Origin of the sequence: Lacihabitans lacunae (genome assembly GCF_042649125.1) — a bacterium.
Taxonomy (GTDB): Bacteria; Bacteroidota; Bacteroidia; order Cytophagales; family Spirosomataceae; genus Leadbetterella; species Leadbetterella lacunae.
Window position 1 is genome coordinate 2998918 of sequence record NZ_JBHRYQ010000001.1, and the last position, 115343, is coordinate 3114260.

General features: G+C 38.1%; 82 protein-coding genes (2 of these 82 only partly in view). 33 read left to right on the forward strand and 49 right to left on the reverse strand.

The window, feature by feature from the left end:
* A protein-coding gene (locus ACFOOI_RS13175) for a DUF2461 domain-containing protein (protein ID WP_379838444.1) crosses the window boundary here: on the reverse strand, positions 1 to 187 show its 5' portion. Its footprint begins 476 nt before the window's first position; the window shows 187 of its 663 coding nt (coding positions 1-187); its start codon is at positions 185 to 187; its stop codon lies beyond the left edge, outside the window.
* A gap of 280 nt (positions 188 to 467) precedes the next feature.
* Between ACFOOI_RS13175 and ACFOOI_RS13180 the strand changes: the two genes are divergently transcribed.
* Together ACFOOI_RS13180 and ACFOOI_RS13185 are read left to right on the forward strand one after the other, a co-directional pair.
* On the forward strand, positions 468 to 1685 hold the full coding sequence (locus ACFOOI_RS13180; protein WP_379838445.1) for a DUF4249 domain-containing protein: 1218 nt from the start codon (positions 468 to 470) through the stop codon (positions 1683 to 1685).
* Positions 1686 to 1704: 19 nt separating this feature from the next.
* The gene (locus ACFOOI_RS13185) at positions 1705 to 4092 is read left to right on the forward strand and encodes a TonB-dependent receptor (RefSeq protein ID WP_379838446.1); all 2388 of its coding nucleotides are present in this window, start codon (positions 1705 to 1707) and stop codon (positions 4090 to 4092) included.
* On the opposite strand, the gene ACFOOI_RS13190 is transcribed toward ACFOOI_RS13185, so the two are convergent.
* The 5 genes from ACFOOI_RS13190 to ACFOOI_RS13210 form a co-directional block, all read right to left on the reverse strand.
* Positions 4071 to 7382, reverse strand: coding sequence for a VCBS repeat-containing protein (locus ACFOOI_RS13190; protein ID WP_379838447.1), 3312 nt, complete (start codon positions 7380 to 7382; stop codon positions 4071 to 4073). The two genes, ACFOOI_RS13185 and ACFOOI_RS13190, sit on opposite strands and share 22 nt — an antisense overlap.
* Complete coding sequence (locus ACFOOI_RS13195; RefSeq protein ID WP_379838448.1) at positions 7379 to 10723, reverse strand: VCBS repeat-containing protein; 3345 nt, start codon at positions 10721 to 10723, stop codon at positions 7379 to 7381. Before ACFOOI_RS13195 ends, ACFOOI_RS13190 begins: the two co-directional genes overlap by 4 nt.
* A 7-nt stretch (positions 10724 to 10730) precedes the next feature.
* Positions 10731 to 11279, reverse strand: a complete 549-nt coding sequence (locus tag ACFOOI_RS13200) for a hypothetical protein (RefSeq protein ID WP_379838449.1) — start codon at positions 11277 to 11279, stop codon at positions 10731 to 10733.
* A 108-nt stretch (positions 11280 to 11387) separates the two neighbouring features.
* Complete coding sequence (locus ACFOOI_RS13205; protein WP_379838450.1) at positions 11388 to 12878, reverse strand: RagB/SusD family nutrient uptake outer membrane protein; 1491 nt, start codon at positions 12876 to 12878, stop codon at positions 11388 to 11390.
* Positions 12879 to 12906: 28 nt separating this feature from the next.
* Entirely contained in the window at positions 12907 to 15927 is a 3021-nt protein-coding gene (locus ACFOOI_RS13210; protein WP_379838451.1) for a SusC/RagA family TonB-linked outer membrane protein, read from the reverse strand.
* Between the two features lie 282 nt (positions 15928 to 16209).
* Between ACFOOI_RS13210 and ACFOOI_RS13215 the strand changes: the two genes are divergently transcribed.
* Positions 16210 to 19143 carry an FAD-binding and (Fe-S)-binding domain-containing protein gene (locus tag ACFOOI_RS13215; protein WP_379838452.1) on the forward strand — a complete coding sequence of 978 codons (2934 nt, stop codon included), beginning with the start codon at positions 16210 to 16212 and terminating at the stop codon, positions 19141 to 19143.
* A gap of 68 nt (positions 19144 to 19211) precedes the next feature.
* On the opposite strand, the gene ACFOOI_RS13220 is transcribed toward ACFOOI_RS13215, so the two are convergent.
* Positions 19212 to 19556 carry a LiaF transmembrane domain-containing protein gene (locus ACFOOI_RS13220; RefSeq protein WP_379838453.1) on the reverse strand — a complete coding sequence of 115 codons (345 nt, stop codon included), beginning with the start codon at positions 19554 to 19556 and terminating at the stop codon, positions 19212 to 19214.
* A 257-nt stretch (positions 19557 to 19813) separates the two neighbouring features.
* Here ACFOOI_RS13220 and ACFOOI_RS13225 point away from each other — a divergent pair, with 257 nt between their 5' ends.
* Positions 19814 to 20890 carry an alpha/beta hydrolase gene (locus ACFOOI_RS13225; protein WP_379838454.1) on the forward strand — a complete coding sequence of 359 codons (1077 nt, stop codon included), beginning with the start codon at positions 19814 to 19816 and terminating at the stop codon, positions 20888 to 20890.
* A gap of 1 nt (position 20891) precedes the next feature.
* Here the strand turns inward: ACFOOI_RS13225 and ACFOOI_RS13230 are convergent, their stop codons facing one another.
* From ACFOOI_RS13230 to ACFOOI_RS13255, 6 genes are all read right to left on the reverse strand, one after another.
* Positions 20892 to 21752, reverse strand: coding sequence for a Nif3-like dinuclear metal center hexameric protein (locus tag ACFOOI_RS13230; RefSeq protein WP_379838455.1), 861 nt, complete (start codon positions 21750 to 21752; stop codon positions 20892 to 20894).
* A gap of 154 nt (positions 21753 to 21906) precedes the next feature.
* On the reverse strand, positions 21907 to 24006 hold the full coding sequence (locus ACFOOI_RS13235; RefSeq protein WP_379838456.1) for an alpha-glucuronidase family glycosyl hydrolase: 2100 nt from the start codon (positions 24004 to 24006) through the stop codon (positions 21907 to 21909).
* Positions 24007 to 24073: 67 nt separating this feature from the next.
* Entirely contained in the window at positions 24074 to 24478 is a 405-nt protein-coding gene (locus ACFOOI_RS13240; RefSeq protein WP_379838457.1) for a type II toxin-antitoxin system death-on-curing family toxin, read from the reverse strand.
* Positions 24475 to 24666, reverse strand: a complete 192-nt coding sequence (locus tag ACFOOI_RS13245; RefSeq protein WP_379838458.1) for a hypothetical protein — start codon at positions 24664 to 24666, stop codon at positions 24475 to 24477. Before ACFOOI_RS13245 ends, ACFOOI_RS13240 begins: the two co-directional genes overlap by 4 nt.
* 53 nt (positions 24667 to 24719) lie before the next feature.
* Positions 24720 to 26891, reverse strand: coding sequence for a B12-binding domain-containing radical SAM protein (locus ACFOOI_RS13250; protein ID WP_379840222.1), 2172 nt, complete (start codon positions 26889 to 26891; stop codon positions 24720 to 24722).
* A gap of 105 nt (positions 26892 to 26996) precedes the next feature.
* Positions 26997 to 28520, reverse strand: coding sequence for a glycosyltransferase family 39 protein (locus ACFOOI_RS13255; RefSeq protein WP_379838459.1), 1524 nt, complete (start codon positions 28518 to 28520; stop codon positions 26997 to 26999).
* A gap of 607 nt (positions 28521 to 29127) precedes the next feature.
* Between ACFOOI_RS13255 and ACFOOI_RS13260 the strand changes: the two genes are divergently transcribed.
* Positions 29128 to 29928, forward strand: coding sequence for an SGNH/GDSL hydrolase family protein (locus ACFOOI_RS13260; protein ID WP_379838460.1), 801 nt, complete (start codon positions 29128 to 29130; stop codon positions 29926 to 29928).
* On the opposite strand, the gene ACFOOI_RS13265 is transcribed toward ACFOOI_RS13260, so the two are convergent.
* The 3 genes from ACFOOI_RS13265 to ACFOOI_RS13275 all read right to left on the reverse strand — a co-directional run bounded on the left by ACFOOI_RS13265 (position 29929) and on the right by ACFOOI_RS13275 (position 33990).
* On the reverse strand, positions 29929 to 33069 hold the full coding sequence (locus tag ACFOOI_RS13265) for a DEAD/DEAH box helicase (protein ID WP_379838461.1): 3141 nt from the start codon (positions 33067 to 33069) through the stop codon (positions 29929 to 29931).
* Between the two features lie 2 nt (positions 33070 to 33071).
* A complete protein-coding gene (locus tag ACFOOI_RS13270; RefSeq protein ID WP_379838462.1) occupies positions 33072 to 33452 on the reverse strand; it encodes a (deoxy)nucleoside triphosphate pyrophosphohydrolase in 381 nt (126 codons plus the stop codon).
* Positions 33453 to 33747: 295 nt separating this feature from the next.
* Positions 33748 to 33990, reverse strand: coding sequence for a hypothetical protein (locus tag ACFOOI_RS13275; protein ID WP_379838463.1), 243 nt, complete (start codon positions 33988 to 33990; stop codon positions 33748 to 33750).
* A 230-nt stretch (positions 33991 to 34220) separates the two neighbouring features.
* Between ACFOOI_RS13275 and ACFOOI_RS13280 the strand changes: the two genes are divergently transcribed.
* On the forward strand, positions 34221 to 34601 hold the full coding sequence (locus ACFOOI_RS13280) for a BlaI/MecI/CopY family transcriptional regulator (protein WP_379838464.1): 381 nt from the start codon (positions 34221 to 34223) through the stop codon (positions 34599 to 34601).
* 77 nt (positions 34602 to 34678) lie between these two features.
* Positions 34679 to 36502, forward strand: coding sequence for a M56 family metallopeptidase (locus ACFOOI_RS13285; protein WP_379838465.1), 1824 nt, complete (start codon positions 34679 to 34681; stop codon positions 36500 to 36502).
* Between the two features lie 629 nt (positions 36503 to 37131).
* Here ACFOOI_RS13285 and ACFOOI_RS13290 read toward each other — a convergent pair.
* The 4 genes from ACFOOI_RS13290 to ACFOOI_RS13305 form a co-directional block, all read right to left on the reverse strand.
* Complete coding sequence (locus ACFOOI_RS13290) at positions 37132 to 38253, reverse strand: cysteine desulfurase family protein (protein WP_379838466.1); 1122 nt, start codon at positions 38251 to 38253, stop codon at positions 37132 to 37134.
* A 308-nt stretch (positions 38254 to 38561) separates the two neighbouring features.
* Positions 38562 to 41336: a hypothetical protein gene (locus tag ACFOOI_RS13295; RefSeq protein WP_379838467.1), complete on the reverse strand. Its 2775-nt coding sequence runs from the start codon at positions 41334 to 41336 to the stop codon at positions 38562 to 38564.
* Between the two features lie 374 nt (positions 41337 to 41710).
* A complete protein-coding gene (locus ACFOOI_RS13300) occupies positions 41711 to 43417 on the reverse strand; it encodes a GMC oxidoreductase (protein ID WP_379838469.1) in 1707 nt (568 codons plus the stop codon).
* A 6-nt stretch (positions 43418 to 43423) separates the two neighbouring features.
* Positions 43424 to 43945, reverse strand: coding sequence for a gluconate 2-dehydrogenase subunit 3 family protein (locus ACFOOI_RS13305; protein WP_379838470.1), 522 nt, complete (start codon positions 43943 to 43945; stop codon positions 43424 to 43426).
* Positions 43946 to 44103: 158 nt separating this feature from the next.
* Here ACFOOI_RS13305 and ACFOOI_RS13310 point away from each other — a divergent pair, with 158 nt between their 5' ends.
* The 5 genes from ACFOOI_RS13310 (at position 44104) to ACFOOI_RS13330 (ending at position 48970) form a co-directional block, all read left to right on the forward strand.
* A complete protein-coding gene (locus tag ACFOOI_RS13310; protein WP_379838471.1) occupies positions 44104 to 44949 on the forward strand; it encodes a 3-keto-disaccharide hydrolase in 846 nt (281 codons plus the stop codon).
* Positions 44950 to 44965: 16 nt separating this feature from the next.
* Positions 44966 to 45439, forward strand: a complete 474-nt coding sequence (locus ACFOOI_RS13315; RefSeq protein WP_379838472.1) for a GNAT family N-acetyltransferase — start codon at positions 44966 to 44968, stop codon at positions 45437 to 45439.
* Between the two features lie 164 nt (positions 45440 to 45603).
* Positions 45604 to 46575, forward strand: a complete 972-nt coding sequence (locus ACFOOI_RS13320) for a restriction endonuclease (RefSeq protein WP_379838473.1) — start codon at positions 45604 to 45606, stop codon at positions 46573 to 46575.
* A 112-nt stretch (positions 46576 to 46687) separates the two neighbouring features.
* Positions 46688 to 48184 (forward strand): glycerol kinase GlpK, encoded by a 1497-nt coding sequence (gene glpK / locus ACFOOI_RS13325; protein WP_379838474.1) that lies wholly within the window; start codon positions 46688 to 46690, stop codon positions 48182 to 48184.
* Positions 48185 to 48970: an HpcH/HpaI aldolase family protein gene (locus tag ACFOOI_RS13330; RefSeq protein ID WP_379838475.1), complete on the forward strand. Its 786-nt coding sequence runs from the start codon at positions 48185 to 48187 to the stop codon at positions 48968 to 48970.
* A gap of 117 nt (positions 48971 to 49087) precedes the next feature.
* Here ACFOOI_RS13330 and ACFOOI_RS13335 read toward each other — a convergent pair whose 3' ends face one another.
* Positions 49088 to 50443 (reverse strand): DEAD/DEAH box helicase, encoded by a 1356-nt coding sequence (locus tag ACFOOI_RS13335; RefSeq protein ID WP_379838476.1) that lies wholly within the window; start codon positions 50441 to 50443, stop codon positions 49088 to 49090.
* 110 nt (positions 50444 to 50553) lie between these two features.
* Positions 50554 to 52122 (reverse strand): N-acyl-D-amino-acid deacylase family protein, encoded by a 1569-nt coding sequence (locus tag ACFOOI_RS13340; protein WP_379838477.1) that lies wholly within the window; start codon positions 52120 to 52122, stop codon positions 50554 to 50556.
* Positions 52123 to 52247: 125 nt separating this feature from the next.
* On the opposite strand from ACFOOI_RS13340, the gene dinB reads away from it, so the two are divergent.
* From dinB to ACFOOI_RS13375, 7 genes are all read left to right on the forward strand, one after another.
* Positions 52248 to 53309, forward strand: coding sequence for a DNA polymerase IV (gene dinB, locus ACFOOI_RS13345; RefSeq protein ID WP_379838478.1), 1062 nt, complete (start codon positions 52248 to 52250; stop codon positions 53307 to 53309).
* Positions 53310 to 53378: 69 nt separating this feature from the next.
* A complete protein-coding gene (locus tag ACFOOI_RS13350) occupies positions 53379 to 53888 on the forward strand; it encodes a DUF1761 domain-containing protein (RefSeq protein ID WP_379838479.1) in 510 nt (169 codons plus the stop codon).
* A 73-nt stretch (positions 53889 to 53961) separates the two neighbouring features.
* On the forward strand, positions 53962 to 54900 hold the full coding sequence (gene rsmH / locus ACFOOI_RS13355) for a 16S rRNA (cytosine(1402)-N(4))-methyltransferase RsmH (protein WP_379838480.1): 939 nt from the start codon (positions 53962 to 53964) through the stop codon (positions 54898 to 54900).
* Positions 54901 to 55044: 144 nt separating this feature from the next.
* The gene (locus tag ACFOOI_RS13360; RefSeq protein WP_379838481.1) at positions 55045 to 55422 is read left to right on the forward strand and encodes an FtsL-like putative cell division protein; all 378 of its coding nucleotides are present in this window, start codon (positions 55045 to 55047) and stop codon (positions 55420 to 55422) included.
* A gap of 42 nt (positions 55423 to 55464) precedes the next feature.
* Positions 55465 to 57555, forward strand: a complete 2091-nt coding sequence (locus ACFOOI_RS13365) for a penicillin-binding transpeptidase domain-containing protein (RefSeq protein WP_379838482.1) — start codon at positions 55465 to 55467, stop codon at positions 57553 to 57555.
* A gap of 15 nt (positions 57556 to 57570) precedes the next feature.
* Positions 57571 to 58809 carry a M14 family zinc carboxypeptidase gene (locus ACFOOI_RS13370; protein ID WP_379838483.1) on the forward strand — a complete coding sequence of 413 codons (1239 nt, stop codon included), beginning with the start codon at positions 57571 to 57573 and terminating at the stop codon, positions 58807 to 58809.
* Entirely contained in the window at positions 58787 to 59542 is a 756-nt protein-coding gene (locus ACFOOI_RS13375; RefSeq protein WP_379838484.1) for a carboxypeptidase-like regulatory domain-containing protein, read from the forward strand. Before ACFOOI_RS13370 ends, ACFOOI_RS13375 begins: the two co-directional genes overlap by 23 nt.
* 5 nt (positions 59543 to 59547) lie before the next feature.
* Here ACFOOI_RS13375 and ACFOOI_RS13380 read toward each other — a convergent pair whose 3' ends face one another.
* Complete coding sequence (locus tag ACFOOI_RS13380; RefSeq protein WP_379838485.1) at positions 59548 to 59685, reverse strand: helix-turn-helix transcriptional regulator; 138 nt, start codon at positions 59683 to 59685, stop codon at positions 59548 to 59550.
* A 228-nt stretch (positions 59686 to 59913) separates the two neighbouring features.
* Here ACFOOI_RS13380 and ACFOOI_RS13385 point away from each other — a divergent pair, with 228 nt between their 5' ends.
* The 3 genes from ACFOOI_RS13385 (at position 59914) to ACFOOI_RS13395 (ending at position 62587) form a co-directional block, all read left to right on the forward strand.
* A complete protein-coding gene (locus ACFOOI_RS13385; protein WP_379838486.1) occupies positions 59914 to 60732 on the forward strand; it encodes a UDP-2,3-diacylglucosamine diphosphatase in 819 nt (272 codons plus the stop codon).
* A gap of 1 nt (position 60733) precedes the next feature.
* Entirely contained in the window at positions 60734 to 61831 is a 1098-nt protein-coding gene (locus ACFOOI_RS13390; protein WP_379838487.1) for a glycosyltransferase family protein, read from the forward strand.
* A gap of 72 nt (positions 61832 to 61903) precedes the next feature.
* On the forward strand, positions 61904 to 62587 hold the full coding sequence (locus ACFOOI_RS13395; RefSeq protein WP_379838488.1) for a hypothetical protein: 684 nt from the start codon (positions 61904 to 61906) through the stop codon (positions 62585 to 62587).
* Between the two features lie 128 nt (positions 62588 to 62715).
* Here ACFOOI_RS13395 and rpoC read toward each other — a convergent pair whose 3' ends face one another.
* The 6 genes from rpoC to rplK form a co-directional block, all read right to left on the reverse strand.
* Positions 62716 to 67020 carry a DNA-directed RNA polymerase subunit beta' gene (gene rpoC, locus ACFOOI_RS13400; RefSeq protein ID WP_379838489.1) on the reverse strand — a complete coding sequence of 1435 codons (4305 nt, stop codon included), beginning with the start codon at positions 67018 to 67020 and terminating at the stop codon, positions 62716 to 62718.
* 36 nt (positions 67021 to 67056) lie between these two features.
* Positions 67057 to 70914, reverse strand: coding sequence for a DNA-directed RNA polymerase subunit beta (gene rpoB / locus ACFOOI_RS13405; RefSeq protein WP_379838490.1), 3858 nt, complete (start codon positions 70912 to 70914; stop codon positions 67057 to 67059).
* Between the two features lie 275 nt (positions 70915 to 71189).
* Positions 71190 to 71570 carry a 50S ribosomal protein L7/L12 gene (gene rplL, locus ACFOOI_RS13410; protein WP_379838491.1) on the reverse strand — a complete coding sequence of 127 codons (381 nt, stop codon included), beginning with the start codon at positions 71568 to 71570 and terminating at the stop codon, positions 71190 to 71192.
* 80 nt (positions 71571 to 71650) lie between these two features.
* A complete protein-coding gene (gene rplJ, locus ACFOOI_RS13415; RefSeq protein ID WP_379838492.1) occupies positions 71651 to 72184 on the reverse strand; it encodes a 50S ribosomal protein L10 in 534 nt (177 codons plus the stop codon).
* A 2-nt stretch (positions 72185 to 72186) separates the two neighbouring features.
* Positions 72187 to 72885 carry a 50S ribosomal protein L1 gene (gene rplA / locus ACFOOI_RS13420; RefSeq protein ID WP_379838493.1) on the reverse strand — a complete coding sequence of 233 codons (699 nt, stop codon included), beginning with the start codon at positions 72883 to 72885 and terminating at the stop codon, positions 72187 to 72189.
* 57 nt (positions 72886 to 72942) lie between these two features.
* Positions 72943 to 73380, reverse strand: coding sequence for a 50S ribosomal protein L11 (rplK, locus tag ACFOOI_RS13425; RefSeq protein WP_379838494.1), 438 nt, complete (start codon positions 73378 to 73380; stop codon positions 72943 to 72945).
* 596 nt (positions 73381 to 73976) lie between these two features.
* Here rplK and ACFOOI_RS13430 point away from each other — a divergent pair.
* A complete protein-coding gene (locus ACFOOI_RS13430; RefSeq protein ID WP_379838495.1) occupies positions 73977 to 74678 on the forward strand; it encodes a hypothetical protein in 702 nt (233 codons plus the stop codon).
* Between the two features lie 58 nt (positions 74679 to 74736).
* Positions 74737 to 75075, forward strand: a complete 339-nt coding sequence (locus ACFOOI_RS13435) for a n-acetylglutamate synthase (protein ID WP_379838496.1) — start codon at positions 74737 to 74739, stop codon at positions 75073 to 75075.
* Between the two features lie 41 nt (positions 75076 to 75116).
* Here ACFOOI_RS13435 and ACFOOI_RS13440 read toward each other — a convergent pair whose 3' ends face one another.
* The 6 genes from ACFOOI_RS13440 to ACFOOI_RS13465 are packed head-to-tail and all read right to left on the reverse strand — an operon-like array spanning position 75117 to position 83584.
* Positions 75117 to 76607 carry an ATP-binding protein gene (locus tag ACFOOI_RS13440; RefSeq protein ID WP_379838497.1) on the reverse strand — a complete coding sequence of 497 codons (1491 nt, stop codon included), beginning with the start codon at positions 76605 to 76607 and terminating at the stop codon, positions 75117 to 75119.
* 12 nt (positions 76608 to 76619) lie between these two features.
* On the reverse strand, positions 76620 to 77756 hold the full coding sequence (locus tag ACFOOI_RS13445) for an FIST signal transduction protein (protein WP_379838498.1): 1137 nt from the start codon (positions 77754 to 77756) through the stop codon (positions 76620 to 76622).
* Entirely contained in the window at positions 77753 to 80257 is a 2505-nt protein-coding gene (locus tag ACFOOI_RS13450; protein WP_379838499.1) for a PAS domain S-box protein, read from the reverse strand. Before ACFOOI_RS13450 ends, ACFOOI_RS13445 begins: the two co-directional genes overlap by 4 nt.
* Positions 80257 to 80796: a heme NO-binding domain-containing protein gene (locus tag ACFOOI_RS13455; RefSeq protein WP_379838500.1), complete on the reverse strand. Its 540-nt coding sequence runs from the start codon at positions 80794 to 80796 to the stop codon at positions 80257 to 80259. The genes ACFOOI_RS13450 and ACFOOI_RS13455 overlap by 1 nt, the downstream gene beginning before the upstream one ends.
* A 12-nt stretch (positions 80797 to 80808) precedes the next feature.
* Entirely contained in the window at positions 80809 to 82848 is a 2040-nt protein-coding gene (locus tag ACFOOI_RS13460; RefSeq protein WP_379838501.1) for a tetratricopeptide repeat protein, read from the reverse strand.
* Entirely contained in the window at positions 82832 to 83584 is a 753-nt protein-coding gene (locus tag ACFOOI_RS13465; RefSeq protein WP_379838502.1) for a DUF4184 family protein, read from the reverse strand. Before ACFOOI_RS13465 ends, ACFOOI_RS13460 begins: the two co-directional genes overlap by 17 nt.
* Before the next feature lie 46 nt (positions 83585 to 83630).
* Between ACFOOI_RS13465 and ACFOOI_RS13470 the strand changes: the two genes are divergently transcribed.
* From ACFOOI_RS13470 to ACFOOI_RS13485, 4 genes are all read left to right on the forward strand, one after another.
* A complete protein-coding gene (locus ACFOOI_RS13470; protein WP_379838503.1) occupies positions 83631 to 84773 on the forward strand; it encodes a response regulator in 1143 nt (380 codons plus the stop codon).
* Positions 84774 to 84777: 4 nt separating this feature from the next.
* Entirely contained in the window at positions 84778 to 85062 is a 285-nt protein-coding gene (locus tag ACFOOI_RS13475; protein ID WP_379838504.1) for a hypothetical protein, read from the forward strand.
* A gap of 7 nt (positions 85063 to 85069) precedes the next feature.
* A complete protein-coding gene (locus ACFOOI_RS13480) occupies positions 85070 to 86302 on the forward strand; it encodes an oligosaccharide flippase family protein (protein ID WP_379838505.1) in 1233 nt (410 codons plus the stop codon).
* A gap of 225 nt (positions 86303 to 86527) precedes the next feature.
* On the forward strand, positions 86528 to 86908 hold the full coding sequence (locus ACFOOI_RS13485; RefSeq protein ID WP_379838507.1) for a response regulator: 381 nt from the start codon (positions 86528 to 86530) through the stop codon (positions 86906 to 86908).
* A gap of 369 nt (positions 86909 to 87277) precedes the next feature.
* On the opposite strand, the gene ACFOOI_RS13490 is transcribed toward ACFOOI_RS13485, so the two are convergent.
* The 6 genes from ACFOOI_RS13490 to ACFOOI_RS13515 form a co-directional block, all read right to left on the reverse strand.
* Positions 87278 to 88465, reverse strand: a complete 1188-nt coding sequence (locus ACFOOI_RS13490) for a glycosyltransferase (RefSeq protein ID WP_379838508.1) — start codon at positions 88463 to 88465, stop codon at positions 87278 to 87280.
* Between the two features lie 12 nt (positions 88466 to 88477).
* Complete coding sequence (locus ACFOOI_RS13495) at positions 88478 to 90190, reverse strand: cellulase family glycosylhydrolase (RefSeq protein WP_379838509.1); 1713 nt, start codon at positions 90188 to 90190, stop codon at positions 88478 to 88480.
* Positions 90191 to 91402 (reverse strand): hypothetical protein, encoded by a 1212-nt coding sequence (locus ACFOOI_RS13500; protein WP_379838510.1) that lies wholly within the window; start codon positions 91400 to 91402, stop codon positions 90191 to 90193.
* Positions 91403 to 94468 (reverse strand): hypothetical protein, encoded by a 3066-nt coding sequence (locus ACFOOI_RS13505; protein ID WP_379838511.1) that lies wholly within the window; start codon positions 94466 to 94468, stop codon positions 91403 to 91405. It lies immediately after the preceding gene.
* 143 nt (positions 94469 to 94611) lie between these two features.
* Positions 94612 to 95196: a ribonuclease HII gene (locus tag ACFOOI_RS13510; protein ID WP_379838512.1), complete on the reverse strand. Its 585-nt coding sequence runs from the start codon at positions 95194 to 95196 to the stop codon at positions 94612 to 94614.
* 120 nt (positions 95197 to 95316) lie between these two features.
* Entirely contained in the window at positions 95317 to 96663 is a 1347-nt protein-coding gene (locus ACFOOI_RS13515; protein WP_379838513.1) for a sigma-54-dependent transcriptional regulator, read from the reverse strand.
* A 232-nt stretch (positions 96664 to 96895) separates the two neighbouring features.
* Here ACFOOI_RS13515 and ACFOOI_RS13520 point away from each other — a divergent pair, with 232 nt between their 5' ends.
* Positions 96896 to 98077, forward strand: a complete 1182-nt coding sequence (locus ACFOOI_RS13520) for an MFS transporter (RefSeq protein ID WP_379838514.1) — start codon at positions 96896 to 96898, stop codon at positions 98075 to 98077.
* Positions 98078 to 98141: 64 nt separating this feature from the next.
* Here the strand turns inward: ACFOOI_RS13520 and ACFOOI_RS13525 are convergent, their stop codons facing one another.
* Entirely contained in the window at positions 98142 to 98801 is a 660-nt protein-coding gene (locus tag ACFOOI_RS13525) for a phosphatidylserine decarboxylase family protein (protein WP_379838515.1), read from the reverse strand.
* A 118-nt stretch (positions 98802 to 98919) separates the two neighbouring features.
* On the opposite strand from ACFOOI_RS13525, the gene ACFOOI_RS13530 reads away from it, so the two are divergent.
* Together ACFOOI_RS13530 and dnaN are read left to right on the forward strand one after the other, a co-directional pair.
* The gene (locus tag ACFOOI_RS13530) at positions 98920 to 101487 is read left to right on the forward strand and encodes a tetratricopeptide repeat protein (protein WP_379838516.1); all 2568 of its coding nucleotides are present in this window, start codon (positions 98920 to 98922) and stop codon (positions 101485 to 101487) included.
* 145 nt (positions 101488 to 101632) lie between these two features.
* The gene (dnaN, locus tag ACFOOI_RS13535) at positions 101633 to 102757 is read left to right on the forward strand and encodes a DNA polymerase III subunit beta (RefSeq protein ID WP_379838517.1); all 1125 of its coding nucleotides are present in this window, start codon (positions 101633 to 101635) and stop codon (positions 102755 to 102757) included.
* A 48-nt stretch (positions 102758 to 102805) separates the two neighbouring features.
* Here the strand turns inward: dnaN and ACFOOI_RS13540 are convergent, their stop codons facing one another.
* Positions 102806 to 105139, reverse strand: a complete 2334-nt coding sequence (locus ACFOOI_RS13540) for an alpha-L-rhamnosidase-related protein (protein WP_379838518.1) — start codon at positions 105137 to 105139, stop codon at positions 102806 to 102808.
* Positions 105140 to 105308: 169 nt separating this feature from the next.
* Positions 105309 to 107417 carry an elongation factor G gene (gene fusA, locus ACFOOI_RS13545; RefSeq protein ID WP_379838520.1) on the reverse strand — a complete coding sequence of 703 codons (2109 nt, stop codon included), beginning with the start codon at positions 107415 to 107417 and terminating at the stop codon, positions 105309 to 105311.
* A gap of 421 nt (positions 107418 to 107838) precedes the next feature.
* Between fusA and ACFOOI_RS13550 the strand changes: the two genes are divergently transcribed.
* Positions 107839 to 108147 (forward strand): DUF3467 domain-containing protein, encoded by a 309-nt coding sequence (locus ACFOOI_RS13550; RefSeq protein WP_379838521.1) that lies wholly within the window; start codon positions 107839 to 107841, stop codon positions 108145 to 108147.
* Positions 108148 to 108280: 133 nt separating this feature from the next.
* Here ACFOOI_RS13550 and ACFOOI_RS13555 read toward each other — a convergent pair whose 3' ends face one another.
* On the reverse strand, positions 108281 to 109348 hold the full coding sequence (locus ACFOOI_RS13555) for a hypothetical protein (protein WP_379838522.1): 1068 nt from the start codon (positions 109346 to 109348) through the stop codon (positions 108281 to 108283).
* A gap of 228 nt (positions 109349 to 109576) precedes the next feature.
* On the opposite strand from ACFOOI_RS13555, the gene ACFOOI_RS13560 reads away from it, so the two are divergent.
* A complete protein-coding gene (locus tag ACFOOI_RS13560) occupies positions 109577 to 110299 on the forward strand; it encodes a hypothetical protein (RefSeq protein ID WP_379838523.1) in 723 nt (240 codons plus the stop codon).
* 5 nt (positions 110300 to 110304) lie between these two features.
* Here ACFOOI_RS13560 and ACFOOI_RS13565 read toward each other — a convergent pair whose 3' ends face one another.
* The 4 genes from ACFOOI_RS13565 to ACFOOI_RS13580 form a co-directional block, all read right to left on the reverse strand.
* A complete protein-coding gene (locus tag ACFOOI_RS13565; RefSeq protein ID WP_379838524.1) occupies positions 110305 to 112878 on the reverse strand; it encodes a DUF5686 and carboxypeptidase regulatory-like domain-containing protein in 2574 nt (857 codons plus the stop codon).
* Positions 112879 to 112946: 68 nt separating this feature from the next.
* The gene (locus tag ACFOOI_RS13570; RefSeq protein ID WP_379838526.1) at positions 112947 to 114071 is read right to left on the reverse strand and encodes a hypothetical protein; all 1125 of its coding nucleotides are present in this window, start codon (positions 114069 to 114071) and stop codon (positions 112947 to 112949) included.
* Positions 114068 to 115036, reverse strand: a complete 969-nt coding sequence (locus ACFOOI_RS13575) for a DUF2157 domain-containing protein (RefSeq protein WP_379838527.1) — start codon at positions 115034 to 115036, stop codon at positions 114068 to 114070. Before ACFOOI_RS13575 ends, ACFOOI_RS13570 begins: the two co-directional genes overlap by 4 nt.
* A gap of 78 nt (positions 115037 to 115114) precedes the next feature.
* Positions 115115 to 115343, reverse strand: the end of a protein-coding gene (locus ACFOOI_RS13580; protein WP_379838528.1) for a 3-keto-disaccharide hydrolase. The gene runs 443 nt beyond the window's last position; 229 of the gene's 672 nt are visible here — the last part of the coding sequence; its start codon lies beyond the right edge, outside the window — the gene reads right to left on this strand; it ends in the stop codon at positions 115115 to 115117.

The following is a 115343-nucleotide window of genomic DNA, read 5'->3' on the forward strand; positions in this document are numbered from 1 at the left end:
AATCTTTAGCTTTATGATGACTGATACTTGGGTCAAAAGCACTGATTTCGGCAAATAACTGGGTAATAAATACTTCAAATTCGGCCTTGGCTTCTTCATAACGTGGTTTATTTTCGGTAAACCATTCCTTGTTATTGTTCTGACCCAATTCTTTTAAAAATGCCAACAGTGCCTCGCTGATTCCCATATTCACTAGTCTTTTATTTCTATTTAAAATTCAAAATCTTTGTCTTAAAAAAAGTCTGGCTCAAAAACCCAAAATGTTCTGAATAAACAATTTAAGCAAAATGTATAACATTCTTCAAAATCGGAATGTTTGAAAACGTAATAGGTAGTTAGGAGTGGGTTTGTTTTTAGTTTTAAATAGATTTACTGAAAAGATATATTTTATCTTTAAATTAAATCAGCATGACATTTAACTCAAATATTTTAAAATACAATTGGTATATTTGATAAAACATTTACCTATGATACTGCACAAATTAAAAACCTTAACGGTTTTCTTGTTTTCTTTTTTGTTTTTTATGGCCGCTTGTGTTGATCCGTTTAAAGTGAGTATCGATGCTTCCAAAACATATTTGATTGTAGACGGGGTTATATCAGACTTAGAGGAACCACAAGTAATTTCAATTTTTCAGACAAATAAAGCAGCTAACTTTAAAAGCTCTGAGTTTACGGCTACTATAGCACCCAAAAGCGATGACATATTTCCATTGAAAGAAGCATCAGTTTCGATAGTAGAAGACAACATAAATACCTATAACCTTTTTGAGTTTGAAGCAGGCTATTATAAAACGCCTCCAGGTTTTATTGGAAAAATAGGGTCTACTTACAAACTTAAAATCACTACAAAAGACGGCAAAAACTACCAATCATATGAAGAAAAAATAGCTCCTGTGCCTGAAATAGCTACATTACTCAGCAAGTTTAACGCTAAGGGTATAAAAGATAACAACACGAGCACGGGACTTATCCCCACTCATGACATTTACATTGACTTTATAGACCCTGTAGAAGAAAAGAATTTTTATAGATGGAAATGGTTCTCATATGAAATTCAGAACATTTGTGAAACTTGTAAACAAAGTAAATACTACCGAACAGGAACTAACCTTGACCCAAAGGGCGAATGTATTAAAGACCTAACACTGCCTAGTATTAACTATTTCGACTACTATTGCGAATCACTTTGTTGGGATATTTTCTTGGGAAAAAAGATAGATATTTTTGCGGACTTATATACAAATGGCAAAACCCAGTACGACAAACTTGTGGCCCAAGTGCCTTTATATCAAGCTAACCCGTGCTTGGTTGTAGTACAGCAGTATTCTATGACTCCTAATGCATACCGATACCTGAAGCTCATAGAAGACCAATCGGTAAATACTGGAACGTTGGCTGACACACCTCCCGCACCAATAAAAGGTAACGTAATAAACCTAAGCGACGAGTCTGAAATAGTATTGGGGTATTTTGGTGCATCTGCAGTTTCTGAAGTAAGATATATGCTAAACAGAGGTGGAGAAGGAGGAGCACCCACTGACAACCTGTTTAAATACTTCAACAAAAGAGACCCGATTTTAGAGCCGACCTCCGACGAAAGACCCGTAATTCCGGTTGCAATTTGTAAACCAAGTGCTAGCAGAACATTTGTAGCACCAAGAAACTGGCAGTTTGGCCGATAAACCCTCAGCAACTAATATTATGAAATATATTTTACTTTCTTTATTTATTTTGACTGGAAATGTTTTCGCTCAAAACATCATTATTTCAGGTCAGGTTATAGATTCGGTTTCAAACGAACCACTAAAAGATGCGAATTTTACTGTAGATTTTAAACGAAATACTGAAGATCTAAAAACTGACAAATATGGCAACTTTAAGCTCACATTATCAAAAAACGATCACGCAATTTCTATAAAATATGTAGGATATGTACCTTATTGGTTTTATACCAATGAATACAGCACATCAAAAAAAATGACCATAAAAATGCGTCCACTTGTAAATGAACTTGAGCAAGTGGTAGTCTCGACCGCACGATTAGATCAAAATGTAAAAAAACCACTGTTAGGTGTAAATCAAATTAATTTAAAAACCCTTCAAAAGATACCTTCAGCTTTTGGCGAAGTAGATTTTTTGAGAGCCATACAAATGCTGCCAGGCGTATCAAGTGTAGGTGAGGCATCAAATGGTGTCAATATTAGAGGTGGAACCACAGACCAAAACTTGATCTTAATTGATGATACGCCTATATATAACCCAACGCACATGTTTGGCTTGTTTTCGGTTATTCCTCCAGATGCCATCAGCAACTTAGATTTATACAAAGGAAATGTGCCTGCTCGCTATGGCGGAAGGGCCGCCTCGGTTTTAGACTTATCTCTTAAAAATCCTAGCCTAACTAACTTTAAGGCAGTCGGAGGGATAAGCATTATTTCCAGCAAATTGTTGGTTGAAGCACCGATTATTAAAGATCGTGTAGGTATATATTTTGCCGGACGAGGAGCATTTACCGACTTTTTGCTCCCAAAACTAAGTCCACAATTAGAAAATGTAAAAACTAACTTTTACGAAGGAGTAGTAAAAGCCTTTTGGCGGGTAAATTCTAAAAATACCCTTACATTAATGACGTACGGCAGTAAAGATTTCTTTCAAACTGACTTGCTTTCAAACCTACCTAATGTGATTGGCTCTGCCACATTTTTCGATCATAAAACCCTAAACTATAACGCTAAATGGGTATACCTGATAAACAATAATCTCGACTTGGTTACGAGTTTTACCAAAGCCAACTATGACCCCATAATTGGCACCATAGAAAACGTCACTAAATACAAAGTAAAACTCAACTCTGGCTTAGACCAAAACATTTATAAATCAAGTTTAAACTATCAAAAAGGAGATAATAAACTAGAAACAGGATTAAACTTTACACAAACTCAAATTAGGCCTGGAACGCTAGAGCCAGGCAAAGCCGCTGGCGTAAACTTCATACAAATCCCAACCGAATACTCGAATGAATACGGTATTTTTATTGATGACGAATATGAGTTTACAAAAAAACTTGCCGTGACAGGAGGTTTACGCTATTCATTTTTTACGGCCTTGGGAGCAGGCGAAATGAGGACCTATGACCCAACGCAAGCACGAGACGAATTTTCGGTGACGGGATCTAAAACATACGCAAAAGGAGAAATAATCAAAACTTATGGTGGCTTAGAGCCTAGGTTTGGCATGCGGTATTTGTTAAGTGAATCTGTTTCTTTAAAAATGGGATATAACCTAATGAGACAGTATTTGCAAATAGTTTCGAATACCACCACACCTATTCCTACCTCAAGATGGAAAACCTCTGACGCTAACATAAAACCACAAGTCAGTCACTTATTTACAGTTGGCTCTTACAAGTCATTTGATGGGAATATTTTTGACATGAGTTTAGAAGGATATTACAGAAGGTCAAACAACATAATTGATTACAAACCAGGTGCCGATTTTCTTTTACAAAAATTTCCAGAAACGCAATTGGTACAAGGCTTTAGCACCTCATACGGCATAGAAGCTATGTTTTCGAAGAAAAAAGGAAACCTTACAGGCTGGACAAACTACACCTATGCTCGTACATTTAACCAAGTTTACGCCACCACGAATGTCTTAGACCAAGTAAATGGAGGAAATCCTTACAGAGCCAATTATGACAGACCACACACGTTTAATACCTCAATAGACATAGCGGTAGACAAACACAACTCGTTTGCTTTTAACTTTGTGTTGAGTTCGGGTAGGCCATACTCAAAACCAGTGGGTTTTGTAAATTACCAAAACAACTTTTACCCGTTTTATGATGAGCGAAACAATGCAAGAATTCCAACGTATCACAGGTTAGATTTTTCTTGGAATATATCTAACCCAAGTATGAAAGATAGAAGATATACCGGCAATTGGGCATTTTCAGTATATAATGTCTATGCACACAAGAACGCATATTCAGTTTATTTCAAAACTGAAAACGGGAGTATTAAAGCATATAAACTGCAAATATTTGGAGCTCCTATAGTTTCTTTGGCTTACAATTTTAAGTTTGAATGATGGCTAAGTGCCATCATTTTAGCATTATTATTAGCAACTAAATAAATGGTTTTTCCATTTACTACTATGGGTTTAATTCGCCTAGTTTGTCCTTTTAGTGGAACTTGCCTGATTGGGCTTTTCTGAGTTTTGCCATCGGATAAATATTTATATATATTTCCTTGATCGGCATCATAAAGCCCCATTTGAATATTGCATTCATAAAAATTTCCCAACATCATAAACTCTGACTTTCGATATGCAGAAATATCTACCGCAGTGTAATATGGGGTCCACTGCACCGGCCCAGCCATAGATTCAAGTTTAAATGTTCCATCGCCTTTATTTATTAGTACAGAATTATCAAAATAGTTAGCTTCAAAAACCTTCGCATCGGATATTTTATCACTACCAAAAATATCTTTTAAACTAGCAGTGGCGAAGTCTTTAGAGAAAATATATTTCTTTTTAACAAAAGGCAATTGCTTCTCAATCTCTCGTTTATCCGCAAAAATGGTTTCTTTGCCTTGCATATAAAGCGTAATAATGTGATCTAAACGACCGTTTTCGTCAATATCATTTACGTACATTCTAATTGGCTCCTTTTCAGAAGCGTGCAAACGACTATTTTGGCCCAAATTCCCACATACAAAATCCAGTTTTCCGTCTTGATTTACATCCATCGGCATCGCAAAATTCCACCATCCTTTTTTGTCTGTCAGGTAGGTTTCCTTGTATTTTTTGCCATCTTTCTTAAATGCCTTTATGCCGTCCCACTCATAGGCAACCACGAGCTCTTCTTCTTTGTCGCCGTCATAATCCACCCAAACTGCATTTTTAACAAACCCAGACTTTTTCAATTCAGGTGCCAACTTATCCGTTTGGTCTGAGAAATTCCCATAGCCGTCGTTTATTAAAAAATAAGAACTCGGAATTTCGCCATAGGCCCAAGAAACCGCCCTCGCACCTATAAACAAGTCTATCTTTTTATCGTTGTTAATGTCTTTTGCAAGCACCACAGATGCCGTCAGAAACAAGTCTTTAAATGCATCCGCTTTCTTAATGAAACTACCTTTTTTATCATTTAAATATAGCCTAGGTACCAAGTTAGGGGATTTTCCATAAAATTCATTTCCTCCCGAAGCCACCACGAGATCTTTATATCCATCGCCATTGATATCTGCAAAAACCGCATCCACATCCTCGAAAGTGCTGTCTGCCACTAAAGATATTTGTAAGCTTTCGGTGAATTTACCATTGGCATTTTGTACAAATATTTTTGATTTCTTCCATTTCGAACTTCCCACAAAAACATCTTCTAGGCCATCGTTATTTATATCTCCAACTGTCAGTGCCGGCCCTTCAGTTGACATCATATTGGGGATCAAAGCCTCTCTGTCAAATTCATTAAAGGCGTTTTCTTCATGAATAAAATCCAAGCCAATTTCAGAGGCAATGTCCACAAATTCGTTTTCAATTTTATGGAAAACTTGATAATCAAAAATTGGCAAATTTAACTGATACTTTAATTCTAAAACTGAGTTTGGTTTTACATTTTTTACAACTTGAAAACTATTATCTGGCCAAATAATAAGGACAGAGTCTATTTTTTGTACTTTCCCTATTCCAAATGTCAGAGGAGCTTCAATGGAAGACTGAAACCCTCTTACAGGAAATTTTTCTTGAAAAAACGTATTGGAGTCTGCGTACACGATAACCTTAGAACCAATTGCATTTTTGTTTTTTGCTGCACCAGCCAACTTTACGGTTAAATATTTGTTTTCGGCAGCATACACATTGCTCAAGTTTTCGTACACAAAAGCCTTTTGGTTGATATTGTTTGTAACCACATCTAAGTCACCGTCATTGTCTAAATCTACATAGATAGAACCATTCGAAAATGAACCTACATTTCCTGAAACCTGCTCAGATAGGTCGTTAAACTTTACTTCGCCGGCATTAGAATAAAACTTATTAGGTATTTTTATTTCGGGCAATAGGTCTACAAGCGACTCGTCAGATTCATCAAATTTCTTTTTGGATATCTTCTCTTGAATTTCATCACTTGATACAAAGTTTATGTAATCAAGGTCATTCATGCGTTTGTTTATTCCATTTGAAATAAAAATATCTTTCTTTCCATCATTTTCAAAGTCAAATAACAAAGTAGACCAAGACCAGTCTGTAGCATAAACACCTGCATACATCCCTATCTCGGAGAAATAGCCATTCTTATTATTAAATTGCAAGTTATTTCTAGCAAACTGAATGTTGTACCCTTGTGAAAGTTTAAATTTAAAATTATAAAAAGCATCTTCTCCTTCTGATCGTTTGAGTATTTCGGGTTCATATGGAAGCATATCCAAGGTAAATATTTCAGGAAAAATATCATTATTAAGATCTGCCATATCTACTCCCATGCTAAACCTGCTCGTGTGGTCAATCTTGTCCAGCATTTCGTCTTTAAAAGACCCGTTTTTTTGATTGATATATAAATAATCATTTTCATGAAAATCATTGCCAATATAAAAATCAGGGTAACCATCAAGGTTCACATCAGAAAGTGCTATACCTAAACCATAGCCGATTGCCGAGCTATGAATGCCAACCTTTTGGGTAGTTTCTATGTATTTACCATCTATATTCTCAAAAAAACGATCTCCAGCTAGTTCGTGAAACGTATTTAAAAAAACTTCTCTACGTCCGTAAGTGCCATTTTGATGAACCGAATGGTTTAGCTGAAACATATCTAAGTCGCCATCTAAGTCTGCATCAAAAAAAGCCGTCTGTGTTCCAAATCCAACCAAGTCGAGGCCATATTCGGCTGAACTTTCTGTGTAATGTGGTACACCGTTTTTATCGATATTATCACAAATAAATAGCAGGTTATGCCCACTTAACATTTCAAACTTACCTACCCTATTGATATAAATATCTAAAAGCCCATCTTGATTGATATCTACCACTGACACACCTGTAGACCAACCTTTTTCATTTTTAAAATTAGCCGCTTCTGATACGTCTTCAAACTTCAGTCCGCCTTTATTTAGATATATCTTGTTTTGGTTTTGGTTAGAAGTAAAAATCAAGTCCTGCTTTCCATCGTTGTTGAGATCAGCTGTAGCTACACCGCCACCGTTATAAAAATACATGTAGTTAAATATATTCAAATCGCCACTTGGCTTCAAGTCATTTGAAAAATCAACACCAGTATCTTTGGCATCCAAAGCCTTGAAAATTTCATTTTTAGGCGTATTTTTTCCACATGAAAAAAACCAAAAACTAAAACATATAAAAACTAAATTTTTCATTGCAAAGGTATCTTCATTTCAAAAAACTGCGGCTTACTATTGTTTGAGAAGGAAATAACATAGCTTTTGTTTCCAATACGGATGTTTTCCAAATCTTTAACTTCGCCAGATGTTGTAAATCCACTCTGAGCATTCTTTATCACCTCAAACACTCCTTTCCCTTGATTTAGCATTACTAAACCACGACAAGCGTCTAAACGGGTAAATTGCGGAATAAAACCAGTAAAGTTGCCCGCCATAAGTATATCTATTTGGCCATCTAGGTTAACATCGGTTAAACTGATAGCATTAATACAACTCAACTGAGCATCAATCGGGAGTTCCTTAACCGCAAAATTCCCTTTTCCGTCATTGATAGCAACCACTGACTTTAAGGTATTTACAATACTCATCTGAGCTTTTTTAATTTTATTTCCATCAAATAAATCCTCTATGCTTTTTTGAGCATAGTCTTCATGTTTTAAACTTTTAGCTTTTAAAATCGGAAACTGCTCCATCATTTCGCGTTTCAAAAACACCGGCAAGTCTTTACCATCCACTGATTTTGTCAATATTTTATCTACTTGATTGTTATCGTCAAAGTCAGTAACCCAAAGTTTAAGTGGATTTTCAACAGAAGCTTTCAAAGCGAAATTTTCTCCAATATTTCCCAAAACCAAGTCTAAGTCACCGTCTTTGTCAAGATCCGCCACCTGTAAAGCCCCCCAAAAGCCAGAAAGGTTTTCCAATCCTGTTTCTATGGATGTAAACTTCTTATTTTTAAATGAATAAACTTTAGGGCTCATCCAGTCTCCAACCATTATCAACTCTTTCTTTTTGTCTCCATCTACATCTGCCCAAGTGGCAGCCCTCACCATACCAATATTGTTTAACTCCAGACAAACTTCAGCTGTAACATTCTTAAAGAAGCCTTTCCCATTGTTTTGTAAAATATATTGAGGCGGGTTTAGACCATATATCATCGGAGTAGATCTATTACCAATAAATAAATCTATGTCGCCGTCTAGGTCATAATCAGCAGTAGCAATACACGAAGTATTCATACCATTGTACGGCAAAGCTTGGTTATTATAGATGAAGTTTCCTTTACCGTCATTAAAATACAACCTATTTATATACATCCTTTCAGATGATTCTGTGTCATTTCCTCCAGTTCCCACAATTAAATCAAGGTCTCCGTCTCCATCTGCATCAAAAAACTCAGCAGCAGTATCTTCAAAGAAAGCGGCCTTTTTAAAGTCTTCATTTTCTTGAAAAATAAAACCCTTTGCATTTTGAATGTATAATTGACCCGCTTGGTTTTTCGCTCCACATACAAAGATATCTTGCTTACCATCACCATTTACATCTCCGATAGCTGCTTTTGGGCCTTCTTTAGAGAGAATTTGTGGTATGTTTTTTTCATTAAAAAAGTCTTCGTATTCGTTTTCGGTGTGTTTGTCAAAAACAGAAAAATCTACATTTGTGAAAAAATGTTGTTTGGGGTCGTCTTTAGCAAGAATTCCTACCTTTTTTCCATCCTTAATATTATATTCTAAAAGGGTATTCGGCTTAACGTTTTTATATGAACTAACGGTATTATTAGGCCAGAAAATAACCAACGAGTCTACTTTTCCTTTACCTAATCCAATAGTTTGGGTATACTCCGTACTAGATTGAAACCCCTTTGAAGGGTGTAACTGTTTTGTTAAAATACCCTCTGAGGTATACGCCAATATTTTAGAGCCAATAGCAAAAGTGTTCTGTCCTTCTCCTTTTAGTTTTATTTTTAAAAAATCAAATTTGTTAACCTGCTCGTTACTTTTATTTTTATAAACAAAACACTGTTGATTTACATTGTTTACAACCAAATCTAGGTCTCCGTCATTGTCAAGATCCCCATATGCAGCACCGTTTGAAAACGAAGGTTCGGAAAAACCAAACTCTTCTGATTTATCCGAAAACTTCAGGTTGCCATCATTGTGGAAAAAATAATTGACAATTCGCCTCGAAGGCATTTGTTTAATGATGTTATCAAACTTCTCTTTTTGCCCTGACATTACCATTTTTTGGTTGATATCATTGGCAAAGAAATCTATAAAATCTTGATCAATTACATCATGAAAAATTCCGTTGCTGACGTAAATATCGTTTTTAGAATCATTGTCTGCATCAAACAACAAAGCACCCCAACTCCAATCGCTTGCAGCAACTCCACTATAATTCGCAATTTCACTATATGTGCCATCACCATTGTTTAGTTGGAGGCTATTTTGCATATATTGGTTATAAAACCCCTTTTCAAACTTAAGTTTATACACATAATGGTTATCAAATGATGTAGTGGTCTTTAACCTTAACTCATCTTTTGGTAGCATGTCGGTAACATATATTTCCTGAAGACCGTCATTATTTACATCGGCCATATCGGCTCCCATAGATGCTAAACTAGTATGGCTAATACGCTTTTCTAGTTCTTCACTAAAAGTGCCATTTTTTTGATTTATATAGAGGTAATCTTTTTCAAAAAAGTCATTTGAAATATAAATGTCAGGGTAGTTATCATTGTTTACGTCTCCAACCGTAACCCCAAGTCCAAATCCAATTAAACTACCATAAATACCAGCTGACTTCGAAATATCCTCAAAGTGACCGTCTTTATTTTCATATAGCTTATCGCCTCCACCTTTTAAAAAGTCTTTAACCGGCCAATTCTCAGCACGCATGTCGCGGTTGTTATCGTAGTTAAGTGTGTTTACAGGGATGAAACTATTATTCAAAACATAGCAATCTAAATCACCATCTAAATCAAAGTCAAAAAAAGCAGCATGCGTAGAATAGCCTTTGTCTGCAAGACCATATTCTGCGGCTTTGTCAGTAAAGTTCAGATTTTTATTATTGATAAACAGAGCATTACCATCTTGATTTTTCCACTTATCTATTCCAGCATTACAGATATAAATATCCAACCAACCGTCGTGGTTAATATCTACCATCACTACGCCTGTATTCCATTTTCCTGTTTGTTCTATCCCTGCTTTTTTACTTATGTCTTCAAAAGTCGGATTTCCACTTTTGTCTAAACCTTTGTTTAAAAAAAGCTTATTAGACCCCATATTAGATGTCAAAAGCACATCTGATAGTCCATCATTGTTTATATCTCCGATGGCTACCCCACCACCATTATAAAAATTACGGTAATTGAAAATATTGAATTCTTCAGAGTTTTTAACGGTATTTTCAAAGTCAATGCCTGTTATGTTTGTGGGCAACAATTCAAACATACCATTAGTCTGACTTTTTTTACAAGACCAAACTACTACCACCAAAAAAAGACAAAGTCCGATTATACTTTTTTTCACTTTTTGATTAATTTGATTTTTTAGTAAACACTACCTCGGGTTTATTCCAAACAATATATCCTTCAATATCAGAAAGACCAGAATCACCAAAAGGTTTTCTAAGTTGCCCTTTTACTTTAATAATAATCGCCTTATTGTCTAGCTGAAGGATTTCATAGCCTCCATCTGTTAAGATATACCCCTCTCCAGTATTTTTTACTGAATCTAAAATTTTCCCTATTAAAAACGAGCCAGAAGCACTTCCTTCGGGAAACCCATCTCTAAAACTCAACTTTAGAGGCGTTTTATTTAAATCAACTTGACCTTCTAGGCTTACAATGATATTACCAAAAGCTTGATTTTTTAAACTTATTTTTACGCCACTCGAATCTAATGCGTAACCACTTCCTGTAAAGATTTCTTGGCCGTCGTAAAAATTCTTGCCATTAATAATTATTGAGACCTTAGCCTGATTATCAGTTAAAACCTTAAGTTCTTCTTCGAAGTTTTGATTAGAAGATGTGTTACATGCTACAGCTATGGCCAATAATAAAAGGCCAGAAAGAGATTTTATCATAGGTAAAAAAAGTATATACAAAAATAAAGCATAAAATAACAAAACCACTATTTTAAAACGAAAAAAGCCCAGCCAAACGGCTGGGCTTCAAATATTACTTAAATACTATTAGTATCCTGCATTTTGCTTAAGATTCGGATTAGAAACTATTGCTGGAGAAGGAATTGGGAATAATACAGTGTACGCCTCTTTTATAAGAGTACCTGTACCTGTTGTAAATTTACCAAAACGAACCTCAGTAGTTCTTTTTCCACCTTCCCAATAAAGCTCACGACCAATTTCGTCAAACATAGACGCTTCTGTTACGGAAGTTACTGGTTTAGCTGAACGCTTAGCTCTTAAGTCATTAATCATGGTGGTAGCACCAGCAGTATTTCCACTACGAAGCATCGCCTCTGCTTTCATTAAATATGCCTCTGCGTATCTCATCAAGATATATTTACCAGCCGTAGCAGGGTGATACTTAATTACACGAATACCTTTTTCAGTTGGCGTACCCGCAAGTGTAACGTCACGTGAAAAAACTAACGGTTTTTTCGATCTTGAATCTGTGATATTAGCACCTTTATCATTTATTTGTTGCCCTGCTAGGAAACCATAACCAATTCCTGAAAACTCAGTTCCATCACCTTTGGCTTTAACACCTTTACGGATATCACCATCTTCAAAAGTGTCATAAAAATCTGCAAGCGTAGCAAATCCATTCCAACCTGAAGGATTTTGGTCGTAGTGAAGTGTCATCATCCAACGGTTTTGAGGTGTACCTTCTTGAGAGTTTAAAATAGTCTCAGTAGCATTTCCAGTAAAGTTCTTGAAATAATCAGAACTTAAGCTGTATCCTTCAGCCGTGATTGCATCAACTGCAGCAATTACTTTATCCATATCAGCTTTATCAAAAGTGTAAGGACCAGCCGGGTTTGCACTTTTAAAAACTGCCTTGTTTAAGTACATTTTAGCAATCAAAAAGTTTGCAGCTGCTTTGGTAGCAGTAGGTTGAAGTCCTTTTGGACCACCTTTAGGAAGGCCTGCAAGGGCCTCATTCAAATCTTTTAATATAAAATCAAAAGCTTCAGATCTAGAAAGAACCTTAGGATTAACATCAACACCATCTGTAACTTCTCTAAAAGGAACTTGTCCATAATAATCCATAACATGGAACATGTGGAACGCTCTTAAAAATTGAGCCTCAGCTTTTTGAGTCGGAGTTGGGTTTGAAGCAATAATCTCGTTAGCTTTAAATACTCTTTGGTTCAATTGGTTCCAAGCATTTATAACTCCTGAGTGTGTAGCATCCCAAGTATGCTGATCCAAGGTTCTCCATACTCCGTTATCACCCCAGTCAACACCACGTGTTGGTGGAATCATTTCAGCAGAAGTATGCTGACCTAAGGCGTAAATATTCGCTTGATCTGTATAAGTTGATAGATCTTTATACGCTGAAGTTAACAATTCAGTAGGGTTTCCCGGAGTAAAAGTGGCTCCTCCAGATGAAGCTCTAACGATAGAATCGGTTTCAGTATTAGCTAGATCCGTACAAGCTGTAAAGGACATCACCCCAATACCAGCTATTAAAAATCTTTTTAAATTATTGTTTTTCATATTCAAATTTTCTTTAAGAATTAATTAATTAAAACGATATGTTCGCTCCAATTGTCCAAGTTTTAGATCTTGGGAAAGCTGAATAGTCAATACCGAATGAAGGAATACCATTCAACGATTTGTTTGTACTTACTTCAGGGTCTTGTCCGCTGTACTTAGTGAAAGTCATTAGGTTTTGACCTGTCAAGTATAATCTTAAACTTTGAATTGATTTAAGACCCGTAGTAGGAACTCTATAACCTAGGTTAAGGTTTTGTAATCTTACAAAATCACCTTTTTCTAAGAATCTTGTAGAAACGTCAGGAGCATTGAATGGGCCTTCTGCAGAACCTACAACATCTTTGGTTACGTTACGACCGTTGCTCAATGAACCTTTAGTAAAGTAAGCATTCGCAGTGTTTGAATAAATATAATTTCCAAAAACACCATTAAAGAATACACTTGCATCAAAGTTACCAAACTTGAAGTTGTTAGTTAAACCAGCCGTAACAGTTGGGTTCGGACTAGCGTTTACGAAAGTTTGGAAGTCACCGTTTGGATAAACAGAAACACCTTCTTTGTCATATCCACCAAACTCTCTTAGGAAAAATGCAAACATTGGTTGACCAGCAGCAAGACGTTGAGCAAATGCTCCCGTTAAACCTTGACCGTTGATTTCACCTGTATCATATACTCCACTAAGGTTTTTAATTAGGTTTTTGTTAAACGCTGCGTTAGCTACAACTTCCCAAGTAAATGCTTTGTTGTCAACTGCTACTACGTTTAATCCTAATTCAACTCCACGGTTTTGAATATCCGTATCTAAGTTTTTCCATGTAAATGGAGTAGGAGCTGGCTGAGCAGAAACTACTTGGAATAATAAGTCTTTTGTATGCTTGTCATAGAATTCGATATTACCCGAAACTCTGTTTCCAGCAAGTGCATAGTCTAAACCAATATTTAACGTTGAAGTAGTCTCCCATTTCAAGTTAGGGTTATTAAACGCTACAGCATTAAGTCCACCACCAGAAATATCAGTAGCACCTTGGTTAGCATTCCAATCTGAATATCTATCTCTTCTATCGTATAGGTTGTGAGGGATATTCTGATTACCCACTAAACCATATCCTACTCTAAGAGCTAAGTCAGAAAATACATTCTTAGGAACGAAGTTTTCTTCGATAAGTTTGTATTTAACTGCACCTGAAGGGAAATATCCATATTTATTGTTACCTCCAAATCTTGTAGAACCATCAATACGTAATGTTCCTGTCAAAAGAACTTTACCCATGTTTAAGTTAAGACGTGTAAAGTAAGACTGTAACTCATCAAAATTTCTATACGAGTTATTTACAACATTACTTGGAGCACTACCACCGTTAGCAGATGCTAAGTTATTAGTCATTACATCTAAATCAGAAGTAGCGAAATTAGCTAAACTTGCATATTTTCCAAAGTTATCAAAGCTTTGGTACGAGTAACCTAACAAAGCGTTTAATGTAGTTTTTCCGAATGAATGATCATATGTGAAATAATTTTCCCAAAGTTTGTTATTCACTTCTACGTCTCTTAAGTAAAGTCTACCAATTCCTAAAACACCGTCAAGAGCTAAATCTTTCGAGAAAGCTGATTTTCTTGAAGAAAGAGATTGGTCAAAACCTAAAACAGTTTTGAATTTCAAACCGTCAATTATTTCTAATTCAGCAGCGATATTACCTAGAGCTCTTAAAGTGTTAGTTCTGTCTTTTGTTAAATTTACGATAGCAACTGGGTTTGGCTCAACAATACCACCTGCTTGGTTGTATGTTTTTCCGTCAGCAGCATATACGCTTCTTGTTGGGTTTGATTTTAAAATCGCTGCCATTAAGTCACCCGTGTAACCAGCGTTGTCAGAAATTGCAATTCCTTTATCTTGGTTGTTTGCAAGGTTTACACTTGAAGTAATGTTCAATTTGTTATTGATAAACTTCTTTCCACCATTAAAACCAACTGAATATCTTTTGATTCCTGAAGTTTCAATAATACCTTGTTGATCTAAATATCCTAAAGTAAAACGATAGTTTCCAGTTGCATCACCACCACCATAAGATAAGTTATGTTGTTGAGTTAGAGCGGTTCTAAATAATTCATCCTGCCAATCTGTATTTCCTCCTTGATTTTGACTTGAGTTAGCGGCCGCAAACTCAGAGGCGTTTAACAAATCATACTTTTTAGTAATAGTACTTGCTCCGAATGAAACTCCGTAGTCTAAAGTACCTTTTCCTTTTCCTTTCTTAGTTGTAATCAAAACCACACCTTGAGCACCACGTGAACCGTAGATAGCAGTAGCAGACGCATCTTTAAGAATGTCAATGCTTTCGATATCAGCTGGGTTTAAGAAGTTTAATGGGTTTTTAGCTGGCTGACGACCAATACCTTGTGAATTTCCGTCGCCTGAAGTGTTGTCAGAAGATAAAGGAACTCCATCAATTACGAATAAAGGTTGGTTACCACCGTATACAGAAGAAGTACCTCTAATACGAACGTTGATACCGCCACCTGGCTCTCCTGAGTTTTGAGTGATTTGCACACCCGCTACTCTTCCTTGCATTAACTGCTCTGGAGAAGTTACGATACCTTTTTGAAAATCTTTAGTTCCAATTGCATTTACAGCACCTGTAGCATCTTTCTTCTTTACAGTACCGTATCCAACTACAACAACTTCTTCAAGTAATGCTGCATCATCAGAAAGAGTAACATTCACTGAAGAACGACCTCCGATAGCAACTTCTTGAGAAGTCATACCAACAAAACTAAATACTAAAGTACCAGTACTTGGAACTCCAGCAATTGTATATTTTCCGTCAAGATCTGTTGCAGCACCTTTGCTAGATCCCTTTAACTGTACGGTTACTCCTGGAAGGCCATCTCCTGCCTTGTCTGTAACTTTACCAGTAACGGTTAGGTCTTGTGCTAAAACTGAGAATGAGAAAAACACTGCAAGTAAAACCAAAATAGAGCTTTTGCTCACTTTTTGATTATTACCAAAGCCGAGGGAAATTCGACCTCCTTGGTAGAATCTGTTCATCATAGGTTAATTGTTTAAAAATTAAAAGTATTTTAATGTGTTGTTCTAGGAAAATGTTATAGATTTCTTTTAAAAATTTGAACCTTTCCAAGAGGCAACTCACAAAACTACAAAAAGAAACTGCTATTATCCAAAAGATTAAAAAAGAAATTTAAATAAAAAAAGTGCCAATTAGACACTTAAAAATTAAATTCATCAATCTTCTAAATCACTTTTTTCATCATATGACAAATATTCTTTGGTCTTTATTTATCTTTGGGAAAGTATAACTTATTGAAATTAAAAATGATCGATTTAGGGGAATTGAGGAGTGAGTTTATTGGGGAGATTTTTACTGACAAAATCATGCGGACACTTTATGCCACAGATGCCTCCGCTTACAGAGAAATGCCCGTAGGAGTGGCTTTTCCTAGCTCTAACCAAGACATAGAAAAACTAATCACTTTTGCAAAAAAACATAAAGTGACCTTAATACCTCGTACTGCAGGCACATCTTTGGCAGGCCAAGTGGTGGGTGCAGGAGTTATTGTGGATGTATCTAAAACTTACAATGAAATACTAGAAATAAACAAAGCTGAAAGCTTCGTTAGATTACAGCCTGCTGTAGTTCGTGACGAACTAAACATGGCCCTAAAACCATACGGACTTTTTTTTGGTCCAGAGACATCTACAGCTAATCGGGCAATGGTGGGTGGCATGGTAGGCAATAATTCGTGCGGATCTAACTCTGTGGTATATGGTAGCACACGCGACCACCTCATGGAAGTACACGGATACCTAAGTGATGGTAGTTTTGTAAGTTTTAAAAATATTAGTAGAAAAGCGTTTTATGAGAAAATAGAGGAAATATCCAAAAAGCCGATTTCAAATAGAAGTTTAGAAGACACCCTTTATTTGGATATTTACACCACCTTATCTCAAAAAGAAAACCAAGACGAAATAAGAAATGAGTTTCCCAAAAGGAGTATTTCGAGACGAAATACGGGCTATGCTATTGATGAACTTTTAGAAACTGCCGTTTTTGATGAAGCATCGAAAGAAGAGTTTAACTTCTGTAAACTAATAGCAGGTTCAGAAGGAACGCTAATGTTTATCACGGAACTAAAACTACACGTTAACCCACTTCCGCCCAAACACCAAGGCGTGATGGCCATCCACTTCAATACCATAGACGAATCACTGCGAGCGAACTTGATTGCCCTCAAGTATTCGCCAAGTGCTGTTGAGCTGATGGATCATTATATACTAGAATGTACCAAGGCCAATAAGGAACAAATGGCCAATAGGTTTTTTGTGGAAGGTGACCCGGGAGCAATACTCTGTGTTGAAATTTCGAGGGAAACTAGAGAAGAGGTAGATCAGATATTTATTGAGTTAAAGGCAGAATTAAACAAATTAAATTTCGGTTACCACTACCCTATATTATACGGTGATGACATCAAAAAAGTCTGGACTTTAAGAAAGGCGGGCTTAGGTCTTCTTTCTAATTTGCCCGGAGACGAAAAAGCTGTAGCGGTTATTGAAGATACCGCGGTAGACGTAAACGACCTACCTGAATTCATCCAAGAATTTAATGAAATCCTTACTAAAAATGGCATGTACAGTGTGCACTACGCCCACGCAGGTTCGGGGGAGTTGCACTTACGACCAATCATTAACCTAAAGACGGTTGAAGGAAACGCTCAGTTTAGATTGATTGCCGAGGAAATCTCTACCTTGGTTAAAAAATACAAAGGATCGCTTTCGGGTGAGCATGGCGATGGTAGGCTTAGAGGAGAGTTTATAAGGCAACAAATAGGCGATAAAAACTACGAGCTCATAAAGGCCCTAAAGAAAACTTGGGACCCTGACAATATATTCAATGCCAACAAAATAGTGGACACTCCTCCAATGGATGAGTTTTTGAGATACACACCAGGCCAACAAACTCCGGAGTTTAAAACCATGTTTAGGTTTAAAGACCAAGACATTTTGCAACATGCCGAGCAATGTAACGGCTCAGGCGACTGCCGCAAGTCTCACTTAAGCGGTGGTACCATGTGTCCTTCTTATATGGCTACTCATAGCGAGAAAGACACCACTAGGGCAAGAGCCAACATATTGAGAGAAACCCTTACCCAATCAGATAAACTAAACCGGTTTGATTCAAAAGAGATAAAGGAAGTATTGGACCTTTGTTTGGTTTGTAAGGCGTGTAAGTCTGAGTGTCCTTCAAATGTGGATATGGCAAAACTCAAGATGGAGTTTATGTACCAATATCAAAAAGAGAATGGAGTGCCTCTTCGTTCAAAAATGATAGGAAACTATCCCAAAATGAACAAATTGGCATCATTGGCACCTTGGGGATACAATTTTATATTTAAAAATAAGCCTTTAAGAAAAATAGCCAACAGCATCGTTGGGTTTCACCCCGACCGAAGCATGCCTTTGCTTTCTAATACGACATTAGAAAAATGGTATAAGAAAAACAGAACTTCGGCTCAAAGCGATAAAAAAGTGTACTTGTTTATTGATGAGTTCACCAACTACAACGATGTAGAGATTGGCAAAAAAGCGGTGGCTCTTTTAAGAAAACTTGGCTATGAAGTTATAGTACCTGAGCATGTGGCTTCGGGAAGGTCTTATTTGTCAAAAGGTATGCTAGACGAGGCAAAAGCCTTGGCAGACAAAAACGTAGGACTATTAGCCGATTTGGTTTCGGACCAAATACCTTTGGTGGGCATAGAGCCAAGTGCTATTTTGACATTTAGAGACGAGTATCCAGAGCTAGTTTCTAAAGACTTAGCCGAAAAAGCAACCAAGCTTGCTAAAAACGCTCTGATGTTTGACGAATTCATTGCAAATGAAATCGATGCGAAGCGTATTTCAAGTGATTTGTTTAAATCTGGCAAAAGGTTAATAAAATTGCACGGCCACTGTCAGCAAAAAGCGGTGAGCTCGTTGGTCTATACCAAAAAAATGCTAACGCTGCCAAAAGGATATGAAGTACAACTTATACCAAGTGGATGCTGCGGTATGGCGGGTTCGTTTGGTTATGAAAAAGAGCACTATGACATTTCAATGAAAATCGGAGAGTTGGTGTTATTCCCAACGGTGAGAAGTCAGGCCGACGATGTGATTATAGCTGCACCGGGCACAAGCTGCCGTCACCAAATTCATGATGGCACTGGCAAAAACGCTCAGCACCCTATAGAAATATTGTTTGAGGCCTTGGCCTAAAAGCTAAAAAACCAAAGTAAGGAGTTTACACTTCTTACTTTGGTTAAACTTATACCTATATTTATTACTTAGCATTCGCTAAATTTTCTTTTTCTATCGGCTTTAATAATCATATCAACTCCCGCTCCTATTAGCAATATTGGCCATAACTCAAAAATACTGTTTACATTAAACTGATTGAGGATACTTGGGTTGTAGAAATAAAACGCTACAAAACTCCAGATAGCTCCACCAAAGAATCTTCCTTTTGCAAAACTGCTAATTGCAAAAAACACAAAGATTAGTTTCCAACTTAAAATTTCTACTGGGAAATGAAAGTTTAGAAAATGAAAGTTATCCATTAAAAAGAAACCTCCGAAAGCAATTAAAACTACTGCTAATAAAACCGATTTGTTGTTATCTCTATTTTTCATATTGTTTGTTTTTTTCTTCAAAACTATACATGATTTACATGTTAGGTAAGCAAAATTCTATAGAACAAGGGTTTAACTCGTTGAACGTTTATTTTTTACCGATAAACGGAAAACAAATGTTCGATGGATTGTATTAAGTTGATTAAAACTATGCGTAATTAAATATTTGCAGAAATTTTTAATCGAAAATTGACTTAAATCAATTTGGGTAGTGTAAAATTGAGGCTTACATTTGCAACCCGAAAAATAAAGAGACGATGATAAGTGCAGCAGGGTACCTAGAAGTAAACACGACGAGTTCTGACGACAGGCCTATATATATATCTGGTAGTTTTTGTGATTGGAATCCAAACCACCCGGACTACAAAATGAAAAAAGTGAGCGATGGCAAATACCAATTGCCGTTTGAGCAACTTGTAAAGATTGACAATCCTTTAGAGTATAAATATACCAAAGGTGGCTGGGATCATGTGGAACTCGATATTTTTGGAAACCCAATAAACAATAGGATTCTCGAGTTTAAGAAAACTCCTAAAGTAGACTTTGTGCCCCTTTGGAGACAAAACGGCTACACGCCCTTTGTGGCTGAAAACCTTCCTATAATAGAAGAGGACGAAGTGGAGTTTCCTCAACTTCAGAAAACTCGAAAAATAAGCATTTTATTGCCCGGAGACTATTACAGCAAACCTGATAAAAGTTACCCCGTATTATATATGCACGACGCCCAAAACCTATTTGGCGAAGGCTCTAAATATGGAAATTGGGAGATAGATAGAAGACTTTCGCTTCTCAAAAGCCAAGGAATATCTGATGTGATAGTGGTAGCCATAAATCATGGTGAAGAAGACCGCCAAGTGGAGTTTTCGCCTTATAAAAACAGAGTAAAAGGCCAAGGAATGCGATACGCGACTTTTATAGTACGCAATCTGAAACCTTTGATTGACAAAAAATATAGGACCCTCCCCGAAAGGCAACACACCGGCATAGGCGGTAGCTCAATGGGCGGGCTGATAAGTATTTACACCGGCATGATGTACCCTGAAACTATCGGGAGGCTGATGGTTTTATCGCCGGCACTGTGGACATCGCCCAAAATATATTTTGACGCTGTGGAGTTTTTTAATCCATTAGATACCAAAATCTACATATATGGTGGTGGAAAAGAAAGCGAAAGCATGCTGCCCAATATAGAAAAGTTAAAAAACACTATAGAAACGCAAGGTTTTGCTTCTAATAAAATTCAGATAAAAGCAGAAATAGACCCATTGGGCGAGCACAACGAAAACCGCTGGGGACAGGAGTTTCCGAAGGCGTTAAACTGGCTGTACGCCTAAGTTATTTTCCAGACCAAAATGGATTGCCTGCTTCTATGAAGGCTATTTTGGTTTGGGGATAAAGTTTCTGTAGCCAAGCCTGAAAATATACCATGCCCGCCTCCTCAGAATCAGCATGCCCCATAACTATTAAGGCTTTGTTTTGGCCAAGAGTTTGGGCGTCTTGAAAGTAAGGCACGGTTTCCCACTCGTTGCTTTCTCCAACTATTAAGAGGTCGCAGTTTGTTTCTTTCAAAACTTTAAAGTGCGTATCTGTGCCTGCAGCTCCTAAGGCTAAACCTACTTTTGAGATTTTCATGTTGGGGTCACCCACTACACGAATGGTTTTACCTCCCGACTTTTGTTGCAATTCTTTAACAAATTGACCAAGGGTAGTCTGTGGCATTACGAATGACTTACTTCCTGGTGTCCAATACTTTCGCCAGCCCATTTTGTCTACTACGCCTTCATATATTTGGTCAGGAAAAGTGCTGTGCTGATGATCATGAAATCTAAAAATAATCATATTGTTATCCTCAATGAACTTGACCTTAGCGAGCTGAACGGGGTCGGCTTCATGAATTTTTAAATCATCGTAATGCGAATAAAAAGTAGGCTCGTGGGTAATCACAAAATTGCACCCTTGGGCTTTTGCTTTTTGTAAAACAGCCAATGTAGACATAAACGTGACGGCTATTCCGGTGACTTTGGTTTCGCCATTTCCGTAGATGATTACGTCGCGAGTGGGTTCTTTCCAAGATGCCGTTACGTTCGCTTTTATCTTTTCGATAACTTGATTGGCCGTGAGTACTTCTTGTGCATAGTTAATTGAATTAAAACCAATTACAAGGAACAAGGTTAATATTTTAGTTTTCAAATTCATGGCTTTAAGCGATAGGATTAAATAAAAAAACGTTCTTTTTTTAAGAGCACAAATCTCGCAGCAGGGATAGGAGTATTGTTTGAGCTCCTTTGTGTGCTGGCCTCAGCCGCACACAAAGAGCGAGTACGGATAGCCCGCCCGGCTGCCCAAAAAATTAATGCACGTGATAGACATCTACCAGTTTTTTGACCTCCTCAAAAGTGCGAGTTGGTTTTTGGTAAGGTGCCGCCACGGGCATTTGACTAAACTTCTGAAAGTACAATACTGAGGCGTCTCTCCACCATAGAGCTTCTTTGAGTTGGGTTTTGAGTCTTGCTTCTACGTTTTCGAAGGTTTCTTCGTCTACTTTTCCTTTTACTTTTGCCCATTCGGCTTGCATTTTTTCAACTGATTTTACGCCTTCGTAGTAGCGTGAGACCATCTCATCCCACACGGTGCGGCCGGAAGAAAGTTTCTTGTCCCATGCCACATGGTGAAACCAAAGGAGGTATTCAAGCGGACAGGTGTCTACATTTTCATATAATTTTCTTAGCTCAGGTTGGTATTGCTGTAGCGTTTTTGAGCCTGTATTGGTTCTGTCAAAACCTATTCCCGAGGCATCTGCTTTGTGGTAATAAAGGGCGGTCCAGTCGGGCCTTGGGGCTTTGCTCACCCACGGCTCGGGGCCAAAATGGTGGCTCTCGCCCATGACATGGTGCAAGCCCAGCGGATTGGTATAATTGACATAAATCTCGCGGCTGTTTAGCATAAGATTCACAATAGTTTTCTGACTTTCGGCGTCGGTATTGAAGGTCAACTTCACCCATTCTTCTGCTATTTGTTTAGAGGTGTTGTTTGGATTCCAGGCGAGCTTACCAAGAGCAAACCAGTTTGCCTGAGCCATGGGGTGGCCTGTCCAATTGCGGTCAGAGCCTGTGTTTGCCACACCTACCATGGAGGTTATGGGGTAATTGAAGGTTTTGCCCATGATGACATCCGCCACAGTGTTGCCCTTGCCTGTGGCGTAGGTGTCTGTTTGGAGGTTTTCTTCAAACATAGGAGCCTCATAAACCCAGTGAGTAGCCCAGCCGAGATACTCCTGCGTGAGCTGAAATTCCATAGAAACGGGCGTCTTTTGCATGGCCCCAAAAAGTGGGGAAATAGGCTCCCGTACTTGAAAATCTATCGGTCCGTTTTTGACTTGAATGATTACATTTGACATAAACTTGCCATCAAAAGGCTTAAATTCGTTATATGCCGCAGCAAATCGATCGCCGTTGGGGTCGGCGTTATACACAAAAGCCCTCCAAATAACCAACCCGTGGTGCGGAGCCATGGCTTCAGCAAGCATATTGGCACCGTCTACGTGGGTGCGTCCGTAGTCCATCGGGCCAGGTTCGCCCTCTGAATTTGCTTTTACTAAAAAGCCACCGAAGTCCGGAATCAGCTCATAAATTTCATCTGCTTTTTGTTTCCACCATGCCCTTACTTCGGGGTCAAGTGGATCGGCAGTTTTGAGGCCACCGATGATTTTTGGCGAGGCAAAATTTACGGACATGTATACCTTGATATGGTATGGGCGATACACGTCAGCAAGGGCTTTTACTTTTCCCAAATACTCGCTTGTGATAAAGCGTGCCGAAGCATTTACGTTGTTGAGAACAGTGCCGTTTATGCCAATCGAGGCATTGGAACGGGCATATGCAATATATCTTGGATCTATTCTTTCGGGCAGTTCGTACCATTTCCACATAGACATGCCGGCATAGCCACGCTCTATGGTGCCGTTGTTATTGTCCCAATGGTTGAGCATTCTGAGCTGAATTTTGGGCGAGGACTTGATGTCTAAACTTGTGATAGACTCCTCTTGCTGAAGTAGTTGTATAAATGCAAAAGTACCATACAATAACCCTTGGGTAGTATTTGCCTGAATGACCGAATGCTTGTTTATGGTCTTAATTTCATATGCCTCTGGTTTTTTATCTGCGATGGTTGAAATCTCTAAGGTGACTCCATAAAGCGTAGCGGCCAATGTTTTAGATACTTTGGGGGTGATGCCCAACATGCCCTGAGAAGCCATTTTGAGCTCTTCTAAAATCACGACCAAGGTAGGGTCCTGCTCAAGTTTTACCTCAATATTAGCCAAGCGGGCGGCGTAAGCTTTTCGTTTGGTTTCGTTTTTGACTTTATCGTATTTTAGCCATAGTCGGTAGCCATCGTCAGCGAAGGTGGCAAAAGAAAATATGCTCAATGTGAGCAAAAGTAAGATTCTCATAAGTATTATTGGTTGAATAATAACAAATATCGAAAGAAATGCGGAAAGATATGTGTCTTTTGGACAATTATTTGAATGTTGTAGAAAACTTAGAAAACCATTCTCTACAATCTTCTAAATTTGATTCTCCAGATGCTATTTTAATAATAAAAACGGTTAAAGTTTCATTTGTAACTTCTTGGTTTAAATCAAAACCATTCATGTTTAGAAAGACTAAACTTGCACCCAAACCAGTCCTTTTATTACCATCACTGAAAATATGATTGCAAATAATATTGTAACAATAAAGTGCAGCTTTGTCTGTAACTGTTGGATAAAGTGGTTGGCCAAACATCTCCGCATTGACGGCATCCACTAGGTAATCAAGATTTTCTTCATGAAGAAAATTACTCGGTGGCACAAAATTACCTCCGTGCTTAAATACAGTCTCCTTATTTATTCTAACAATTTGATTTTTAGACAAATACTTCATGCTAAAGCCTTAAATGTTTCATCAAAGCGATCGAAATTGTTCTTAAGCAACACATCAAAATCAACCTCCTTTTCAGTTATCATCTCGGCTAAGATTTCTCTCACTATATCTTTTAAAACGGAATGTTCTTCTTTAATTAACTCCCTGAGTGTTTCTTTCAGTGTTGCTTTTTCTGCTGTACTCATCATAATTTTATGTTTTTAAAATAAAATTTAATTTATAGTCAAATATACCAAAATCCTCACAATACCAAAAGCCCCTGCTCACGCATGGTTTGCATGGCTTTGGACTGCCAAAAGAGCTCAAAGTGCTCGAAGGTTTGTTCGTAGGAGTTCTTTAAAACGCCCAGGGTTATCGGCTTGGTATTTTGTACGTTGAGGACCTCTAATTTTTCTAAAAACCATTGGCCTTTTTGTATTTCCATGTTTATTGAAAACGACTCCGTTTTTTCGTGGAATTCGAGATGTAGTTGTTGCCCTCGTTTGGTTTTTACTTCGCTTACGGTTGGCTCATTTCCTATCCAAACTACTTTTGCGTTGGGTTTTGAGAGGCTCACGTCATCTTCTTCTAAACAGTTGGCGATGAAGTCGGGCGGAATCTGGGTTTTAGGTATTTTGAAATCAAACCAGTCTTGAAGTGGAAACTCAAAACATAGGCCATGCATATAATTAAAGAGCGATTTCTTTAAACCAAAACTAAACTTGTCGTGGTTGAGTCCGGTTTTGTCGGTAAACTGCACGTCATTATTTGCAAACCCAATTGGCTTAATATCAGGCAATACGCCAAAAGCCTCCGGGTTTAAACCCACAGGACTGTGAGCCGTAAGGGCAAACTGATGCCAAAAACCAGACTGCACAATTCCGAGTTCAAAAAGCTGTCGAACCATCTCTAAGCTGTCCACAGTTTCTTGGACCGTTTGTGTGGGGTATCCATACATCAAATAGGCATGCACCATGATGCCCACTTGCGTGAAGTTTCTAGTCACTTGGGCTACTTGCTCCACCGTAACGCCTTTGTCTATCAAAGCCAAAAGTCGGTCAGAAGCCACCTCCAAACCTCCCGAAACGGCTATACATCCCGAGGTTTTGAGCAAAGCACACAAGTCCAATGTAAAACTCTTTTCAAAACGGATATTGGTCCACCAAGTTACCACAAGCCTCCTTCTGAGAATCTCTAGTGCTACCTCTCGCATAAGTGCGGGCGGTGCGGCTTCGTCTACAAAGTGAAAGCCCGTTTCGCTCGTTTGGGCAATGAGCTCCTCCATGCGATCTACCAATACACGGGCCGCAATAGGCTCATAAAGCTTAATATAGTCGAGCGAGATGTCGCAAAAGGTGCATTTACCCCAGTAGCAACCGTGAGCCATCGTTAGCTTATTCCATCGGCCGTCAGACCAAAGGCTGTGCATCGGATTGGCTATCTCTATGACTGATATGTAGCGGTCAAGCGTCAGATCTGAATAGTCGGGCGTGCCTACTTCAGCGTGTTTATAGTCTGAAAGTATGCTGTCATTTTTATACACCACGGCACCGTTTTCCAATACAAAAGTCCGTTTATATTTCCCTGGCTCAGGCGATTTTGAAGTCAATAGTTCTATTGGGCGTTCGCCGTCGTCGAGGCAGATGAAGTCAAAAAACTCAAATACCCGCACATCTGTTAAGCTTCGTAGCTCAGTATTGGCAAAGCCCCCTCCCATCACAATTTTGATATCGGGATACTGCCTTCTGATATATTGAGCACAGCGAAAACCCGCATATAAATTACCCGGAAAAGGCACAGAAAAACACACCAAACTTGGCTGATTTTCTTGTATAGTTTTATCTAAAAGTTTCAGGCTGATTTCATCAATAAAAGTGGGCGACTGCCCCAAATGTGCATACAGTTCGTCAAACTGATTGGCACTGCGGCCCAAGCGTTCGGCGTAGCGACTAAAGCCAAAGTGCTCATCCAGCGTAGCCACAAAAAAATCAGAGAGGTCTTCGAGGTATAGCGTAGCGAGGTGTTTGGCCTTGTCTTGCATGCCCATGTTGCCAAATGCCCACGCCATGTCGTCTAACTGATTAAACCGTGATGCCTGAGGCAAAAAACTACCTCCACATATCTGCCGAGCTAGGTTTGGGCTTTTGCCTTGCAAAAACTTGATGACCTCCGCCACTGTCATCAGATAGTCATTTTTTAATCCAAAAATACGCTGAATATTCGGCTCGCAAGCTGCTATTTTGGGTGCTGCTTGTTCAAAAATCTGAGCCAAGATTTCGGGAGAAAAGATCTCTAAGATAACCTCTATGCCCAAGTCCATCTGAAACGCTCCGACGCCCTTGGTATTCAGAAAACCCTTTAAATAGGCCGTGGCCGGATACGGAGTATTCAGCTGGGTAAAAGGAGGCGTAATCAATAAAAGCTCTTTCAAAATCAGGTATTTTTTCAACAAAAATAAGGAATTAAATCAAGAGCAAAACAGATTTTAATTTTACCCCAATCGCATATTTTTAAAAGTCAAAAACTCAAGCCTTCCTATTTAGTGCTGTTTTTCGGCTTTTAGTTCATCACGCAAAATCTGGTTTACATCTACTTTGGCACCTTTAAGCACATACACCGCCGAGCCGTATTCCCTAGCGAAGGCATCGTTAACCTCTCCTATTTTTATAACTTCCTCAAACATCGGTGTCTCGCGTTTTCGTTCTTTGTCTGAGTCATTTGGGTCTTGTACCAATATTACGTGTACTATTTTTCGGTCTAAATCAAACCAATTGAGGTAGTCGCCACTAAACGAAACCGCTTCGCTGTGCTTGTTTTTTGAGTAAAAGTTTATGGCCCCGGCTTCTCCATAATTATCACATAAGATGAGCGTGTATTCATTTTCGGGCAGCAGCAAAGAGGCACTGCCTACCAAAGCGGCCAAAGGTTTCCAACCCAACATATCGGCGAAGTCCTGCGGCAGGGTGTGCTCCTTGCCATCTTCCCATTTGGCCAAGCCGTATTTTTTATATTTGGGCAAAATCTTATCTAAATCTTTTGGGCCATAAATGGGAAATGCTACTCTAAAAATCAAAGCAAAAAATAAAACCGGAAATACCACCAATGCAGGTCTCAGCCATACTTTTTTAGTGGCTTTCAAGATACCTTCAAAAAACACAGCACCAAAAGCATAAAAGACTGGATACAAACCAAATGCATAGTAACCTTTGGCTTTGAGGTATACATAAACCGCCATGGTAATCAAGTAAGTCAGCACCAAAAAACGGTAGGTTTTAAATGGTTTATATACCAAAAGGGCCACAAAGGCTCCCAAAATCAACAAAATAGAGCCGATCACAAACATAAGTTGCTCCACAAGGAAGCTGAGCCTACTCTGATTAACTAATTGACTTTCAGTCAACTGTTTCATATGGTGAAGCACCGGAAAGTCGTTTTGAAGCTGCCACAACACATTGGGTAATATCAGTAAAAACGCCATCAGAATGGCCAAATAAAATTCTTTTTTGAGGAATACTACGCGGTGCTTAGAAACAGCCAAGGCGGGCAACAAGCCGATCAACAAAAACACGATGTTATACTTATTCAGAAAGCCCAAAGCAAATGCCGCAGCCAAATAATATAGCCACTTTGACTCTTCAGAGTTGAGGTATTTGATAAGAAAATAAAAGCAGGCCGTCCATGCCAAAATATCGAACGAATTTGGCTGATAGAGCATGTTCATTCTCACAAAACCCGAAAACACAAATGTGGTGGCCGCCAACACCTGAGCAAAAACGCCGCCCTTGAGTGCTTCCACGGTTTTCCAAATCAGCACCATCGTAAGCACCCCAAACAAAGCAGGAAAAAACTTAACCCAAAACTCGGAATTGCCCAACTGAAATATGAGCCACGACACCCACGACGTAAGCGGCGGCACCGAAGTATATCCCCAAGCCAAATGATGGGCCTGGTCGAGGTGCAAGTACTCGTCTCGATGCAACTGAAACTCAGGAGCAATCACCTGATACTGAAGCAAAAATTTGACAAAAACAAAAAGCAGCAGCAGCCCGTATTTTTTAATCATAGCTTTTAAATAAAAATCAAACTTAAAATTCTTTCCGAACTAATGCATTGTAATTGTGATAAATGGCGAAAGATTTAAAGGCAAAAACTATGTACTTATGTGGTCAAAATAAACTTCGAGTCTTAAACACATAGGCATCATAGCCATTCAAATGCTATATTTTTCACATAGAACGCATAGTTTACTTTCCTTATAAACCTTTGTATCTACATGGTATTCCCTATTGTGAACTATGTGGTCAAAAAAAACTTCGAATCTTAAACCCATAGGCATCATAGCCATTCACACCCTATATTTTTCACATAGAACGCATAGCCTTCTTTCCTTAAAAACTATGTGTCTATGTGGTATTTCCTATTGTGAACTATATGCTCAAAAAAAACTCGATTCTTAAACACATAGGCATCATAGCCATTCAAACCCTATATTTTTCACATAGAACGCATAGCCTTCTTTCCTTGAAACCTTTGTACCTATGTGGTATTCCCTATTGTGATCTATGTGGTCAAAAAACTTCGACGCCTAAACACATAGGCTTCATAGCCATTCAAACCCTATATTTTTCACATAGAACGCATAGCCTTCTTTCCTTAAAAACTATGTGCCTATGTGGTATTCTCTATTGTGTACTATGTGGTCAAAAAACGTAGCACAAAAAGGCATGAAATACATAAATTCTAAATATCTTGCTTGTATGAATCAGAAAAGAAGGACATTTTTAAAAAGTGGCTTGGCCTTAGGTGCATTTGGCATCGAAACAGATAAAAGCTGGAATGAGGAAATAAAAACCATCGTGTTTCAGGGAGATTCTATCACAGACGGCAACCGAACCCGAAACCAAGACTGGAACCACCTCATGGGCCACGGCTACGCCAACAATGTGGCCAGCAAACTGTGGCTCAAATACCCCGAAAAACAACTGACCATATATAACCGAGGCGTGAGTGGCAACAAAATAACCGACCTCCAAAACCGCTGGCAAGAAGACACCCTAGCCCTAAAACCTGACCTGATATCGATATTGGTGGGTGTAAATGACCTCGAAGCATACCTCAAAGGCAGCCAAGCAGACGCAGCCCCAAACTTTGAGCAACACTACCGCAACCTACTCACCCAAACCAAAGCCGCACTGCCAAACGTAAAACTGGTACTCTGCGAGCCCTTTGTGCTGCCCGTGGGCCGAGTAAAAGACAAATATGAGGAATACCAAAAAGAACTAAAACCAAGGCAACAAATAGTCAAAAAACTAGCCCAAGAGTTTGGAGCCCTACACGTACCTTTCCAAGAGCTATTTACCAAAGCTACCCAAAAAGCAGCCCCCAACTACTGGATTTGGGACGGCATACACCCCATGCCCGCCGGACACGAAATGATGGCCTTGGAGTGGCTTAGGGTTGTGGGGAGGTAGTTATCCAACAGATAACTTTGCAGAATCTTTCCATAAATAATTTGGCATAGGTTCATTTAACTCCCACTTTATACTCATTGGCTTTGCTCCCTCATTTTCTTTAAAGTTTGCTTCTCCTATAAAAACATAACCCATTGTATTTCCATACTCATCTTTTGACCTTTCTCTAATAAATAGAAGTATTTTCTTATCTGTTTCTTTTTGTGTTATATATGATTTACCTCTACCAACTTCAGGCCTAGAAGAATTTTGGCTTTGCCAATGAAATAATGTTTCGCTTATGGCATAATCATCATACATAGTCGTGGGAGAAAAATCCTCTTCTGACTTTACTAAATCGACAAAAAGAACCTCAGTATTTAATTCTTTATTTTCTGCACATCCTTCTCTATTTGAAGATTTTTTTTGAAAAGTACTTAATCCGAAAGCAGCTAAAATTTGATCACGCGTATATCTAGCATGAACTTTTAAAGGTTGAACATATGGTAACTTAATATCTAATTCTAAAAAATCAATTTTATCAATTACGATTTCTAAAACCTCAATTATTTCATTTACCAAAAGTTTATTTTTCCCAATTTCTTGAATACTCTCCTCTAAAGTACCATTTTCACCTTGTTTCTGCCAAATATCATAGTGTAACATTAAAAGCATAATTTGCTCACTTTCAGAATATTCAGTTACTTTAATTTTAAAGTCCTTTTTAGCTAAACTTAAAATGAATTTAAAATAAGTAAGAGACCTTGTAGAAAGCCATTTATTTGAAATAGCTCCATAAATCTCTTTTTCATTTTTAATCTCATAATCATCAATTACACCCGCTTTTTGGCAAAGCCTTGACCAATTATCTTTTTTATAAATTAATTCAATCGGTATATTATTAAATTCTATAAAGTTTTTTAATGTCAATGGCAAAATTGTTTGATGCTTATAATTCCTAATTTTGCTAATCAACTGATTGACATTTAATGAGGTAGCTCTTTTTATGTTTTCTAGAATTACTTCTTTTGCTTTTTTCTCTAAAACAATTGAGCAACCAAGTGGTAAATGTGGAAATCCAGTTTCAATTTCTTTCTCCACGGAGCTTTTTGTTTTACCTATTAAAGCTCTAAACTTACTTTCAAAATCGTATTCTGGTCTTGAATTTCCAACAAAATCAAGCACCGTTAAACAATCCTTTCCTTCAGCTAATCTTAAACCTCGACCTAGTTGCTGCAAAAATACAGTTAAACTTTCTGTGGGTCTTAAAAACAATACTGTATCGATTTCTGGAATATCAACTCCTTCATTAAATATATCTACTACAAAAAGATAGTTAAAATCTTTATTTTTAAACTTTTGCCTAATAGTATCTCTTTCTCCAGAATTTTTGCTAGTTAAGTAATTTGCTTTTAGACCTGCTAAATTAAATTTCTCAGTCATAAATACTGCATGCTCTATTGAGACGCAAAAACCAATTGCTCTAACGTCACCTAAGTCTAAGGTATATTTATCTAAACTGTTAATTATTTGAGTAATACGAATATCATTTTTTGTATAAATTTTATCTAATTCACTAACTACATACCTTCCTTTTTCCCACTTCACATTAGAAAGATCAATATTATCCGTAACTCCGAAATATTGAAAAGGGCAAAGTAGTTTTTTATTTAAAGCTTCTGGAAGTCTTATCTCTGCAGCTATTCGATTACAAAAATCTACTAATATATCTTCATTATCCATTCTCTCTGGAGTTGCGGTTAATCCAAGTAGTATTTTTGGATTAAAATAATTAAGTATGGGTCTATAAGAATTTGCAGCTATATGATGAACTTCATCTATTATAATAAAATCATAATATTCGGGACTAAGGTTTAAACCTTTTATTCTATTATTCAAAGTTTGAACAGATGCAAAAACAAACTCATTATTTGATGGTTCAATTCCATCTACCCACAGTTCTCCAAAATTATTATCTTTTAATACTCCTTGAAAAGTAGACATTGCTTGTTGTAAAATCTCTTTTCTATGTGCCACAAAAAGTAACCTCGAAGATTTATTCTTTAATCTAAAATTTTTATAATCAAAAGCAGATATCACAGTTTTCCCTGTACCGGTTGCAGCTACAATTAAGTTTTTAAACCTATTATGAATGGTTCTTTCTACTTCTAGTTTTTCTAATATTTCATTTTGATAAGCAAACGGCTTGATATCAAAAAAAGTAGTTGCAGGAGAATACTCTTTCGAAAACTTACCCTGTTTCAAAGCTGTCTTCAGTTTTTCTGAATGAATTTGATTATTAAAGGTTTCAAACTCTGTGTTTTGCCAGTATGATTCAAATGTTTTTTTGAATTTATCAATAATGTGACCAACTTCGTTTGTTGTAATTTTAAGATTCCATTCTAAGCCATTAGTTAATGCCGATCTAGAAAAATTTGAAGAGCCGATATAACCGGTATGAAAGCCAGTATTCCTTATGAATAAATATGCTTTTGCATGTAACCTTTCATTGCTTGTATTGTATGAAACTTTGATTTCAGTATTTTCAAGTTTTGACAAAAACTCAACAGCCTTTAAATCTGTCGCTCCAACATAAGTAGTAGTTATAATTCTTAACTTTCCTCCTCTTTTTGTAAATTTAACTAGTTCATTTTCTAAAATCCTTATTCCAGGCCATTTTATAAATGAAACAAGTAAATCAATCCTATCAGAAGACAATATCTCTTTTCTTAATTCACTTTCTAAAGTTGTACCGGTATTTCCCCCTGTAAAAAGTTCACTATGAATTAACCTTGTAAATGGTGTAATTTCCTTTAGTCTCAAATCTAAATCCGTAAAATGTGCATCTATTTTAGAAAACACAGCCTTTAAAATTCTACCCTCAGAGGAGACTAAATCATCTTCTAACTCATTTTTTTTTAATTCTGCACTTAGAAAATAAATTAATTTGTTGGCTATTTCTATTTGTTGTTCAACAGCATTATCTCCTGATATTAAACTCAAAATATGTTTTACAGTTTTACCTATATGCCTAGAGAGTATTTGTGCGGCTTCAGCCTTGTCAATTTTAGACTCATTTATATAGTAACTGTCTTTATCCAACTCATTGATTTTTAAAGAAACAAGTTTTGTTACTAACTCTTCATAAATTCCTTCGAACATGGTTATATGGTTTTTATTTGGTTTACAATTGGAATATCAGCTTCTGCCCAGTCAAGAATTAGCAACTCGCTAATATTTAACAACTTATACTGTGCGTGTTCATTTAATATTATATTTCCTGATATATATTTTACTACATAAGGGATAAGTTTAATTTTAAAATCTGGATAAGAATAGACTACCGGATCTAATCGCTCTTGAACATCAACGTCAATATTTAACTCTTCCTTTAATTCTCTTCTTATACAATCAACTTCAGTTTCTTCAGATTCAATTTTACCGCCAGGAAATTCCCATTTCAAAGGAAGACTCATTTTTTCGCTTCTTTGTGTAACAAGGATTTTGCCATTAATTTTAATAATTGCACAAACAACTTCTATCATTATTATTATTTTAAATTAAATATGCGACTCTCGTCTTCTGAAAAATAACACCATGTTCTTTTTCCAAAATTCAAGTATTTAATCAAGTCACCAAAGTTTTTGAATAAGTAAAAATAAAGTCCTTCTCTATTAAATAAATAGCGAAAAGAACAACCATTATTTATAGATAAAAGCTCAATGCTATGTGAAGCATTTTTAAAATAAACCATGTGGATTGAATTCATTTAAAATTTCACTAAGTTAATATGTAAAGCTAACAAATCTTATAAAGTATAAATAAAAAAACTGCAAAAAATCAATCTATAACCTGCTTAACTTTCCAGCGAGTTTTTGGATATTTTTCAAGCATCTCTTTTTTACTAAATCCTTCATTGGTTTTAAAGTCCCAATCATACTCCATATGGAAAATATAGATAAGTTCATTTTTTAAATAAACAGCTTTTGTCGTTGTAAGAACTCCAATATGTAATAAAACCTCTAAGCCTTCAGGTGTGATTTCTTCTAATTTTATAATTAACTCAATCGTTGATAGTATCATAATTTTTATAATGTTTAAGTAACAAAAAAATACATAATTTAAAATATGAGTCAACATCCGATGAGTAACAATGCATTTAAAGCACTTCTGAGAGGGGTTTTTCTAATATTTATAGTTAAGTTTTTTTTAAACTCAATCCTGAATTTCCACTCCTACGAAAAATTTCGTAAATAAAATTTGGAAGTACGAATCTTTTCGTATTACATTTGTACGAAACAATTCGTAGACAGATGCAAAACTTTCAAAAACCCACGGAATCAGAACTCGAAATACTAAACATATTGTGGCAAAAGGGCCGTGCCACCGTAAGAGAGGTAAACGAGGTAGTGAACCAAACCAAAGAAACGGGCTACACCACCACCCTAAAAATCATGCAGATAATGTTTGACAAAGGCCTCGTGACCAAAAACACCGAGGGCAAACAGCATATTTTTGAGGCTAACGTGAGCGAAGAAGCTACGCAGAAATCACTACTGAATCGTTTTATTGACTCCACGTTTCAGGGCAATGCCATGCACTTGGTTATGCAGGCTCTCGGAAACCACCACGCATCTAATGAAGAGCTCACGGAGCTCAAAAAACTCATCCAACAGCTCGAACAAGACACGTAACAATTTTATGAAAAAGCTATTTTTAAAACATTAAAAAAACAAACCCTCGATGCTTAGGCACTGGGGTATTTAAAACAATGGAAAATCTAACCGAATTATTCTCAAATCCGCTGGCGAAAGCCCTCGGCTGGACTTTAGTGCATGCTTTGTGGCAAATACTGGCTGTAGTATTGGTTTATTTTGTGGTGGGTATTTTTACCAAAAAAGCCAACCTCCGCTATTGGACCGGCATGGGGCTACTCTTGCTTCAGTTTGTGGCAAGTATCCTCACTTTTGGCTATTTGTATTCGCTGAGCCCTACCGAGGCTCAGGCGTTTCAGGGTGTGGCTATGGCTCCCAAAGTTACGAGCAGTTTACAGGCTTTCTTGGTGTTTTTGCAGGCCAATCTGCCTGTGTTTGTAGGTATGTGGGCATTGGGCTGTGTGATTTTGTTTGCTCGCCTGGCCATGGGCTATGTGTGGGTAAATCAACTCAAAAACCACCCTAAAAACCAAGTAGACGAGAAACTAACGCTTTTGGTAAGCAGCCTGAAAGCCAAAATGAACATCAGTCAGCAGGTGAGCGTGCGGGTGTCTACTTTGGTGACCTTACCGATGATTATGGGGGTTTTAAAACCCGTAATCCTGATTCCGATGAGCATCGTAACGGGCTTTTCGGAGGAGCAGTTGGCCACTATTTTGGCTCACGAACTGGCCCATCTCAAACGCCGCGACTTCCTATTTAATGGGCTACAGTCGGTGCTCGATGTGCTGTATTTTTTCCACCCTGCTTTGTGGCTGCTGTCGGCTCAGATACGCAAAGAACGCGAAAACTGCTGCGATGACATGGCCCTTCAGGTGAGCGGAAACCGTATTTTGTTGGCCAAGACTTTGGTACAACTCCAAGAGGGAGCCTCTGCCCCGCAACTGGCTATGGCTTTTGGAAAGAAAAAATATACCTTACTAGAGCGTGTGCAGCGAATAGTAGGTGTGCATCAGCCCAAAAACCTGACCAAAGAAAGCATGATATTGGTGCTTGGACTTTTTGTATCTTTCATGACTTTTGCCCAAATTAAAGCCGAAGAGCCCAAAACCAAAGCGAAGCAAAAAGAAACTCCGATCGAAGTAAAAACCATTGATATAAAAGGAGTTAAGTCAGACACTACGAGAGAGGAGAGTTTTAAAATCAGTATAAAAGACGAACAAAACGATTTTGAGATACGCGATGACAAGGTGTTTTTTAATGGAAAAGAAGTAGAAGTTAAAGACCAAGAGAAACTAAAAATGCACCTGGCGGCCATTAACAAAAAGCATCTGGAGATAAATGCGGCTACGGGTCACATTCAAGAGGAATCTCAAAAGATAAGTCAGGCGGTATCGCAGATGTATGTGGTTCAAAACCAAGAGTCTATGCAGAAAATATCCCAGCAGATGAGTGAGGTTGGTCAAATGATTGGCGAAATCTCTTCAAAATATGCCAGCCAAATGAACAAGAAGGGTCTTACTGAAAAAGAGAGAGAGAAGATCTCACAAAAAATGAACAAAGAGATAGCCGAATATGAGAAAAAGATGGAGGCTTTAGAAGATGAAATGAGTGTATTTACAGACAAAATGGAGGAGAACAATCCTGCTTTTGAGGAAATGGAAAGGAAGATTCAGGCATACGAAGCTCCTATAGAAAAACTGAGCCAAGAACTTGATGCTGAGGTTGAGGGAGTGTTGAGCCTTTTACCAGAAAATATCCGAAACAGTGTACAAAAAAGCATGGAAGATGCTCCAAAGCCACCAAAACCGCCCAAGGCTCCGAAAGCACCGAAAGCTCCAAAGGCACCCAAAAATAAAGTAAAAAATAAGGATGGTGTGCATCAGGTTCCACCTGTACCAAAAATGCCGCCTGCACCACCAGTGCCGATAAAAGACTAACTGAAAAATCGCTGCTCGTAACTGAGCGGCGTTTTTTTTGTGTATTTTTTTCAAAAAACTATATACCTATGTGGCAAAAAAATACTTTTTAATTTAAACACATAGTTATCATAGATATACAAACTCTAAAGTTTTCACATAGAAACCATAGCTTTACTTACCTTAATAACTATGTACCTATGTGGTATTTCCCTAGTGTGAACTATGTGGTTAAAAAATACTTTTAAAGTTAAACACATAGTTATCATATATATACAAACTCTCAAGTTTTCACTAATAAAACATAGGTCAACTTTCCTTAATAACTATGTACCTATGTGGTATTTCCCTAGTGTGCACTATGTGGTTAATAAATACTTTTAAACTTAAACACATAGTTATCATAGCTATTCAAACTATAAAGTTTTCACTAAGAAAACATAGAGCAACTTTCCTTAAAATCTATGTACCTATGTGGTATTTCCCTAATGTGAGCTATGTGGTTAAAAAAAATACTTTTAAAGTTAAACATATAGTTATCATAAATATACAAACTCTAAAGTTTTCACATAGAAAACATAGTGCAACTTTCCTTAATAACTATATACCTATGTGGTATTTCCCTAGTGTGAACTATGTGGTTAAAAAAATCATTGAAAAATCACCTCCGCCAGGTGCTCTAAAGCCATGTCGATATCTTCAGTTTTGGTATTTACGCCAAAGCTAAACCTCAAACTACTATACGCGTCGGCGTCTGAGTAGCCCATGGCTTTTAACACATGCGAAGGCAGCGTGCTGGCAGAATTACAGGCAGAACCGTTTGAAATAGCTATTTTGTGGAGTTTCATTAGCAGGTCTTCTCCGTCTTTTCCTACAAAACATATATTAGAAATATGAACGGCCCTTTCTCCGCCCGCCGAGTTTATTTTCCCTCCCAAACCAATTACTTTTTCTTCAAATCTAGTTTTTAGGCTATGCAAATGAGCATGATTTTCGTTAAGATTTTTTACCGAAAGTTCTACCGCCTTGCCCAAACCCACTATGCCGGGCACATTGAGCGTGCCACTTCTTCGGCCTCTTTGATGACCTCCGCCTGCTATTTGAGCGGCTATTTTTATGTCTTTTTTAACCAAAAGAGCTCCTACACCTTTAGGTCCGTAGATTTTATGTGCCGAAAAACTCAACAGATCTATCTGCATTTCTTTAAAGTTAAGCGGCATTTTGCCCACCGCTTGCGTAGCATCTACATGCACTTTCCCTCCATAGCGATGCACCAATGCACCTATCTCATCAATCGGGTGAATGAGCCCTGTTTCGTTATTGACCCAAAGTAACGCTACCAAGGCAGGCCCTTTTTGCAATTCTTTTTCTAGAGTTTCTATGGAAATATTCCCGTCTGAATCAACATCCAGATACACTATTTCTCGCCCAGTAACGGCCAACTGTTGGGCCACATCTAACGTAGCTTTGTGCTCTGTCTTAATTGTAATCAATTTGTAATCAATATTTTGAGACAAAAAACCCTTCAAAGCCAAATTGATAGACTCCGTAGCTCCTGAAGTAAAAACGATTTCAGATTTGAGTACACCTAAACTTTCCGAGATTTGACTTAAAGCCGTATCAACGGCCTCCTCCGCAAACCACCCAAAGGCGTGATGCCGACTAGACGGATTTCCAAAAACCGATGAGAAATAAGGCAGCATATCGGCCAAAACTTCTTCGGCCACGGGAGTGGTAGCGGCGTAATCGAGATATATCGGGAGGTTTTTCAAAAAATCACAATTTTTAATAAAATCAAATTTAAACTTTTCAGTCCAATCGCCACAAGCAATTGAGCATTTCGTTTTTGATAAATACAAAATGCAATAATCTGAAAGGCACCTTTTTTGTTTAAAACCAAACAATTCTAAGTCAAAAACAAAGGTGCGTTTTTGTGCAAAATGAAAATAATTGTTGTGTAAATTGAAAATAAATTCTGTGCAAAATGAAAGTGCCCTTCACAACAGACTCATTACAAATAACTTACGGCCAAACATCAAGAAAACATAAACCACCCTCACATTAACCTAAAAACCACTCCTTAGTTTCGCTTTTCGTGTTTGTCGTCTTCGGCACGGCGTTTTTGCATGGTTTCGGTTTTATCTAGTTCTTCTGACTCATTAAATGCCTTCCAGTCAAATTTCTCATCAAACGGATCAAGGGCCTTCTGCGGGTCAAAAATCCGAATATCTGCAGGCAGGGCATTGTATGGCGAAAAGTCAGGCTTGTTGGTAAACATGTCTCTGAGGTCGGTGGCCCCAGCATCGTATTGGTTGAGATACGGAATACCCAACACCTTCCAAAAAGTCTTAAATATTGACCCAAAACTATAATGGGTATTGGCCACATATTCTTTCTTGGCATAGGGCGAAATCGCCATCAAAATACTCCTGTGGGCATCTACATGGTCTACGCCACCTTGGGGGTCATCTTCAGTTACGATGATGAGCATGTTTTTCCAATATTCGGTTTTAGACAAAAACTCAATCACCCGACCCAAAGCCAGGTCATTGTCTGCCATGTAGCTCTCTTGAAAAGGAAATCCCGCCGCAGGGCGTTCTTTTGAACCGTGGTCGTTTGGCAACTGTAGGGTAATAAGCGAGGGTAAATTGTTCTTTTGAGTCCATCTTTCGTTAAACTCCCGGATAAATTCATCGGCCCTAAACTGATCGGGGATGGCCATGTTATAGGTAGGAAACGTCTTGGATGACTTATCAAAAAGCGGCCCAGCCACGGGATAATTGATGGTATACAGCTCTCCGGTATATTTCATGGTGCTGTCAGAAAACGCACCGGCCATTTCTACCCCAAAACCAAAATTAAAAAGGTCTTTGTTGTTTCGTTCCATGTGCTCCCACAGCGAGCCCGCCTCGTTATAGTCTTCGGGATAAATACTACCCGCCGAGCCATAGATAGACCAGTTGCCCGGTGCATTTGAGTTTTCTCTCATGCTTTTTTTGCCTCCATAAGATGCCGCAGTATTTGTTTCCACCCATTCGTTTGGATAGGTATTTACCAACCAGCGGTGCCCATCGGCAGACACGTCAGAGTCGCAATTAAAATTGTCAGAAATCGCAAATCTCTTGGCCAGCCCATAGTGGTTAGGCATCACATCGGCATGCATAACTGTCGAGTCTCCTGACCTGTTTTTCACCGTTCGGTTTAGTCCAAATCTCGCAAGTTCGGCCTCTCCATTTCCGGTAGGCAATTGCCCAAAGACTTCGTCGTACGTTCGGTTTTCTTTCGAAATAAAAACTATGTGTTTGATATTTTCAGAAGGCTCCAAGGGTTTAGTAGGAATAACACTACTTGCTTGATTATCAACCTTTGAAATATCTAAAAATTTAAAATTATTGCTAATTACTTTTTGAGTTAAACCAACCAATTCGGCATCGCTTGGTATATCAAATACCGTCACCACGCCTTTCATCAGACTGCCAATATAACTACCTTCGGCACCCATCTTAAACTTAGAACCGCCGTTAGGCCCACTACCAAAACCCTTGGCATTTGCCACTACCAGTTGTTTGCCATCAGGCGTAACTTTTAACTTACTCGGAAACCAAGCCGTAGGTATAAACCCTTTCACTTCTAAGGTTTCGGTATCTATCACACCCACTGCATTTATTCCCGCAAGGGCTATAAACGCACGTTTTTTATTGGGCGACAGTGTGATGCCAAAAGGAATCAAACCACGCAAATTCCCAAGACGCGGATCGGGATTTAGGTTAATGTTTTTTGTGACGGCACCGCTCTTAATATCTATCACAGACACGCAGTCGTTATTGCCATTTGAAACAAACAGGCGGTCGTTTGTCATCACTACCGAATTTGGGCTGCTTCCACCTACCGCGGGCATGTCTTCTATGAGTTGCCCAACCAAAAAACCCGTCTTCACTTTTCTAATATTCTCAGTTGGGTCTTGTTTGGTCTTTTTAGTAAACTTCGAAACATCATACATCCAGACCGAAAAAGCCATGTCTGAGTTTGGGTCACCCAGTGGCTCAACGCCTTTTTCGGGTATTCCCTTAATCATTTCTTCAGAACCATATTTAGTTGCAGGCCATGCATGAGCGGTTTCTTTGAGGTTATTTTTATCAATATCCGTAAATGGCTTGTATTCAAAAACGCCTACATTGGCCACTGCCAAAGTTCGTTGATCAGGCGTGAGCGAAACCCCAAACGGGTACCTGCCAGTAGGCAAATTGGCTGTTATTTTTTTGGTTAAAAGGTCAATAACTACCAACCTAAAGTTGATTTGGTCTACCACAAAAAGTGTGCGGTCATCGTCTGCCAGCACCATGTCGCCCAAGTAGCCGTGGGTATAGTCTTGATCGCCGACCTTTACGGCACAGTCAATAACCCCTAGTTTTTTGCCGGTAGAAACACTAAACATGTGCACCTCGTTGGTTTCGCCCCCAGCCACATACACCACGGTATTGGTTTTATTTATGGCCAAACCCATAAAACACGCCTCCAAAATTCCGTTGTCTGTTTTGGCCCCTTCGGGTATTTGCATCACTTTGGTTTTACCTGACTTTAAGCCCTTTATGATATTTATAGAAAATGGATTTATGCCCGAATTGGCAGTAATGGCGATGTCGCCGTCTTTGCTAAGCACCAAGCCATAAGGATGCGGAGCGGTCAGGTAGGTTTTACCCAGCGGCGACAGTATCCTTCCGTTTGGAATTATGGTTTCTCCATTGGGTACTATTTGGGTATATTTTTTACCTGCTGGGGCGGTTATTTCATATTGAACTTGAGCTTTGGCTGCAAAAAAACAAACAGACAAACCCAGTACTTTCAGGACTTTCATGGCGAATGGTTTGAGATGAATAATCAAATGTAATTTGAGAAAGAAAGATAACACAGAAAATCTAAAATTACCAGAAGGGAGCCATTTCTAAAACAGCTCTTTGTGTGTTTCTAAAAAGAAAAAATTAACGAATAGGTTGGGCATAGTAAAAACCCAAAAAGAGTATAAACACTATTAAAAAGCCCCACTTAGCGAAAATCTCACGTACTATTTTCAAGATGTTAGAAGTCATCGTTTTTTTTCTGCAAAACTACTCCCACTACTTTATCTGAATATTAAACCAATATTAAGAAACAGTAAACAAAAAAAATCTCCCAAAACGAATGTATTTCATTCACTTTGAGAGATTTAAATGCTATTGCTAAAGCCGTATCTTACAAGTTCTTTTTTTTCATTTCCTTTACTGCATAGTCTACCGCACGGGCCGTAAATGCCATGTAAGTCAGCGAAGGGTTTTGGGTAGAAGTAGAGGTCATACAAGCTCCGTCCGTCACAAAAACGTTTTTGCAGGCGTGCATCTGATTCCACTCATTCAGCATAGAGGTTTTAGGGTCTTTGCCCATACGCACGCCGCCCATTTCGTGAATATCTAAACCGGCAGCTTGCTTACTATCGTGTGTTTTGATATTTGTAAAGCCAGCACCTTCAAACATCTCGGTCATTTGCTCGAGGTAATCTTTCACCATCTTTTCGTCGTTGTCGTCATAGTCTACCGAAATTCTCAACTGAGGCATTCCGTTAGGATCTTTCAGACTTTGGTCTAGCGAAACGTAGTTGCTTTCCTTTGGAATGGTTTCGCCCATCATGTGCGAGCCTACGTGCCAGCCGCCGTATTGGGTTTTACCCAAATTATCTTTTAAGTTTTCGCCTATTCCGTCGTGGCTTTGGTACGAGATTCTGCTTGCATTAAAACCCGCCGCATATCCTCTCAGGAAGTTGGTTTCTTGGCTATATACATTTCTAAACCTCGGAATATACGGGCTATTGGGCCTTCTGCCTTCGGTGGTTTTGTCTAAAAATCCATCAAACTCAGCCGATACTCGTGCTCGGTAATTGTGAAAAGCCACATATTTACCCAACACACCACTGTCGTTACCAAGGCCATTCGGAAACCTCGAAGATATGGAATTCAATAAAATCAAATTGGTATTTAATGCCGCCGCATTCACAAAAATTATTCTTGCATAATACTCCGTCATTTCGCCTGTATGGGCATCTATTACTTTTACTCCTGAGGCCTTACCTAATTTTTCATCGTAGATTATTGAATGTACGATACTGTCGGCCTTAAGTGTCATTTTGCCAGTTTTCATCGCCCATGGAAGTGTGGAAGCGTTGCTACTAAAATATCCACCATACGGGCAACCACGCTCACAAATAGCCCTGTTTTGACACTGGGCACGGCCTTGGTCATAGTGAATCTGGTTTGGCTTAGTTAAATGAGCACAGCGGCCCATTATCACGTGCCTTTTACCGCCATATTTTTGACTTACTTTTTGACTAAAATAATCTTCTACACAGTTCATTTCGTGTGGGGGCAAAAACTCGCCGTCTGGCAAAGCATCAATGCCGTCGTTGTTTCCCGAAATACCCGCAAATTTTTCTACATAGCTATACCACGGAGCGATATCGTCGTAACCGATTGGCCACTCCACCGCAAAACCGTCACGGGCAGGACCTTCAAAATCATACTTGCTCCAACGCTGCGTTTGTCTGGCCCAAAGTAAGGACTTACCCCCTACCTGGTAGCCTCTAATCCAGTCAAAGGGCTTTTCTTGTATGTAAGGTTGCTCTTTATCTTTTACAAAAAAATGTGCCGCTCCTTCGTGAAACGCATAACATTTGCTAATAATCGGATTCTCTTCTCTCACCGCAAGAGGCATTTGGCCAAGGTGCTCAAACTCCCAAGGTTGTTTCATAGTAGTGGGATAGTCCGCTATGTGTTTCACGTCTTTTCCTCGCTCCAGCACCAATGTTTTTAGGCCTTTGGCCGTAAGTTCTTTCGCAGCCCAACCGCCACTTATTCCCGAACCAATCACGATAGCGTCGAAGGTTCTTTTCTTTTTATTTTCTATGTTCATTTATCTTTAAGAATTTAGCGGCACGCAGCCATAATAGCGACCCGGAGCAAACTCAAATTTGGCTACCTCGGTCAAATAATATTCAGAAGAAGTATAGGCACGTACCGTAAGGCCTTTTGTGGTATCAAAAAACCATTTTTGGTCTTTGTCAGAAGAAATATTTAAGCCCTGTAATAAGTTAAGTTTTTGCTCTTTCGAACATTCTAAATACGGTTTTCCATATAATAACTTAGAAATATCCTCTACTTTCAGAAGCGAATCTTTAAATCGTTTTTGGTCGGCAGGTGTATACATATCCGCCACCATGGTTTCAATAAACTTCGGTATTTCTAAGGTTTTGGCACCCGGCGAGTCAGTTTCAGGCAAAATGGTTTCTGACAGGTCTTCTAACACCGAAGACTGAATCAAATTTAGACTTAAAGCATGTTTGGGTAGTTTTTTGGCGGTCCAGCCATTGGCCCAAGCGGGGAGACTCAAAGTGGTCATCAGGCCCACGCCGAGGGTAGAGAACATTTCTCTTCTTTTCATAGATAAGTAATTAACAAGGTTGAAATAACCTTTAAATTTAGAAAAAAATATGGTGCCTATAAAATTTAAAATCACAAAATGATTTAATCGGGCCGAATGTATGTTTTTGTTCTAAAAAAACACACATTTGTATTTCATGAAACTTTAAATACTAAAAAATGAAAAAATTACTCTTCTTGGTTTTGATAGCCTTGCAAGCCACCGCTCAAATATCTGCCCCACAAAAAGAATGGACGCAACTTTTTAACGGTAAAAACCTCGACGGCTGGGACATAAAAATCAGAGGTTACGAGCTCAATGACAACTTCGGAAAAACTTTTCAGGTTAAAAATGGCAACATTGTGGTTAACTACGATGCCTACGACCCGTTTGATTTTAGATATGGACATTTGTTTTATAAAAAACCGTATTCATACTACAAAATAGCCGTAGAATATAGATTTATAGGCGAGCAAGCCAAAGGTGGAGAAGGCTGGGCAAACCGAAACAGCGGCATCATGATCCACGGTCAGCCGGCAGCTAGTATGCTCAAAGACCAAGACTTCCCGATTTCGATTGAGGTACAGCTTTTAGGTGGCAAATCTGACGGAAAAACTCGTACAAACTGCAACCTTTGCACACCCGGCACCAATGTGTTTTTCGAAGGAAAATTTGACGAAAGACACTGTATAAACTCTACCTCAAAAACATACGACGGCGACCAATGGGTAAGAGCCGAAGTAGAAGTTTTGGGAGACTCACTGATCAAGCATTATGTAAACGGCGAGCTGGTTTTGACCTATACCAAACCGAGCATTGGCGGCGGCGTAGTGAGTGGTTTTGACCCATTGTTTAAAAAAGATGGCATGATGCTAAAAGAAGGCTCAATATCGCTCCAAAGCGAAAGCCACCCGATAGAATTCAGAAAGGTGGAACTGCTAAATCTAAAAGGCTGCATGAACAAAAAAGCCAAAAACTATAAGGATTATTATGTGGAAGCGGATGATGAAAGTTGTAAATTTTAAATAATCACACCACACCATGTTTTTAGAAAATTACACATTTGAGAAAGGCGAATACTTTATCAGTACAGACAAAAATCTGATTGATTTTGATGTCGTTTATTGTTATTTATCACGTTCTTATTGGTCAGAAAAAATCCCGATGGATATAGTCAAAAATGCCGCAAAGCATTCAGTGACTTTTGGCATTTATTTAAAGCCAAATCAGCAAATCGGGTATGCAAGGGTAGTGACAGACCAAACTACTTTCGGGTATTTGGCCGATGTGTTTGTTTTAGAAGAATTTAGGGGGAATGGCCTCTCTAAGTTTTTGATGGAATGCATCATGTCTATTCCAGAATTTAAAAACTTGCGGACATGGCTATTGGGTACCAAAGACGCACACGAACTATATAAAAAATTTGGATTCAACTCCCCAAAATTCCCAGACAGAATCATGCAAATTTCCCGACCGGATATTTATACAGAGATGAAAGAACAAACTACATTGTAAAGTCATTAATTACTTATTTAAAAAGTCCTCTTTTTGTTTGTTTTACTCAAACAGAAAATCTGAAGTAAAACTTTAAAATTCAACTCTTGATATTCTCTTAATAAATATGGGTTAAAATTCTTCAGAATATAAAAATTAAATTAATTCATTAAAAAAAGATAACAATGAAAGAACAAGCTTTTATTATAAGATGTAATCCAAGTGGAACAAATAGGTTAAATGAGATTTTAAAAGAAGACCAAATAGTTATCGGTTGGTCAAAGACGAAAGATATTCTTTTCGACAAAACATTAAATAGAGAAGACTTTAAACAAAAAATAAAGGAATCATATTATCCTCAATATGAAGAAAATCCATATTCTTTAGGGCAAGCCACAGGATATATGTGGAGATTTATAAGAGAAATTAACATTGGAGATACTGTTATTATACCAATATCAAAAGCATTTTATATTGGGAAAGTCGAAAGTGACAATATTTACTTAGAAGATAAAATTAATGAAGATACTTCAATTAGAAGAAAAGTAAAATGGTTAAATGACAGTAAGCCAATATTAAGAGAATATTGCGGTTCAGGTTTAATCTCAAGGCTAAAATATCAAGGAACTTGTGTCAATGCATCAGATTTAATTGATGACATTGAATTAGCAATTATATCTTCAAAAAAGAGAAGCGTTCCAACCTTTAAAAACCAATTAAACGAAAGCTTAAAGCATAAAGTAACAGAATTCTTGGTATCAAAAGAAGCATACTTAGATGACAGAAAATTTGAAGAATTAGTTAAACAATTAATGTTAGGACTTGGAGCATCAACAAGTGAAATACCCGCAAAAACTAGATATAAAGGATCAATTGCAGATGTTGATATATTAGCAAATTTTGTACACTTAGGAATTCAAATATATGTCCAAGTAAAAAAACACAAAAAAAATTCAGACGAATTGGCCGTAAACCAAATAATTGAAGCAATTAAAATCGATAATCCTGATAATTCTAAACCAATCTTCGGTTGGGTAGTAACTTCAGGGACATTTACAGAAACTGCTCAAGATTTGGCCGATAAAAATGGAATTAGAGTAATTAATGGAGATGACTTAGCAGAAATGATTGTAACTGTAGGTTTAGAAAAATTCTAGTTTAAACAAACAACCATTTTTTAACCACATTCACCTAATCATTTCGAATGAATAGTTTATTCTAAACCAATTTTCCACTAAATTGAATTTTAATAACAAAAACCAACCTTAAATGAAATTAATCGCATCAATAGACCAAGGTACAACCAGTACCCGCTGTATATTTTTTGACAAAAAAGGACAAATAGTTTCCGTAGCACAAAAAGAACACAAGCAGATTTACCCCCAACCGGGCTGGGTAGAGCACGATTCATCTGAAATTTGGCAAAACACCCAAGAGGTAATAGCCCAAGCAAGAATTAAGAAACAAATCAAAATAGAAAATGTAGAGGCCTGCGGAATCACCAACCAACGTGAAACCACATTGGTATGGAACAAACGCACCGGTAAACCATACTATAATGCCATCGTGTGGCAAGACACCCGAGTAGGAAAACGCGTAGACGAACTAGAAAAAGAAATTGGCTCGGCCTGGTTTAGAGACAAAACGGGGCTTCCATTGGCAACTTATTTTAGTGGTCTAAAAATCCAATGGTTGTTAGAAAACGTGGAGGGACTGAGAGCAGATGCGGAAAAAGGAGATGCCATTTTTGGAAACATGGACTCTTTTGTGGTTTGGAACCTAACGGGAGGCATCCATGGTGGAATTCACCTTACTGACGTAACCAACGCTTCCAGAACACAGCTCATGGACCTCAAAACCTTAGCATGGGATGCTGAGATTTTAGAAAAACTGAATATTCCCTTAGCTATGCTTCCTGCCATTAAACCAAGCAGTATGGTGTATGGCCAAATAGTTTCGGAGCCGCTAGCGGGCGTACCCGTAGCCGGTATTTTGGGAGATCAGCAAGCCGCACTTGTAGGGCAGACTTGTTTTAAACCCGGTGAGGCAAAAAACACTTATGGCACAGGGTGCTTTATGTTACTTAACACAGGCACAAAAGCGATCCCATCGAAATATGGCCTACTCACCACTGTGGCCTATCAATTTGAAAACCAACCGGTTCACTACGCATTAGAGGGCTCAGTAGCCATAGCCGGAGCCTTGGTACAGTGGCTGAGAGATAATTTGGGAATAATAAAAAACAGCAGCGATATTCAGACCTTAGCAGCTAGTGTGGACGACAACGGCGGAGCCTATTTTGTGCCTGCATTCTCAGGTCTATATGCACCTTATTGGGAAAACTCAGCCCGAGGCGTGATAGCAGGACTAACCCGCTATGTAACCAAAGGCCACATAGCAAGAGCCGCTTTAGAAGCTACCGCATACCAGACCTTGGATGTGTTAGAAGCCATGGAAAAAGACGCCGAAATAGAGTTGAGCTCACTACGAGTAGATGGCGGAATGGTGGTCAATGAGCTACTGATGCAGTTTCAGTCGGACATGCTAAAAGTGCCCGTTATCAGACCTCAAATGATTGAAACCACCGCATTGGGAGCCGCATATGCAGCAGGCTTGGCGGTAGGATATTGGAAAAACACCGATGACTTACTAGAAAACTGGGGCATAGACAAGCAATGGGAACCAAACATGCAAGAAACACAAAGAGACGGATACCGTGCTGGATGGAAAAAGGCGATAGAAAGATCTAAAAACTGGGAGGACTAAATGATAGACATAAAGGCCCTGTGGGAAAAATCAGAAACGGCAACTAACGCATGGATAAGCATACCGAACGCATGGACAGCAGAAATAATGGCCCATGCGGGTTTTGATGTCATGACCATAGATGCCCAACATGGTTTGGCAAATGACCTCAGCGTAATATTACCCATGCTCCAAGCCATTGCTACCACAGCCACTGTTCCGTTTGTAAGGCTTCCCGAAAACAACCCGGCGTTTATCATGCGAATGCTTGATGCGGGCGTGGTTGGGCTCATCTGTCCGATGTTAAATACAGCTGAGGAAACCGCTGCATTTGTGAAGGCAGCCAAATATTACCCCGAAGGAAATAGAAGCTATGGCCCTACGCGTGCGAGTCAAATATACGGCGAAGACTATGCCGCAATGGCAAATCAAAAGACCATAACTTTGGCTATGATAGAGACGCCCGATGCCCTAAAAAACATAAGAGAGATGGCCAAAGTGCCGAATCTCGACGGCTTTTATGTGGGACCTTGGGACCTCAGCATTTCATTGGGTTACACCAAATTTGCCGACTTCGAAGATGCTTCTTTTATGAAAATATTAAAGGAAATAGTGGAGGTAGCCAAAGAGCACAATTTGGTCTGCGGTATACATGCAGGTTCACCACAGAATGCCAAAATCTTTACCGAAATGGGCTACAAGTTCGTGACGATCATCAATGATTCTTCTGCCCTAAAAGCCTTTGCAAAAAATACACTTTCGGAGTTTCAGGGCTTAGAAAACAATAAGCCTTCCCGAGATTATTGAGATATTACCAAAAACTAAAATAGCCTCCAAATCCTTAATTTGGAGGCTATTTTTATGAATTCAGGGAACATAATCCCCAAATTCATACAAAATCGGGGATTATAATCGCCAAATTAATTATTTTCTCTTAAAACTCGACTTTGGCCTTGGCTTACTGCCTGGCGACTTCGGCTTGTTTTTGGGCTTAGAAGCACCTCCACCTTTTGGTTTATCAAAACGCATATTTTTAGCTTTCTTTTCATGAAAGGCACCCATAAAAGTTGGGTCTTCTTTTTTGCGTTGTTCGTCTATTTCTTTCAATATAGCCTGCGACTCTTCAAATGGCGTTTCTTCTATCACTACCCCCTTCGGAATCTCCAATAATGGAATAGTAGTGCGGATAATTTTCTGAATCTTATTCAAATGATATTCCTCCGAAGGAATCATAAATGTGATGGCTTCGCCCTCAAGTTTGGCCCTACCCGTACGCCCAATTCTGTGTACGTAGTCTTCGTAAATTAAAGGCACATCAAAGTTAATTACGTGACTCACGGCATTTACGTCAATACCCCTAGCGGCCACATCTGTAGATACCAAAACTCTGATATTACCATTTCTGAAGTCTTCTACAGCGTTAATACGCGTATTTTGTCCTTTGTTGGCGTGTATAACACGTACATTGCTACTGCCCAAAACTTTTCTTTCCAAAAACTTATAGACGTTATCGGCTACGGTCTTAGTTCTACAAAAAACTATCGCCCTCGAAATCACATTGGAGTCTAGCAAATGCCCCAAAAGGTTAATTTTAGTTTTAAAATTTGGCACATGATACAGCGACTGTGTAACCGTATCAGCAGCAGTGGCAGAAGGAGATATTTCTACTTTAATAGGTGCCTCCAAAAACTCCTCAGAAAGTTTCTCAACTCTAGGCTCAAAAGTAGCCGAGAACAACAAGTTTTTCCTTTTACGAGGAATTACCTCTAATATTTTACGAATTTGAGGCATAAAGCCCATGTCCATCATTTTATCTGCTTCGTCTAAAACCAAATATTTGATTTCTTTGGTCGGTATTTCACCCAAAAGGTAAAGGTCCATAAAACGACCCGGAGTGGCCACTATAATGTCTACACCTGCTTTTAGTTTTTCTATCTGAGTTTTGGGACCAAGGCCACCATATAAAGATACATGTCTGATATCGGTATACTTAGCCAAGTCAGTAATGGCGGCGTCTATCTGCATCACTAGCTCACGAGTAGGAGCAAATATCACACAGCGGGTAAACATACCCTGTGCATACTTAACCTTCATTAAAATTGGAAGCAAAAATGCTGCGGTTTTTCCGGTGCCGGTCTGAGCTATTCCGAGCACGTCGTGCCCTTCCATAATCAACGGAATTGCTTTGTCTTGAATCTCACTTGGCTCCGTGTAGCCCATATCTTCTATGGCCATCAAAAGCTGCTTATTGAGTTCAAATTTATTAAATGAGTTTTCCATAATTCTTAATTGAACCACAAAGATACCCAAGAAGGTTCTTAAAAGTGTTTATTTAAGTACATTAATGAAAAGGTGTCTTAAAATCATAATACTAAAACGCCACAACCCTCCTAGTCAATTTTGGCTTTGCCATACAATATCACCCCAGGTCTTTCATTGGTGGTTTTTCCATCTTGTAGCACTATTTTTCCATTTACCATCACCATTTTAAAACCTTCGCTGTAGGCATGAGGCGACTCAAAAGTCGCTTTGTCTTCAATTATATTTTCATCAAAAACCACCACATCTGCCGCAAAACCCACTTTTAGCAGCCCTCGGTTTTGTAATCCTATCCGTTGAGCAGGCAGCGAAGTCATCCTTCTGATGGCCTCTTCGAGGTTAAGTACCTTTTGCTCTCTCACATACCTACTTAACACCCGGGCATTGGTACCATAGCCACGCGGGTGCGGCATATTTTTACCAAATTCATAAACTCCCGCATCAGAGGCAATCATGGTATTTGGGTATTTCAAAATCTGAACCACATCAGACTCATCCATTTTGTGAAACACCATCTGAGCACCGCCTTTTTTCAGCAAATCCATCACTAAAAAAGCTTCTGTTTCTGCATTGGTTTTTCTGCCGAGGTCTTTATTTATCTGAGAAATACTTTTACCGTTATAACTTGCGTCTGGTTCAAAACGGGCAATAACAGCATAACTAAAATCTTTACGGTTGTCTTTTTTTAGCCCCGTTATCATCTCTTTCGCTATTTTCTTTCTCGATGCTTCGATAGTAAGACGTTCGTTCATGGCAGAGTCGCCATCGGCATGTACCCACGAAGGCACCAAAGTGCCCATATTTGTACTGCTGGCCGTATACGGATACTGATCCACGGTTACATCAATCCCCTCTTTTCTGGCGTCTTCTACCAAGCCTATAGTTTCGTAACTTTTGCCCCAGGCGGTTTTAGCAGCTATTTTGAAATGTGAAATCTCAACCGGAATATCTGCCTCACGGCCAATATTGATGGCTTCGCGTATGGCATCATGCACGTGGTGTGACTCATCTCTGATGTGAGAAGCATAAATGCCGCCGTATTTGGAAGCGACCTTAGCCAAGCCCACCACTTCAGGTGTTTTGGAGTATGTGCCCGGAATATAAATTAAGCCCGTGGCCAAACCAACGGCACCGTCACGCATTCCTTTTTCTACCAAAGCCTCCATTTGCATTTGCTCAGCCTCAGTAGGATCTCTAAAAACATTTTTCATTACGGCTGCCCTCACCTTATTGTGCCCAATAAAAGAACCCACATTGGGTGTAATGCCGATTTGAGTAAGCGTGTCAAAAAAGCTTTTTAAGTTAAGTTCAGAACTACCGCAGTTTCCTGTAATCAGGCTAGTAACTCCGTCATATATGAAATTATCAGCCGTAGGAATAACTTTTATGGGGCTTTCTATATGCGTATGTACATCTATAAAACCCGGACTTACAATGTTGTTTTGAGCATCTACTAATACTTTGCAGTCACGAGCATCTATTTTTCCTATAAAACTTATGACCCCAGAATTTATTCCCAAATCTGCCTTATACCATGGATTTGCGGCTCCGTCTACTATTCGGCCATCCAGAATACAGGTTTCATATTTTTGAGCAAAAACCGAACTACACATCAACACAAAAAATAGAGCTTTTTTCATTTTTAGGCTATTTTGATTAAAAACAAGGCAACTTTAAAAACGCAAAGGCAGTTTATACCCAAAAAACTACATCTAAAGTTTTTATATAAATTTGCACAAAAGAAACTCATTTTCAAAACTCCGCTTTGCAAAAGAAAATAATACATATTGATATGGATGCATTCTTTGCATCGGTGGAGCAGCGAGACAACCCTGACCTAAGAGGCAAGCCCGTGGCGGTAGGTGGAAGTGCCGACCGCGGTGTGGTGGCAGCGGCAAGCTACGAAGCTCGCAAATTTGGGGTAAGGTCCGCATTACCTTCTGTAACTGCCAAGCGACTTTGTCCATCCCTGATATTTGTAAAACCGCGTTTTGAAGTCTACAAAGAAGTATCCAGACAAATCAGAGAGATATTTGCCGAATATACCGACCTGATAGAGCCTCTATCGTTAGACGAGGCCTATCTGGATGTAACCGAAAACAAGCAAAACAACCCAATAGCTACCGAAATAGCATTTGAAATAAGAACCAAGATTTTTGAAAAAACGGGACTAACCGCATCTGCGGGAATTTCATACAACAAGTTTTTGGCCAAAACAGCTTCAGACATAAACAAACCCAACGGGCAGTGTGTAATTAAACCCAGTCAAGCAGAGGCTTTTGTGGAGAAGCTGCCCATCCATAAATTTTACGGAATAAGAAAAGTAACGGCTGAGAAAATGATAAGTTTCGGCATTTTTACGGGAAAACAACTAAAGGAGCAGTCGCTCGAATTTCTAAAAAGCAAGTTTGGAAAAGTAGGCTCCTATTACTACGAAATAGCCCGAGGACAAGACAGAAGAGAAGTTTCGCCTTCGAGAGAAACCAAGTCTATTAGCGTGGAAAATACATTTTCGGAGGACTTAATAGACGTCCAAACCATCAAAGAAGAGCTTTTTCGGCTGTCTGAATCTTTGTTAAAAAGGATAGCCAAATATAATTTTATTGGAAAAACACTCACCATTAAAATCAAGTACGAAGATTTCGAATCGATTACCCGAAGTAAAACCTACGAAAGTGGGTATTTGAATAAAGACCAAATAGACCAAACTGTTGATTTTTTGATAGACAACCTAGTGCCATTTCCAAAGGGTATTCGTTTGTTGGGAATCGGGCTGTCTAATTTTTTGGAAGAAAACCAAGACAAGCAACTGCGTATCGGTTTCTAAAAAAAATAGCATTTACGTATTGTTTCACAAAAAAAAGTTAAGTTTAAACAAAATTTAACCCCTATCACTATGGAACTTATGAACATCAAGGCCCTTATTGCGGCCGCATTTGTCAATTTTATCGTTGGCTTTTTATGGTACAATCCCAAAACATTCGGTAACGTATGGATGCAAGAAGCCGGAATAACCGAGGAGTCAATGAAAGGAGCCAATATGGCCAAAATCTTTGGATTCGCGTTTTTGTTTGCAGTCATGCTATCTTCTACGGTATTTCCGATGGTTATTCACCAAATGCACCTGTACTCTATCTGTAATCACCAACTGATGGGCACCGACGAGGCCGCCAAAACTATGGCCGAAGCTGACATTGCCGCTTTTATGGAAAAATACGGCAACGAATTTAGAACCTTTAAGCACGGAGCTTTCCATGGTTTGTTATTTGCCTTGTTTATCGTGTTACCTGTAATCGGAACCAATGGCCTTTTTGAAAGAAAAAGCTGGAAATACATTTTTATAAATGTAGGATATTGGGCGGTGAGCTTAACGCTAATGGGCGGAATTATTTGTGCTTGGCAATAAGAACCATGCGATAATAGAATTTGACTCGAATAGAATAAAAAGTACTGCTTTTCTATGTAAAAGCAGTACTTTTGTGTTTAAAAAAACAGTAATTCTTTTGGAAAACGACTACAGGTATCATTATCCGGTAATGCTCAAAGAATGTTTGGAGGGTTTAAACATAAACCCGGCCGGCATTTATGTGGATGTAACATTTGGAGGTGGCGGCCACTCGAGGGCAATTTTAGAAAAACTCACTACAGGTCATTTGTATAGTTTTGACCAAGACGCAGACGCTCGTTTGGAGTCAGAAAAAATCACTTCTGAAAACTTTACGTTTATAGCGGCTAATTTTAGACACATAAAAAAATACCTTCGTGTGCATGGGGTAAAACAAGTAAACGGCATTTTGGCCGACCTTGGCATTTCATCGCACCAAATAGATACGCCCGAAAGAGGTTTTTCTACAAGGTTTGACGCTATCTTGGATATGCGTATGAACACCAACACGGGACTATCGGCCAAAGAGGTGGTAAACGAATATTCGGTAGAGGATTTACATAAAATATTTGGAATGTATGGCGAACTAAAAAACGCCAAAACTGTAGCAAACGCCATAGCTACCGCCAGAGCTTCAGCACATTTAGAAACCATTCATGATCTAAAAAACGCACTGCAATCATTTGCTCCTAGACATAAAGAACACAAGTTTTTTGCTCAAGTTTTTCAGGCACTCAGAATAGAAGTAAACGAAGAAATGAAGGTTTTGGAAGATTTCTTAGAGCAGGTACCTGAGGTTTTAGCTCCCGAAGGCCGATTGGTAGTGATGGCTTATCATTCGCTGGAGGACCGACCGGTCAAAAACTACATACGCTCCGGCAAGTTTTCGGGCGAGGTAGAAAAAGATTTTTTTGGAAATGAAATAAAACCCCTTCAGTCTATCACCCGTAAGCCTATTGAAGCAAGTCCTGAAGAAATAGCCCTAAACCCCCGTGCGAGAAGTGCGAAATTGAGAATAGCCGAAAAAAAGTAATTCAAGCGAAAAAAATTCCTTTGTGAAGTGTCCACTTTATTTTTGTGAATTTTTGTAAAAACCTGTCCAAAATTTTATATAATTTTGAACACGTGCTTTTTATGAGTCACCGTATGTGTCTCTAAATTAAATAATTAACTAGAAATGTCTCAGAATACCCCAAGGAAGTCAGCCCAACCGGCTCGGCCTTCGCGAAGTCGTACAAACCCCTTAGACAAGTTAGCTAAGTGGATCAATCAGAAATTAGAAATAGACGAAAAACTAAGCCCCGCTTCAGTTAAAAAAGTGCTTTGGATTTCGGGCATGGTGGTAATCTATATTTTCTTTCAGCACAACTTCGACGGGCTCATCCGTAAACTTCACACCACCGAAAAAGAAGTGAATGAAATAAGGGCAACCTATATTTACTACAAGTCAAAATATCTTTTTGCGAGCAAGCAGTCAGAAGTAGAGAAGAAATTAGAAACAAATGGTTTCGAAAGAAATGCTGACCCTCCCATTAAGGTTTCAGTAAATAAATAAGTCTTTGCTTTCCTATAACTACTTCATAAAAATCCGTGAATCATGTCTGCAATAAAAGAACAGTTTAAAAACAGATCGAACATCATAGTGGCCGTCATTATTTTTGTGGCCTTATTGATTTTTGCAAAAATAATATACTTACAAACCTCGCGTAAAGACGAGCTACTGGCAAAAGTGGCCGACATTCAACGCAAAGAGCGTATAATACACGCTACAAGAGGAAACATATATGCCAGCGACGGCAAAAGCTTGTTGGCTACGTCAATTCCAAAATACATTACGATTTTTGACCCATCACAAGCCAAAAGTAAAATTTTTGAAGAGAACATAGACTCTCTTTCGTTTCTACTTTCTCGGTTTTTTGGAGATATGGGCCGACTAGAATACAAAGAAAAAATTACCAAAGCCCGAAAGAAAAGATCACGCTATTTGGTACTTGGGGGACGAAGAGTAGACCACATAGAAAAAATGGAAATAGAGAATTTTCCCCTTTTTAGAGAAGGTGCAAACAAAGGCGGGGGAAGGTTTGAAACCAAAGACTTCAGATTTTTACCATTTAATAACCTAGCCAGCAGAACCATAGGAAAACTCGACCGCAAGCATGGCAGAGAAGGTGCTTTTGGAATAGAAGCTAGTTTTGACAATTACCTAAGCGGCAAAGACGGCAAAGGGTTTTATGAAAGAATGGCCGGAGGAGTTTACAAGCCCGTAAACTCAGAGTCAGACATAGACTCAGAACCGGGACTCGACGTAGTCACTACCATTGATGTCAATTTTCAAGACATCGTAGAGAGTGCCCTAAAAAATCAGGTATTTAAGACCCAAGCCAAATACGGCACCGCCGTAATAATGGAAGTAGCCACAGGCGAAATAAAGGCTATAGCGAACTTAACACGGATAACCAGCAACAACGAAATAAGATACATAGAAGACCAAAACTATGCGGTTATTGGCGGAACCGACCCAGGCTCCACATTCAAACTTGCCTCTATGGCGGCACTTTTAGAAAAAACAAATCTAAACATCGACGATTTTGGAGTGAACTGCCCCGGAGAAATTAAGCATAATGGGCTATCATTTACCTGCTCGCATGAACACGGTAACTTAACCATCAGACAGATTTTTGAGCAATCGTGTAACATTGGGATTTATACGTTGATGAAAAAGCATTTTGGCTTTACCACCTCAAGCGACTACTACGAATACTTGCAAGAGTTTAAATTAGACAAACCGTCTGGTTTTCAGCTAAAAGGTGAACCGTATCCTTTGCTAAAAAACACCAAAAGTGCCACATTTAGTAGCACCACTGTTCCGTGGATGTCTATCGGTTATGAGTCACGTATAACGCCCATACAAATGATGACATTTTATAATGCCATTGCAAACGATGGTGTGTGGGTACAGCCGATAATAGTAAAAGAAATACGCCAAGGAAACGTAACCATAGAAAAACTAGAAGCAAACAGAATAAGTAGTCCGATTTGCTCCGAAAAAACCATTAAAAAAGTAAAGCTAATGATGGAGGGCGTGGTAAATAATGGAACCGCAAAAAACGTAAAAGAAGGAATCTGTAGCATAGCCGGTAAAACCGGAACTTCTCAAAAGCGAGTAACGGGCAATTACAAAAAAGGTATGTATTACACCTCATTTATTGGATATTTCCCAGCAAATAGCCCAAAATATACCTGTATAGTAGTTATTGACGAGCCACAAGGAGCCAATCTTTTTGGTGGGGATGTTTCTGCCCCTGTTTTCAGAACCATCGCTGACAAAGTTTTTGCTTATGACATTTCAATGCATCCATTGGCAATCACTAAAGCAAATAAAGAAAACCTAGCGGCTCATCACGGAGTAGGCAAAAGCCAAGACCACCGTGTAATATCTGACAAGCTTGGTTTAAAAACTGCCGTAGAAAAAGATGGATTTGCCAAAACCTACCGAACATCAAACGACTCGTTGGCGTGGAAGTCTACTAATCCAGACAAAAACATAGAAGAACTAATGGGGATGTCGCTCAAAGACGCACTTCCTTTACTTGAAAACAAAGGCTACCGTGTTAAATACTCTGGATTTGGCAAAGTTAGGGGCTATTCGTTTGTTGGAAAAAATATAGTAGCTTTGGTGTTAAAATAACCATTATTGCATAAAATGACCGCTTTGACCGAGACCTTTTTTCAAAACTATGAACAGTTTAAAAACCCTGAATTAAACCACAGAAGATTTAAACACACCAAGGTAGTGGAGCTTTTAAACAAGCTTCCTTTTGAAAAAGTAAGTCTCGGGAAGTCTTTTGAAGGCCGAGAAATACAGAAAGTAGTAATTGGAAATGGCCCAAAGAAAATCTTACTTTGGTCGCAAATGCACGGAAACGAAGCCACTGCTACCATGGCACTTTTCGATATTTTTAATTTTTTCCAAAATACATCAGGAGAGTTTTTAGAAATAAAAAAGCTGCTTGAAAGCAAACTTGAGCTACATTTTATACCCATGCTAAACCCCGATGGGGCCGAAAGATTTATCAGACGAACTGCTCAAGGCATAGACATGAACCGCGACGCCGTGGCACTTAAGTGTCCTGAGAGCGAGATTTTGAAAAATCAGGTATTGACCTTAACACCCGAATTTAGCTTTAACCTCCACGACCAAAACATCAGATACAGTGCAGGGGCATCTAATAAGCAAGCCACCATATCGTTTTTGGCCACGGCATATAACGAAGCCCGCGAATGGAACGAAAACCGAACCAAGGCGGCCCAAGTTATTGCTAAAATGAATGCTGATTTACAAGCTTTCATTCCAAACGCAATCGGACGTTTTTCTGACGAATTTGAACCCCGAGCATTTGGCGACAATATTCAAAAATGGGGTAGCAGTTTGATCTTGATTGAGTCAGGTGGCTACCCGAATGACACCGAAAAACAGTTTATTCGTAAACTAAATTTTGTGGCAATTTTGTCAGCATTGGAGAGCATCGCCTTAGAGTCTTATACCTCATACAGTATTGAGAATTATAGTGCTATTGTGCAAAACGAGAAGTACCTTTTTGACTTAAAAATAAAAAACTTAACAGTTGAAGCTCCTAAAGGCAATTTTGAAATTGATTTAGGAGTTAATTTAGAAGAAAAAAACAATAGCGACGCCTCAGACTTTAGCGTAACTAGTGTAATAGAAGACCTCGGAGACCTATCGGTATTTTGGGGAATAAAAGAAATAGACGCCGAAGGAGGTCTTCTAAAGTCAATAGAAGCCTACCCCAGCATAAAAGAAACCTATAAACAATACGGCCCTTTTCCTTTAGAAATATTAGAAGGAGAAAAGGCGAGTTTCGTTATCGACAAAGGAAACGAGCTCATTTTAATTATAAATGGAAGAATTATTGAAAAATAAATTTTGGATCTTACTGCTATTGACTTTTACAGTTAGCACCTTAAAAGCTCAAGAGAAATCAATATTTGGAAAAGTGATTGACTCCACCACTGTTAAAGGTGTAGCAAATGTAAATATTCTAAATAAGCGATCGGGAGAAATAGTAGTTACCAACGAAAAGGGAGACTTCTATTTAAGAGCCTTGGCGTCAGATTCTATTATAATCACAAACATCGGTTACGAAAGAAAAGGCTTTAAGTGGGATGGCAAAAACAAACAACCCGTTATTAACGTAAAGCAGCAGCCCATCATGCTTGACGAGTTGGTGGTTAAAGACAAAAAATTGTCTGACATGCACAAAGAGATTTTGGATTTTTTGGCAAACCCAAATAACTCGAAAGCCATGCGAAATCAGACCCTCAAAAACATGATAAACACTAACACCAGTCAACCCGGCATTGGTATATCTATAGACGCCCTTTATGACCTTTGGAGCAAAGAAGGCAAATCAAAACGAAAACTTGCAGACATGCAGTTTGAGGATGTAAAGACGTTTTATGCAGACCTCAAGTACAACAAACAAGTGGTGGCTCAAATCACCCACCTAAGAGAAGAAGACCTCGACGATTTCATGAAGTTTTGTAACCTCCAACAGGAGTTTGTACTTACAGCCACAGACTATGAACTAACCTTCGAAATACTCAAATACGCCGGAGATTTCAGACAAAATCGTATTTACAGAAAAATCAGGTGATTTGCCTAAATACTCATCATCAAATCATTCAAGTTTTCGTCAGAGCTAATTCCCAGTTTTTTACGAAGTCTATATCTTTTTAACTCCACACTTCTAATGGTGATATTGAGCAGCTGAGCTATTTCTTTAGTAGAAAGGTTCATTCGTAAATACGCCGCGAGCTTTAAATCTCCATGCTACATGTCTAGAAAATTGTGATTTATTTTTTAAAAAGGTTTATAAAGCCGCATTACCCATTATTTTAATCAAGCCTGTTAGCCATAGCGAAACCAAAATTTCGTTATGGCTTTTTTGTTATCATTATCATAACATCTACTAAACAGTGACTTAACACTGATTTGATAGTTTTGCTACCATATAATTATACGATTTTGAGTAAAAAATATGCTTACAAAACTGTGGTTATGTCTGACATTCACCTTGGCTCTTCAGGGTCAAAAGCCAGCGAAGCCACCGCTTTTCTTAAAGAAAATCCATGCGAAAGACTAATTCTTAATGGCGACATTATAGACGGGTGGCAGTTAAAAAAATATGGTTCATGGAAAAAACACCACACCGGTTTTTTCAGAATTGTGTTGAAACTCATGGACAAGTACGACACAAAGGTAACCTATATAAGAGGTAATCACGACGATTTTCTAGACCAAATTATGCCGCTTGTAGTAGGCCGAAACTTCCAAATAAGACGTGACTATATCCTTAACTCAGGCGAAAAACGTTTTTTCATAACCCATGGTGATGTTTTTGATTCTGTGACAAGTCGAATGAAGTGGTTGGCTCACATGGGAGACATTGGCTACACATTTTTGCTTTGGCTCAACAAAGTCTACAACCAATACCGCAAATTTCGCAAACTCCCCTACTATTCGCTTTCTCAGTCTATTAAACAAAAAGTAAAAGCTGCCGTAAACTACATTTCAGACTACGAAGAAAAACTAGCCGAACTGGCGAAATCAAGAAACTGCGACGGAATAATATGCGGCCACATACACAAAGCAGACATCAAACAAATAGACGGAATCACCTACATGAACTCCGGCGACTGGGTAGAAACCCTATCTGCATTGGTTGAAGATTTTAAAGGAAACTGGAGTCTCGTGTATTTCCACATTGAGCCCAAAACCGAAAAAGAACCCGTAATAGAGGTATTAAATAAAGAAAATCACCAACGGTTGGTAGCCAGTTTATAATATGAAATTCCTATTTATCATACAAGGGGAGGGCCGCGGACACCAAACTCAGGCGATTGCCCTATCTCAGATTTTACAAGAAAACGGGCACCAGGTTTGTGCGGCTCTTTTTGGTACTTCAGACTTGAGTAAAACCCCTGAGTTATTTAAAACCAATGTAGGCTTCGACTTAATTCCCTTTGAAAGTCCAGCTTTGGCATATAATCCCAAAACCAAAGGTTTAAGTATCAGACAAACATTAAAGTATTCGCTACCCAAATTACCAAAATACATAAACAGCATTAGGTTAATAAAAACCACAGTAGAGCTTTTAAAACCAGACGCAATAATAAATTTCTACGACTTTTTGGGAGGAGTCTATTCAGGCATTTTAAATAAAAACATACCTGTTTATGCCATAGGGCACCAATATTTATTATTAAACCCCAAATTTAATCACCCTAAAAAACACTACTTAGATCGCCTCACAGTGAATATTAACTCAACTATAACCGCTTGGGGAAGCACAAAAAAACTCGCTTTGTCATTTTCAGCGTTTGAAAACTATAAAAATATTAAAACCACTCCCCCGCTTTTAAGAAAAGAAATAAAGAAATTAGGGCCATCAGAACAGAATTTCATATTGGTCTATTTAACTCAAAGTTCACTATTAGAAAGATTAATTCCGATTGCAAAGGCTTATCCAAATGAATACTTTGAGTGTTTTTTGAATACATGGGATGAAACATTAGAATTGCCTGATAACATCAAAATAAATCCAATTTCTGCTGATAAATATTTAGAAAAGATGGCTTCTTGTAAGGCTATAATTACCACTGCAGGGTTTGAGTCTGCATGCGAAGCCATGTACCTCAACAAACCCGTAATGATGATCCCTGTGCCTAATCACTATGAGCAGCACTGCAATGCTATAGATGCACAAAGAGCCCAAGCAGGCCACTTCGAAATGGAAATTAACGTCGCATCATTTGAGCGTTTTCTTTTTATTCTAAAAAACAAAAAACATAACCACCGGCCTTGGCTAAACCAAACGTCATCATTTTTCTTAAATGAACTGGGAATCAACAACCTACAAAGCCCAAAACTTGAATTTGCCTGAACAAATAATACCCATACAAACCTCCCAAAAGTGTTATTTTTTTTATACTTTTAATAAAAAAACAATATACTAATGAAAAACAAACTTTACATTTTAGCTATCTTTTTGTTAGCTACTTCATTTGCTCATGCTCAAAGTTTTATGGAAGGCTTTGATAGATTTTCTTCTAAAAAACCAGCATATTTAACCCTCCAAAATGGCCAAAAAGTAGAGGGAACAATTGAAGATTTAGACAGAAAAAAAGGAAACATTTCGGAAATCACTTTAAAAGTAAATGGAAAGAAAAAAACCTTTACTCCAGAAGAAATCAAAGAAATGTATTTGCCGGCTTCCGGCTTAGATAAATTTTCTAAGCAAATGGAAGTAGGCACAAACCTTTCAAAAGACCTTAAAAGCGAGCGAGTAAGTGAAGGTTATGGCTATTTTGAGTTCACAGAAGTAGAAATGAAAGGCAAAATAAAGCCTTTGCTGATGCAACTCGTAAACATTGGGTTCGACAACAAAATCAAGGTATTCTTTGACCCATTTGCAAGAGAAACTGTTTCTGTAGGCTATGGGCCACTTAAAGTTGGGGGACTAGACCGCTCTTATTATGTGAAACAAGGCGATAATCCCGCGTATAAAATCACAAAGAGTAATTATGAAGAATGGGGAACCGAAGCAATGAAGGATTGCCCGGAAGCAGTAAAAACACTAGTTTCAAACTCATGGAATAAACTCCATGTTACTATTAACACTCACGCCAATTGTAAATGATTTAACCAATTACTATATATCAAAAATGCCTCTTAATTTTTAAGGGGCATTTTTTATGAGAAAAATTCAAAAAAAAGGCTGCTCAAATAAATGAACAGCCTTTTTTAAAATTATCTATTGACAGAATATCAATCTACATATTCTCTCTTACGAGGCTCCAATACCCTTCTTAGGTTTGCAGCTTCTACCTCTTCTACACTATTAACTTGTATGTTTTGGTATGTTCTACGTCCTGTTCCGGCAGGTATTAAGTGACCTACAATTACGTTTTCTTTAAGACCCGCTAGATCATCACGTTTACCTTTTACTGCAGCTTCAGAAAGCACTTTCGTAGTTTCCTGGAACGAAGCAGCTGAGATAAATGATTCAGTACCTAACGAAGCGGTAGTGATACCTTGAAGAATAACTTGAGAAACCGCAGGTTTTGCATCTCTAACAGTCATCAGTTTTTTATCTTCTCTTTTAAGTCTACCATTCTCGTCTCTAAACTCACGGTTAGTGATGATTTGACCCGGTTTGAAGACCTCAGAAGCACCAGCATCAACTACTACTTTTTTATCTATAATACGGTCATTCTCTTCTCTGAAAGTCCATTTATCAATGGCTTGCATTTCTAAGAACATAGTATCTCCAGCATCAATAACGTCTACTTTTTGCATCATCTGACGTACGATAGTCTCAATGTGCTTATCAGAGATTTTTACCCCTTGCTGACGATAAACGGCTTGTGTTTCATCAACCAAGTACTCCTGAACAGCTGTTGGTCCTTTAATACGAAGAATATCTGCAGGTGTTATAGCACCGTCAGAAAGTGGCTCACCCGCACGGGTAAAGTCTCCTTCTTGTACCAAGATAAGTTTTGACAATGACACCATATACTTCATTTTGGTGCCGTCTTTTGCCTCTACGTAAATCTCTCTGTTACCACGTTTGATAGCACCGTAAGAAACAACACCGTCGATTTCAGAAACTACAGCAGGGTTAGACGGGTTACGTGCTTCGAAAAGCTCTGTTACCCTTGGAAGACCCCCTGTGATATCTCGGTTCATGTTAATTGCTCTTGGTATCTTAGCTAAGATAGTACCCGCTTTTACTTTAGCACCATCTTCTACCATTAGACGAGCATTAACAGGTAGGTTATACTCTCTAACTTCGTCTTTGAACTTAATCATGATGGCAGGGTTTTTAGCTCTATCTTTAGAGTCTGTGATAACTTTATCACGGAAACCAGTTTGCTCATCGGCTTCTTCTCTAAATGTAACACCTTCTATAATGGCATCATACTCAACTACCCCGTCATTTTCAGTAAGGATAACTGCGTTAAACTGATCCCAGTGACAGATTGCATCACCTTTAGCTACCATTTGACCATCTTTAACTTCTAATGTAGAACCGTAAGGCACGTTATTAGAAATCAGGATTTGATTTGTAGTTTCGTCGATAATTCTAACTTCACCTCTACGACCTACTACGATAGTTTTTATATTACCTTCAGCATCCGTTAATTCTACAGTTCTAACTTCTTCGAAGTCTACTTTACCTGCAAACTTAGCTCTCAAATTAGCTTCTACCGAAACGTTCATGGCGGTACCCCCTGTGTGGAAGGTACGTAGTGTAAGCTGAGTACCAGGCTCTCCAATAGACTGTGATGCAATAACACCTACTGCTTCACCTACGTCTACCATTCTTCCTGATGCTAGGTTTCTACCATAACATTTGGCACAAATACCGGTTTTGGTTTCACAAGTAAGAGCCGAACGGATTTCGATAGTTTCTATCGAAGTCTCGTCAATTCTTTCCGCTACTTCCTCTGTGATTTCTTCACCAGCTGCTAAGATCAATTCTTTAGTTAAAGGATCAATGATATCGTGAACCGAAGTTCTACCTAATATCCTTTCAGATAATGGCTCAATAATATCATCGTTTTCTTTCAATGCCGAAACATTGATACCTCTTAATGTCTCACAGTCTTCCTCATTAACAACCACATCTTGAGCTACATCATGTAAACGACGAGTCAAGTAACCTGCATCGGCAGTTTTTAGGGCTGTATCGGCAAGACCTTTACGAGCACCGTGGGTAGAGATAAAGTACTCAAGTACGTCAAGACCTTCTTTAAAGTTAGACAAAATCGGGTTTTCAATGATTTCACCTACAGAACCAGCTATGTTTTTCTGAGGTTTGGCCATTAGACCTCTCATTCCTCCAAGCTGACGAATTTGCTCCTGAGAACCACGGGCTCCAGAGTGCATCATCATATATACTGGGTTAAATCCTTGACGATCGTCTTCTAGTTGACGAAGAAGTGTTTCTCTCAATCTAGTGTTTACACGCGTCCAGATATCGATAATTTGGTTATAACGCTCACGCTCAGTAATGATACCAAACATGTAGTTACTTTGAACTTCATCAACTTCAGTTCTTGCGTTTTCAATCAAAGCTTGTTTTTCTTCAGGAATCATGATATCTCCTAAACCGATAGACAAACCTCCGGTAAAGGCAGACTGGAATCCTAATTCTTTGATCTCATCCAAAAACTGAGCAGTACGAGCAAAACTTACTTCTTTGAAAACTCTACCGATAATTCCTTGTAGTTTTTTCTTTGTTAGAAGTTCGTCAATATATCCTACTTTTTCAGGAACAAACTGGTTAAATAATACTCTACCAGCTACTGTTTCTATAATTTTTTCTACTAATTCACCTTTCTCATTTTTAATTTTCACCTTCACTTTTATGAAAGCGTGCTGAGAAAGTTGCTTTTCGTTAAGGGCAATAATAACCTCTTCTGCTGAGTAGAAAGTTCTACCTTCGCCAACAACGATTTCTTCTGGAGTAGATCTCTTACCTTTAGTTACATAGTAAAGACCCAAAACCATATCCTGAGAAGGTACCGTAATAGGAGCTCCGTTTGCAGGGTTAAGAATGTTGTGAGAAGATAACATCAATACTGATGCTTCCATTACAGCTTCTTGTCCTAGCGGCACGTGAACGGCCATCTGGTCACCGTCAAAATCGGCGTTAAATGCGGTACAAACTAATGGGTGAAGTTGGATTGCTTTACCTTCAACTAACTTAGGTTGGAATGCTTGAATACCTAAACGGTGAAGCGTAGGAGCTCGGTTAAGCATGATCGGATGACCTTTTAACACGTTTTCAAGTATATCCCAGATAACTGCATCTTTTCTATCTACTATTTTCTTAGCAGACTTAACAGTTTTCACTATTCCTCTTTCTATCAGTTTACGTATAACAAAAGGCTTAAATAGCTCAGCTGCCATGTCTTTTGGAAGACCGCATTCGTGCAATTTAAGCTCAGGTCCTACTACGATTACCGAACGACCAGAATAATCAACCCTTTTACCTAATAAGTTTTGACGGAAACGACCTTGCTTTCCTTTCAGCATATCTGAAAGTGACTTCAGGGCACGGTTACCATCTGATCTTACTGCGTTAACTTTTCTTGAGTTATCAAAAAGTGAATCAACTGCTTCTTGAAGCATACGCTTCTCGTTACGTAAGATTACCTCAGGAGCTTTTATTTCTAATAGTCTCTTAAGACGGTTATTTCTTATGATTACTCTTCTGTAAAGATCATTTAAGTCAGACGTTGCAAAACGACCTCCATCTAGTGGAACTAAAGGACGTAGTTCTGGTGGAATAACTGGAACCATTCTGATTACCATCCACTCAGGTCGGTTTTCTATCCTTGTAGAAGCATCTCTGAAAGATTCTACAACTTTAAGTCTTTTAAGAGCCTCTGCTTTACGTTGCTGAGAGGTATCTGTAGCTGCTTGGTGTCTCAACTGATAAGACAACTCATCAAGTTGTATTCTACCTAACAACATATATAGAGCCTCAGCACCCATTTTGGCGATGAATTTCATAGGATCTTCATCTGGCAACATTTGGTTTTCTCTTGGAAGCTTGTCCATAATATCCAAATACTCTTCCTCAGTAAGGAAGTCCATCTGAGCGATCCCGTCTTCTTCTTTAAGGCCGGCTTGTATAACTACGTATCTCTCGTAGTAAATAACTTGGTCTAGTTTTTTTGACGAAAGTCCAAGAAGGTAACCAATTTTGTTTGGTAAACTTCTGAAATACCAAATATGGGCAACTGGAACCACAAGCTCAATATGGCCCATACGCTCACGACGCACTTTCTTTTCTGTTACTTCTACTCCACAACGGTCACAGATAATTCCTTTGTAACGAATTCTCTTGTATTTACCGCAGTGACATTCCCAGTCTTTAACTGGCCCAAAAATACGCTCACAAAACAAACCGCCCATTTCTGGCTTATAAGTTCTGTAATTGATAGTTTCGGGTTGTGTCACTTCACCAAAAGAGCCCTCCAGAATTGATTCTGGAGAAGCCAAACTAATGGTTATGCTATTAAAATCGCTATTTAGCTTTTTATTTTTCTTTAATGACATTTTCTAATGCTTTAAATGAAAATGATATATTTTTAATTAAACAAGAGTGATTTCAAGTGCAAGACCTCTTAATTCATGCACCAATACATTGAAGGACTCTGGTATACTAGCTTTCGGAAGGTTTTCACCTTTCACGATTGCTTCATATGCTTTCGCTCTACCCAAAACATCATCAGATTTTAGAGTAAGAATCTCACGAAGTACATGAGAAGCACCAAATGCCTCTAATGCCCAAACCTCCATTTCTCCAAAACGCTGACCACCAAACTGAGCTTTACCACCCAATGGTTGTTGCGTAATCAGTGAGTATGGTCCGATAGAACGAGAGTGCATTTTATCATCTACTAAGTGACCTAGTTTAAGCATATACATGATACCAACCGTAACTTTTTGATCAAAAGGCTCACCTGTAAGACCATTATAAAGTTGTGTTCTACCAAATTCTGCCAATCCAGCCTCTTTAAGTTCGTTGCTTACTTCCTCTGCAGATGCACCGTCAAAAATAGGGGTTGCATATTTACGACCTAGCTTACGCCCAGCCCATCCTAAAACAACCTCATATAGCTGACCGATGTTCATCCTCGAAGGTACACCTAGAGGGTTAAGCACGATATCCATGGTAGACCCATCCTCAAGGAATGGCATATCTTCTTCTCTAACTATTTTAGCTACAACACCTTTGTTACCGTGACGACCGGCCATTTTATCACCCACTTTCAGCTTACGCTTCTTAGCGATGTAAACTTTAGCCAATTTCACAATACCAGCAGGAAGTTCATCGCCTACTTCAAGTACAAATTTCTCTCTTTTAAATATACCAATGTGCTCACTTCTCTTGGTAAGGTAGTTTTTAACTAGGCTTACAAGCATTGCGTTTTTATCAGTATCATTTACCCATCCTTCTAAAATAATGTCACCCAAAAGGTTTGCTTCTTCAGGAACGTTATACGAGCTTTCGTCAACAAACGGGTTTTTCTCAGGGAATAGATTATTGGTAATGTTTGATCGGTTAAACTTAACTCCTTTAGAGATAAGTTCTTCTCCAAATTTATGTTTAACGCCATTACAAGTTTCACCATCAAGAAGTTCTACCATCTTATCAATCATCAAAGACTTAAGTCCCATAAGGGTTCTGCTATGATTTTTCATTAAGATTTTCACCTCTTCTTTATGCTTCACTCTTTCTTCTTTCGTAGGACGAGAGAATAACTTAGTGTCTATAATTACCCCTCTTAATGAAGGAGAAGCTTTTTTAGATGCATCTTTAACATCACCCGCTTTGTCTCCAAAGATTGCTCTTAGAAGTTTTTCTTCTGGCGTTGGATCTGACTCACCTTTTGGTGTAATCTTACCAATCAAGATATCACCTTCTTTGATGTGAGTACCAGTTCTTACGATACCGTTTTCGTCAAGGTTTTTAACAGCCTCTTCAGATACGTTTGGAATCTCAGCTGTAAGCTCTTCCTCTCCACGCTTAGTATCTCTTACTTCAAGGTCAAATTCCTCAATGTGAATTGACGTAAATACGTCTTCTCTTACCACTCTTTCAGAAATTACGATCGCATCCTCAAAGTTATATCCTTGCCAAGGCATGAAGGCAACTTGAAGGTTTCTTCCTAATGCAAGCTCGCCACCTTGAGTAGCATAACCTTCTACCAAAATTTGACCTTTCTTAACTGTTTCTCCTTTAAGAACTATCGGACGAAGGTTAATACAAGTATCTTGGTTGGTTCTTCTAAACTTAATTAGGTCGTAAGTTTTAAAGTTGGTATCAAAATTCACCAATCTTTGATCATCTGACCATTCGTAGTTAACTACAATTTTCTTAGCATCAACGTAGTCGATTACCCCTGTTCCCTCAGCTACAATAAGCGTACGAGAGTCACGAGCAAGTCTACCTTCAAGACCAGTACCCACAATTGGAGCTTCAGGACGAAGCAATGGAACTGCTTGACGCTGCATGTTTGATCCCATCAAGGCACGGTTGGCATCATCATGTTCTAAGAAAGGAATTAACGAAGCGGCAATAGATACGATTTGGTTAGGGGCGATATCCATATACTCAATGTCTTTTGGACTCTTAAGTGGAAAATCTCCTTCAAATCTACATTTCAATGAATCTACTGTAAAGCTACCATCGTTTTTAACATCGGCTGTTGCCATCGCGATGTTTTTACCATCTTCTTCTTCAGCTGTTAGATACTCAATATTGCCTGACATTTTACCGTCTTCAACCTTCATGTAAGGAGTTTCGATAAAGCCCATTGAGTTTATCTTTGCATATGTACAAAGAGATGAAATAAGACCAATGTTTGGTCCCTCTGGAGTTTCGATAGTACACAGACGACCATAGTGCGTGTAGTGAACGTCACGAACCTCAAAACCAGCCCTTTCACGAGAAAGACCACCAGGTCCTAAGGCAGATAAACGACGCTTGTGAGTAATCTCAGCAAGTGGGTTTGTCTGATCCATAAACTGCGAAAGTTGGTTAGTACCAAAGAACGAGTTAATAACAGAAGACAAAGTACGAGCGTTTATCAAATCAACAGGCTTGAAATCTTCATTATCACGTACGTTCATTCTTTCTTTAATAGTACGGGCCATACGAGCAAGACCCACGCCAAACTGACCTGAAAGCTGCTCACCTACTGTACGCACACGTCTATTTGAAAGGTGATCAATATCATCGACTACAGCTTTCGCGTTAATTAATCCGATTAGATATTTAACGATACAAATAATATCTTCTTTAGTTAAAACTCTAGTTTCAAGAGATGTAGAAAGGTTAAGTTTAGTGTTAACTCTGTATCTACCTACTTCACCAAGGTCATAACGTTTGTCAGAGAAAAACAAGCCTTGAATAATTTCACGGGCAGTAGCTTCATCTGGAGCCTCTGTATTTCTTAACTGACGATAGATTTGCTCAACAGCCTCTTTTTCAGAGTTTGAGCTATCTTTTTGGAGTGTATTATAAATGATATTAAATTCAGAAACGTTCGCATCTTCTTTGTGAAGAATGATTGATTTCTGATCCGTATCAAGTATTAATGCGATATCGTCTTCAGTTATAACAGAATCTCTTTCTAATATAACTTCATTACGATCTATCGAAACTACCTCACCTGTGTCCTCATCTACGAAGTCTTCTGTCCAAGTTTTAAGAACCCTAGCAGCAAGTCTCCTTCCGATTACTCCTTTAAGATTCGTTTTATTGGCGTTTACTTCTTCAGATAAACCAAATAGATCAAGTATTTCTTTATCAGAACCGTAACCGATTGACCTAAGTAAGGTAGTTACAGGGAATTTTTTCTTACGGTCAATGTATGCATACATGACGTTATTTACGTCAGTAGAGAACTCTATCCATGATCCTTTCATTGGGATAACACGAGCAGAGTAAAGTTTTGTACCATTGGTGTGTTTCGACATAGAGAAGAATACACCTGGCGAACGGTGAAGTTGCGATACGATAACCCTTTCAGCTCCGTTTATTACAAACGAACCTCTACCAGTCATGTAAGGGATATTTCCCAAAAACACTTCCTGCTCCATGGTTTCGAAATCTTCGTTATCAGAGTCGTTACAAAGCAATCTTAATTTTGCTTTTAATGGCACTGAATACGTTAAACCTCTGTCGATACACTCATCTACAGAGTATTTTGGTTGGTCGATTGTGTAATCAACGAACTCTAGTACATAGTTCTCCCTCGAGTCTGCTATTGGAAAATTATCCATAAATGTTTGATACAGACCTTCGGCTCTACGGCTTTCAGCTGGAGTATCAATTTGGAAAAATTCGGTGAACGACTGCAATTGGATATCAAGGAAATCTGGATATTCCAATGGAGGTTGAACGCTTGCAAAGGACTTCCTTCCGGTTTCTGTCAATTTCAAGGTTTTAAATTGTTTAAATGATTAATAATTTAAATAACTTGCAAAAGCTTAGTGCTAAGTGCATTGGGCTTTCAAAATCGCAGTGAAGAAAAACAATTACCCCTTTTCATCTGCCCTACGAAAACAGAAGTGTATCGGATAAGTATCTTTATAAAATGAGTTAAAAACTCGAGTTTCTGTGTGTGTAAAATCAGTGGCTACATAAAACGACAAAAAGACTCGGCCAAAACTATAACGTTTTGACCAGAGTCTGATTGTAAATGCTTTACGAGAAATTATTTAATTTCTACTTCCGCACCAGCTTCTTCTAATTGCTTCTTAAGAGCATCAGCTTCGTCTTTAGCGATACCTTCTTTCAATGCTTTAGGAGCTGAATCAACTAATTCTTTAGCTTCTTTCAAACCTAAACCTGTAAGGTCTTTTACTAACTTAACTACTTGTAGTTTGTTAGCACCACCTGCTTTAAGGATTACGTCAAAAGCTGTTTGCTCTGCAGCAGCTTCAACATCTCCACCAGCAGCTGGACCAGCTACCATTACAGCACCAGCAGCAGCTGGCTCAATACCGTATTCGTCTTTAAGAATAGCCGCTAATTCGTTTACTTCTTTAACGGTCAAATTAACCAATTGTTCAGCGAATGCCTTCAAATCTGCCATTTTTATATAATTTTGATAGTAATTACTATAGTTTAAAAAATTTGGACAATCACACCGTGTGAAGCCCAGTTAAAAAAAATTTAGGCTGCTTCTTTCTCTGAAAGAGTTTTAAGAATACCAGCCAATTTGTTACCTCCGCTCTGCAATGCACCAAGTACATTTTTAGCAGGCGACTGTAGAAGTCCAATTACCTCACCGATCATCTCAGCTTTAGATTTCAACTTCTCTAGTGTATCTAATTGGTCGTGACCAACGAATAATCCACCGTCTATTGAAGCTCCTTTAAGCTTGATTGAATCTTTATTTTCTTTTAAGAAATCTTTGATAAGTTTGGCAGCAGTTTTACCCGATTCAGGGTGAAACATGATACCTGAAAAACCTTTAAGAACAGATTCGTTGAAAGGCGTGTAATCAGTGTCGAGTGTTTCAAGAGACTTAGCTATGAGTGTATTCTTAACTACTTTATACTCAATTCCTCTATCGAAACAAAGGCGTCTTAGTTTGTTGGTTTTCGCAACAGACATGCCACCTGCGTCTACAATATAGAAATAAGGAGTAGTAGCAAATTTCTCACTAAGCTCTGAAATGATAATTGCTTTTTCTTCTCTTCTCATGATTACAATCCTGTTATAGTTGATTTGTCAATCTGTATTCCAGGGCTCATTGTGCTTGACAATGATATACTTTTTACGTATGTCCCTTTTGCTGAAGATGGCTTAAGTTTAATCAATGTTTGAACTAACTCAAGGGCATTTTCGGCAATCTTTTTGGTATCGAATGATACTTTTGCAACACCTGCGTGAATGATACCTGTTTTGTCAACTTTAAAGTCGATTTTACCAGCTTTCACTTCTTGCACTGCTTTACCAACCTCTAATGTAACTGTACCCGACTTAGGATTTGGCATTAAACCTCTAGGGCCCAACACTTTACCAAGACGACCAAGTTTCGCCATAACGGTAGGCATAGTGATGATTACATCAATATCAGTCCACCCTTTTTCGATTTTAGAAATATAATCGTCAAGACCTACGTAATCTGCACCAGCTGCTTTTGCTTCTTCTTCTTTGTCAGGCGAGCAAAGTACAAGTACTTTTACTGTTTTACCTGTTCCGTGAGGAAGAGCTACCACACCTCTAACCATTTGGTCTGCTTTACGAGGGTCAACACCCAATCTAACGTCAACATCTACTGATGCATCAAACTTGGTGTATGAGATTTCTTTCAAAATCTTAGCTGCCTCTTCTAATGAGTATGCTTGTGTAGCATCAAATTTCGAAAGTGCCTCTTTTCTTTTTTTGCTTATTCTAGCCATAATTTTGGTAATTAACGCCATGTTCTAGCCATAGCTCCCATTGTTTATTTGTAAAAATTAAAACGGACTGTCACCTGATATAGTTAAGCCCATATTACCTGCTGTACCTGCAACCATTTTCATGGCAGACTCTATTGTGAAGCAGTTCAAATCTGGCATTTTGATTTCGGCTACTGCCTTAACCTGATCCCAAGTAACTGACCCAACTTTATTACGGTTAGGTTGATCTGAACCTTTTTTAACTTTAGAAGCCTCGATTAGCAACACTGCGGTTGGAGGGGTTTTGATTACGAAATCAAATGATTTATCTGTAAAATACGTGATTAATACAGGAACCACTTGACCCATTTTATCTTGTGTTCTAGCATTGAACTGCTTACAGAACTCCATGATATTGATACCCTTTGAACCTAGAGCTGGACCAATCGGAGGTGCTGGGTTGGCTTGGCCACCCTTTGCTTGTAACTTTAAGTATCCTGCGATTTCTTTCGCCATTGTTTTGAAAATTTAAAATTTGAGAAATACGAACTAACGAACTCAATCCACAACCCTTTCTCTTTAGTCACAATCAAAAGAAGAATACGCGAATGGTCATCCGATTCTCCAAGGTTTTTCTATTACTCCTCAGGGGAAGCCTAACATATTGATAATATGACAAGAGACAGAGAAAAACTTCGCCAAAATGGACAAGCTGCCCAAAATGGACTGCAAAGGTAGATAAATGTTTTAGAACATCAAAAAAATATTAAGAAATAAACTGAGAATTTACACAAAAAATATTTTTTCCTATAATTGTGGCTAAAATACTGCCTTTTAAGTGGATAAGTGTATTTTGGCCTGTGGCTGATATAAAATAATAATTGCACTTAAACGAGTTAGAAATTCATAGTAGCTTTCAAATCACTGCCTTTTTTTTGAAAAAACTCAACATTCGGCTCCGAGAATAGAGTTAGAACTTATTAAACGTGACCACAAGCAAGCCCAAACAAAACCTATTCTTTTTTTTTAAATATATAAAGACCCTCGTAAAATAGAAATCCATTAATAACGTTAGTTATAAAACTTTTTAATCTACTAATCCTATATTTCACATGAAAATTACCAATGCATTAAAAGCCCTCATAGCGTCATTTTGTGTTTCTATAATTGTAGCAGTTCCTACTTTTGCGAAACGCAGCATCTATTTGACTGGAATAGTAATGGACGCTAACAATCTAAAACCCTTAAATGCAGCCAAAATATTCGACGAAAACAATCACTTTTTGGGGACAACTAATGAAAATGGCTTTTTCGACCTAATAGTTTCCACCCAAGACAAAGGAGAGATTCATTTCGTATTAAAAATCAAAAAAGATGGATATGAGACTTTTAGCCAAAAAGAACATTGGGGTGACCTTAGCGAAAACATGCATGCTTCATATTATTTTGGAATAAAAAACAAAGCTCTACCTAGTGGCAAGTCATTTGGTGAACTTGTAATGACTGAAAAAGGCCAAAATTACACCGAAGTGCTTAAAGCATTTGAAAGTGTAAATGACAAACTTAACTTCGAGAAAAGAATCGAATTGGCGAAAGCGAATAATCAGAAGGTATGGTTTGAAATAGCTACCAAATATTACATAATTAGCAGCACTGGTTGGATTGAAATACCATCAGAGGATACTAAAGTTCTAATAAATAATGAAAAAAGTATTTTGGCTAAAGACCTTAACTCTGAAATAAAAAGAAACTCAATAAAGCACATGACCAGCTTAAGCAACTCTGAAAACAAAGTGGGCTTGTTTACCAAATAGTTTTTTAGGTATTTAAAGTAAAGTTTGGTTAATTTTAATAAAAAACAACCTGCCTTTTATGATAAATTACAATAACAAAACCTTTAAGCCTAAAAGTAACAGTAAAAACGGTGAGACTTCGGGAGAGACTATCTTTGAATACAAACAAGACGGGCAGATTATAACTTCTGAATACAAAGGAGGTCAAATAGTTAAAGGCCACTTGATAGGAATTGTGGACAAGAATGGCAATATCAAAATGAGGTATCACCACATAAATATAGCTGGAGAACTGATGACTGGCGTATGTGAGTCTTCCCCAGAAATATTAGCAGACGGCAAAATCAGACTTTATGAAAAATGGAGATGGACCTCCGGCGATTGCACTGAGGGCGAGTCTCTATTAGAAGAGTGTTGAATTAAAATCAAGCACTCTTTTATTCTTTTAAAACCAAACACTTAAAGTGCCCTACGAATAGCTTCAAAGAGGTCTTTCGGGTTAAATGGTTTTGTGAGATAGTCATTCATGCCGCATGCGTATACCTCAGCTTGAGTATCGTTAGAAACTGAGGCGGTCAGTGCTATTATATGGGTACTATTTCCCATAGCTCTCACAGCTTTAGTAGCCGAAATACCATCCATAATCGGCATTTGCAGATCCATCAAAACCACATCATATTTATTGTTTTTGATTTTGTCTACTGCCACTTGGCCGTTTTCGGCTAGGTCGATGATGATTTTCCAATTTTCCATCATCTTTTTAGCTACTATGACATTGAACTTCACATCTTCTACCAAAAGTACTTTGACGCCTTCGAGCGTAGCGGGAGCATTATCTTCTTTATCGGCAGAAACAACTTTTACGGTTTTATCTAAATTAAACTCAAGCGTGAAATAGAAATTAGACCCTTCTCCAAATGTACTCTCTACGTGGATTTGACTATCCATGAGTTCGAGAAGTTTCTTAATAATGGTTAGCCCTAAACCAGAACCTCCATGCTCACGGGTGATATTAGAGTTTGCCTGAGTAAAGCGTTCAAATATCTTTTCAATGTTTTGTTTTTCGATTCCAATACCTGAATCAACGACAGAAAACTTTACTTTGGCTTTTTCAGCACCTTTTTCCACAGCCGAAACATTAATGTCGATGTTACCGTTATTGGTAAATTTAATGGCATTTGACACTAGATTATTGAGCAGCTGGCCCAGTCTCAAAGAGTCTCCCATAACCATGTCTGGCACATCGGAATCGATATTTAAATTTATCTTGTTTTGATGCTCGTCTGCCCTAAATCTATTGGTTGCTTTTACATCGCTCAGCAAAGTTGCCAACGAGAACGGCTTCTTGTCAAGTTTAATTTTACCGTCTTCTATTTTACTAAAATCGAGAATGTCGTTTATTAAATTGATAAGATTTTGAGCCGATATCTGAAGGGTACTAATAAATTCTTCTTGGTGAGGGAGGTGCACCTCTTGCTTAAGAATATGGATATTACCTATAATAGCGTTAAGCGGGGTTCTAATCTCGTGGCTCATCACCGACAAGAAATCAGACTTGGCTTTGGCTGCTTTTTCGGCGTTTTCTTTTGCTACCAAAAGTGTTTGTTCCAGCTCGTTTTTTACGCTAATCTGGTCGTTTAATAACTCAATAATTTCAAAAAGATCGTCAGAGTCTTTGATAGCTGAAGCGTTTTTTTCATCCAAAACTATTAAGGTCTGCTTTACCTTTTCAATGGATTCTTTTTTGAGGTCATTCTCTTTTTTGAGATCTTGTAATACATCCTGATACTCTCTTTCACTAATTTCGAAAGCATGTTCGGTGATTTTTTTGTCTCTATCATACGATTCATAGGAAGCCGAGACAATCTTAATCAAAGACTGAAATTCAGGATTAGCCAAGGCTTCTTCACCTAAGTGCTTCGTTATTTGTTTTGCTAATAAAGGATGCATTTCCATATCAAGTTATATTTCTTTCAGTGTAGTAATGGTCATAGTCTGGTTCTGAAGTTCGCACTTTTGTGATTTTAAAAGAGGCGAAATCTCGCCATACGAATAAAACCCTGCCACTGCGGTGCCTTCTCCAAAAATATCTTTGGCAACCTCTATTTCCTCTTCTACTCTTTCATTTAAAATAAGTTTTCTGCCGACACAGCTAATGAGTAAGGCCAAGTCTGGATTATCCAGGTTAAAAGAAACTGCTTGCTCCGCTGCTGTGCCTGAGGCACTAATAATTTTGTCAAAGTTAGCTTTCATTAGGCGAACTTTGCTACCTACTGGCAGATTTCCTGCGAAAGTCATGGATTGGGCGTCTTCGTCGATAGACAAAATAGTCCTCACGTTTTTAGAATCATGTTCAATACTAGAAATAGACAACGGGAATAGCAAAGCTGAACCCGGAAGTTCGTCGGCGTAAGTTCCCAAATATTGCTTATAAAGCTCCAGTGCATTTTTATTGTCAAGTTCAAATAAGACATTTTTTTCAGACTTGGTTATGATTCTCTCTGGCCCGAACTCGTCCCAGCCACCAAGTGAGCCATGCCCTACCTGAATACTGTCGCCATAGAAGCCAATGGCTACTACATTTCCAGACTGGAGATCAAAATCCAAACCTACTAGTGTAGACTCAAACCTAGCCCCATCACCTGCTAAGCCGCCAGTTATTAGTATTCCTTCTTTGTTTTCTTTATTTATTCCTTCTAAAAGTTCTGTTCCGTTTATTAGACCGCCATCCGAAAGGATTAAAATATATTTTAGGTCGTTTTTGGGTATTTGATCAAAAAGGCTCAACCCTAATTCATAGCTATTTTCAAAGTCTTGAATATTGACAACTTTGCTCTCTATAGGAGTCTTGTCTAACTGAATAGCTGTGGTAGAAAGTTGTTCATCAAAAAAGTCAAAGTTTGAAATTTCTCCGGCTGTTGAGGCAGAAACCAATAGTGCATTCGGATATTCACTTTTTAGTGTTTTTAATACACTTTCGTCTATATTAGCTTTTCCTCCCAAAACCAAAACTAATTGGCAAAGTTTAGCATCAAAACCATCTTGCGTGTTGGTCACCTCCCAACCACTTTCGTTTTTAACTTTCTGTTGTATTTTCATTTGATATTTTCGTTTTCGGTTTTAACTAAACTTACTAAAGAAGGAAAAGTGTCTATAAAAAACTGTATTCTTGTTTTTATATCTTCGCTGATACCTGATGTTTTTATTTCTGACTCAATACTTTTAAGTAACTCTTCGGTGTTACCTAAGCCCACCATTGCAAATGAAGGCTTCATTTTATGACCTAGCTTGGCTATTTCTTCCCAATTTTCGTCAGCAAAAAACTGTTTAAACTCTTCTACCTGAGACGTGATTTCTTCTAAAAATGTTTCAAAAACTATTTTCATGAAATCTTTGTCGTCACCAAAATAATCCACAAGACTTTGCTGATTTATTTTATCGTCGATGTAACTTGTTTGCATAGGGGTTTCTTCTATTTGAATGTTATTTATGGGATTGGAGGTCAGATATTTATTTAGTACTCTTTTGAGCTGATCGGGTGTAAATGGCTTGGTTAGGATATCTTCCATTCCGGCTTCTCTGGCTTTGTCTTTTTCCATCACCATAGCCGATGCCGTAAGTGCGACAATAGGAATATGCTGATTAGGACCTGGAGTTGCCCTTATACTTAATGTGGCACCATAACCGTCTAAATATGGCATTTGAATATCCATCAACACAAGATCAAATGTATGCGACTTAATTAACTCCAAAGCCTCATTACCGTCAGGGGCGTGTTTGTAATTTATGTGCCATTTATTGAGCAGGGTACTCAAATATTTGAAGTTCATCGGATTATCCTCGGCTATCAAAATATTTTTCTCTTTAAACTCCAAAACATTATCGCTAAAGACGGTTTCGTTTTGAATAACTGCTGTTTTATTGGTTATTTCGAAAGGCAAATCAAAGAAAAATGTAGAGCCTTTGTTAATGGCTGTTTCCAGATAAATTCTTCCTCCTTGAAGCTCAATTAGCTCTTTTACAATGGCTAACCCTAAGCCAGTTCCTTTTGTTTTGGTGGCGTTTTTCTCATAGATCTGTTTGAACTTCTGGAAAACCAGTTTGGCTTTTTCGTCGTCCATTCCTTGTCCAGAATCTTTTACAGCAAACTTAAGAATGTATTTATCTTTCTCTATTTTTTCACCAATTTTTACAGACAGAACAATACTTCCATGATCCGTGAATTTTTCGGCATTGCTGAGCAAATTATTTAGTACTTGGTTAAGAATCAGCTCGTCGCCTATAACAAAAGTACTCAGGTTAGGGTCCACATCTAAAATTACGTTTACACCTTTACTTTTGGTTTTTAATTCATAGGTACGGTGTAGTGTGCGTAGGATACTTAAAATATCAAATTCAGAATTTTTAATCTCTACTTTACCGGCCTCTATTTTGGCCATATCTAACACATCTGATATCAAAGCATGCAAGAAATTCGCTGAATTTTTAATGATATCCAAATATTCCATTTGCTCCTCGTTAGGGTTGGTATCATAAAGTAAATGTGACATACCAATTACTGCATTTAGCGGCGTACGAATCTCATGTGACATATTGGCCAAAAACTCTTGCTCGGCTTTTTGAGATGCTTCAGCTTGTTCTTTGGCCTCTGCAAGTTCTAACTGCACTCTTTTCTGACTTGAAATGTCATAATGAATACCGACAGAACCAATGGTTTCTCCTTTTTCGTCAAAAACTGGCCCTCCACTTATTAACACCCAAAACAAAGACCCATCTTTTCTTTTCATTTGAAGCTCATAGCTTCCAATTTCACCTTTTAGTCTATTTGAGTCTTGACGGTTCATAAGTTCAACATACTCTTCGGGTAAAAACACATCGTTAGCTTTTTTTCCTAAAAGCTCATGTTCTTCGTATCCCGTCATTTTTAAAAGCCTATCATAAACTCTTAAAATAACACCATTTAGGTCAACCTCCATAAAGCCCAACTCCATGTTTTCCATGATGAGGCGATACTTTTCTTCGCTTAGCCTGAGTTTTAGTTGGGCATAGTATATATCCGTGATATTACGTGCCATGGCTTTGATGCCATTAAATAGCAGCTCACCCTCTTTTTCAATAAAATCGAGTTGGAAATTCTGCCCTAGCCAAATAATCTCTCCATTTTTTTTCTGAACAGGAAATTCCAAGTAGCCTTGCGTTATTTTCTGTTTGAGGCAGTCGATAATATAGTTTCTTACTTGCTCCTTGTGAGAAGGAGCCACTAATTCTAAAAATGTAATTTTAGATAACTCTTCTTCGCTAAATAACAAAAGGTGGTAGGCCGCAGGATTGACGTAAATAAGCTGGAAATTTCTATCTACTTCAAATACGATTTCGTTTGCAGACTCTACAAGTTTTTTATATCGGACCCTACTCGAATTGAGGTCAGCGGTTCTTTTTTTGATTTGAACCTCTAAGTTTTCGTTTAGCTTTTGAAGGTTTGAATTAGCCTGATAGAGCTCCAGTGCTTTTTCTTCGAGAATACGCTCTGCTTCTTTTCTAGCTAGCTTTTCTCGCTCAAAGCGACGCTCTAACATTTCTATTTTCTGATTCCCTTCCATTATTTTTTTGTAATCACAAATTTCACTTCACTACCTGATTCATTCAGGTTTTCTTTGATAAGGTCCGCTTCTTCATTGAAATGCTTTAAGCAACCATTGATTAAACCCACTGCAAGGTCGCCCATACTTCTTTCGGAGGTATAGTACATGATCAATTGCTTGTCATTCGGTTTTTCGATTGAAAAAGTAGGTAATTCGGCATCTGGATAAAGCTTTCTCACCTGAACATGTATATAAGATTCTATAGTTGACAACATGCCAAAGGCATCATTGACATCGTGAAAAATATGTCCATATGCTTTTATTAGAGAGTTAAATAGGTATTCACCAAAAGCTTCTAATAGCTCTGAAATAGGCACTTCTGTGTTTTTATGTAAACTGACCACCAACGTTACCATTTCGTGGTGCGAATAGGTGCCTACAGCCGAGTATATCCCCTTTGAGGGCAAATCAGACTCCAATAATATTTTGTCTACCATTTCGTAACCGAAGCCTTCCTCCACCATCTCTAAAAACTCTGTAAATACTATCCCTTTCATGGTAATTTTATTTTAAAAAGTATGTTTGTTAATAATCCATCCTGCGTTTATGCCCCACTCGTTGTAAGTAAAACCTTGCACACTTGATGCGGCAGAGTTTGACTTTAAAAAGTATGCCAAAGCATGAAGCCTTGGAGTAAACTTGAGTCCGCATTTTATATCAAATCTATAAATTCCTTGGTACTTTTCCGAAGAAATTTTTTGAAGGCCTTTTGCAAAGGTTGCTTGATAAATAAACTTCGTTTTGGGCTTACCCAAATTTTCTGCCGCCACGAAAAGCTCATAGTTACGAAACTTGTCAGGGCTGAAATATAATTGGGGAACTTGATTTTTAAACCCAAAACCGCCGTAGTTAACACCTAATTTAAACACAGGAGCCTCAAAAGCCAAATAATATAGCGATGCAAAAATTAGGTTTCTGTTGTTACCATCTGAAATTTGAGTTCGAATAATTTGACTATAAAGTCCAATTTTGCTTGGTAAAAACAAATTGTAATTTAAATTAAAGTTTTTCTGCTTTAAGTTTTGATTGATAAGGTCGGCGTTAAAGGTTTGGAGTTCGCCTCTGTAATTCAACTCAATAATTTGGTACTTGCCCGCTTTCCATTCGGTGTTAACGTCGGTCACCAAGGAGCTCCCTTGAGGTGCCTGTATAAGCGACAAAGCCCCTCCATATTTTAAAATACCATTTTGTCTTTTTGAGGCACCTACTGTTATTTGCTTAACCACCAAAGAGTTTTGATCATTTCTTTCTTGATTGATATTGTATACCTCTCTTTGGTAATACTGCACAAACGTGTTTATCAAAGGCGAAGGGTCCAAAGAGCCTTTTAGCGAAATATTTTGAGAGGCATTGCCACCATTATCTCTACTAAAATATACTTTGGGTGTAAAATTTGGGTCGTGCCCCATGTATAGCCTATCCAAAAACTGCGAAGCATCTATTTGTCCTGGATAATAACCGAGTGTTTTCCTTACGTATTCAAAAGACTTATTGTCCATACCCATAGCATGATTTGCGTCAGCGTAGCCAAGATTTCCTTCAAAAGACTTAGGACTGATTTCCAATAACTTAAGATAATAACCTGCTCCTACTTTAAAGCCTTTGCTCCAAATGCCGAGCCTACCTCTTGCGGCTAATGTTCCTTCTTTTTCTTTTGGAAAAGTTTGCTCCAATTCCGATATTTTCTGAAAAGCTTCTTTGAATCTTTTGTTCCACCCAAGTGCATCTACATATCCCATTTGAGCTTTAAATGCCGAAGTAGAATCTGACATATCTATGGCTTTTTGCATCCATTCGAGAGCCTCTTTGTTCTTTTTTTGTTTGTTTTTTACCTGTGCCGTTCCTATTGCAGCGTCCACTTTTTTAGATTCAGACTTTAGCAGTCTTTCATAAAAACCAAGTGCCTCTTTGTATTTGCCCATGATAGAATAAAGCGTGGCAAGGTTTATCATGCCGTCTTCATCTTCGGGATTGTTTTCTAGAATTTTTTTCAATAAAATCTCCGACTGGTCTCTTCGTCCAATACCCATCATAACCGCCGATTTACCCAAAAACATGAATTTTTGACTGGTAAGGGCGTTGCCATTTGTAGGTTGAATTTCGAGTGCTTTTCCTATGTATTTTAGAGCAGAGTCGTAATCTTTTAGTTCCGAATTGGCGTTTGCAAGTCCTAGATTAGCCGAAAAACTGGTGGAATCTCTTTTTACGAGTTCTTCATAATGGCTTTTGGCAATGCTGTAGTCTTTGCTCCACATATATGCCTCTGCTATATTCAGAGCTACTTCATAACTATCTGGGCTTTTTTTCTTTAAGTCGCCAAAAACCTCCAGTGCTTTAGTAGGATTACCCGACAGCCCCAATGCTCTTCCGTAGCATAGCAGTGCAGTGGGGTTTTGCCCATCAGACTCTAGGTAATGCTCAAAAAAAGCTTTGGCGTCATTAAACTTTCCAGTTTCTAACATTGTGAAACCAGGAGTCAATGGACTTTGAGCCTTAAGCAAAAAGGACGTGAAAAGAAAAAATAGTAAAGCACTAGTTCTTATTGACATAATATTTTTTAAAAAACATGGATGTAAACACCAGTCCATATAAACTCGAACCGATAGAAATAACCACAAACTGCCCAAAGGGCTTTTCGTCGGGAATTCCGATCGCATATCGAAAGCAAAAAATCAAAGCAGAGACGGCCACAAAGGTGTACCAAAACTTCGCTTTATCGGTAACAGGATTATTAGGAATAGTAATTAAATTACTTTTGTAATAGATGATTAACAAAAATCCTACCAATCCGAAAATAGAACTTAATATTTGCAATAAAAAGTATATGGGAAGCTTAATTCCAAAGATAATAAGTGGCGTAGAGAGTATAGAAAAATGAAACGGAAACACATAATTGGGCTCATGGGTGAGGTTGTCCCATACAAAGTGAGTTAAAATTCCAAAAAAGATAGAAATAATTACTTTTAGAAAGTTTTTCTTTAGATAATTCGTCCAATCAAAGTATATTAGATTATTAAATTTATTCCATATGAATTTTGGACCATAAGTAATGAGGGTGTTTCTGACCCACCTATGAAAAACGTAACATAACAAAATGGATATGGGGATATCAAACCAAAACATGCCCAAGAGTGTGTGCCCCCAAATACCATAAAGTGTATTTCTAATAAAAAACTCAAAATCTGGTGCCATGCTGCCCATCATTAACCCCGATATAGAAAGGTGGTTTTTAAATTTTCTATAGAAAGGAAGTACTGCAACTACATGAGAAAGCGTAAATGGCATTGATGGTATAATTTTTGTACAAATTAACACAAACTGATTTAAATATATGAAAATATTAGCCGCTGACGATCAACCTATCATATTAAAATCTTTGATTCATAAACTTGAAGAAGTTGGCTTTGAGGTTCAAGGAGCTAGTGACGGACAATCTGCCATCGACATTTTTGATGCACAAAGTCCCGTATTGGCTATTTTAGATATCAATATGCCCATTAAAACGGGTTTTGATGTAATTAGACATATCAGAGATGTAAGAAAATCAGACATTCCGATAATTATAATGTCGGGAAATGACGAAGAAACTGTAATTCTGGAGGCATTTAACCTAGGTGCTGACGACTATATAGAAAAACCTGTGGGACTAAATGAGGTGGCGGTTAGGGTCAAAAGACTTTTAAAACTTCCGATGGACTTTGGTAAATCTGCAAGTGATTCAGGACTAAACTCAGGCGTGTTAAAGAAAAACGGCGTAGGCGTAGTAATACCATGTTACAACGAAGAGTCACGACTGAAAGAAGCTGAGTTTGCAAATTTTGTAAATAATAACCACGGGTATTTATTGTGTTTTGTAAACGACGGTAGTACTGACGGTACCTTGGAAGTACTAAACAAATTTAAACTTGCTCACCCAGACACCATTGAGGTTTACGACTGTGCTCAAAACGGAGGTAAGGCCGAAGCCGTAAGACAAGGTATTTTGCACTTAATCAAAGACCCCTCTTTAGACTATATCGGATTCTTAGATGCAGACCTTTCTACTAATTTTGATGATTTTGAAGACCTTACCGAAACCATTTCTCACTCCGACTTTAAGTTGGTGGCAGGTTCTAGAATTAACCGGATGGGAGCTCAGATTATTAAGCAGTCGTCGAGAGGGATAATCAGTAAGGGCATAAACTTTTTGATAAGAAAAATACTAGGAATGGAGTTTCAGGATACACAGTGTGGTGCTAAAGTAATGACCCGCGAAGTAGCTGAAAACCTGTTTAATACGCCATTTTTAACTCGTTGGATATTCGATGTGGAGATATTCCTAAGAATGAAACAGTTCTATGGCAAAGACAAAGCCCCGCTTTTAATATGTGAGCAGCCGCTCAAAAGATGGGTACACGAAGATGGATCAAAGCTTTCCTTTAAAGACTCAATAAAAATATTTAGTCAACTTATAAAAATCGTAAGAAATTACTAATTACATGAAAAATCAAATCACAATTGCAGGTCAGTTTTCGAGAGAAGCTGCACTAAGCTGGAAACAAAAATTAAAAGATATGGCTACCGCCAGTTCGGGTCTAGAAATAGACATGACAGCGGTAACAGATGCCGACATTACAGGCATAAACGCCTTGGCAACAACACAAAAGTTGTTGAGCAAAAACGAACAAAAACTTAAAATAAAAGTCAAAAATAACAGTGAACTAGCGAAGCTTTTAGGCTACACAAAACTAGGAGCCTACATGGAAGTACAATTCGTAAATTAAACTTCCTATGGCATTAAATTCAAAATCTCTAGCAACAGATGCAGGGTTTCTTTTTGCGAGCACTTTGATAGTAAACGCAGGAAACTACGCTATAAACTTGCTTTTGGGTAGATGGCTAGGGCCAGCTGACTTTTCAGAGGTCAGTCTTATCGTTACGTTGCTTCTTATAATCTCATTTTTTGCTTTAGCGTTTCAGCTTACCGCTGCCAAGTTTACGGCTACGTATGAATCTCTTACGCCAGCAAAATCCTCTTATCCTTTACTTAGTTTTCTAAACCAAAAGGCTGTCAGAGGCGGCTTGGGGCTAGCTATTGGATTTATAGCGGTACTTAGTTTATCACAAAATTATTTTCATCTGGCATCTATAGTGCCATATATAATTTTTGGTGTCTCAATGCCTTTTTATTTGCTGATGAGCGTAAACCGCGGTGTGCTTCAAGGCAAACTTTCATATAAAAGCCTTGCACTTACCTACCAGTCTGAAATGTGGGTAAGGTTGGCGTTTACCTTGCTTTTGGTATATTTAGGCTTACGGGTAAATGGCGTGGCTGTGGCCTTGTTATTGTCGCTGATAGCTACTTGGTATGTGTCAAAGCACTTTACCAAAATGACCCCAGACACTGAAACCATAGACGAGAAAACCGTCATGGCTTTCTTTAAGGTAGTGCTGGTATATGAGTGTAGCCAAATATTAATCAACAACAGTGACATCGTACTTGTAAAGCACTTTTTTGAGCCTACAGACGCGGGTCTTTATGCTGCCTTAGCCTTGGTGGGTAGAATCGTGTATTTTGGCACCTGGACAATCGTAACCTTGCTTTTTCCGATGGTTATTAAACTAGAGAAAGAAGGCAAAAATACGCTTCCATTGTTTTTTGGTGGGCTTGGTATTGTAATGGCCATTGCCGCAATTATTACCGCAGTCTGTTACTTTTTCCCAGACTTGGTTATGAACACCCTCTTTGGTGCCCAATATCTCTCGGTGGCTCCGCTCTTATGGAAATACGCTGTAGCTACTTCGCTTTTTGCGGGTTCTAATGTGTTCGTGTATTACCACATGTCGTTAGATAGGCACTTGCCTATTTATCTGTCTATTGGTTTCGGTATTTTGCAAATCATATTTTTGTACATTTACCACGCTAGTTTTGAGCAAGTTATCATGGTTCAAATAGCCCTAATGGCTGCCTTAATGACCTTAATGGTGTTATATCAGCTCTTTTATAAAAGGTTAAAAATCTAAAGCAAATCATTAAAAAAACATACCTAACCGAAGCTTTTTTAAAATAAACAGCTTCGGTTTTTTTATATATTCTGATTTCAATAGCAGTTAAAATAACGTAGATTTACTATCGATTTTTAATAAAACAACTAACTCATTCTAATTAAATCTTTTATTTAAACGTCCATTTTTGACTAGAATAGTGGTATAGTTATTGGTATAAATTAATAAAAAACACTAATATATATGGTAATTTTAGCGGCTGACGATCAACCAATTGTACTTAAATCTTTGACACATATACTAAAAGAGAGCGGTTTTGATGTACATGGAGCAAATAATGGCCAAAGTGCCATCGATGATTTTGATACTCTAAACCCAGATTTGGTAATAATTGACATTCACATGCCTGTAAAGTCTGGTTTTGAGGTGATTGAATATATTAGAAATGAAAAAAAATCTAATATTCCGATTATCATTATGTCAGGTATAAATGACGATGCCACCCTTTTAAAGGCATTTAGTCTAGGTGCTGATGACTTCATAGAAAAGCCAGTAGGACTAAACCAAGTGGTAATTAGGGTCAAAAAACTACTTAAACTTCCGGCGGACTTTGGCAAAGCATGAGGCTAAATTTTAGAGCAATTTTAACCAAAAAAACCTATACTTGCTAAAATAAGGCTCTCATAAAGTATTAAAAATAGTAAGAACCGATGCAAATATCCATTTATCTGCGTCGGTTTTTTTGTGCCAAAAATCTGGCTTAATTTATTTTTTTATTGAGTGGAAAAAATGAAAAAAAGTTTACTTTTCTTTTAAAAAATTAAACCAAAAAACTCGACACATAACCAGTTAATTTAACCTAACTACCTAAACCCTATATATGCATTAGAAAATCCATTGTAACCTTAAGTTTTTGTTCAAAAAAAGCCGGATCTCATTTTTGAAGATGAAATCCGGCTACGTTAGTATTCCTAATATTTTTTTACTTAGAATTTACTTTACAAGTTTCTGAAAATGAAGGTTATACCAATCTACCAAATCAGACATTGGTAATGATGCCGCCGCAAAGTAATTTTGTTTAGCAAGTTTAATTCTATATTCTTCGTCTTCTAATACTTTTTGAATAGCATCCGCCAAGCTTTCTTTTGAATCGGGCTCAAAAAACTCCCCGGCGTATCCTTCGTCTTCTACTAACATGGCCAAGTCGCCCAGGTTAGGCATAATGGCTGGCTTGCCATAGCTACCCGCTTGGTGAAGTACGCCCGAACTACCCGTAGTAGACGTGTAAGGAAACACAACCACAGCACTTTCACCAAAAATAGTAGGTACGTCTTCTTCGGCCACATATCCCGTAAAACGTAGGTTTTTAACCCAACTATACTGAGCCTGCACGCCCTCTAAATACCCAGGAGTATTTGGACTGTCTGTACCTGCCACTACTATTTCCATATCGAGTGTAGTGCGAGACCTGATTAGCTCTACGGCTTCTATCATCATCTCCACTTTTTTATATGTTCCAAACTTTCCAAAAGCCATTACTTGCATAGGCCCTGCCACTAAGTCAAAACTAGGCAATGGCGGCAATTCAAAACTACCGTGCGGCAAAAGAGCCACATTTTTGGCTTTATATTTTGATTCCAAAATACTAACATACTTCGGAATAGTTACACCTAACACGTTGGCTTTTAATATAATACGAGTCAAAACTCCGCCAATGAAATTATAAATAGATGCCAAAAGTTTATTTTCAGTGATTCCGGCTGCATTTAGGTCTACTTGCTCCAAAATATTATGCAAAAGCACCACAGAAGGATATCCCGAAATACGTGAAAGATAGGGGGTAAATAATCCTAGAGCTGCTGCTATTTTTTTGTCTCCGAAAGAAAGAAATTGAATATTAAACAAAACCACATCAGGTTTAAATTTTCTGATGGCACTTAAAATACTAAGTGGGTTAGTGATTTTGTTGAAGTCCCAAACCTCTTGGGCCGAAATTTTGACGCCTTCTGCAGGGAAGTCAAATTTTTGACCCTCTGGGAGTTTGTCTGTCAAGAGTAAAATCTCGGAATAGTCGTCAGTTTTTTGCTTAAAATGGTTGGTCAAATAAAAACCATATTCATTTAAAGTCCTCTTACTCGGTGGATAGCTAGTTACAATAGCCAATTTCAATTTCTTTTGCATATTAGGAAACATTTACTTTTTTGAAAAATCTTTTAAGCCCTTAAACCTTGTGTTTATCAGGTAGATAAAGAATTGTTTAAGTTTTTTAAAGTATATAATTATTAATACAAAAACCGCACCAAGGAACAAATATGTCAATACAAAAGGAGGAATCCGATCTATTAGGCTAGGCTTAAAAGTTGCCGCCTTGTGCTCAAATATTTTCATTGCATCTTTTGGCTTTCCATCAACATCAATTATACCAAAAAACTTTTGCGGATTCTTTTGCCACGGCATCTTGCCGGCCACATCGCTGGCCACTTCTTTGAAATCATAGAGGGTCCAAAAATAAGCGGGTATGTGGTTATCTTCTAAAACCGTATGCACACTTAGCAGTGCTTTAAACAAACTATTTTTTGAGTTTCCGAAGGGAAATATTTTACTCAAATATGTAGACTTGCCGTACTCACTAACCACCACTTTTTTTTCAGGTGCATTTTTTTTCAAAAACAATAAATCTTCTTTTAAAAGCTTCGGACTTTTATAAAAGTGAAAAGAAAGAAAGTCTAATTTGTCTTTAAAATTCAAGGCCTTATCGGCATTTGACCAACCGATGGTCATGGGCCTTACAGGGTCATAGCTCCGAGCCTTTGCAATGACAAACTCTAGCCATTGGTTTACTAAAGTTGAGTCTTGATAGTTATAGTCAATATCCGGTTCGTTCTTGAGGTCATACCCGATTAATGCCGGGTGGTGCCTAAAGGCGGTAAGTATGGTTTCGAGATGCCTGTCAGTAGCCGGAAAATTAAAAAGGTTAAAGTCAGAGTTAAAGTCAAACAAAGTCAGAATCACAGTGACCTGATTGAGCTCTGCTACGTCAAGCAAATGATGAAGCCTTTCCATCATTTCGGGAATCACCATTCCTTTACCAAACTGCTCGTAATTAATAAAAATCCTTACTGAATTAAACTTCAGTTTCTTTATAAGTGCAAAGTCTTTTTCAACTTGTGCCGAGTCATAATTTATCCAAAAGTCTTTAAAAGGGGCTTCTTGTGGATAATAGTTTATGCCTTTGGCGTTCAATATTTTAGATAGTAACTCCGCTTTTGTAAAATCTACCACTACGGAATCTACTTTGGGTAAGTCTGGAGCTACCTCCACGCGTTTCATATTGTGAATTCGCCAATACCCGTCTTCTAAAATCATGATAACTTGGTAGTTAAGCGTATCGGTATCATAGGCCAGCATTTGTTTTTCTTTGTTCCAAACACGCTCTGCCTCTGTGGTGGCTTTGTCTAAAAAACCAATTATCTGCCCATCTGCCGAATAATAATTTAATTGTAAATGATGCTCCAGCTCAATATGCTCTTTGATTATGGCCTTTTCTTTACTAATAGACCTCTTTAACTTTTCTCGACCCAAGGCTGTATAATAGTCTTGAATGAGAAGCGTATCGCCATTTAGCATCGCCAAGTTTCTTTGATACAAAGCCCGGATATAGTCTCGTTTTAGAATATCTCGCGTAAAATCTTCCATGGGCCGCTCTACGGGCTCATCAGGCAGCCAAACTAACTTAGGGGTATAAATGTCTGGCGTGTCTTTTACCTCCAAAAACACAGCCGCATTTGCCCGGCTTACACTCAAAAACACCCATACCTGAGCCATGCCATAGACCAGTATACTTATTAGTATTACTACTCCAGCCATCAGAAACAATTTAAAGGTATTTTTTTCGTTTTTTATCATTTATCTAGCAATTATTACTTTTGAAACTCCCCCAATTTCTACGGAGAGTGTATCTCCTAGTTTTACTTTTCTAAATAAATCATAACTCGCAACACCGTCTTTCAGAAAAGTCAAAAACTCATGAGGTGATTGATTTCTAAATATCCGAACCTCGGTACCGTCTGTTACATATTGCCCCATTTTTGCCAATACTGGCCCTACAAATAGTTTAGAATTTTTAACATTAAATTTTAAATCAAAATCAGCTACGTAAGGCAAAACTTTGAGCGAAATACTACTACTTTTCAAAACGTTGTCTACCGTAGCATAAACAGTTAAAGAGCCTTTTCGAGAAGGATACTTAATATTGGCAGAGGCTATTCCATCCAACACAAAAGCCCTATAAATACTCTGAAGCCCGTCTTGGTCCACCACAATAAATCGCAAAAGAACACCGTCAGACACGCGGTTTCCGTAGCGGTCTAACACATTCGAAGTTGTGACTTTAAAATATTGACGGCCATCTGCCACTATCAGTTTGGTAGAAGTAGATAAGCTAAATGAATTGGGAATATTTGGCAGCTCCAAAAGCTCCTTTTCTTTACTATCAGAATGCGTAGTACTAGAAGCCAAAAAGGTTTTACCTGTAGTGCTCTGGCTATTTATTCTTAAATAAGCAATTCCATTTTTAGTCAATGGCTTTACTTCTTGATAAGAGCCATTTGGACGAGTGGCCTGTATGTCTATCGGAGTGCCATCATCTACCATGTTTTTGTATGTATCAACTGGCAAAACCGACAGCATAGACCAATGGATGCCCTGATCGGCGGTGATAGACTTGGAGCCAATATACGATGCCAATATACCGTAGCTTTCTAGCGGCAAAACCTCCATTTTTTTCTCTTCCATTTTAGTGCCGTTGCACCATACAGAAAGTTTATGAATACCCGCCTCGGCAACTATGCTTCTAGGCAAAACCAAAGAAGAGTCTAAACTAAAAGCCAGTGTACCCCAGACCACATTGGCCTTGAGCAAACAGCCCTTTAATGGTTTAATTTTTAGCGAAAGCTTATCGTCAGCTTTGAATCGCTCCGGAATATGTGCTAGTCTTTGTTCAAACTTGTGAGGCCCTGCTGGTAATTCTTTTTTTCTAAAAACCATTACATACAGAAGCAACAGCATAAGTAAAACGCCTGCTATTCCTCCACCTAATATGTATTTGTTTTTTAACATTTAATATAACGTTGGGTTGGCAATATAGCCGTCCGGCAAAACCTTAATCCACCAATCTTTATATTGGATTCCATCTTCTTTTAAAAGCTTTCTTCCTAAAACCTCCACGTTTGGGAGTCCATTGACATAAAAGTCTTTATTTTCACCTATTTTAATAATCGAAAATTCCTTAAACTTAAGCAGCGGAACCTCAAACTGCCTTTTTCTTTGAGGCCGCACTCCTTCACGCATAAAGTAGGTGTCTAACCATGCCAAGTCTCCGTTTTTGTCTGTATATGAAATCAGGAGTTTAGGAACACTGATTTCTTCGGTGCCATAGTTAAGCAATGTGCCCACAAAGAAATTTTCTTTAAAACGCAAATTTTGAATATCATAAGACCTATACAAATCGTTTTTGTCTACCACCGCTCTGGCCAATAACTTAAACTGACTCGGTGGAGCACTGTATTTAAACGGACTAAATTCGTTTGGATTAAACTTAGTAGACTTTGCCTCGTTTTTATAATTCCATGCGGTAGACTCAAACTCAATTTTAAAAGGAATTTTTTCTAAAGGCAAAATCCTATGAATGGTGGCAAACTTGGCATTATAGCTAACCAGTTTACGGTTGTTTTTATCATATAGCTGAGCACTTATGGTGATATGAGCCGGATAGGAATCAACGTTTTGCAGCTCCCCCACTACAAAATAACTGCTGTCCATTTTCACCAAACGAGCATCTAGAATTTGCAAATCGGGTCTATCCAAAACGTCGTCGTGCTGGGTAGCAGAAGTACCCGCTTGGCGTTTTCCATGTCCATGAATTCCCTGAACTTTCTCTACCATAAACTGGTCTGCAGGTATGCTCAGGTCAAACTTGGGGGCTTTGAGGTACCACTTGCCTTTGTTTCTCACTACTATATGTGTAGCCCTTGTATAATATTCTTCTACTGGCGTAATCCACTCTGCCACAATGTGGGCTTCGTACTTGTCTTTGGTGATTTTTTTAAGGTCTATTTTTAAGTTATTAAGCTTGGCATAAGAAGCCAAAATTCCATCTTCTACCGAAAGTTTTACGAAATAATCGTCAAAGTCTGGCCTGTCTGCAGGATCAAAGAACCCATGAGCAGCCTCGAAATACTTAAAATCCACAGCATCGTAATACGCAACCACGACATCTTTGGGACTTTGATAAGGGCTGAAAGTTGAAAGTTGGTAAGACACATATACTACAATAGTGACTACTGTTAAAATCCATCCTCCCAAAAAATACAAAGTTAGTTTTCGTAAAGGCGGCACTATGATATCGTCTGAGTCATTGTAGGTGTCGTCGTATTTTGAAATATTTTTGACTTTACTAAACCACAGCAAAACAAAATTTACGGTAAAAGCCAAAGTAAGCGAGAAGAAAGGCATAATACCCCACCAAAGTTTAATAACCTTCGGCAAATCTTTACGGGGCAAAACCGTTGGCAGTGGCGGAATATCCTGTTTCTGCCAAACCATAATTCCGTTTTCAAGTCTTTGGACCCTCTCCCACCCTGCAAAATAAAGTATGGGGTCGTAAAACTTATCGTTGGAAAATATAAACTTGAGGTAGTATTTTTCTGGAACAGTCAAAAACTGCTGCAAGGAACCAATCCCTTCTATACCTTTAAACTTAGAGTTTTCGAGCCGCTCGAGTGGCCGGGTGGTCATTTCAGGTAATCGCCTGGCAGAGTGATAGTTGCCATCTACAGACTGAGCTTTAGTTTGGGCCGAAAGCCAGGCCATTTGATCTCCAAACCCAAGGGTCATATACCGCCAATGGTCGTGATTATCTCTTTCTAAAAATTGAACGATTGGCTTGGTGTCAATTTTTGGAGGTTGAAGTGGCCTGAAATTTCCTAAACTCACAATAAATATGGTCAAAACAGCAACCGACCCGCCTAAAAATCCAGCAAAAAGTCGATAAACCATGGTGCCATATTTTCTTCTTAAGATAACCCGATAGTCGCCTTCTACTACTCTATAAAAAAACTCTCCTAAAAAAGGAGTTCCAATCATAGAAGCCCAAAACGTAAACCTATCGAGGGTGAGAATATTAAAAGCGTTTTCGCCCAACATCAAAATCGGGATTGGCGTAGTGCCACCAGTACCTAATATAAAAAGTAAAGTAAAAGAAAGGCCAATAAACATGTTTCTTTTGGTCCAAACTCTAGAGAAAATATAAGGAAGTAAAAGCAACTGAACCCCTAAAGGGATAAGAAAAAACATAAGTCCCGAAGAAGGAACCTCTATAAAGGAGTCGCGAGAGCCATGCGGAATAGAAACCTGGGTAATGGGATCGGTGGCTGACCAGTAGAAATAAGGAAAAATGTAGGCCATAACCACGGGCACAAATGACCCAAACAGAATTAACTCTCGTTTTTTGTCCCAAACCTTCCACAAAAACTGCATCACCGTAATCTTTTGGCCTTCCTTATTATCACTAATGAGGGTATCCATAACGGCGAGTCCCATAACAGGAGCCACAAAAAACACCATTCCAAAAATAGTGGTTACGTGATGCGAGGTAACCCCAACACCCATAATAGTAACGGCAGTGGCCAGTCTATATATTTTCCCGTACCTAATCCAACGGTAAATTTCAGGTAGAGAGTTTAGCAAACATGAAATTCCCATCAAAGTAGGAATCTGCCCAAAAAGGTGAAAGGCCTCGTTGATAGATGCCCCAAAACACGTTAGCAAAGCCGCATATCCTGCTGCCCTACGACTCGTCCAAAGCAAAGCAAACCGATACATACCCACCATAAGCAGCTGCATAACTATGGCTGCTAAAAGCAAAAAGGCATTTCGAAGGCCAAGAAATTTAGACAAAAAACCAGTCAGCTGATGCACCAAAGGCGGATAACTGGTAACGTTGAAACCCGTGTACCAGCGGTTATCCCATGTATCAAACCAATCTCTTGCGTAGTGGTCTCCAAAAAACATGTGCACGAAGGCGTCGTAGGTGGAGTCTACCGTAAAAAAGAAGAGTGTTCCATGAAAAACCAAGGCTATAACCATTGCTACAAACAATAAGTTAAATGGTTTTTTGGGCGTCATAATTTAAGAAAAATTTGCTTTTATATTAAAAGTATCCAAAAACTGTGCCTGCTAAAAAAACAGGCTTCAGAAACGAACTTAATCAATTAATATTCAAGACTATATATTTATTAGAAAAACGAAAAACAATTTAATTAAAACACTTAAACTCTCACTTTAAAGGTCATTCGATGGTGAGGCGTAAAGCCAAATTTCAAAATAGCTTTTCTGTGAAAATTAGTCGGATACCCAGCGTTTTGTTGCCACTTGTACTGTGGATATTCTAAGGCTAAGTTTTCCATGATATCGTCTCGATAGGTTTTAGCCAAAATAGATGCCGCCGCAATAGACAAATACTTTCCATCGCCTTTTACTATGCACGTATGAGGCAACATCGGATACGGCGTAAACCTGTTTCCGTCTACTAAAAGGTGCTCCGGCTTTAACTTTTCTGAGATTTTATCTACTGCCCTATGCATAGCCAAAAAACTCGCCTTTAAGATATTTATCTCATCTATTTCATGATTACTGGCTTCTGCCACTGCCCACACCAATGCATCCCTTTCTATTTCTATTCTCAGTGCTACCCGCTGTTCTTTGGTTAGCTGCTTAGAGTCATTCAAAAGTTCGTTTTGATAGTCTTTGGGCAATATCACCGCAGCAGCTACAACTGGTCCAGCCAAACAACCTCTTCCTGCCTCATCGAGGCCAGCTTCTACATAGTTTTGGTTAAAATAGGGTAATAACATAATAGGTGTAAATATCCGAAAAATACAGCGTTATGAGCATGTATTAAAAATCATTTTTAAGAAAAATTCTTCATATTTCTAGGCTAAATTAACTATTTGAGCTAAAAGACACACTGGTTTTTACAGCTCACCATTTTTTATCATATTATAAATAGTAGATTTACCGATATCGAGTTTACTTGCCACAAGTAAAACATCGTTATCATATTTATCTAAAAAGTGCTTTAAAATCCTTCTGTTATATTCTTTAAGTGTTAGCTCATCTAGCAAAAACGAACCTTCTGGCCTTATAGAATTGAAGCTAATATCTTCGCTCATTATTTCATTGCCCGTAGCCATTACACACGAAAGCTCAATCACAGCTTTTAACTCCCTAATATTCCCTGGAAACCCATATTGAAGTAACTTTTGTGAAGCTTCGCTATGGATAGAAAGCAACGGGAGCTTGTTTTTTTTGCAATAATCTTCTACAAAATACTTGGCCAAAATCAAAATGTCGTTTCCTCGCTCCCGAAGTGGCGGTAACTTTATATTCAACCCTAAAATTCGGTAGTACAAATCTTCTCTGAAATTACCATTTTTTACCTCCTCTGTCAGGTTCCGGTGCGTAGCTACTATTATTCTGGCATCAAACTTTACTGTAGCATTTCCTCCAACACGGACTATCTCTTGCTCTTGAAGAGCTCGCAATATTTTGGCTTGAATGTTTATATCCATTTCCCCTATTTCATCCAAAAACAAAGTGCCGCCATTTGCCTCTTCAAATTTGCCGATTCGCCTGATCATGGCACCCGTAAACGCCCCTTTTTCGTGACCAAAAAGTTCACTTTCAACCAATTCTTTGGGTATTGCAGACATATTTACAGCCACAAATGGCTTTTTGCTCCTGGCAGAATTATAATGAATAGACTTCGCCACGAGTTCTTTACCTGTACCCGTTTCTCCATATACCGACACGTTTATTTGACTTTGAGCGGCTTTTTCCATCAGAGCAAATACTCGCTTAAGTGCATCGCTATTTCCTTTTATGCTGTTGTCAAATTCATATTTTTCGCCAACTTCTTTTCGCAATAACGTAATTTCATCTTTGAGGTTTTTGGTCTCACGAACTTTTAGAAGCGTACTCCAAAGGCGATCTTTTACATTTTCGTCTTTTACTATATAATCATACGCACCAAGTTTTAGCAGCTTAACGGCAGTAGCTATATCTTCTTGACCTGAAATTATTATCACGGGAATTTCGGGATAGTCTCTTTTAATAATTTTCAGGATGGTTTCACCGTCAAAATCCGGAAGTGAATAATCCAAGGTAATAGCCGAAGGTTTTTTATTGAGATTATCAAGTAAACCCTTGCCAGTATCGAAGACATGCACCTCATAATCTGGATTAAGATTGAGGTGATATTGTAAGACAGAACTATACAAAAGGTCGTCTTCTACTATAAAAATCGAGAACTGATTTTCCATGTCTAATTATAATATGTTTCCAAAAATAAGAATTTTTCCAAAAATCGTGCCTTTTCTTAAATAAGAATTGGGCATTCCAAAAACAAAAAACGAAATGCTACCTCTCAATAATTTATATTTAAACTATCCGCCCTCAATAGCTTAAAAAACAAGGAGAAAAAAAATCATAAATCTTTATATTTAAACTCAAATACCATTTTATCACTAATTTTGAGCCACCAAAAAAACACGATTGACACTATTCAAAAACGCTTACGGAGGCTTATCGCCCAAAATCTGGCTGTTGGCTTTGGTTATGCTCATAAACCGGGCAGGTACCATGGTGGTGGCGTTTATGTCTGTATATACCACGCAAAAACTAAACTATAGCATAGAAGAAGCTGGCTATGTAATGATGATGTTTGGTGCCGGAGCCGTGGTGGGTTCATGGCTGGGCGGAAAACTCACCGATATATTGGGGCACTACTTGGTTCAGCTATTGAGTTTGAGCATCGGCGGGCTCTTGTTTTTTGTGGTTGTAAAAATAGAAACCTTTGAGTACTTGTGTGCTGGCGTGTTTATTTTAGCTGTATTTGGCGAAGCCTATAGACCTGCAAACACAGTGAGTATTTCCCACTTTTGCAAACCCGAAAATTTTACTCGGTCTGTTTCTTTGGTACGTTTGGCTATTAACTTGGGCTGGGCCATAGGACCAGTTTTAGGAGGATATTTCGCCTCTCGCAACTACGACTACCTGTTTTGGGCAGACGGCGTAACTAATATTTTGGCCGCGGCCCTAGTCTGGCGGTTTTTAAGAACAAAAGTGGTACGTACGGCCAAAGTCAGCAAAGAACAAAAAGCCCTAAACAAAAAAGATTCGCCTTGGAGAGACGGCTACTTCATGATATTTGTGGGCCTGGCTACGCTTTATGTAATGTCATTTTCTCCACTCTTTACGGTTTTACCTGTTTTTTATAAAGAGGCTTGCGGCATAGATGAGCAACAGATTGGCTTATTGATGGGCCTAAATGGCCTTTTGGTAGCATCCGTAGAAATGATTTTAATATACAAACTAGAGCACAGATACTCTAAAATGCAATTCATATTTTTTGGCTGTGTTTTGTTGGTCATAAACTACCTTATGTATTATTACCTGAGAAGCTTCGCTTGGCTGATTGTAGGCATAACTTTCGGCACATTTTCGGAGATATTCGCATTACCGTTTATGAATACCTTTTCGATTGAAAGGGCAAAAGGCCATAATCTTGGCCAATATTCGGCTGCCTACTCGATGTCGTGGCCCATTGCTCAGATCATCTCCCCTTTGCTGGGTACACAAGTTATTGCACTTTTGGGATACGATGCACTTATAGTCTCTTTAGGCGGACTAGCCTTTATGGCTACTGTTGGGTTTTATTTGATGGCAAAAAAATAAATAAAAAAGCCGTAATTCGATTTTTAAAATCAGATTACGGCCAGCTATATTTTTATAGTTTTTTTTAAGCCAACTCAGCTATTACTGTCTCGCCGCCTACTGGCTTGTCTTCTAAGTTTACCAATACTTTGGCATCTAAAGGCAAATAAATATCTATACGCGAACCGAATTTTATAAAGCCGAACTCTTCGCCTTGGGTTACTTCTTGACCTTCTTTTACATACCAACAGATTCTTCTGGCCATAGCACCGGCTATTTGTCTAAACAAAACCTCCGTACCATTTGCGTGTTTAGTCACCACAGTTGTACGCTCATTTTCAGTGCTACTTTTTGGATGCCATGCTACCAAATATTTGCCTGGGTGATATTTGAAATACGAGATTATTCCTGACAATGGATTAAAGTTTATGTGCACGTTAAGTGGTGACATAAAAATTGAAATCTGCTTACGAGGACCTTTAAAGTATTCCGTTTCGATTACTTCTTCAATAACAACCACCCTTCCGTCTGCAGGAGCGATGATATGTTTTGGATTAATTGGGGTTTTTCTTGTAGGTTTGCGAAAGAATTGCAAAACCACTAAAAAAAGAATGAAGCAAACTACAAATACCGCAATGTGAATGGTAGGTTGTTCGGGAGTAAAATATCTGATGATGCTATAAATTATAGCCAAAGTAAGTGTTGTTACTATCAAAGTACCTGTACCTTCTTTGTGTATTGTCATATTAGGGCGTTGTTAAATTTTGTCAAAGATAGTAAATCCATTTTTTAGAGAATTTGTATTATCCGAATAATTTTTGATGTCTATTAAATAAATGTATAAAAACCGAGTTTAAGAATTGATGAACGAATATATAAAATTTTGGAGAGCCTGGGATCTCAAAGACAAAGCACCACTTTTCGCCACAGCTTTTATAGCCTTACTACTAGCCGCTTATGCAGGTTTTGCGTGGTTTAATGGCTTAGAAAATATTCTGGAATGGAACACGGTGAGCGAAATGCATCAGAAGGTAATCAACGAAACCATTTTTGGCGACCACAAGCTTTCATTTTCAGCATCTACCCCACTTTGGTACATAAAAGAGCATTATTTGCCCTCTTTAGTAGAAGTAAATCGCAACGCATATTACCTGCTACTTATAGGTGGCTTGCTCGGCTTAGTTACAACATTAAGTGGAACCGCCCGTCTTAAAGGACTTTGGTTTTTGGTTGCCGCCATATTTTTAGCGGGAGTTTTGGTCTCAATGCGACTAGAAAACGTACTAGATGCCAATAATTCTTATGGCTTTTTGGTCTCCTTCATAGTATTTGGAGGTTTTTACTACGTATCAAATCTATTTAACCAAAAACTAAAGTTGTATCAAACTTTGAGCATATGGTTAATAATCGTAGCACTTTTTCTTTTTGTAATTCAAGCTGTTTCTCAGATAAACACCCCATTTATATCCATTTCTGCCTATAGCTTAATCGCTTTTCTAGCTATTACATTAGTTTTCATTTTCTTAATTTCTCACGAAATATTCGCCGGTTTAGTTTGGTTGGTTTCTAAAAACGCCAGAAAAGGCCAAAGTTCACTTTCCCAGCTTTTCATTATTTCAGCGGTATATCTGGCAAACGTTATTTTAATTTATTTAGAAAACACCCGAATCATAGAAAATAGCACCTATGTGGTTCCGCCTTTATTGCTCTATTTTACAAGTGCAATTTTAGGTCTTTGGGGTTTCAGAAAATTGCTTGATCAGCAGCAGCTTTTTAGCTTTAACCGCTCTGGAGTTTGGATTTATATCGGCTTGGCCATTGTCTCCTCTTCATGCATTGCGTTTATTTATGCCACAGCAAACGACCCGCTTCAGGAGTTTATTGAAGACTATATCGCCATCACGCAGCTTGCGGTTGGGTTTACGTTTTTTATATACATTCTTATAAACTACTTCCAGTTATTTAAACAAGGCTTAGATGTCCAAAAAGTAATGTATAAATCGCCCTACAGCAGGTTAATACTTACCCGAGTAGCTTCGATTTTTCTTATAATATTGCTTTTTGCTTCAAAAAACTACTACTCCTATTATCAAGTAAACGCAGGCTATGACAACGCCATCGCTGATTTTTATTTAGAAGAGGGCGACCTCAAAGCCGCTGAAACATTTTATAAGTCTTCTACCCATTATGACCTGTATAACCACAAGGCAAATGTCACCTTGGCTTCGCTTGCTCTAAGTCAAAAAGACCGAATTAACGCCGCGTTTTTCTTTAAACAAGCCATTTTTAAAAACCCAAGTGCATACGCTTATGCAGGCCTAAGTGCCAGCCTCGAAACCGAAGACATGTATTTTGACGCCTTGTTTTCGCTTCAAGAAGGCCTTAAAACCTTCCCCAATGAACATAGGCTACTGACCGACTTGGCTTTTTTACAACAAAAATCTAATTTGACAGACAGCGTACTTTATTATTTAGATTTGGCAAAAAAAACATGTACAGATTGTGAAGTTGAAAACACTAATTTTTTAGCTTTTTGGATAGAAAACTCAAAACCAGAACGCCTTGAAGAAATGACAGCGGAGTTAGTAAGCGTTAAATCAAAAAGTCAGTCATCAGAAGCAAACAAAAAAGCAGTGGCTCGATTGCTAAATAAACCTATTACGTTAGAAGTTTTTGAGATAAGCAAAGATTCGGTTTTGGATGTAAGCCGAGCCGCCAACTTATTTAACTCCGTAGCCAGTACGCAACCCGAAAGCGTGGTAAACATTGACCCGTTACTATTCAGAAAGCTCCAGCAAAAAGAAGGTAACGAACCGTATTTTGAGGAACTGAGTTTGACCTATGCCCAAAACCAATATTACAGAGGCAACAAAATAGAAGGCTTAAAACAATTGACACTTTTAGGAAACAATAGCCTTTCTAAAAACAAACCGCTATATAACCAAAACCTAGGGCTATGGCTGCTTAACGAAGGTGTTTATACCCAAGCTATAGAAAGACTTAACCTGGCCGGCGACAGTGCTTCGGCTACGATTTTAAGCAAACCTAGTTTTAAGGCAGAATTAGAAGCAAAAGTTGCCGATCAAGCAAAGAGTATTTTAAAAGAAAAAATAACAAAAGAAAACTTTGAAGCCATAAAAAACAAGGCTCCGCTCAACCCAATAGTAATAGCGACACTGTCTGATTATTTGAGTAGCACGGGCAATGACGTAGAGGCCTACAACCTTCCTTTTTATGTAGCCGAGTTAAACCCTGATGCAGCGTTGCTTTGGAAAACCTATATCAAAAAAGCCATCAAATTGGCACAGTTTGACTATGCAAGCAATGGCTTAGAAAAACTCAAAAAATTAGTAGGGCCAAGTGAATACCAAGAATTTGCAGAATTGATAGCAAAAAGTAAAGATTCACAAAGTTCTGACGGTTTTCAGTAAGGTTAATTTTGACAAAATAGATTTAAAAATAATTCTGAAATAAATGAATATTTTTTACTAAAAAGTGCCAAAATAAGCAGTCTTTTGCTAACTTTGCCTACTTTTTGTGACATAACAATAAAATAAATATTCTAAACAGAAAACCATGAAGTTTGTAGTTTCATCATCTGAACTCGTAAAAAACCTTTCTAACATAAGTGGTCTAATAGGACCAAACCCACTGGTTCCTATCTTAGAAAATTTTCTGTTCGAACTAGACAAAACTAGTCTTACTATTACAGCCTCTGACCTTCAAACAGTTATGGTGGCTGACTTGATGGTAGACTCAGAAGATACCGTTGCTGTAGCAATTCCTGCTAAGCTATTTATGGACACCCTTAAAAGCTTACCTGAGCAGCCAATTACTGTAAATATTAGCGGTGAGACTTTCGGTATAGAAATAGTTACCTCTAATGGTAGATTCAAAATAGCGGGTGAAAACCCAATGGATTTCCCAAGAGCTCCGCAAGTAAACAGAAGTTTTAGTATTGAGTTAGATTCTCATATCTTGGGAGCAGCTATTAACAATACCTTGTTTGCTACAAGTACAGATGACCTAAGACCAGCAATGACTGGGGTATTCATCGACATCACTGAAGAAAACACTACGTTTGTAGCCACCGATGGCCACAGACTAATCAGATATAGAAGAGAAGACATCAAATCGGCTACCGCTACCACGATGATCCTTCCAAGAAAAGCTCTTAACTTAATCAAGTCATCGTTGCCTTCTGAAGTTGTGCCAGTTACTACTGAGTTTAGTAGTTCAAATGCATTCTTTAGTTTTGGAAACATCAAGTTGATTTGTAGATTAATAGACGAGCGTTACCCTGACTACGAAAACGTGATACCAAAGAACAATCCCAACAAAATGGTGATTGAAAGAAGCAAATTCTTGAGTTCTTTGAAACGTATCGCTATATTCTCAAATAAAACTACGCATCAGATTAGACTAAAAATCACGGCTGACGAACTTACAATTTCGGCTGAAGATTTAGACTATTCAAATGAAGCAGTTGAGAGAATACCTTGCGAGTACACTGGCGAATCCATGGAAATTGGTTTTAACGCAAAGTTTCTTGCCGAAATGTTGAGCAACATCAGTGCTTCTAACATTACCCTTGAGCTTTCATTGCCTAACAGAGCGGGTCTTATTATTCCTGACGCTAAGGAAGATAACGAAGACATCTTAATGCTCGTTATGCCAGTAATGCTCAATTCTTACGCATAAACCTTATCCTTATAAATCTCGAAAAACCTGAAGGCAACTTCGGGTTTTTTATTTTTTAAGCCTTAATGTATTTACTTTCCCTGAAAAAGAAACCATTTCAACACCATCTATCACGATTGGCTTTACAGGCTTCCCGTTTATTTCCCAATCAGTATATTTTCCCTCAGGCTGTTTAAATGTTAAATCAAAACTTCCTTTTTGAATAATTGAATAAGTTAACGTGGTGCCCGAGTTTTCAAAACTAAGCTCAAATATATTTTTTCCTACCACTACGTTTTTGAGAGATCCATTTTCTAAAGCATCTGGCAAAACAGGACTAAAGGTTACTTTCTGATGGTAGGCATCAGGATTTATTCCTAAAAACTGGGTGATTAAAGGCACGCCAAAAGCGTACATATTCCACGCCTGAGCAAACATACCAAAATCAGGTGAAACCTCATAAATAGAACCCGGTAAGGCATAGCCAAAAGACTTACACATCCGTTTCAAGAGTGCATACGCCTCATTTGGTCTTCCATAGTTATTTTCAGCAACAGCTTGTACACCGGTAGGCAAGGTCATAACAGCACCCGTGTAAGAAAAAATCTTTTTATCAGCTGCAAAAGACCCCTCGTCTTTGCCGGCGGCTTCGTCTCTATCTATACCGGTCACAAACATACCAAACGGACTCGTGAAATTTTGAGCTGTAACAAGAGCTTTTAAGGCTTTTTTAGGCTCCGCAATTTGCATCTCCATAGGTGTATTAACTACCCAATTGTGATACAATACATACCCTTGCTTTTTGTTTTCAGCAGAAGCCAAAACCTTATTTTTAGTTTGTACCAATTCCTTTTCCGCCCATGGTTTATTTAGTGTATCTGCACGCACAATGGCCGCATCTATTAGCTCCAACGCTTGTTTATTAGTCCCTAAAAAATCGGCATATGAGTTAAATTCTTCTACCCAAAACTCCGAATTTATTTTTTGCTTTAATATGGAAGCTCTATTTTGATAAAACTTAGAAAGGGTATCTTTTTTTAGAAGAATAGCCATTTTTGAAGCATCATCAAAAGCTTTGGCAGTGTAAGCAGCCACATCAATCATTTCTGAGTTTAAACCATGAATTTCCATCATACCAAAACCGTCGGGTATCAGATTTTTATCGGCATCGTTTTCTTCTAAAAGCCACGACAGGCCTTTTTCTATGGTAGGAAAATAAGCTTCTAAAAACTTAAGATCGCCTGTCCATCTAAAAACCTCCCAAACCAAAGATGCAAACTGAGGCGTTTCATTGAGATTTCCTGGATTAAATACAACGCCGTTTGTGGAGACCTCATGCACAACCCTTCCATTGCCGTTTTCTTTTTTAGAGAAGTTATGAATCAATTCAATAGTTTGATATACAAGGTCTTTTTGACCTGTGGCTATAAGTCCTTTGAGGGTGTATTCATTATCAACTCCAAACCACCACGGGTAATCGGGCAAACCGGCACTTAGCCCTCTTCCTTGCCCTTCCACGTCTCTAATGAGCCAATCTGTATTGTATTTTACCCACCTAAATGCTTGCTCTAGTTCTTTGTCGCTAAGCGTAAGTTTTGAATTATCCTCTATAGTATTATATCGAGCAGATTTTTCTTTTAACAAAAAATAACCCTTCTTTAATGTATTTCTAAACACTGCATTGGCATCGCTTTTTGATTTCAAAGAACCTGAAATCACAAATGGAATAGACACAAAGCCATTGGCTGGAACCGTTAAAGACTTGCCAATTTTATCGATTTTACTTAGTGGCTTTCCTTTTTTACTGCCTTCACTTTTTATAAATGAAGTACCATTACCAAAACCATAATTCAAAAACCACGGATTTTTGGAATCCTTAACCTCTACTACTCCGAGTCGCTTATTAAAAACACTTTGGTCTGCCCCATCTACCATATTAGCTTGTTCGCCTAGCCAAGTTGGTCGTAAATTTGAGATTCCCATTAACTCCAAATCTATATCTTGAGATGCGTCACTTTGGTTTTCTATCAATAACTCTACAAAAACAGCTCTTTTGCCATCAGGAACAAACTGTAACCTGGTGATCCTAAGATCTGAAAGGACATTTTCATAGACCACTTTATTACCAAATGGTGCATTCACAAAAGAACTGGCCCGAGTGAGCAGTTGACTTTGGGTTTTGTTTTTAACCGTAATTTCGAAGCCATCCATAAGTTTAATCGGATGAGCCCACACTCCGCCCATTTCGCCCGCAATATGCCAGCCAAGGTCAGGAAATGTGCCGTCTTGGTGCCCCACCATATAGAGCCTATCGCCAGCAGTAGCGTAAGGACTATTTAAATATTTGTCTTTGCCCACCAAAGACTCCGAAGTATCAAAAAAAAGAGAGATGGACTGAGCCACTACAGAACACTACAGAAAAGGAAGATAGCCATAATAAGCAAATTGTAAGTAGGTTTTTCATATTCATAGGTTTATACAAACTTAATAAAAGAAAGCCCACTAAAACAAAAAAAGCAGCCTTAGTTTCCTAAGACTGCTCTATATATAAATCTATTGATTTTTATTTAAATCAACCTCTCTCTTTCTTAGCTACGTTTTCTGCAATGTTAGCTGGAACGAAGTCATAGTGAGAGAAGGTAAGGTTGGCAGTAGCTCTACCAGATGACATAGTACGTAGGTCGGTTACATAACCGAATAATTCAGAAAGAGGAACATCAGCCTTGATTACTTGAGAACCAGCTTTAGTATCCATACCTTTCATCATACCTCTACGACGGTTTAAGTCACCCGTGATAGGTCCAGTGTACTCATCAGGAGTAAGTACTTCTAAGGCCATGATTGGCTCAAGCAACTTAGCCCCAGCTTGCTTACCTGCCTCACGGAATCCCATACGAGCTGCTAATTCAAATGATAGTGAATCTGAATCGACATCGTGGAATGAACCGTGGAATAATCTAACTTTGAATGCATCTACTGGATATCCAGCCAATGGGCCATTTTTCATGGCATCTTTAAAGCCTTTTTCGATAGCTGGAATAAATTCACGAGGAATAATACCACCTACGATATTGTTTACGAATTGTAAACCTTGTTGTTTTTCTTTGCCTTCCTCATCATCGTCTCTTGGTCCTAACTCAAACACGATATCTGCAAATTTACCTTTACCACCTGATTGTTTTTTGTAAACTTCACGGTGTTCTACGGTCTTAGTAAAGGTCTCTTTAAATGCAACCTGAGGAGCACCTTGATTAACCTCAACCTTAAATTCACGACGCATACGGTCGATAATGATTTCAAGGTGAAGCTCACCCATACCTCTCATGATCGTTTGACCAGTTTCTTCGTTAGTTTCTACCGTAAGAGTTGGATCTTCTTCGATAAGCTTAGTGATAGCTTTTGAGAAGTTATCTTGGTCAGCAGATTTTTTAGGCTCAATAGCGTACCCGATAACTGGATCAGGGAATACCATTGATTCAAGAACGATTGGGTTTTTCTCATCAGAAAGAGTATCACCAGTTTTAATATCTTTAAAACCAACGACTGCCGCAATATCCCCAGCTTCAAGCACATCAATTTGATTTTGCTTGTTAGCGTGCATTTGGAATATACGAGAAATACGCTCTTTATTTCCAGATCTGTTGTTTAGTACATAAGAACCTGAAGGAAGCGTACCAGAGTACGATCTGATAAAACACAAACGACCTACAAATGGGTCAGTTGCAATTTTAAATGCAAGTGCAGAAAACGGCTGGTTTGAATCCGGCTGTCTTATTACTTCAGCACCTGTATCAGGGTTAGTTCCTTTGATACCGTCTCTATCTAATGGAGATGGCAATAAGGCCATAACCAAGTCAAGCATAGTTTGAACACCTTTGTTTTTGAAAGAAGAACCGCACAACATTGGAACGATTTTCATATCAATAACAGCAGCTCTCAAAGCGGCTAGGATTTCGTCTTCTGAAATAGATTCTGGATCTTCGAAGTATTTCTCCATCAAAGTCTCATCATAGTCAGCTACTGCTTCAAGAAGTTTCTCTCTCCATTCAGCAACCTCTTCTATCATATCTTCAGGAATCGGCACCTCTTGGAAAGTCATACCCTTGTCTGACTCATTCCATATCATACCACGGTTGTTGATCAAATCAACCACACCTTTGAAACCGTCTTCAGCACCGATAGGCAATTGCAGAGGAACTGCATTAGAACCTAACATTTCTTTAACTTGCTTACAAACATTTAAGAAGTCAGCACCTGAACGGTCCATTTTATTTACAAAACCAAGACGAGCCACATTATAGTTGTTAGCAAGTCTCCAGTTAGTTTCAGATTGAGGCTCAACGCCATCTACAGCTGAAAACAAAAACACAAGACCATCTAATACTCTCAATGAACGGTTTACCTCAACTGTAAAGTCAACGTGACCCGGAGTATCAATGATGTTGATGTGATAGTTTTCGTCTCTATATTTCCAGTTTACTGTTGTAGCAGCAGAAGTGATAGTAATACCTCTTTCTTGCTCTTGCTCCATCCAGTCCATGGTAGCACCACCGTCGTGTACTTCACCAATTTTGTGGTTAACTCCAGCGTAGTAAAGGATACGCTCAGTAGTGGTAGTTTTACCCGCATCAATATGGGCGGCAATACCAATGTTTCTAGTAAATTTTAAATCGCGAGCCATTTATTTAATTTGTTTACGTTTTCTGAATTTTTGTAATTCAGGTTAAATCCCGAATTTTATGCTTTGGTTTCGGGCTGCAAAATTAGTAAAAAAAAATGTAACATGAAATATTTAACTCTCAATAGTTTAATAAATTGTAAAATAATGAGTTACCACTGGTTTTTAGGTATTTAAAACATTGATTTTAAACATTTCTTTAACGAAAAAGTGCTTGTTTTAAAACCTAGGTGATTTATTTAGAACAACTTTATATTTTTGTTAAATCTTATATTTGACCAAGTATTTGAAACATTTAAATCACAGACAAATGAACCGAATCATTCTTAATTTCTTTCCGTTGAATAAGATTTTGTGACTTAGAATTTAAATTTCTGTAAAGAATGTTTAGCTTTGGACTATCACTTAATATGCTATAACCATAATGGAAGAAGAAGAAAACCAAATCAATATAGAACTATCTGAAGAAATGGCCGAAGGCGTGTATGCCAATTTAGCCATGATAGCTCACTCGAACTCGGAATTTGTATTAGACTTTATAAGACTAATGCCCGGCGTGCCAAAAGCAAAAGTAAAATCTAGGGTTATATTAACTCCTGAGCACGCCCAAAGGCTGCTATTGGCGTTACAAGATAACATCAAGAAATACGAATTGAATTTTGGTGAAATCAGACAGTCAAACGATCCCGTTCCGTTTCCGATGAATTTTGGAGGACCAATGGGCGAAGCGTAAGAATAGATTTTTAATGAGTTTAGAATAGAAGAGCTTTTTTAGGCTCTTTTTTATTTTAGCTCTTTGTATTTTTATTTTAACCCAAGTTTAACTTTATGAGATAACACTTACTTCTAACCGAAACTGTGATAACTCAAAACCGAACAACTCGCTCGCTTTCTTCCTTAATGCCTTGATTAATCCTTATCCACTCTTTAAACCAACCTTTTTTCTGGTCTATGGAATTGTTGAGGTCATCTATCAATGCATCTATTTCTTTGTTTAGAGCGGCTTTTTTTTGTTCAAATAGCCTTTCAGAAAACTTATAGTCTTCTTCGAAAAAAGCCTCAAACATTCCCTTTGAGCTATTCTTTAGAATTTCTACCGCTCTATTTATTTCCCTCAGTTGGTTTTGAAGAATCTTATTGTATCGCTTTAGCATTTCATCAGCCAAAAGGCCACCGTCTATTTCGTTTTCGTCCAAATACTCTATTTGTAGCAATAGCAAAGCGAGAAAGTCTTGGTTTTTATAAGCAATGGTAACCTTTTTTGTGATTTCGGTATACACCAACTGCATAGCCGGATCTTGCTGTAAATCCGGATGGTATTTTTTTATTAATCTAAAATATATGGCTTTGGCGTCAGCAGCAAGCAACTTATCCTCTATACGCTCAAGCTCTTCCGCCTTTTGCTTTTTCTTAGATTTCTTCTTGGGTTCGGCTTTCTGCACACCCCATTTTTCGTTTATATAATTATGAAACCCTTTTTCTCCTATTTCTTTGGGGTCAGCATCATAGCCCGTCTCGTTTTTTATAAGTTGGGCATAATATTCATTCTGAACACGGAGTTTTTCAAAGTCCCTTTTTGCGTATTTTTTGTAAAGCAAATTGAGTTCTGCGTGATTTTCAAAACTTCCAGACAAATACACTTCTAGTTCGTCAATCATCCATTCCACAAAAAACTCGGACTTCATTTTTGGAAGGACTATTTCTTGAAAGACCTCGTCCAGTCTCAGTAGCTTTTGAACCTTCAGTTCCAAGAGCTCATCTTGCAAAGGCTGAAGTTCGTTTTGTACTTTGGGTATCGCTACCCGAATGCCCTCATTGAGGTTTTCGTGCTGTTTTTTGCGTAATTCTATGTCTCTGATCAAACATTGATATCTATGCAAAAGCTTCGACTTTTGGGTCTCTTCAATTTTTTTAAAAATAATCTTATTAGACATGCTCAATTAAAAAGATTGAATATTTTTTTTTCAAAAAAATTTGTCCCATACCAAATAAAAAGAATTATTTATTCAATTTGTAAGAAACACATTTTTTAAATCTAAAAAATATGCCACCATTTAAAAACTTATTAAATTTTAAGTACAAAAAATACTATTTTTTTTTGTACTATGTTTAAATTGCGTGAAAAAATATAACTAAACCAAGTAGTCTTTACGGAAAGTATAATGAATAAAAAATTCACTAATTTTTTCTTTTCGCTAATTGTACTTGTTAATATCTACTTTATTAACAAACCAGACACAATTAGTCTGGTTAGTTTTAGTGATCGAGTTCTAGAGCTCTTAATTTTTCAGTTTGATTACCTACTACTGAGCTTATATGTATTTAGTATTAAAGCTAAAACACCCGAACTATGGCTAACTGCAATCATCTACTTCTTTTTATTTTTAATGGGGATGTCTTCAATTTTTATTAAATCCGAACAAACATTTGATCATATGTATTCTTACATCCATCCAATTTTTAGATTGTCGTTAATTTATGCATTTTTAAATAAAAATATAAAAAATCATTTTTCAACAAAAAACCCAATCGCTATTTACGCATTATGGATTTTGTTAAGCATTGTATTCTTATACTTTTTACAATTATCTCCAAGACAAAATATGTTTTCATATAATTTTTATTGGCTTGTAATTGTACTCTTTGTTTTTGCAGGCCTAAAAACCCAAATTAAGCATATTTCAAAACCTACAGGGTTCGAATTTGCCCTGTTTTTAATTTTAATAGCAGATTTATATTATATTTTGCCTCCCCAACAAAGAAAATTTGAATTCACTTACATAATTATTCGGATAATAAATTCGATAGGAGAGTTTTTATTAGTTAGTTACATTTTAACTTTATCTAAAACTACTAACTCAAAAAATAAATCTACCACTATTTAAAATCCCTATTGAAACCTTCTAGTACTAAGCGGCAAGGTTAAGCGAAGGCTAGTTTTGTCATAGGTTCTATTGTTAATACTTGACACTACCTCCATAGCAACAGTCCGGTTTAAAAAACCCAATCCGTAGCCAAATTCTATGTGACTGATTTCAGGCGTTTTCAAGTAATTATGAATAAGATACTCACTGATTCCTTTTTTGCGAAGAGCCACAAACTGCGACAATAGCAATTTCTCTGGTTTAAGTTCTAAAAAATATTGAGCGTAGCTTTTGTTGGTAGAATAGGCATAGTAATCAAGATTTCGGAAACTATTGTGGGAATTAACCCAAAGCAGATTACCATCAAAATGCTTATAATCAAAGAAATACTGTGGACCGCTGCCATAAAATGTACCTACATTTACACGAGCACTTAAGTCTGCACTCCTAATTCTAAACTGTTGCTGACCCTTTAACTCAATGTTGCCAAAAAATGAATCGTTAAAATAAAATGTATTCGTCATTTCAAACCTAGGCGAGAAGACTTTTTCTATTCTCTTTTTACCATTATAATACGCATACATGGCCTTCGGACTAAAAGCCACCGTGTTGCTCCATTTTATTAAAGCACTATTGCCCGACTTGGCACCTATAACTCCTCCAAAATTATTCGGTTCAAAAAAAGAGGTGTTCTTAATATAGCCTTGATTAACTATGTTATCCATAAGGTTTCGCTGCGTAAAAGAGGCAGCTGTCCCAAACTGCCACTTGGGGCTAGGCTTAATTTGGTATGCCATGTTCACAAAGTTTTTCTCATAAAACTTAGCTAAATGCTGATTACCCAAAAGAGCAAAAACTTCATTTACCAAGGTGTTTACAGGGTTGTTTTCATTGAACTGCACTACCCTGCGGCCTACACTAAAACTTAGGTTTGAATTGGGCAACACCACCCATGCCCCCACTTGTCCATTTAGCTTATTTCGAGAAATAGAATAATAGGGTTTTAAGTCCACATTAAAAGACTTATCAGCCGTATAATTATGCCTAAAAGCCAAGCCTGGCAATCCAATATCATACCCTTCTACGGCATTAAAACGTGTATCTTTTACTAAGCTGATAGCCCGCAGCTGGTATTTATAATAACTCGAAAGCGTATCACTTTGCTTTAGGTATTGATACATGTTTCCCCCAACCAAATGCTTGATTTTAAACTTATTAGGAGCCACCTTTTGTAAACTATCCTTTTTTACTTTTGCGTTTATTTTATCGAAATTAGCCAAATAAATACTGTCCGCCTGCTCAAAGCCCTTAAGCTCCACAAGTGTTAAAGGCACCTGCCGCTCTGCTTCCCAAAAAAGACTGTCTTTTTTCCCGGCTAAGCTATCTACTTTATACGTAGTATTCTTAGAAACATAAGCCCTATTTTGCTTTTTCAAGTCTTGAAAATCTTCTTTCTGCAACTCCTTTCCTATATCTTTTAGCTGAGCTAAATTAAGTTTCTTTGAAACTTTAGAAGCTTTCGGTAAATCGGCAGCTTCCTTGAAGAGCTTCTCGTCTACAATCTCAGGTTTTACACTTGCATATCTGGGGTCTTTTTTAAATTTCAAATCTTTGTATGACACCACTGCCTTCATTTCGAGTTCAAGCCCCATGTAGTCGATTTTACTATTTAAGTTGAGGTTATTGATAAACCAAATGCCATCCACGGGTTGGAAAATTGCTTTGGTATGATTTGTACTTTCGGTTTCAATACTCGTAAAATCGTAACTATGAATATACCACGTGTCATCCACAATATTCATGACACCCGAATATCCCACGAGTTTATTTTTGGGGATAACCTTTATTTTGTTAATGACCTGCTCATTATCCATAAAATATCCGAGGTATTCGTACCGGTAGTTTTTAGCCCCTTTGCGGGTTACGGGCGAAATGGCGTTATTTGGTGAGTAAATCTCATACTTGCCTGCGTTAAAACTGATGTTACCTTTTAGGTTTGGCGGCAAGTTATCTTTGGTTCCTATTATTCTTTGTGAAAAACTATTGGGTGCTCTAAATGAAACTTGCCCCACATTTTCAAAAACATACAACTGGCCTTTCTTAAAAAACTCTTTTTCCATGGCCTTCTTAATCAAGAATGGCACTTCAAGGACCTTTAAGCTACCTTTTAGATAGGTTTTGTAGTCAAAACTCAAAAGCTCTTTGTAATGAAAAACAGACATGCCGATGGTTTTCCGCATAATGGTTGATGCGGGGTCTTCTTTTGACTTGCCCACCACAGCGTCAGCGAGCAAAATCACACTTGGCTTAAGTGAAACATTTTCTACTACATCATTATTTTTTATTTCTATGGTTTTGGTAACGGATTCATATCCAAGGTATCGAAAAACCACTTCGTATTTGCCTGGCTGAAGGCTTATCAGAAATTCGCCTTGACTATTAGATGTGGTACCCAAACTGGTACTTTTTACAAAAATAGAAGCAAATGGCAATGGCTCATTTTTTTCGTCTAGAACTACGCCTTTAAGGCTAAAACTAAATGCTGAAAAAGAGCTAAAAACTAGCGATAAACTGTAAAGTAGTGCTTTTGTAAGTTTCATTATTTAATGGAATATAGTCATGAGTTAACGCACGTTTATTCTGCGTATTATTATATGGATAGAAAAAATTATACATCTCCAGAAGCACCACCACCACCGAAATCGCCACCGCCAAACTCGATAGAATTAGACCCATCATTTGCGTGAAATGCTTGCGAAAACACAATTCCTTCTATGTTTTGCAGACCTTCTTTTCGAGAGGTAGCTGAAGTAATACCACATTTGGTTTTTTGCAAAAATTTGAGAAAGAACACCGCAAAAACACCCAACAAAAGCCCAATAATAATCAAAGCCCATTCGGTAGGGAAAAAATCAAAATAAATACGAACAGCAACTACACTAGCCTCCAAACCAACCAAGCCAACTAAAAATGAAACCCTGTCTTTCTTTTTTAATCCAAAAAACAAAAAAGCCAAAGGAACCGTAAAACTTAACACCCAAAAACCTACTGAAGAAACTCCAACAAAATCGGTTTTTAGCAAGGCCTCGTTGCTTTCTTTTACCACATAAAAATTAGAAGCCAAACAAGCCACTGAAGCACTCACAACAGAAGTAAACAAAACAGCTTTTTTATAATACAATGTTGCTTCTGTCCTTTGTAAAAAAAGAAACAAACCACCAGAAATGACAATAAGCACAAAAGGAAGTAGTGGTTTGAAAATGGAAAACTCAAATAAAATTAAACTCACAAAAATGAATAAGCTAATGGCCGTATTTGCGGCTATAAATGGCTCAGCATATCTATAAATAAAGGGTAACGAAAAAATAAAATAAACGATAGAAAAAACGTAAAAAGGAGGCGAAAAAGAAGATGTAAAAACATAAAAGGCAGCTATAAGAAAACCAAGAATACAATAAAGCATGGCGTTGTCTATACCCGACCAATAGAGTTTTTTGTTACGAATAAAAGTCTCCAAAACAAATAATAGCCCGCCGGCAAAAATCACCAAAACTACACCCAAAACGGATGAATTTTCAGAAAATCCAATGAGCGATAAAAAAAGACCTGAACAAAAAGAAATAGCTATGCTGGTAAAGAAAAAAAGACCCATCCAAACATACACATTGGGTGAATAAAACTGATCTTCTAAAGGCTCTATTTCGCTTTCTTTCAAAACACCTTCTAGTTCCCAAGCCTTTATTTTGGCATTTGCGGCTCGGTTATTTACCCATGATTCATTGTAGGCTTTCATATACTTTTTTCTGGGTTAAATTTGAGTATTTTCTTGATATTGAACAAAAAGTAAACCACGCCACCACATGAAAACAAAAAGTAAAAGATAGAAACCAAAGCCCCCGCGTCTGACCCCAAAACTGTAAAAATATAAGCCGTAACACCGATATATCCATAAATAAGGCCCATCAAAAACAACAGATAAGACTGACTCACACGAGCATGCAGAATAGAAGTCAGGCTCAAAACTACAAGTATGGCCGTGTAAAGATGGTTATTTTCAAAAGTAAAAAAAGCAGCTAAAACAGATATAAAAGCAAGATTGCCGCCAAACAAATAGTAGGTAAAAGCAAAGTGTTTTTTTAGGCTAAACATCTCAGAAAACCAACCGATTATCATTAAAAATACACCAAAGACCATTCCCACAAAAATCAAAGAATCGGTATCGTACGTTTCATTAAATTTATTGACCGAAAAACTAATTCCGAAATACGATGCCGCCGCAGAAACTCCCATAGAAAGTACGCCCCGGTGATCTAAAAAATAGGCTAAAAACAGAAACAATGCCACAGGCAGCAGTGCAGCGGATTTGAAATCTTTTCCGAAAATGCTGTATTGATATTGCAGATACCCTTCTATAATAAGAAATAGTATGCAGCCACCAAGCAAAGCGTAGTCTACCAAAAACTTCTCGTTTTCAACCTCTACCCAAGTGAATGCCTTTCTATGTTTAAATGCGTAAACCAAACAAAAAAAACACGCCAAACTAAGGCCGCCAATTAAAATACGGTGGCCAATATCTTCAATATGTTGATATATTAAAATCCCGATGCCCGTAGTGAAAAATGTGATGCCTAAATAAAGGAGAAACCTCAATTCCCAAAAAACAGAAAACGGAGTTTCTGTGTCATGGCTATTGAGTACTATGGCCTTTTCATCAGAAATTAGGCCTTTTTGGAGCAATACCTCTATTTCATTTTTCATTTAACTGGGTTTAGGGCAAACAAAAACCCAATGTAAAATTTAAACATTGGGTTTTGATATTTGTAGTAATATTAGATATTATAATTCCTTAATTCTAATTTTTCGGAACGAAACCATATCGCCATGGTCTTGAAGGGCTATTTTGCCTCTATGGTGAGGAGTAGCATAGGGCCATTTTGAAAACTTGCTACCGGCTACATCCTTTACCCACTGGGCACTTCCATACTCATAAGTAGCTGTTTTTACACCATTTAGGTAATGCGTAATCTGGTTATTATTGATTACAATTTTCCCTTTATTCCATTCG

Bases quoted from the DNA above. Each gene is read 5' to 3' on its own strand.
- ACFOOI_RS13180 (WP_379838445.1), top strand. From the start codon at position 468: ATGATACTGCACAAATTAAAAACCTTAACGGTTTTCTTGTTTTCTTTT.
- ACFOOI_RS13185 (WP_379838446.1), top strand. From the start codon at position 1,705: ATGAAATATATTTTACTTTCTTTATTTATTTTGACTGGAAATGTTTTC.
- ACFOOI_RS13190 (WP_379838447.1), bottom strand. From the start codon at position 7,382: ATGAAAAATTTAGTTTTTATATGTTTTAGTTTTTGGTTTTTTTCATGT.
- ACFOOI_RS13200 (WP_379838449.1), bottom strand. From the start codon at position 11,279: ATGATAAAATCTCTTTCTGGCCTTTTATTATTGGCCATAGCTGTAGCA.
- ACFOOI_RS13205 (WP_379838450.1), bottom strand. From the start codon at position 12,878: ATGAAAAACAATAATTTAAAAAGATTTTTAATAGCTGGTATTGGGGTG.
- ACFOOI_RS13210 (WP_379838451.1), bottom strand. From the start codon at position 15,927: ATGATGAACAGATTCTACCAAGGAGGTCGAATTTCCCTCGGCTTTGGT.
- ACFOOI_RS13215 (WP_379838452.1), top strand. From the start codon at position 16,210: ATGATCGATTTAGGGGAATTGAGGAGTGAGTTTATTGGGGAGATTTTT.
- ACFOOI_RS13220 (WP_379838453.1), bottom strand. From the start codon at position 19,556: ATGAAAAATAGAGATAACAACAAATCGGTTTTATTAGCAGTAGTTTTA.
- ACFOOI_RS13225 (WP_379838454.1), top strand. From the start codon at position 19,814: ATGATAAGTGCAGCAGGGTACCTAGAAGTAAACACGACGAGTTCTGAC.
- ACFOOI_RS13230 (WP_379838455.1), bottom strand. From the start codon at position 21,752: ATGAATTTGAAAACTAAAATATTAACCTTGTTCCTTGTAATTGGTTTT.
- ACFOOI_RS13235 (WP_379838456.1), bottom strand. From the start codon at position 24,006: ATGAGAATCTTACTTTTGCTCACATTGAGCATATTTTCTTTTGCCACC.
- ACFOOI_RS13240 (WP_379838457.1), bottom strand. From the start codon at position 24,478: ATGAAGTATTTGTCTAAAAATCAAATTGTTAGAATAAATAAGGAGACT.
- ACFOOI_RS13245 (WP_379838458.1), bottom strand. From the start codon at position 24,666: ATGATGAGTACAGCAGAAAAAGCAACACTGAAAGAAACACTCAGGGAG.
- ACFOOI_RS13255 (WP_379838459.1), bottom strand. From the start codon at position 28,520: ATGATTAAAAAATACGGGCTGCTGCTGCTTTTTGTTTTTGTCAAATTT.
- ACFOOI_RS13260 (WP_379838460.1), top strand. From the start codon at position 29,128: ATGTGGTATTCTCTATTGTGTACTATGTGGTCAAAAAACGTAGCACAA.
- ACFOOI_RS13265 (WP_379838461.1), bottom strand. From the start codon at position 33,069: ATGTTCGAAGGAATTTATGAAGAGTTAGTAACAAAACTTGTTTCTTTA.
- ACFOOI_RS13270 (WP_379838462.1), bottom strand. From the start codon at position 33,452: ATGATAGAAGTTGTTTGTGCAATTATTAAAATTAATGGCAAAATCCTT.
- ACFOOI_RS13275 (WP_379838463.1), bottom strand. From the start codon at position 33,990: ATGATACTATCAACGATTGAGTTAATTATAAAATTAGAAGAAATCACA.
- ACFOOI_RS13280 (WP_379838464.1), top strand. From the start codon at position 34,221: ATGCAAAACTTTCAAAAACCCACGGAATCAGAACTCGAAATACTAAAC.
- ACFOOI_RS13285 (WP_379838465.1), top strand. From the start codon at position 34,679: ATGGAAAATCTAACCGAATTATTCTCAAATCCGCTGGCGAAAGCCCTC.
- ACFOOI_RS13295 (WP_379838467.1), bottom strand. From the start codon at position 41,336: ATGAAAGTCCTGAAAGTACTGGGTTTGTCTGTTTGTTTTTTTGCAGCC.
- ACFOOI_RS13300 (WP_379838469.1), bottom strand. From the start codon at position 43,417: ATGAACATAGAAAATAAAAAGAAAAGAACCTTCGACGCTATCGTGATT.
- ACFOOI_RS13305 (WP_379838470.1), bottom strand. From the start codon at position 43,945: ATGAAAAGAAGAGAAATGTTCTCTACCCTCGGCGTGGGCCTGATGACC.
- ACFOOI_RS13310 (WP_379838471.1), top strand. From the start codon at position 44,104: ATGAAAAAATTACTCTTCTTGGTTTTGATAGCCTTGCAAGCCACCGCT.
- ACFOOI_RS13315 (WP_379838472.1), top strand. From the start codon at position 44,966: ATGTTTTTAGAAAATTACACATTTGAGAAAGGCGAATACTTTATCAGT.
- ACFOOI_RS13320 (WP_379838473.1), top strand. From the start codon at position 45,604: ATGAAAGAACAAGCTTTTATTATAAGATGTAATCCAAGTGGAACAAAT.
- glpK (WP_379838474.1), top strand. From the start codon at position 46,688: ATGAAATTAATCGCATCAATAGACCAAGGTACAACCAGTACCCGCTGT.
- ACFOOI_RS13330 (WP_379838475.1), top strand. From the start codon at position 48,185: ATGATAGACATAAAGGCCCTGTGGGAAAAATCAGAAACGGCAACTAAC.
- ACFOOI_RS13335 (WP_379838476.1), bottom strand. From the start codon at position 50,443: ATGGAAAACTCATTTAATAAATTTGAACTCAATAAGCAGCTTTTGATG.
- ACFOOI_RS13340 (WP_379838477.1), bottom strand. From the start codon at position 52,122: ATGAAAAAAGCTCTATTTTTTGTGTTGATGTGTAGTTCGGTTTTTGCT.
- ACFOOI_RS13350 (WP_379838479.1), top strand. From the start codon at position 53,379: ATGGAACTTATGAACATCAAGGCCCTTATTGCGGCCGCATTTGTCAAT.
- ACFOOI_RS13360 (WP_379838481.1), top strand. From the start codon at position 55,045: ATGTCTCAGAATACCCCAAGGAAGTCAGCCCAACCGGCTCGGCCTTCG.
- ACFOOI_RS13365 (WP_379838482.1), top strand. From the start codon at position 55,465: ATGTCTGCAATAAAAGAACAGTTTAAAAACAGATCGAACATCATAGTG.
- ACFOOI_RS13370 (WP_379838483.1), top strand. From the start codon at position 57,571: ATGACCGCTTTGACCGAGACCTTTTTTCAAAACTATGAACAGTTTAAA.
- ACFOOI_RS13375 (WP_379838484.1), top strand. From the start codon at position 58,787: ATGGAAGAATTATTGAAAAATAAATTTTGGATCTTACTGCTATTGACT.
- ACFOOI_RS13380 (WP_379838485.1), bottom strand. From the start codon at position 59,685: ATGAACCTTTCTACTAAAGAAATAGCTCAGCTGCTCAATATCACCATT.
- ACFOOI_RS13390 (WP_379838487.1), top strand. From the start codon at position 60,734: ATGAAATTCCTATTTATCATACAAGGGGAGGGCCGCGGACACCAAACT.
- ACFOOI_RS13395 (WP_379838488.1), top strand. From the start codon at position 61,904: ATGAAAAACAAACTTTACATTTTAGCTATCTTTTTGTTAGCTACTTCA.
- rpoC (WP_379838489.1), bottom strand. From the start codon at position 67,020: ATGTCATTAAAGAAAAATAAAAAGCTAAATAGCGATTTTAATAGCATA.
- rplL (WP_379838491.1), bottom strand. From the start codon at position 71,570: ATGGCAGATTTGAAGGCATTCGCTGAACAATTGGTTAATTTGACCGTT.
- rplJ (WP_379838492.1), bottom strand. From the start codon at position 72,184: ATGAGAAGAGAAGAAAAAGCAATTATCATTTCAGAGCTTAGTGAGAAA.
- rplA (WP_379838493.1), bottom strand. From the start codon at position 72,885: ATGGCTAGAATAAGCAAAAAAAGAAAAGAGGCACTTTCGAAATTTGAT.
- rplK (WP_379838494.1), bottom strand. From the start codon at position 73,380: ATGGCGAAAGAAATCGCAGGATACTTAAAGTTACAAGCAAAGGGTGGC.
- ACFOOI_RS13430 (WP_379838495.1), top strand. From the start codon at position 73,977: ATGAAAATTACCAATGCATTAAAAGCCCTCATAGCGTCATTTTGTGTT.
- ACFOOI_RS13435 (WP_379838496.1), top strand. From the start codon at position 74,737: ATGATAAATTACAATAACAAAACCTTTAAGCCTAAAAGTAACAGTAAA.
- ACFOOI_RS13440 (WP_379838497.1), bottom strand. From the start codon at position 76,607: ATGCATCCTTTATTAGCAAAACAAATAACGAAGCACTTAGGTGAAGAA.
- ACFOOI_RS13445 (WP_379838498.1), bottom strand. From the start codon at position 77,756: ATGAAAATACAACAGAAAGTTAAAAACGAAAGTGGTTGGGAGGTGACC.
- ACFOOI_RS13450 (WP_379838499.1), bottom strand. From the start codon at position 80,257: ATGGAAGGGAATCAGAAAATAGAAATGTTAGAGCGTCGCTTTGAGCGA.
- ACFOOI_RS13455 (WP_379838500.1), bottom strand. From the start codon at position 80,796: ATGAAAGGGATAGTATTTACAGAGTTTTTAGAGATGGTGGAGGAAGGC.
- ACFOOI_RS13460 (WP_379838501.1), bottom strand. From the start codon at position 82,848: ATGTCAATAAGAACTAGTGCTTTACTATTTTTTCTTTTCACGTCCTTT.
- ACFOOI_RS13465 (WP_379838502.1), bottom strand. From the start codon at position 83,584: ATGCCATTTACGCTTTCTCATGTAGTTGCAGTACTTCCTTTCTATAGA.
- ACFOOI_RS13470 (WP_379838503.1), top strand. From the start codon at position 83,631: ATGAAAATATTAGCCGCTGACGATCAACCTATCATATTAAAATCTTTG.
- ACFOOI_RS13475 (WP_379838504.1), top strand. From the start codon at position 84,778: ATGAAAAATCAAATCACAATTGCAGGTCAGTTTTCGAGAGAAGCTGCA.
- ACFOOI_RS13480 (WP_379838505.1), top strand. From the start codon at position 85,070: ATGGCATTAAATTCAAAATCTCTAGCAACAGATGCAGGGTTTCTTTTT.
- ACFOOI_RS13485 (WP_379838507.1), top strand. From the start codon at position 86,528: ATGGTAATTTTAGCGGCTGACGATCAACCAATTGTACTTAAATCTTTG.
- ACFOOI_RS13490 (WP_379838508.1), bottom strand. From the start codon at position 88,465: ATGCAAAAGAAATTGAAATTGGCTATTGTAACTAGCTATCCACCGAGT.
- ACFOOI_RS13495 (WP_379838509.1), bottom strand. From the start codon at position 90,190: ATGATAAAAAACGAAAAAAATACCTTTAAATTGTTTCTGATGGCTGGA.
- ACFOOI_RS13500 (WP_379838510.1), bottom strand. From the start codon at position 91,402: ATGTTAAAAAACAAATACATATTAGGTGGAGGAATAGCAGGCGTTTTA.
- ACFOOI_RS13505 (WP_379838511.1), bottom strand. From the start codon at position 94,468: ATGACGCCCAAAAAACCATTTAACTTATTGTTTGTAGCAATGGTTATA.
- ACFOOI_RS13510 (WP_379838512.1), bottom strand. From the start codon at position 95,196: ATGTTATTACCCTATTTTAACCAAAACTATGTAGAAGCTGGCCTCGAT.
- ACFOOI_RS13515 (WP_379838513.1), bottom strand. From the start codon at position 96,663: ATGGAAAATCAGTTCTCGATTTTTATAGTAGAAGACGACCTTTTGTAT.
- ACFOOI_RS13525 (WP_379838515.1), bottom strand. From the start codon at position 98,801: ATGACAATACACAAAGAAGGTACAGGTACTTTGATAGTAACAACACTT.
- ACFOOI_RS13530 (WP_379838516.1), top strand. From the start codon at position 98,920: ATGAACGAATATATAAAATTTTGGAGAGCCTGGGATCTCAAAGACAAA.
- dnaN (WP_379838517.1), top strand. From the start codon at position 101,633: ATGAAGTTTGTAGTTTCATCATCTGAACTCGTAAAAAACCTTTCTAAC.
- fusA (WP_379838520.1), bottom strand. From the start codon at position 107,417: ATGGCTCGCGATTTAAAATTTACTAGAAACATTGGTATTGCCGCCCAT.
- ACFOOI_RS13550 (WP_379838521.1), top strand. From the start codon at position 107,839: ATGGAAGAAGAAGAAAACCAAATCAATATAGAACTATCTGAAGAAATG.
- ACFOOI_RS13555 (WP_379838522.1), bottom strand. From the start codon at position 109,348: ATGTCTAATAAGATTATTTTTAAAAAAATTGAAGAGACCCAAAAGTCG.
- ACFOOI_RS13560 (WP_379838523.1), top strand. From the start codon at position 109,577: ATGAATAAAAAATTCACTAATTTTTTCTTTTCGCTAATTGTACTTGTT.
- ACFOOI_RS13565 (WP_379838524.1), bottom strand. From the start codon at position 112,878: ATGAAACTTACAAAAGCACTACTTTACAGTTTATCGCTAGTTTTTAGC.
- ACFOOI_RS13570 (WP_379838526.1), bottom strand. From the start codon at position 114,071: ATGAAAGCCTACAATGAATCATGGGTAAATAACCGAGCCGCAAATGCC.
- ACFOOI_RS13575 (WP_379838527.1), bottom strand. From the start codon at position 115,036: ATGAAAAATGAAATAGAGGTATTGCTCCAAAAAGGCCTAATTTCTGAT.